101 protein-coding genes and 12 tRNA genes (2 of these 113 running past the window's edge) are annotated in these 115,343 nt (G+C 56.5%); 55 read left to right on the forward strand and 58 right to left on the reverse strand.

Annotated elements, in window-relative coordinates:
- Positions 1–131, forward strand: partial view of an adenosylmethionine--8-amino-7-oxononanoate transaminase gene (gene bioA / locus AC3WS9_RS15090; protein WP_492489124.1) — the 3' portion only. Its footprint begins 1,159 nt before the window's first position; 131 of the gene's 1,290 nt are visible here — the last part of the coding sequence; its start codon lies off the left edge, out of view; its stop codon occupies positions 129–131.
- A gap of 69 nt (positions 132–200) precedes the next feature.
- Positions 201–677: a kinase inhibitor gene (locus AC3WS9_RS15095; RefSeq protein ID WP_282492244.1), complete on the forward strand. Its 477-nt coding sequence runs from the start codon at positions 201–203 to the stop codon at positions 675–677.
- A gap of 83 nt (positions 678–760) precedes the next feature.
- Here the strand turns inward: AC3WS9_RS15095 and hutH are convergent, their stop codons facing one another.
- From hutH to hutI, 5 genes are all read right to left on the reverse strand, one after another.
- Positions 761–2,281: a histidine ammonia-lyase gene (gene hutH, locus AC3WS9_RS15100; protein WP_492489126.1), complete on the reverse strand. Its 1,521-nt coding sequence runs from the start codon at positions 2,279–2,281 to the stop codon at positions 761–763.
- Positions 2,281–3,966, reverse strand: a complete 1,686-nt coding sequence (hutU, locus tag AC3WS9_RS15105; RefSeq protein ID WP_492489128.1) for a urocanate hydratase — start codon at positions 3,964–3,966, stop codon at positions 2,281–2,283. Before hutU ends, hutH begins: the two co-directional genes overlap by 1 nt.
- A gap of 127 nt (positions 3,967–4,093) precedes the next feature.
- Entirely contained in the window at positions 4,094–4,828 is a 735-nt protein-coding gene (locus AC3WS9_RS15110; RefSeq protein ID WP_492489130.1) for a histidine utilization repressor, read from the reverse strand.
- Between the two features lie 17 nt (positions 4,829–4,845).
- Positions 4,846–5,784, reverse strand: a complete 939-nt coding sequence (gene hutG / locus AC3WS9_RS15115; RefSeq protein WP_492489132.1) for a formimidoylglutamase — start codon at positions 5,782–5,784, stop codon at positions 4,846–4,848.
- A complete protein-coding gene (gene hutI, locus AC3WS9_RS15120; protein WP_492489133.1) occupies positions 5,781–7,004 on the reverse strand; it encodes an imidazolonepropionase in 1,224 nt (407 codons plus the stop codon). Before hutI ends, hutG begins: the two co-directional genes overlap by 4 nt.
- 224 nt (positions 7,005–7,228) lie before the next feature.
- Here hutI and AC3WS9_RS15125 point away from each other — a divergent pair, with 224 nt between their 5' ends.
- Positions 7,229–8,512, forward strand: coding sequence for a putative acyl-CoA thioester hydrolase (locus AC3WS9_RS15125; RefSeq protein ID WP_492489135.1), 1,284 nt, complete (start codon positions 7,229–7,231; stop codon positions 8,510–8,512).
- A 52-nt stretch (positions 8,513–8,564) separates the two neighbouring features.
- Here AC3WS9_RS15125 and tisB read toward each other — a convergent pair whose 3' ends face one another.
- Together tisB and pgl are read right to left on the reverse strand one after the other, a co-directional pair.
- Entirely contained in the window at positions 8,565–8,654 is a 90-nt protein-coding gene (gene tisB / locus AC3WS9_RS15130) for a type I toxin-antitoxin system toxin TisB (RefSeq protein ID WP_282492235.1), read from the reverse strand.
- 436 nt (positions 8,655–9,090) lie between these two features.
- The gene (gene pgl / locus AC3WS9_RS15135) at positions 9,091–10,086 is read right to left on the reverse strand and encodes a 6-phosphogluconolactonase (protein ID WP_285146574.1); all 996 of its coding nucleotides are present in this window, start codon (positions 10,084–10,086) and stop codon (positions 9,091–9,093) included.
- Positions 10,087–10,214: 128 nt separating this feature from the next.
- Between pgl and AC3WS9_RS15140 the strand changes: the two genes are divergently transcribed.
- A complete protein-coding gene (locus AC3WS9_RS15140) occupies positions 10,215–11,033 on the forward strand; it encodes a pyridoxal phosphatase (protein WP_492489138.1) in 819 nt (272 codons plus the stop codon).
- On the opposite strand, the gene modC is transcribed toward AC3WS9_RS15140, so the two are convergent.
- From modC to AC3WS9_RS15160, 4 genes are all read right to left on the reverse strand, one after another.
- Positions 11,034–12,092: a molybdenum ABC transporter ATP-binding protein ModC gene (gene modC, locus AC3WS9_RS15145; protein WP_285149049.1), complete on the reverse strand. Its 1,059-nt coding sequence runs from the start codon at positions 12,090–12,092 to the stop codon at positions 11,034–11,036.
- 2 nt (positions 12,093–12,094) lie between these two features.
- The gene (gene modB, locus AC3WS9_RS15150; RefSeq protein WP_492489140.1) at positions 12,095–12,784 is read right to left on the reverse strand and encodes a molybdate ABC transporter permease subunit; all 690 of its coding nucleotides are present in this window, start codon (positions 12,782–12,784) and stop codon (positions 12,095–12,097) included.
- Positions 12,784–13,557 carry a molybdate ABC transporter substrate-binding protein gene (gene modA, locus AC3WS9_RS15155; protein WP_282492229.1) on the reverse strand — a complete coding sequence of 258 codons (774 nt, stop codon included), beginning with the start codon at positions 13,555–13,557 and terminating at the stop codon, positions 12,784–12,786. Before modA ends, modB begins: the two co-directional genes overlap by 1 nt.
- Positions 13,558–13,735: 178 nt before the next feature.
- A complete protein-coding gene (locus tag AC3WS9_RS15160; RefSeq protein WP_072241805.1) occupies positions 13,736–13,885 on the reverse strand; it encodes an AcrZ family multidrug efflux pump-associated protein in 150 nt (49 codons plus the stop codon).
- Positions 13,886–14,014: 129 nt separating this feature from the next.
- On the opposite strand from AC3WS9_RS15160, the gene modE reads away from it, so the two are divergent.
- From modE to gpmA, 7 genes are all read left to right on the forward strand, one after another.
- The gene (gene modE, locus AC3WS9_RS15165; protein ID WP_492489143.1) at positions 14,015–14,803 is read left to right on the forward strand and encodes a molybdenum-dependent transcriptional regulator; all 789 of its coding nucleotides are present in this window, start codon (positions 14,015–14,017) and stop codon (positions 14,801–14,803) included.
- Positions 14,804–14,870: 67 nt separating this feature from the next.
- Positions 14,871–16,343, forward strand: coding sequence for a molybdate ABC transporter ATP-binding protein ModF (modF, locus tag AC3WS9_RS15170; RefSeq protein ID WP_285149047.1), 1,473 nt, complete (start codon positions 14,871–14,873; stop codon positions 16,341–16,343).
- A 206-nt stretch (positions 16,344–16,549) separates the two neighbouring features.
- Positions 16,550–17,566, forward strand: a complete 1,017-nt coding sequence (gene galE, locus AC3WS9_RS15175; RefSeq protein ID WP_492489145.1) for a UDP-glucose 4-epimerase GalE — start codon at positions 16,550–16,552, stop codon at positions 17,564–17,566.
- Between the two features lie 9 nt (positions 17,567–17,575).
- Positions 17,576–18,622: a galactose-1-phosphate uridylyltransferase gene (gene galT / locus AC3WS9_RS15180; protein WP_492489147.1), complete on the forward strand. Its 1,047-nt coding sequence runs from the start codon at positions 17,576–17,578 to the stop codon at positions 18,620–18,622.
- A gap of 3 nt (positions 18,623–18,625) precedes the next feature.
- A complete protein-coding gene (gene galK / locus AC3WS9_RS15185; RefSeq protein ID WP_492489149.1) occupies positions 18,626–19,774 on the forward strand; it encodes a galactokinase in 1,149 nt (382 codons plus the stop codon).
- On the forward strand, positions 19,768–20,808 hold the full coding sequence (gene galM / locus AC3WS9_RS15190; protein WP_492489151.1) for a galactose-1-epimerase: 1,041 nt from the start codon (positions 19,768–19,770) through the stop codon (positions 20,806–20,808). Before galK ends, galM begins: the two co-directional genes overlap by 7 nt.
- Positions 20,809–21,067: 259 nt before the next feature.
- A complete protein-coding gene (gpmA, locus tag AC3WS9_RS15195) occupies positions 21,068–21,820 on the forward strand; it encodes a 2,3-diphosphoglycerate-dependent phosphoglycerate mutase (RefSeq protein ID WP_102105244.1) in 753 nt (250 codons plus the stop codon).
- A gap of 62 nt (positions 21,821–21,882) precedes the next feature.
- Here the strand turns inward: gpmA and aroG are convergent, their stop codons facing one another.
- The gene (gene aroG, locus AC3WS9_RS15200) at positions 21,883–22,935 is read right to left on the reverse strand and encodes a 3-deoxy-7-phosphoheptulonate synthase AroG (RefSeq protein WP_282492222.1); all 1,053 of its coding nucleotides are present in this window, start codon (positions 22,933–22,935) and stop codon (positions 21,883–21,885) included.
- Positions 22,936–23,252: 317 nt separating this feature from the next.
- On the opposite strand from aroG, the gene AC3WS9_RS15205 reads away from it, so the two are divergent.
- Both AC3WS9_RS15205 and zitB read left to right on the forward strand, forming a co-directional pair.
- A complete protein-coding gene (locus AC3WS9_RS15205; RefSeq protein ID WP_282492526.1) occupies positions 23,253–23,651 on the forward strand; it encodes a YbgS-like family protein in 399 nt (132 codons plus the stop codon).
- A gap of 107 nt (positions 23,652–23,758) precedes the next feature.
- Complete coding sequence (gene zitB, locus AC3WS9_RS15210; RefSeq protein WP_492489153.1) at positions 23,759–24,697, forward strand: CDF family zinc transporter ZitB; 939 nt, start codon at positions 23,759–23,761, stop codon at positions 24,695–24,697.
- On the opposite strand, the gene pnuC is transcribed toward zitB, so the two are convergent.
- The 19 genes from pnuC to AC3WS9_RS15305 form a co-directional block, all read right to left on the reverse strand.
- Complete coding sequence (pnuC, locus tag AC3WS9_RS15215) at positions 24,694–25,413, reverse strand: nicotinamide riboside transporter PnuC (RefSeq protein WP_282492220.1); 720 nt, start codon at positions 25,411–25,413, stop codon at positions 24,694–24,696. The two genes, zitB and pnuC, sit on opposite strands and share 4 nt — an antisense overlap.
- 37 nt (positions 25,414–25,450) lie before the next feature.
- Positions 25,451–26,494, reverse strand: coding sequence for a quinolinate synthase NadA (nadA, locus tag AC3WS9_RS15220; RefSeq protein ID WP_492490337.1), 1,044 nt, complete (start codon positions 26,492–26,494; stop codon positions 25,451–25,453).
- 195 nt (positions 26,495–26,689) lie between these two features.
- Positions 26,690–26,765, reverse strand: a tRNA-Lys gene (locus AC3WS9_RS15225).
- A 29-nt stretch (positions 26,766–26,794) separates the two neighbouring features.
- Positions 26,795–26,870 (reverse strand) — tRNA-Lys (locus AC3WS9_RS15230).
- A gap of 29 nt (positions 26,871–26,899) precedes the next feature.
- Positions 26,900–26,975, reverse strand: a tRNA-Lys gene (locus AC3WS9_RS15235).
- A 3-nt stretch (positions 26,976–26,978) separates the two neighbouring features.
- Positions 26,979–27,054: transfer RNA gene (locus AC3WS9_RS15240), tRNA-Val, on the reverse strand.
- Between the two features lie 134 nt (positions 27,055–27,188).
- A tRNA-Lys gene (locus AC3WS9_RS15245) sits at positions 27,189–27,264 on the reverse strand.
- A 162-nt stretch (positions 27,265–27,426) separates the two neighbouring features.
- Positions 27,427–28,221, reverse strand: coding sequence for a cell division protein CpoB (gene cpoB, locus AC3WS9_RS15250; protein ID WP_282494091.1), 795 nt, complete (start codon positions 28,219–28,221; stop codon positions 27,427–27,429).
- 9 nt (positions 28,222–28,230) lie between these two features.
- Positions 28,231–28,752 carry a peptidoglycan-associated lipoprotein Pal gene (gene pal / locus AC3WS9_RS15255; protein WP_003858578.1) on the reverse strand — a complete coding sequence of 174 codons (522 nt, stop codon included), beginning with the start codon at positions 28,750–28,752 and terminating at the stop codon, positions 28,231–28,233.
- A 35-nt stretch (positions 28,753–28,787) separates the two neighbouring features.
- On the reverse strand, positions 28,788–30,080 hold the full coding sequence (gene tolB, locus AC3WS9_RS15260; RefSeq protein ID WP_285153564.1) for a Tol-Pal system beta propeller repeat protein TolB: 1,293 nt from the start codon (positions 30,078–30,080) through the stop codon (positions 28,788–28,790).
- Positions 30,081–30,214: 134 nt separating this feature from the next.
- Positions 30,215–31,483, reverse strand: coding sequence for a cell envelope integrity protein TolA (tolA, locus tag AC3WS9_RS15265; protein WP_282494093.1), 1,269 nt, complete (start codon positions 31,481–31,483; stop codon positions 30,215–30,217).
- A gap of 28 nt (positions 31,484–31,511) precedes the next feature.
- A complete protein-coding gene (gene tolR / locus AC3WS9_RS15270) occupies positions 31,512–31,940 on the reverse strand; it encodes a colicin uptake protein TolR (protein ID WP_095281284.1) in 429 nt (142 codons plus the stop codon).
- A gap of 3 nt (positions 31,941–31,943) precedes the next feature.
- On the reverse strand, positions 31,944–32,636 hold the full coding sequence (gene tolQ, locus AC3WS9_RS15275; protein ID WP_100777167.1) for a Tol-Pal system protein TolQ: 693 nt from the start codon (positions 32,634–32,636) through the stop codon (positions 31,944–31,946).
- Positions 32,633–33,037, reverse strand: a complete 405-nt coding sequence (gene ybgC, locus AC3WS9_RS15280) for a tol-pal system-associated acyl-CoA thioesterase (RefSeq protein ID WP_032617092.1) — start codon at positions 33,035–33,037, stop codon at positions 32,633–32,635. The genes tolQ and ybgC overlap by 4 nt, the downstream gene beginning before the upstream one ends.
- Before the next feature lie 149 nt (positions 33,038–33,186).
- Entirely contained in the window at positions 33,187–33,468 is a 282-nt protein-coding gene (ybgE, locus tag AC3WS9_RS15285) for a cyd operon protein YbgE (RefSeq protein WP_282494139.1), read from the reverse strand.
- A 136-nt stretch (positions 33,469–33,604) separates the two neighbouring features.
- Positions 33,605–33,718 (reverse strand): cytochrome bd-I oxidase subunit CydX, encoded by a 114-nt coding sequence (gene cydX, locus AC3WS9_RS15290; RefSeq protein WP_095281280.1) that lies wholly within the window; start codon positions 33,716–33,718, stop codon positions 33,605–33,607.
- A 14-nt stretch (positions 33,719–33,732) separates the two neighbouring features.
- On the reverse strand, positions 33,733–34,872 hold the full coding sequence (gene cydB / locus AC3WS9_RS15295; RefSeq protein ID WP_282494094.1) for a cytochrome d ubiquinol oxidase subunit II: 1,140 nt from the start codon (positions 34,870–34,872) through the stop codon (positions 33,733–33,735).
- Positions 34,873–34,887: 15 nt separating this feature from the next.
- A complete protein-coding gene (gene cydA / locus AC3WS9_RS15300; RefSeq protein ID WP_492490338.1) occupies positions 34,888–36,456 on the reverse strand; it encodes a cytochrome ubiquinol oxidase subunit I in 1,569 nt (522 codons plus the stop codon).
- Between the two features lie 796 nt (positions 36,457–37,252).
- Entirely contained in the window at positions 37,253–38,008 is a 756-nt protein-coding gene (locus AC3WS9_RS15305) for an oligogalacturonate-specific porin KdgM family protein (protein WP_285158586.1), read from the reverse strand.
- Positions 38,009–38,371: 363 nt separating this feature from the next.
- On the opposite strand from AC3WS9_RS15305, the gene AC3WS9_RS15310 reads away from it, so the two are divergent.
- Genes AC3WS9_RS15310 through AC3WS9_RS15320 form a run of 3 tightly spaced genes read left to right on the forward strand, consistent with a single transcriptional unit; the run spans position 38,372 to position 42,821 of the window.
- Positions 38,372–39,631, forward strand: coding sequence for an MFS transporter (locus AC3WS9_RS15310; protein WP_282494096.1), 1,260 nt, complete (start codon positions 38,372–38,374; stop codon positions 39,629–39,631).
- Between the two features lie 26 nt (positions 39,632–39,657).
- Positions 39,658–40,869, forward strand: a complete 1,212-nt coding sequence (locus AC3WS9_RS15315) for an alginate lyase family protein (RefSeq protein ID WP_492489159.1) — start codon at positions 39,658–39,660, stop codon at positions 40,867–40,869.
- Positions 40,870–40,886: 17 nt separating this feature from the next.
- Positions 40,887–42,821 (forward strand): heparinase II/III domain-containing protein, encoded by a 1,935-nt coding sequence (locus AC3WS9_RS15320; RefSeq protein WP_492489161.1) that lies wholly within the window; start codon positions 40,887–40,889, stop codon positions 42,819–42,821.
- 81 nt (positions 42,822–42,902) lie between these two features.
- On the opposite strand, the gene sucD is transcribed toward AC3WS9_RS15320, so the two are convergent.
- The 8 genes from sucD to sdhC form a co-directional block, all read right to left on the reverse strand.
- Positions 42,903–43,772: a succinate--CoA ligase subunit alpha gene (gene sucD, locus AC3WS9_RS15325; RefSeq protein WP_095281274.1), complete on the reverse strand. Its 870-nt coding sequence runs from the start codon at positions 43,770–43,772 to the stop codon at positions 42,903–42,905.
- The gene (gene sucC, locus AC3WS9_RS15330; RefSeq protein WP_059355295.1) at positions 43,772–44,938 is read right to left on the reverse strand and encodes an ADP-forming succinate--CoA ligase subunit beta; all 1,167 of its coding nucleotides are present in this window, start codon (positions 44,936–44,938) and stop codon (positions 43,772–43,774) included. Before sucC ends, sucD begins: the two co-directional genes overlap by 1 nt.
- 152 nt (positions 44,939–45,090) lie before the next feature.
- A complete protein-coding gene (odhB, locus tag AC3WS9_RS15335) occupies positions 45,091–46,317 on the reverse strand; it encodes a 2-oxoglutarate dehydrogenase complex dihydrolipoyllysine-residue succinyltransferase (RefSeq protein WP_103948364.1) in 1,227 nt (408 codons plus the stop codon).
- A 14-nt stretch (positions 46,318–46,331) separates the two neighbouring features.
- Positions 46,332–49,139 carry a 2-oxoglutarate dehydrogenase E1 component gene (gene sucA, locus AC3WS9_RS15340; RefSeq protein ID WP_282494099.1) on the reverse strand — a complete coding sequence of 936 codons (2,808 nt, stop codon included), beginning with the start codon at positions 49,137–49,139 and terminating at the stop codon, positions 46,332–46,334.
- A 248-nt stretch (positions 49,140–49,387) separates the two neighbouring features.
- A complete protein-coding gene (locus tag AC3WS9_RS15345; RefSeq protein ID WP_103948365.1) occupies positions 49,388–50,104 on the reverse strand; it encodes a succinate dehydrogenase iron-sulfur subunit in 717 nt (238 codons plus the stop codon).
- Positions 50,105–50,119: 15 nt separating this feature from the next.
- A complete protein-coding gene (sdhA, locus tag AC3WS9_RS15350; RefSeq protein ID WP_285146590.1) occupies positions 50,120–51,886 on the reverse strand; it encodes a succinate dehydrogenase flavoprotein subunit in 1,767 nt (588 codons plus the stop codon).
- Positions 51,886–52,233, reverse strand: coding sequence for a succinate dehydrogenase membrane anchor subunit (gene sdhD / locus AC3WS9_RS15355; RefSeq protein WP_095281269.1), 348 nt, complete (start codon positions 52,231–52,233; stop codon positions 51,886–51,888). The genes sdhA and sdhD overlap by 1 nt, the downstream gene beginning before the upstream one ends.
- Positions 52,227–52,631 carry a succinate dehydrogenase cytochrome b556 subunit gene (sdhC, locus tag AC3WS9_RS15360; RefSeq protein ID WP_282494102.1) on the reverse strand — a complete coding sequence of 135 codons (405 nt, stop codon included), beginning with the start codon at positions 52,629–52,631 and terminating at the stop codon, positions 52,227–52,229. The genes sdhD and sdhC overlap by 7 nt, the downstream gene beginning before the upstream one ends.
- Before the next feature lie 638 nt (positions 52,632–53,269).
- On the opposite strand from sdhC, the gene AC3WS9_RS15365 reads away from it, so the two are divergent.
- Complete coding sequence (locus tag AC3WS9_RS15365) at positions 53,270–54,556, forward strand: citrate synthase (protein WP_282494103.1); 1,287 nt, start codon at positions 53,270–53,272, stop codon at positions 54,554–54,556.
- A gap of 73 nt (positions 54,557–54,629) precedes the next feature.
- Here the strand turns inward: AC3WS9_RS15365 and nei are convergent, their stop codons facing one another.
- The 10 genes from nei to AC3WS9_RS15415 form a co-directional block, all read right to left on the reverse strand.
- Positions 54,630–55,421: an endonuclease VIII gene (gene nei / locus AC3WS9_RS15370; protein ID WP_492489166.1), complete on the reverse strand. Its 792-nt coding sequence runs from the start codon at positions 55,419–55,421 to the stop codon at positions 54,630–54,632.
- A 13-nt stretch (positions 55,422–55,434) separates the two neighbouring features.
- The gene (gene pcp, locus AC3WS9_RS15375) at positions 55,435–56,079 is read right to left on the reverse strand and encodes a pyroglutamyl-peptidase I (RefSeq protein ID WP_285149036.1); all 645 of its coding nucleotides are present in this window, start codon (positions 56,077–56,079) and stop codon (positions 55,435–55,437) included.
- Between the two features lie 9 nt (positions 56,080–56,088).
- Positions 56,089–57,084, reverse strand: coding sequence for a DUF979 domain-containing protein (locus tag AC3WS9_RS15380; RefSeq protein WP_282494106.1), 996 nt, complete (start codon positions 57,082–57,084; stop codon positions 56,089–56,091).
- Complete coding sequence (locus AC3WS9_RS15385) at positions 57,081–57,800, reverse strand: DUF969 domain-containing protein (RefSeq protein ID WP_282494107.1); 720 nt, start codon at positions 57,798–57,800, stop codon at positions 57,081–57,083. The genes AC3WS9_RS15380 and AC3WS9_RS15385 overlap by 4 nt, the downstream gene beginning before the upstream one ends.
- A gap of 49 nt (positions 57,801–57,849) precedes the next feature.
- Positions 57,850–58,584: a 5-oxoprolinase subunit PxpA gene (pxpA, locus tag AC3WS9_RS15390; protein WP_492490339.1), complete on the reverse strand. Its 735-nt coding sequence runs from the start codon at positions 58,582–58,584 to the stop codon at positions 57,850–57,852.
- Positions 58,574–59,506 carry a 5-oxoprolinase subunit PxpC gene (gene pxpC / locus AC3WS9_RS15395; RefSeq protein WP_492489169.1) on the reverse strand — a complete coding sequence of 311 codons (933 nt, stop codon included), beginning with the start codon at positions 59,504–59,506 and terminating at the stop codon, positions 58,574–58,576. Before pxpC ends, pxpA begins: the two co-directional genes overlap by 11 nt.
- Positions 59,500–60,156, reverse strand: a complete 657-nt coding sequence (pxpB, locus tag AC3WS9_RS15400; protein WP_492489170.1) for a 5-oxoprolinase subunit PxpB — start codon at positions 60,154–60,156, stop codon at positions 59,500–59,502. Before pxpB ends, pxpC begins: the two co-directional genes overlap by 7 nt.
- A gap of 14 nt (positions 60,157–60,170) precedes the next feature.
- Positions 60,171–60,914, reverse strand: coding sequence for a type 2 GTP cyclohydrolase I (locus tag AC3WS9_RS15405; RefSeq protein WP_492490340.1), 744 nt, complete (start codon positions 60,912–60,914; stop codon positions 60,171–60,173).
- A gap of 10 nt (positions 60,915–60,924) precedes the next feature.
- A complete protein-coding gene (gene phrB, locus AC3WS9_RS15410) occupies positions 60,925–62,337 on the reverse strand; it encodes a deoxyribodipyrimidine photo-lyase (RefSeq protein ID WP_492489172.1) in 1,413 nt (470 codons plus the stop codon).
- 228 nt (positions 62,338–62,565) lie between these two features.
- Entirely contained in the window at positions 62,566–62,772 is a 207-nt protein-coding gene (locus AC3WS9_RS15415; protein WP_282494112.1) for a YbfA family protein, read from the reverse strand.
- A 309-nt stretch (positions 62,773–63,081) separates the two neighbouring features.
- Between AC3WS9_RS15415 and kdpF the strand changes: the two genes are divergently transcribed.
- From kdpF to potE, 9 genes are all read left to right on the forward strand, one after another.
- Positions 63,082–63,171 (forward strand): K(+)-transporting ATPase subunit F, encoded by a 90-nt coding sequence (gene kdpF, locus AC3WS9_RS15420; protein ID WP_003858638.1) that lies wholly within the window; start codon positions 63,082–63,084, stop codon positions 63,169–63,171.
- On the forward strand, positions 63,171–64,850 hold the full coding sequence (gene kdpA / locus AC3WS9_RS15425; protein ID WP_492489174.1) for a potassium-transporting ATPase subunit KdpA: 1,680 nt from the start codon (positions 63,171–63,173) through the stop codon (positions 64,848–64,850). The genes kdpF and kdpA overlap by 1 nt, the downstream gene beginning before the upstream one ends.
- Positions 64,851–64,869: 19 nt before the next feature.
- A complete protein-coding gene (kdpB, locus tag AC3WS9_RS15430) occupies positions 64,870–66,918 on the forward strand; it encodes a potassium-transporting ATPase subunit KdpB (protein WP_285146600.1) in 2,049 nt (682 codons plus the stop codon).
- Between the two features lie 12 nt (positions 66,919–66,930).
- Positions 66,931–67,506: a potassium-transporting ATPase subunit KdpC gene (gene kdpC, locus AC3WS9_RS15435; protein ID WP_492489176.1), complete on the forward strand. Its 576-nt coding sequence runs from the start codon at positions 66,931–66,933 to the stop codon at positions 67,504–67,506.
- On the forward strand, positions 67,507–70,194 hold the full coding sequence (kdpD, locus tag AC3WS9_RS15440; RefSeq protein ID WP_492489178.1) for a two-component system sensor histidine kinase KdpD: 2,688 nt from the start codon (positions 67,507–67,509) through the stop codon (positions 70,192–70,194).
- Complete coding sequence (gene kdpE, locus AC3WS9_RS15445; protein ID WP_282494117.1) at positions 70,191–70,868, forward strand: two-component system response regulator KdpE; 678 nt, start codon at positions 70,191–70,193, stop codon at positions 70,866–70,868. Before kdpD ends, kdpE begins: the two co-directional genes overlap by 4 nt.
- A 279-nt stretch (positions 70,869–71,147) precedes the next feature.
- The gene (gene speFL, locus AC3WS9_RS15450) at positions 71,148–71,252 is read left to right on the forward strand and encodes a leader peptide SpeFL (protein ID WP_106875989.1); all 105 of its coding nucleotides are present in this window, start codon (positions 71,148–71,150) and stop codon (positions 71,250–71,252) included.
- A 256-nt stretch (positions 71,253–71,508) separates the two neighbouring features.
- On the forward strand, positions 71,509–73,707 hold the full coding sequence (speF, locus tag AC3WS9_RS15455) for an ornithine decarboxylase SpeF (RefSeq protein ID WP_492489181.1): 2,199 nt from the start codon (positions 71,509–71,511) through the stop codon (positions 73,705–73,707).
- Positions 73,701–75,020: a putrescine-ornithine antiporter gene (potE, locus tag AC3WS9_RS15460; RefSeq protein ID WP_282494142.1), complete on the forward strand. Its 1,320-nt coding sequence runs from the start codon at positions 73,701–73,703 to the stop codon at positions 75,018–75,020. Before speF ends, potE begins: the two co-directional genes overlap by 7 nt.
- A 189-nt stretch (positions 75,021–75,209) precedes the next feature.
- On the opposite strand, the gene pgm is transcribed toward potE, so the two are convergent.
- Both pgm and seqA read right to left on the reverse strand, forming a co-directional pair.
- Positions 75,210–76,850 carry a phosphoglucomutase (alpha-D-glucose-1,6-bisphosphate-dependent) gene (pgm, locus tag AC3WS9_RS15465; protein ID WP_492489182.1) on the reverse strand — a complete coding sequence of 547 codons (1,641 nt, stop codon included), beginning with the start codon at positions 76,848–76,850 and terminating at the stop codon, positions 75,210–75,212.
- 24 nt (positions 76,851–76,874) lie between these two features.
- Positions 76,875–77,417, reverse strand: a complete 543-nt coding sequence (gene seqA, locus AC3WS9_RS15470; protein ID WP_492489184.1) for a replication initiation negative regulator SeqA — start codon at positions 77,415–77,417, stop codon at positions 76,875–76,877.
- A gap of 183 nt (positions 77,418–77,600) precedes the next feature.
- Between seqA and ybfF the strand changes: the two genes are divergently transcribed.
- The 4 genes from ybfF (at position 77,601) to fur (ending at position 80,219) form a co-directional block, all read left to right on the forward strand.
- A complete protein-coding gene (gene ybfF / locus AC3WS9_RS15475; RefSeq protein ID WP_492489186.1) occupies positions 77,601–78,374 on the forward strand; it encodes an esterase in 774 nt (257 codons plus the stop codon).
- A 129-nt stretch (positions 78,375–78,503) separates the two neighbouring features.
- Positions 78,504–78,791: a LexA regulated protein gene (gene ybfE / locus AC3WS9_RS15480; protein ID WP_102104162.1), complete on the forward strand. Its 288-nt coding sequence runs from the start codon at positions 78,504–78,506 to the stop codon at positions 78,789–78,791.
- A 157-nt stretch (positions 78,792–78,948) separates the two neighbouring features.
- Positions 78,949–79,479, forward strand: coding sequence for a flavodoxin FldA (gene fldA / locus AC3WS9_RS15485; RefSeq protein ID WP_059178645.1), 531 nt, complete (start codon positions 78,949–78,951; stop codon positions 79,477–79,479).
- Positions 79,480–79,772: 293 nt separating this feature from the next.
- Positions 79,773–80,219, forward strand: coding sequence for a ferric iron uptake transcriptional regulator (gene fur / locus AC3WS9_RS15490; protein WP_064325325.1), 447 nt, complete (start codon positions 79,773–79,775; stop codon positions 80,217–80,219).
- A 105-nt stretch (positions 80,220–80,324) separates the two neighbouring features.
- Here the strand turns inward: fur and chiQ are convergent, their stop codons facing one another.
- From chiQ to nagE, 4 genes are all read right to left on the reverse strand, one after another.
- Positions 80,325–80,654, reverse strand: coding sequence for a ChiQ/YbfN family lipoprotein (chiQ, locus tag AC3WS9_RS15495; RefSeq protein ID WP_492490341.1), 330 nt, complete (start codon positions 80,652–80,654; stop codon positions 80,325–80,327).
- A 46-nt stretch (positions 80,655–80,700) separates the two neighbouring features.
- Entirely contained in the window at positions 80,701–82,101 is a 1,401-nt protein-coding gene (chiP, locus tag AC3WS9_RS15500; RefSeq protein WP_285153503.1) for a chitoporin ChiP, read from the reverse strand.
- 441 nt (positions 82,102–82,542) lie between these two features.
- Entirely contained in the window at positions 82,543–84,210 is a 1,668-nt protein-coding gene (glnS, locus tag AC3WS9_RS15505; protein ID WP_285148752.1) for a glutamine--tRNA ligase, read from the reverse strand.
- A gap of 179 nt (positions 84,211–84,389) precedes the next feature.
- Positions 84,390–86,408 carry an N-acetylglucosamine-specific PTS transporter subunit IIBC gene (gene nagE / locus AC3WS9_RS15510; protein WP_492489189.1) on the reverse strand — a complete coding sequence of 673 codons (2,019 nt, stop codon included), beginning with the start codon at positions 86,406–86,408 and terminating at the stop codon, positions 84,390–84,392.
- A gap of 331 nt (positions 86,409–86,739) precedes the next feature.
- Here nagE and nagB point away from each other — a divergent pair, with 331 nt between their 5' ends.
- The 5 genes from nagB (at position 86,740) to asnB (ending at position 92,687) form a co-directional block, all read left to right on the forward strand.
- Positions 86,740–87,540 (forward strand): glucosamine-6-phosphate deaminase, encoded by an 801-nt coding sequence (nagB, locus tag AC3WS9_RS15515; RefSeq protein WP_095281242.1) that lies wholly within the window; start codon positions 86,740–86,742, stop codon positions 87,538–87,540.
- A 54-nt stretch (positions 87,541–87,594) separates the two neighbouring features.
- A complete protein-coding gene (gene nagA / locus AC3WS9_RS15520) occupies positions 87,595–88,743 on the forward strand; it encodes an N-acetylglucosamine-6-phosphate deacetylase (protein ID WP_324723924.1) in 1,149 nt (382 codons plus the stop codon).
- Positions 88,744–88,751: 8 nt separating this feature from the next.
- Positions 88,752–89,972 carry a DNA-binding transcriptional regulator NagC gene (nagC, locus tag AC3WS9_RS15525; RefSeq protein ID WP_492489191.1) on the forward strand — a complete coding sequence of 407 codons (1,221 nt, stop codon included), beginning with the start codon at positions 88,752–88,754 and terminating at the stop codon, positions 89,970–89,972.
- 47 nt (positions 89,973–90,019) lie between these two features.
- Complete coding sequence (gene nagD, locus AC3WS9_RS15530; protein WP_285146616.1) at positions 90,020–90,772, forward strand: ribonucleotide monophosphatase NagD; 753 nt, start codon at positions 90,020–90,022, stop codon at positions 90,770–90,772.
- 250 nt (positions 90,773–91,022) lie between these two features.
- Positions 91,023–92,687 carry an asparagine synthase B gene (gene asnB, locus AC3WS9_RS15535; protein ID WP_492489193.1) on the forward strand — a complete coding sequence of 555 codons (1,665 nt, stop codon included), beginning with the start codon at positions 91,023–91,025 and terminating at the stop codon, positions 92,685–92,687.
- Between the two features lie 14 nt (positions 92,688–92,701).
- On the opposite strand, the gene AC3WS9_RS15540 is transcribed toward asnB, so the two are convergent.
- The gene (locus tag AC3WS9_RS15540; protein ID WP_282494138.1) at positions 92,702–92,869 is read right to left on the reverse strand and encodes a hypothetical protein; all 168 of its coding nucleotides are present in this window, start codon (positions 92,867–92,869) and stop codon (positions 92,702–92,704) included.
- Positions 92,870–92,911: 42 nt separating this feature from the next.
- Here AC3WS9_RS15540 and AC3WS9_RS15545 point away from each other — a divergent pair.
- From AC3WS9_RS15545 to AC3WS9_RS15575, 7 genes are all read left to right on the forward strand, one after another.
- Positions 92,912–92,988, forward strand: a tRNA-Met gene (locus AC3WS9_RS15545).
- Positions 92,989–92,997: 9 nt separating this feature from the next.
- Positions 92,998–93,082, forward strand: a tRNA-Leu gene (locus AC3WS9_RS15550).
- Between the two features lie 23 nt (positions 93,083–93,105).
- Positions 93,106–93,180: transfer RNA gene (locus AC3WS9_RS15555), tRNA-Gln, on the forward strand.
- A 32-nt stretch (positions 93,181–93,212) separates the two neighbouring features.
- Positions 93,213–93,287 (forward strand) — tRNA-Gln (locus AC3WS9_RS15560).
- A 16-nt stretch (positions 93,288–93,303) separates the two neighbouring features.
- Positions 93,304–93,380 (forward strand) — tRNA-Met (locus AC3WS9_RS15565).
- A gap of 44 nt (positions 93,381–93,424) precedes the next feature.
- A tRNA-Gln gene (locus tag AC3WS9_RS15570) sits at positions 93,425–93,499 on the forward strand.
- Positions 93,500–93,535: 36 nt separating this feature from the next.
- Positions 93,536–93,610 (forward strand) — tRNA-Gln (locus tag AC3WS9_RS15575).
- Positions 93,611–93,722: 112 nt separating this feature from the next.
- Here the strand turns inward: AC3WS9_RS15575 and ubiF are convergent.
- On the reverse strand, positions 93,723–94,898 hold the full coding sequence (ubiF, locus tag AC3WS9_RS15580) for a 3-demethoxyubiquinol 3-hydroxylase (protein ID WP_492489195.1): 1,176 nt from the start codon (positions 94,896–94,898) through the stop codon (positions 93,723–93,725).
- Between the two features lie 136 nt (positions 94,899–95,034).
- Here ubiF and miaB point away from each other — a divergent pair, with 136 nt between their 5' ends.
- The 11 genes from miaB to AC3WS9_RS15635 all read left to right on the forward strand — a co-directional run bounded on the left by miaB (position 95,035) and on the right by AC3WS9_RS15635 (position 106,551).
- Entirely contained in the window at positions 95,035–96,459 is a 1,425-nt protein-coding gene (miaB, locus tag AC3WS9_RS15585) for a tRNA (N6-isopentenyl adenosine(37)-C2)-methylthiotransferase MiaB (RefSeq protein WP_492489197.1), read from the forward strand.
- 134 nt (positions 96,460–96,593) lie between these two features.
- Positions 96,594–97,640 (forward strand): PhoH family protein, encoded by a 1,047-nt coding sequence (locus AC3WS9_RS15590; RefSeq protein ID WP_282493776.1) that lies wholly within the window; start codon positions 96,594–96,596, stop codon positions 97,638–97,640.
- Positions 97,637–98,104: an rRNA maturation RNase YbeY gene (gene ybeY / locus AC3WS9_RS15595; RefSeq protein WP_282493777.1), complete on the forward strand. Its 468-nt coding sequence runs from the start codon at positions 97,637–97,639 to the stop codon at positions 98,102–98,104. Before AC3WS9_RS15590 ends, ybeY begins: the two co-directional genes overlap by 4 nt.
- 101 nt (positions 98,105–98,205) lie before the next feature.
- Positions 98,206–99,084 (forward strand): CNNM family magnesium/cobalt transport protein CorC, encoded by an 879-nt coding sequence (corC, locus tag AC3WS9_RS15600; RefSeq protein WP_095281233.1) that lies wholly within the window; start codon positions 98,206–98,208, stop codon positions 99,082–99,084.
- A 5-nt stretch (positions 99,085–99,089) separates the two neighbouring features.
- On the forward strand, positions 99,090–100,628 hold the full coding sequence (lnt, locus tag AC3WS9_RS15605) for an apolipoprotein N-acyltransferase (protein WP_492489200.1): 1,539 nt from the start codon (positions 99,090–99,092) through the stop codon (positions 100,626–100,628).
- 452 nt (positions 100,629–101,080) lie between these two features.
- Entirely contained in the window at positions 101,081–101,986 is a 906-nt protein-coding gene (locus AC3WS9_RS15610; RefSeq protein WP_492489202.1) for an amino acid ABC transporter substrate-binding protein, read from the forward strand.
- A 157-nt stretch (positions 101,987–102,143) separates the two neighbouring features.
- Entirely contained in the window at positions 102,144–102,884 is a 741-nt protein-coding gene (locus AC3WS9_RS15615; RefSeq protein ID WP_102104168.1) for an amino acid ABC transporter permease, read from the forward strand.
- Entirely contained in the window at positions 102,884–103,561 is a 678-nt protein-coding gene (gene gltK / locus AC3WS9_RS15620; protein ID WP_282493780.1) for a glutamate/aspartate ABC transporter permease GltK, read from the forward strand. Before AC3WS9_RS15615 ends, gltK begins: the two co-directional genes overlap by 1 nt.
- Entirely contained in the window at positions 103,558–104,283 is a 726-nt protein-coding gene (locus AC3WS9_RS15625) for an amino acid ABC transporter ATP-binding protein (RefSeq protein WP_324723921.1), read from the forward strand. Before gltK ends, AC3WS9_RS15625 begins: the two co-directional genes overlap by 4 nt.
- Positions 104,284–104,404: 121 nt before the next feature.
- Positions 104,405–105,340 carry a pyrimidine-specific ribonucleoside hydrolase RihA gene (gene rihA / locus AC3WS9_RS15630; RefSeq protein ID WP_492489204.1) on the forward strand — a complete coding sequence of 312 codons (936 nt, stop codon included), beginning with the start codon at positions 104,405–104,407 and terminating at the stop codon, positions 105,338–105,340.
- A 248-nt stretch (positions 105,341–105,588) separates the two neighbouring features.
- Positions 105,589–106,551, forward strand: a complete 963-nt coding sequence (locus AC3WS9_RS15635) for an IS110 family RNA-guided transposase (RefSeq protein ID WP_492486735.1) — start codon at positions 105,589–105,591, stop codon at positions 106,549–106,551.
- A gap of 96 nt (positions 106,552–106,647) precedes the next feature.
- Here AC3WS9_RS15635 and AC3WS9_RS15640 read toward each other — a convergent pair whose 3' ends face one another.
- Entirely contained in the window at positions 106,648–107,130 is a 483-nt protein-coding gene (locus tag AC3WS9_RS15640; protein ID WP_095281227.1) for a zinc ribbon-containing protein, read from the reverse strand.
- Positions 107,131–107,303: 173 nt separating this feature from the next.
- On the opposite strand from AC3WS9_RS15640, the gene AC3WS9_RS15645 reads away from it, so the two are divergent.
- On the forward strand, positions 107,304–107,468 hold the full coding sequence (locus AC3WS9_RS15645) for a YnfU family zinc-binding protein (protein ID WP_164971751.1): 165 nt from the start codon (positions 107,304–107,306) through the stop codon (positions 107,466–107,468).
- A gap of 157 nt (positions 107,469–107,625) precedes the next feature.
- Positions 107,626–115,343, forward strand: partial view of a glycoside hydrolase family 94 protein gene (locus AC3WS9_RS15650; protein ID WP_492489207.1) — the 5' portion only. The gene runs 859 nt beyond the window's last position; only the first 7,718 of its 8,577 coding nucleotides appear in the window; the start codon lies at positions 107,626–107,628; its stop codon lies beyond the right edge, outside the window.

Consider the following 115,343-nt stretch of genomic DNA (forward strand, 5'->3'; position numbering starts at 1 on the left):
GCGTGTGGGTGCGCCCGTTCGGCAAACTGATTTATCTGATGCCGCCGTACATCATTACCCCGCAGCAGTTGCACAAACTGACCCGCGCGGTGGTCGAGGCCGTTAACATTCCCGCACATTTTGCGATTTAACCCAACGCCTTAGCCTCGGTATGCTGTGGATGGTTTACACTTTTTGCACCGCTACCGAGGAGAAATCGTATGAAGATTTTCAGTCAGGATCTGCGCGACGGTGAGAAATTGCCCGAGCGTCACGTATTTAACGGTATGGGCTATCAGGGCGATAATATTTCGCCGCACCTGGCCTGGGACGAGGTTCCGCCGGGGACCAAGAGTTTTGTCGTGACCTGCTATGACCCGGACGCACCGACCGGTTCCGGCTGGTGGCACTGGATCGTCGCCAACCTCCCGGCCGACACGCGCGTGCTGCCGCAGGGCTCCGGCTCCGATCTGGTGGCGCTGCCAGACGCGGCTATTCAAACCCGCACCGATTTCGGCAAAGCGGGATACGGTGGCGCGGCACCGCCAAAAGGCGAAACGCACCGCTATATTTTCACCGTGCACGCGCTGGACGTTGAGAAGATTGACGTGGATGAAGGCGCGAGCGGCGCGATGGTGGGCTTTAACGTGCATTTCCATACGCTGGGCAGTGCGTCGATTACGGCGATGTATTCGTGAAAAAAACCGGGTGGCGGCTTCGCCTTACCCGGCCTACCGTCGTGCTTTGTAGGCCCGGTAAGCGCAGCGCCACCGGGCGTTTTTTACAATATCGCAGGCAATAATCCGACCAGACTCCCCTTACTCAGCAGTTCCATCGCCTTATCAATATCCGGCGCAAAGAAGCGGTCGTCGTCATAGTGCGTCACGTGTTCACGCAGGTTTTGCCGCGCCTGCTCCAGCAGCGGGCTGGATTTGAGACCTTCGCGCAGATCGATCCCCTGCACTGCCGCCAGCCACTCGACTGCAATCACGCCGCGCGTGTTGTACGCCATCTCCCAAAGACGACGCCCGGCGGCAGGCGCCATCGACACATGGTCTTCCTGATTGGCAGACGTCGGCAGGCTGTCGACGCTGTGCGGGTGCGACAGGGCTTTGTTCTCGCTCGCCAGCGCGGCGGCGGTCACCTGGGCAATCATAAACCCGGAGTTGACTCCGCCGTTGCGCACCAGGAACGGCGGCAGCTGCGACATGTGTTTATCCATCATCAGGGCGATACGACGCTCGGAAAGTGCGCCGATTTCGGCAATCGCCAGCGCCAGATTATCGGCGGCCATCGCCACCGGCTCCGCGTGGAAGTTCCCGCCGGAGACCACTTCGTTCTGCTCGGCGAAGACCAGAGGATTATCGGAAACGGCATTGGCTTCCACCAGCAGCACTTCGGCGGCCTGACGGATTTGCGTCAGACACGCGCCCATCACCTGCGGCTGACAGCGCAGGGAGTAAGGATCCTGCACTTTCTCGCAGTTGTGATGCGAGTCGGCAATCGCGCTGGTATCGGTAAGCACGTGGCGGTACATCGCCGCCGCGTCAATTTGCCCACGCTGACCGCGAACCTCGTGAATGCGCGAATCAAACGGACGACGCGAGCCGAGCACCGCTTCAGTGGTCAGCGCACCGCACACCACCGCCGAAGCAAACAGATCTTCGGCTTCGAACAGACCGCGCAGGGCAAACGCCGTGGACGCCTGAGTGCCGTTCAGCAGGGCCAGTCCCTCTTTCGCCGCGAGCGTAATCGGCTCTAATCCGGCTTTTTGCAATGCCTCTTTGGCAGGCAGCCATTGCCCCTGCCAGCGCGCTTTGCCTTCGCCCAGCAGCAGAAGCGACATATGCGCCAGCGGAGCCAGATCGCCTGATGCACCAACGGAACCTTTGGCCGGGATCCACGGATAGACCTGCGCGTTGACCAGGGCGATCAGCGCCTGAATCACGCTCAGGCGGATGCCGGAAAAACCGCGCGCCAGGCTGTTAATTTTCAGCACCATCATCAGGCGCACGATCTCGTCATCCAGCGGTTCGCCGACGCCTGCCGCGTGCGACAGCACCAGCGAGCGCTGCAAGTTTTCCAGATCGTGGGTGGCGATGCGGGTCTGGGCCAGCAGGCCGAAACCGGTGTTAATCCCGTAGGCCGTGCGGTCTTCGGCGACAATGGCTTCGACGCAGGCGACGCTTTCGTTGATCGCCTGATGGGCGGTTTCATCCAGTTTTAGCGTCACCGGCTGACGCCAGGCGCTGCGCAGGTGAGCAAAAGTCAGCGCACCGGGGGTGATAGTCAGTGAATTCATCAGTGTTTTCCTTGTGTGGCGGCGACCATCGGCAGGTTCAGTCCCTGCTCTTTCGCACAGTCAATCGCGATGTCATACCCCGCATCGGCATGGCGCATCACGCCTGTCGCCGGGTCGTTGTGCAGTACGCGGGCAATGCGCGCGGCGGCTTCGTCGGTGCCGTCGCAAACAATCACCATCCCCGCATGCTGCGAGAAGCCCATCCCCACGCCGCCGCCGTGGTGCAGTGACACCCAGGTCGCGCCGCTGGCGGTATTCAATAAGGCGTTGAGTAACGGCCAGTCGGAGACCGCGTCGGAGCCGTCCTGCATGGCTTCGGTTTCACGGTTCGGGCTGGCGACCGAGCCGGAATCTAAGTGGTCGCGGCCAATAACAATCGGCGCGGAAACTTCACCGCTGCGCACCATTTCGTTGAACGCCAGGCCGAGTTTTTGCCGCCACTCGAGGCCCACCCAGCAGATACGCGCCGGCAGCCCCTGGAAATTAATGCGTTCGCGGGCCATGTCCAGCCAGTGGTGCAGATGCGCATCGTCGGCGACGATCTCTTTCACTTTGGCATCGGTTTTGTAGATATCTTCCGGGTCGCCGGAGAGCGCCACCCAGCGGAACGGACCGATACCGCGACAGAACAGCGGGCGAATATAAGCCGGGACAAAACCGGGGAAGTCGAAGGCGTTTTCCACGCCCATCTCTTTCGCCATCTGGCGAATGTTGTTCCCGTAGTCGAAGGTCGGCACGCCCATCTTGCTGAAGGCCAGCATCGCCGACACATGCTCCGCCATCGAGCGTTTGGCGGCCAGCACCGTCCCTTCCGGGTCGCTCTGGGATTTTTGCTGATACGCTTCCCACGTCCAGCCTTTCGGCAGATAGCCGTGGAGCGGATCGTGGGCGCTGGTCTGGTCGGTCACCATGTCCGGGCGAACGCCGCGCACCACCAGTTCCGGGACGATATCCGCCGCGTTGCCGCACAGGGCGATCGACACGGTTTTACCTTCGGAGGTATATTTCTGAATGCGCGCCAGAGCGTCATCCAGATTATCGGCCTGTTCATCGACATAGCGGGTGCGCAGGCGGAAATCGATGCGGCTTTGTTGGCATTCGATGTTGAGTGAGCAAGCGCCCGCCAGCGTCGCCGCCAGCGGCTGCGCGCCGCCCATTCCGCCCAGCCCGGCGGTCAGGACCCAGCGCCCTTTCAGGGAGCCGTTGTAGTGCTGACGCCCGGCTTCGACGAAGGTTTCGTAGGTGCCCTGCACGATGCCCTGGCTGCCGATGTAGATCCAGCTGCCCGCGGTCATCTGGCCGTACATCGCCAGCCCTTTGGCGTCCAGTTCGTTGAAGTGTTCCCAGGTTGCCCAGTGCGGGACGAGGTTCGAGTTGGCGATCAGCACGCGCGGCGCATTCTTATGGGTTTTGAACACCCCGACCGGTTTACCGGATTGCACCAGCAGGGTTTCGTCGATTTCGAGATTAGTGAGCGCTTCCACAATGGCGTCGTAGCATTCCCAGTTCCGCGCTGCGCGACCGATGCCGCCGTACACCACCAGCTCGTGCGGGTTTTCGGCGACGTCGGGATCGAGGTTGTTCATCAACATGCGCAGCGGCGCTTCGGTGAGCCAGCTTTTGGCGGTGAGCGTGGTGGTGCGCGGGGCGCGGACATCCTGCTGACGGTATTTACCTGACGACATTGTGTGGTCCTCATACGGGATGGAATATACAAACAGATATACTTGTATAGACAACCCCGCACAAGGTCGGATTTAACAATAAAGATACAATTTTGTTATATTGTGTTAGCTATCACGCTTTCAAAACTTATGACATAAAGTGGCCTTGCAGGCGGTATCGGCTGCCAGGGAATAACAGTCTGGCGTGCGACACAATCTGCCCGGAAGACCAGGTGCGGCGGCGGATCAGCAGGCACGGGTCATGCTCTTTAATGCGCAGCAGTTCGCACTCCTGCGGCGTGGCGCGCACCGCTTCGACGATGTGCTCCCCCTCCGTCAGCGGCGCGACCTGCGATAGCCAGGCGTGGGGCGTGGTTTGGGTGTAATCCTGCTGCAGATAGTCGGGCACCCGGTCGGCGTTGACGCAGCGATCCTCAATTTGCACCGGAATGTCGTTCTCAAAATGCACCATCACCGAGTGAAAAATCCGCGCCCCCTCTTTGACATTCAGCTCAACCGCCTGCTCGGCGCTGGCCTGGGTCTCCTCGAGCACCAGCACTTCGCAGTGGTGCTGATGATTGCGCGCGGCGATCTCGTCGGCGATGCTGCGAATTTCAAACAGCGCCGACTGCCCTTTCGGCTCGGCAACAAAGGTCCCGACGCCCTGCAAACGCACCAGCAGGCCCTCGTCGGTGAGTTCGCGCAGGGCGCGGTTGATGGTCATGCGGCTAAAGCCAAACTGCGCCACCAGCTCGGCCTCGGAAGGAATGCGATCGTGGGGCTGCCAGACGCCGGTGGCGATCTTCTCGCTGATAGCCAGTTTTACCTTTTCATAGAAAGGTGCGGGTGCGCCGGTGGGCGGATTCGGTGAGCGTGAAAACATCGTAACTCCTTAAATTTTTATGCCCACCAGTGAGCAATTTGCCAGGCCAGACGCGCGGCAAGCCGTGCGCCCTGTCCGTCGCGATCGTAGGTTGGGTTAAATTCGACTAAATCGACCGCCTGGAGTTTTCCGCTGCGGCAGATCTCGCCGATGACCGGCAGAAGATCCAGGGCCGGAACGCCGAGCGCCGCCGGGGCGGAAACGGCCGGCATTTCTCCCGCAGGCAGGACGTCGAGATCGATAGTCAGGTAGACGCGATCGGCCTGCGCCAGCACCTTTTCCAGCGCGGGTAACGCCTCGCGGCGAAAATCGAGATCTTCCACCAGGGTGACGTGCAGACGGGCCGCCTCCTCCCACAGCGCCTGGGTATTCGCCGCCCGGCTGACGCCAAAACAGGCGTACTGAAATTCACGGTTTTGCTCTTCGCAGTACAACGCCAGCTGGCGGAACGGCGTGCCCGACGTGGCGTGCTCTGCCTTGCGCAGATCGAGGTGCGCGTCGAGATTGATGATTAACACCCGCTCCTGCGCAAAGGCATCCAGTACCCCGCGACCGTGCGCCCAGGCCGTTTCGTGCCCGCCGCCGAAGACCAGGGTGTGCATGCCCGACTGCTGGCAGGCTTGCACCGCGTCACTTAGCGCGCGCTGGGCAACTTCCAGCTGGTCGCCTTCAACGGTGATGGTGCCCATATCGGTAATATTGTCGTGCCCGCTGTGGCTTGCCATATTGGCCAGCGCTTTGCGCAGCACATCCGGGGCTTGTGCCGCGCCGGTCCTGCCGTGGTTGCGTTTCACACCGGCATCGCATTCGAATCCTATCAGCGCAATGCCTGAATGTTTGGGGGCAAAATGCCCGGTCTGAGCAAGGGTCTGGTAGAGGCGCAGCGCGTTGCGGGCCTCAGCGCTGTCGTCACGCCCTTGCCAGATGTCAGGCGAAGTGGGCCGCCAGAGTTTCATGAGACTTTCCCTCGGAATATGCGCTGATACAACGGATTACGCCCCGGCTCATACACCATCTCCACCGGACGTTCGGCGTCCCAGACAATGAAATCAGCGACGAAACCTTCCTTTAACTGACCGTGAGTAGCCCCGCGCCCCAGCGCCTGCGCGGCGTGACGCGTCACGCCAGCCCACGCCTCTTCCGGCGTGAGACCAAACTGCACGCAGGCCATGTTCATCGCCAGATGCAGGCTGGCAAACGGGCTGGTGCCAGGGTTGTAATCCGTCGCGACAGCCATCGGCACGCCCTGCTTTCGCAGCTGTTCAACCGGCGGGCGCTGGCGTTCCTGTAAGAAGTAGTACGCGCCGGGCAGCAATACCGCCACCGTGCCGCTGTGTGCCATCGCACTCACGCCTGCGTCATCGAGATACTCAATATGATCGGCAGACCAGCCGTGATAGCGGCTGACTAATGCCGCGCCGCCCAGATTGGACAGTTGCTCCACGTGGCCTTTAACGGGAATGCCGAGCGCAGCGGCGGCCTGAAACACCCGCTCGGTTTGTGGCGGCGTAAAGCCGACGTTTTCGCAGAACACGTCCACGGCTTCAAACAACCCTTCGCGCCAGAGAGTCGGCATGATCTGCTCGCAGACCAGTGTGATGTACGCATCCGGATCCTGACGATACTCTTTCGGCACGGCGTGGGCGGCGAGCAGCGTCGGGCTGATCTCCACCGGATGGTTTTGCGCCAGCGTTTGCGCGACGCGCAGCATTTTCTCTTCGCTCTGCGCGTTGAGTCCGTAACCCGATTTAATCTCCAGCGTCGTCACGCCCTCCTGCATCAGGCGATGCAGGCGCTGTTCCGCTCGTTTTAGCAGCGTTTGCGACTCGCTTTCACGCGTGGCGGAAACAGTGGAATTGATCCCACCGCCCTGGGCGCTAATGGTTTGATAGGATACGCCGTTCAGGCGCTGCTCCCACTCCGCCGCGCGATCGCCGCCAAACACCAGATGGGTGTGGCAATCAATCAGGCCCGGCGTGACCAGACGCCCCTCGAGATCGACCTGATGCGCATGCGTCGCCGGGAGCTCCGATTCAGGGTCGATCGCTACAATCGTCTCGCCGCGCACAACCAGCGCCACCTTTTCGCGCAGCCCGTAAGGTTCTGGCTCCTCAGGGTTCATGGTCGCCAGCCGTGCGTTACGCCAAAGGACATCGTCGGGATGAAGCTGCTGCATAGGTGTTCCGCTTGTCATGGGTTGTATAGACATTTATTTTCATTCGTTTGCCTGTGTCAACCCGCTTTACGGAAATTGTTATTTATTTGTGACGACTTCCCCGCCGGGCGCGGGTGAAATATGCAACTTTTTAGCTTTTCATCTTCCCGTTTCGCTCAACTTAGTATAAAAAAGCAGGCTATTTCGATCATCCCGTTAAGACTCGTGAAGCAAGGAGCTTTCCCTTGAACATTTCCAGGATTTCTCGTCTGGCGTTGGCACTCGCCTTTGGCGTGACATTGTCCGCGTGCAGCTCAACTCCACCTGACCAGCTGCCATCCGAGCAGGCTGCGCCAGGCACCGGCTCTCGCCCAATTTTGTCTGCTGGTGAAGCGAAGAACTTCACCGCGGCGCATTATTACTCTGCCATGGACCCGAACGCGGCTCCGTGGACACCGTCTTCTATTAGCATCCCTGCGCAGCCTAACTTCGTGGTTGGCCCGGCAGGCACCCAGGGCGTGACGCACACCAGCATTCAGGCTGCCGTTGACGCCGCGATTACTAAGCACAGCGCATCACGCCAGTACATCGCAATCCTGCCAGGCGAGTATGAAGGGACGGTCTACGTTCCTGCCGCACCGGGCAGCATCACCATTTACGGTACCGGTGAAAAAGCGATCGACGTGAAAATTGGTCTGGCGATCGATTCTGAAATCGACCGTAACACCTGGCGTCATCTGGTGAACCCGGCCGGGAAATACATGCCAGGCAAACCGGCGTGGTACATGTTCGACAATTGCCAGAGCAAGCAGACCGCGACGGTCGGCATGATGTGCTCGGCAGTATTCTGGTCACAGAACAACGGCCTGCAGCTGCAGAACCTGACCATCCAGAACACCCTGGGTGACAGCGTGGATGCGGGTAACCATCAGGCGGTTGCCCTGCGTACTGACGGCGACAAAGTGCAGATCAACAACGTGAACGTTCTCGGTCGCCAGAACACCTTCTTCGTGACCAACAGCGGCGTGCAAAATGCCCTGCAGAATAACCGTCTGACCCGTACTCAGGTCACCAACAGCTATATCGAAGGTGATGTGGATATCGTCTCCGGTCGTGGCGCAGTGGTGTTTGATAACACTGAGTTCCGCGTGGTGAACTCCCGCACGCAGCAGGAAGGTTACGTGTTTGCGCCGGCAACGCTGTCCAACATGTTCTACGGCTTCCTGGCCGTGAACAGCCGTTTCACCGCATCCGGTGACGGCGTGGCGCAGTTGGGCCGTTCGCTGGATATCGACTCAGCCACTAACGGGCAGGTCGTGATCCGCGACAGCGTGATCAACGAAGGCTTCAACATGGCTAAACCATGGGCCGACGCGGCGATCTCCAAACGTCCGTACTCTGGTAATACCGGTGCGATGGATGATAAAGGGAACGTGCAGCGCAATCTGAACGACGCGAACTTCAACCGCATGTGGGAATACAACAACCGCGGTCTGGGTAGCAAAGTGGTTGCTGAGCCGAAGCAGTAAGAGATAAGCAAAAGGGGGATAATTATCCCCCTTTTTGCTGCGACTGAATGCGTCAGGCTCTTAGTTTAAGATACGCATCCAGCAGTTGCATAATCGCAACCATGAGTTGCAGGAACAGGATCGTCCATTCCACACCGCTCATACGCCACTCCTTTGGTATAGAGCACTTCTACCGGCTTACCTTTCCGCTGCCTGTCACCCGTAGTTGTTGGTAATTATTGACGTGCTCCGCAGTTAAGGCACTGACGGCACCACCCGCCAGCCAGGACTTGAAATGATCCCTGAATTGCGGAACTGCTACACACCAAACCAACGCCACGAAGTATACCCGTTAAAAACTGTATATAAACCCAGTTAATGTTAATTAGGAATTTATAAAGGTTTTGCCTTTCCAGCGCTTAAAATCAGACAGATAGATTTCTGAGGCCGGCACAATGTCCTGAGTTATTAATCAATCGATTTTACATACCGGGCAGCAAGGATTAATATCGTCGTGTTGGTAATATTGACGTGCTTTCCGGCTACCACCGGGCATAAAAAAACCTCGCATCCGCGAGGTTTTTTTGCTTTTACGCCACTTAGTGCGCGTTAATCACCACCCACATTGGCCCCTGGCCGACGGCATAGCGTCCTTTCTCTTCCAGCAGCCCCTGCTCGCCTTTGATTTCATACAGCGCAATGTGGTGGGATTTCTGTCCCGCCGCCACCAGGAATTTGCCGCTGTTGTCGATATTAAAGCCGCGCGGCTGGGTTTCGGTCGGCTGGAAGCCTTCGATGGCCAGCACGCTGCCATCTTCCGAGACGCTGAAAATGGTGATCAGGCTGGAAGTACGATCGCAGGCGTAGAGATGGCGACCGTCTGGGGTGATATGAATATCCGCCGCCCATCGGGTGTCGGTGAAGTCAGACGGCATCATGTCCAGCGTCTGAACGCGCTCAATCTGGCCTTTCGGATCCTTCAGTTCCCACACATCGACAGAGCTGTTCAGCTCGTTCACCACGTAGGCGTACTGCTGATTCGGGTGGAACACCATGTGACGCGGACCTGCGCCTTCCACGGTGGTAATCTCTGCCGGAGTTTGCGCGGCCAGATGACCGTCGTCGCTCAGGGTGAACAGGCAGATACGGTCCTGTTTCAGCGCCGGAACCCACAGGGTGCGGTTGTCCGGGGAGATATTCGCCGAGTGGCAACCTTCCAGCCCTTCGACGACGTCCACGGTCCCCTGCGGAAGACCATCGACCAGAGGCGTAACGCTCACGCAGCCAGAATTATAAGAACCGCTGAAGATGAACTGGCCTTTGCGATCCGTAGAGATATGCGTCGGGCTGCCCGGCAGCGGCGCTTCGGCGGTATAGGTCAATGCGCCATCGTCCGGCGCAATGCGGTAGGCCAGCACGCGAAACTCAGGGCGCACGCCGACATACAGAAAACGTTTATCCGGGCTGACCACCATCGGTTGCACCTGTCCCGGCACATCAACCACCTGCACCAGCGTGAGCGAGCCTTCCGCATTCAAACGCCAGACGTGGATCTGCTGGCTCTCAGGACTGGCGGTATAAACGGTTTGTTTCATGACTACTCCTCTCCACTGCGCGTAAATTTAACGGTGAATGCTGAATTTTAGCCTGGTATTTTGTGGGCCACGTCTCTCGGTGTACCATCCCCTAAGACCTTAAATTCAATATTAACCCGGAAGAACAAATGACCTCGCGTGTGATTGCTCTGGATTTAGACGGTACGCTGTTAACCCCGCAAAAAACCCTGCTTCCCTCCTCCCTCGAAGCACTCAAGCGTGCTCAGGAAGCGGGATATCAACTCTTGATCGTTACCGGTCGACATCACGTTGCCATTCATCCTTTTTATCAGGCACTGGCGTTAGATACACCTGCAATTTGTTGTAATGGCACTTATTTGTATGATTATCATGCAAAAAAGGTTCTCCAGGCCGATTCGCTGCCCTCGACTCAGGCGCTGCAATTGATTGATCTGCTGGATGAGCACGCCATTCACGGCCTGATGTATGTGGATGATGCGATGATGTATGAGCGCCCAACCGGCCACGTGACCCGCACCAGCAACTGGGCGCTCTCTTTGCCCGAAGCGCAGCGTCCGGTCTTTACCCAGGTCTCCTCTCTGCGTCAGGCTGCAACTGATGTGAAGGCCATCTGGAAATTTGCCCTGACCGACGAAGACACCGGCAAACTGAACGCGTTCGCGAAACACGTTGAACAGACGCTGGGCCTTGAGTGTGAATGGTCATGGCACGATCAGGTGGATATCGCGCGCAAAGGCAACAGCAAAGGCAAGCGTCTGACGCAGTTTGTCGAATCTCAGGGCGGGTCGATGAAAGACGTTATCGCCTTCGGGGATAACTACAACGACATCAGCATGCTCGAAGCCGCCGGAACCGGCGTAGCGATGGGCAATGCCGACGATGCGGTGAAAGCGCGCGCCAACGTGGTGATTGGTGACAACACCACCGACAGCATCGCGCAGTACATTTATACCCACCTGCTGTGATCAGGTGGTAATTGAGACGCTCTTGATCTGCGCGTAAAGCCACAGGCCAGGTTTGATGCCCAGCTCATCCCTGGCCCACGGGCTGATGCGCGCCCACAGCTTTCTGCTGCCCACTTCCAGCTGCACTTCCACCTGCCCGTTATCGTCCAGACATTGCGCCACTTTCGCACGCAGAATATTGCGGATGCTGGTTTGCAGCGGTGGCTGGAGCACCAGGGAAACGTCAGACGCCTGAATGCGGATGCGCAGTGCGGATTGCAGCGGCTTGTCGATCTTATTGACCCACAGATGCTGATCGCCCAGCGCCAGCGCGGTCATGGCGTAGTGCGGATGATGCTCCAGCACGCTGACCTTCAGAATACTGCTCTGCTGCTCTTTCGGCAGCCACGGATGCATGACGCTACTGCCCCACACCTCTTCCAGCGGGCCAAAGGCTTTCACGCTACCGCTTTCCAGCACCAGTACGTTGTCCGCCAGATGCAGGATCTCATCCAGCGAATGGCTGACGTACAGCATCGGAATGTTGATTTCGCGCGCCAGACGCTGGAGATAAGGCAACAGCTCGCGCTTACGCGGGAGATCCAGCGAGGCCAGGGGTTCATCTAGTAGCAGCAATTCCGGCGCGGTTAACAGCGCGCGGCCAATCGCGACACGCTGTTTTTCACCGCCCGAGAGTGACGACGGAAGGCGCTCCAGCAATGGCTCAATGCCGAGTAGATTGACCAGATTATCAAACTGCCCGGCCATGCTTTTCGCCATGCCGTAGCGCAGATTGCCACGCACTTTGTAGTGCGGGAACAGCCGCGCATCCTGGAAAACATAGCCGACGCGGCGTTTTTCAGGCGCCAGGTAAATCTTCTTTTCAACGTCGTGCAGCACGCGGTCGTTGAGCACAATCCGGCCCGTCTGCGGACGCGTCAGCCCGCTGATGGCATTGATGAGCGAGGTTTTCCCCGCGCCCGACACGCCAAAGACGGCGGTGATCCCGGATGCAGGCAGCGTTTCGTTGAGCGTCAGGCAGTGGTTGCCCAGCGTCTGGCTAAAGTTGAGTTCCAGCATGATTATTTCCCCATCCGCTCGCGGCTCAGACGCGCCAGCCATTCAGAAATCAGCAGCGACACCAGCGCCAGCACAATGGAGATAATGCACAGCCGCGCGGCAGCCCCTTCCCCGCCCGGCGTCTGAATCAGGGTGTACATCGCCGACGGAATGGTGCGGGTTTCACCGGGAATGTTTGAGACGAAGGTAATGGTCGCGCCGAATTCGCCAAGGGAACGGGCAAATGCCAGCACCGTGCCGACGATAATGCCCGGCAGCGTAAGAGGCAGCGTGATGGTGAAAAACACCCGCCAGCGCCCGGCACCGAGCGTGCGCGCCGCTTGCTCGAGTTTAATGTCGACGCCTTCCAGCGCCAGACGAATGGCCCGTACCATTAAGGGGAAGGACATCACCGCCGCCGCCAGTACCGCACCGCGCCAGCTAAAGGCAAACGTCAGGCCGAACCAGCCGTACAAATACTGGCCGATAAAACCGCGTCGCCCCATTGCAATCAGCAATAAGTAACCGACCACTACCGGCGGCAACACGAGAGGAAGATGGAGAATACTGTCGAGCAGGGCTTTGCCCGGAAACTGGCAGCGAACCAGCAGCCAGGCAAAGAAGATCCCAAAGGGCAAACTAAAGGCAACTGCCAGGGAAGAGACTTTCAGGCTCAGCAGCACGGCCTGCCATTCGGGATCGGTCAATATCATTAGTGAGTCGTAAATCCGTAACGTTTAAAGATGGCTGACGCTTCAGGCCCTTTCAGATAGTCGTAAAAGGCGCTGACCGTCGCATTTTTATGTCCATCAACAATGGCGATCGGGTATTCCACTTTCTTGTGCGAGTCTTCCGGGAAGGTCGCGACCACTTTCACCCCTTTACCGGCAACCGCATCGGAACCGTACACAATGCCCAGCGGGGCTTCGTTGCGCTCCACCAGCGCCAGAGCGCCGCGCACGTCTTCAGCCGGAGCCAGTTTCGGTGACAATGTATCCCACGCACCCAGTTTTTGCAGCGCTTCTTTCGCGTAGATACCCGCCGGAACGTGATCCGGATCACCGACAGCCAGACGGCCGTCTTTCAGCAGGCTGGTCCAGTTGGTCTCTTTGTTGATGGTGAACTCGCCCTGCGCGCTGGCTTTTGGCGCGACCACCACCAGGCTGTTACCCAGCAGGGTTTCACGGGTGGCCGTGTCGATCGATTTTTTCTCTACCGCATAATCCATCCATTTCTGATCGGCAGAAATAAACAGATCCGCAGGCGCTCCGGCTTCAATCTGGCGCGCCAGGGTTGAGGACGAGGCAAAGGAAGAGACAACATCGACGTTTTTCTCTTTTTTGTACTGCGCCGCAATGTCCTGCATCGCGTTGGTCAGCGACGCCGCCGCAAAGACCGTGATTTTACCTTCATCAGCCAGTGCATGTCCGGCGACGGAGAGTGTCAGTGTTGCCCCTGCGAAAAGGCGTAACCATGTGCGTGCCATTTGTAGCTCCTGTGAGTGTCGTTATATATTTATAAATATAACGATAACTGTAAGGATAACCTAGCGTTAAATCGTACCGTTTAAGGGGTAAACAAAGCTGATTCTGAGAATACTATCGGCGGGAGAAGAAGAAACTTGAGAGCAAAACGCCCGGGCTAGCCGGGCGTTTTGGGAGGAATTAATGCTGCTTTTTAGGCTGGTCTTTATGACCGATGTTCGAAAAGACGTTGAACACTTCACCTAAGCCGTAGATGGCGCCGAGGATGATGGCCATCACTACGGGTACCATGATCACGGCGAATACCAGACTTTTCAACAACTCTAACATGGTGTTCTCCTGACTCTGTGAAGGACGTATTCTAACCTGAAAAGTCAGAAAAACATCCCCTTTTGTGCGGTAGGCTTTGCGCTGTCAGGCAATTGGGTCACAATACGCTTTTTGCCAGGACACCGTCTTATGCAGGCCGAAATTCTCCTTACCCTTCGACTTCAGCAGAAGCTTTTCGCCGATCCGCGTCGTATCGCCCTGCTTAAACAGATAGAACAAACGGGCTCAATTAGCCAGGGCGCGAAGAATGCAGGCATCAGCTATAAGAGTGCCTGGGACGCCATCAACGAGATGAACACCCTGAGCGAGCAGACCCTGGTCGACCGCGCCACGGGCGGCAAAGGCGGCGGCGGTGCGATTCTCACGCGCTACGGCCAGCGCCTGATTCAGCTCTACGATCTGCTGGCGCAAATTCAGCAAAAAGCCTTCGACGTGCTGAGCGATGACGACGCCCTGCCCCTCGACAGCCTGCTGGCGGCCATCTCCCGCTTCTCATTGCAAACCAGCGCCCGCAACCAGTGGTTTGGCACGGTGACGGCGCGCGATCATGATCAGGTGCAGCAGCATGTCGATATTTTGCTGGCCGACGGCACCACGCGCCTCAAAGTGGCGATTACCGCGCAGAGCGGCGAGCGACTGGGGCTGGACGAAGGCAAAGAGGTGCTGGTGCTGCTCAAAGCGCCGTGGGTGAATATCACGCTGGACGCGAATCAGGCGAAAGAGGCCGATAACCAGTTGCAGGGGGCGATAAGCCATATCGCGCGCGGCGAGGAGCAGTGCGAAGTGCTGATGACGCTGCCCGACGGGCAAGAGTTGTGCGCCACGGTTCCGTTGGCCGATGCAGAAGATTTAACGCAAGGCGCGCAAGTCACCGCATATTTCAACGCCGACCGGGTGATTATCGCCACGTTGTGCTAAGTGCGTTGACAAACAGAACGACAGTGGGTATCCCTGATGCATATCGCTGCAAAAAATGGGATAACTCATGTCATCATTGCAAATTTCGCAAGGCACGTTTCGTCTTAGCGACACCCGAACCCTCTCACTGCCCGACTTAACTTTACGCGCTGGCGAAAGCTGGGCATTTGTTGGTACCAACGGCAGCGGCAAGTCTGCGCTGGCCCGCGCCCTGGCGGGCGAACTCACTCAGCTAAAGGGTGAACGCCAGTGCAGTTTTCAGCGCGTGACGCGCCTCTCGTTCGAACAGCTGCAAAAGCTGGTCAGCGACGAGTGGCAACGCAATAACACCGACCTGCTCAGCCCTGGTGAAGAGGATACCGGCCGCACCACCGCGGAGATCATTCAGGACGAGAGAAAAGACGACGCCCGCTGTCGGGATCTGGCGGAATTGTTCGGGATCACCGGCCTACTGGACCGACGCTTCAAATACCTCTCCACCGGCGAAACGCGCAAAACCCTGCTGTGCCAGGCGCTGATGAACGAGCCGGACCTGCTGATCCTCGACGAGCCCTTCGACGGCCTGGACGTGCTCTCCCGCGCGCAGCTGGCCACCCTGCTCGCCACGCTGAATCAGCAAGGTTATACCCTGGTGCTGGTGCTTAACCGCTTTGATGAAATCCCGGATTTTGTGCAGTACGCGGGCGTGCTGGCGGACTGCTCACTGACCGAAACCGGCGAGAAAGACGCGCTGCTCCAGCAGGCGCTGATTGCCCAGCTGGCGCACAGCGAAAAGCTCGACGGGATTGCGCTTCCGGAACCCGATGCCCCTTCAGCGCGGCATTTGCTGGAGAGCCACCAGCCGCGCATCGAGCTGAAAAACGGCACCGTCTCCTACAACGATCGTCCGATCCTCGACCAGTTAAGCTGGACGGTGAATCCGGGCGAGCACTGGCAGATCACCGGCCCCAACGGCGCGGGGAAATCGACCCTGCTGAGCCTGATTACCGGCGATCATCCCCAGGGCTACAGCAACGATCTGACCCTGTTTGGCCGTCGTCGCGGCAGCGGGGAGACCATCTGGGATATCAAAAAGCATATCGGCTACGTCAGCAGCAGCCTGCACCTCGATTACCGCGTCAGCACGACGGTGCGCAACGTTATTCTCTCGGGGTATTTTGATTCGATTGGCATTTATCAGGCGGTCTCCGACAAGCAGCACAAGCTGGCGCAGCAGTGGCTGGATATTCTGGGAATGGATAAACGCGTGGCGGATGCGCCGTTCCATAGCTTGTCGTGGGGGCAGCAGCGTCTGGCGCTGATCGTGCGCGCGCTGGTGAAACACCCTACGCTACTCATTCTGGACGAACCGCTGCAGGGGCTCGATCCCCTCAACCGCCAGCTGATTCGCCGCTTTGTCGACGTCTTAATTAGCGAAGGCGAAACCCAGCTGCTGTTCGTTTCACACCACGCAGAAGATGCCCCCGCCTGCATTACCCACCGTCTGGAGTTTGTGCCTGATGGCGAAGGTTATCGCTATGCGTTAAGCCGCATTGACTGAGCATCCTCTTAAAGGGGCTACGGCCCTCTTTTTCAGATAACTGGCAGCAATACATTGCTATCTCTTTGATTTACAATGCGCTGATTCGTTGTGAAATTGTCTGTGTGATTCAGTGTAACCGATTCCACTATTTTATCCCATGTCACACTTTTCACGTCTCTGTTATGCTATGGTTATTACATACCATAAGCCTAATGGAGCGAAATATGCGAGTTCTGGTAACGGGTGGTAGCGGTTACATTGGAAGTCATACCTGTGTGCAACTGCTGCAAAATGGCCACGATGTCATCATCCTCGACAACCTGTGCAACAGTAAGCGCAGCGTGCTGCCCGTCATTGAGCGTCTGGCCGGAAAACAGCCCACCTTTGTGGAAGGCGATATCCGCAACGAAGCGCTGATGACCGAAATCCTTCACGATCACGCCATCGATACGGTGATCCACTTCGCTGGCCTGAAAGCGGTCGGTGAATCCGTCACGAAGCCTCTCGAATACTACGATAACAATGTAAACGGGACGCTGCGTCTGATCTCCGCGATGCGCGCCGCCAACGTGAAAAACTTCATCTTTAGCTCTTCCGCCACCGTGTACGGCGACCAGCCGAAAATCCCTTACGTCGAAAGCTTCCCGACCGGTACGCCGCAAAGCCCGTACGGCAAAAGCAAGCTGATGGTGGAGCAGATTCTGGCCGACCTGCAAAAAGCGCAGCCGGACTGGAGCATCGCGCTGCTGCGCTATTTCAACCCGGTGGGCGCGCATCCGTCAGGCGATATGGGTGAAGATCCGCAGGGCATTCCGAATAACCTGATGCCCTATATCGCTCAGGTGGCCGTGGGCCGTCGCGATTCGCTGGCGATTTTCGGCAACGACTACCCGACTGAAGATGGCACCGGCGTGCGCGACTACATCCACGTGATGGATCTGGCCGACGGTCACGTAGCCGCGATGCAGCAGCTGGCGAATAAACCCGGCGTGCATATCTATAACCTCGGCGCAGGCGTCGGCAGCAGCGTGCTGGACGTGGTCAACGCTTTCAGCAAAGCATGTGGCAAACCGGTGGCGTACCACTTCGCCCCGCGCCGCGACGGCGATCTTCCCGCTTACTGGGCAGATGCCTCCAAAGCCGATAAAGAGCTGAACTGGCGTGTGACTCGCACGCTGGATGAAATGGCACAGGATACCTGGCACTGGCAGTCACGCCATCCTCAGGGCTATCCGGATTAAGGATCCGACATGACGCAATTCAACCCCGTCGATCATCCGCATCGGCGTTATAACCCGTTAACCGGGCAATGGATTTTGGTCTCTCCGCATCGCGCCAAACGCCCGTGGCAGGGCGCGCAAGAGACGCCTGCGAAACAGACGCTGCCTCAGCATGACCCGGACTGCTTCCTCTGTCCGGGCAATACCCGCGTCACCGGCGATAAAAATCCGGACTACAAAAGCACTTATGTGTTTACCAACGATTTCGCCGCGCTGATGACCGACACACCGGATGCCCCGGAAAGTGCCGATCCGCTGATGCGCTGCGAAAGCGCGCGCGGCACCAGCCGGGTGATCTGCTTCTCGCCGGATCACAGCAAAACGCTGCCGGAGCTGAGCCTGAGCGCGCTCACCGACGTGATCACCACCTGGCAAGCGCAGACCGCCGAACTGGGTCAGGAGTATCCGTGGGTACAAGTGTTCGAAAACAAAGGCGCGGCGATGGGCTGCTCCAACCCGCACCCGCACGGCCAGGTATGGGCGAACAGCTTCCTGCCGAATGAAGTCGAGCGCGAAGATCGTCTGCAAAAGGCCTATTACGACGAAAACCAGTCATCTCTGCTGGCGGATTACGTGCAGCGCGAGCTGGCAGACGGCAGTCGTACGGTCGTCGAAACCGAGCACTGGCTGGCCGTGGTACCGTACTGGGCGGCGTGGCCGTTCGAGACGCTGCTCCTGCCGAAAGCACACGTTCTGCGCATCACCGATTTGAGCGATGCCCAGCGTGACGATCTGGCCCTGGCGCTGAAAAAACTGACCAGCCGCTATGACAATCTGTTCCAGTGCTCTTTCCCCTATTCCATGGGCTGGCACGGCGCGCCGTTCAACGGCGAAGAGAATCAGCACTGGCAGTTACATGCCCATTTTTATCCGCCGCTACTGCGTTCCGCGACGGTGCGTAAATTTATGGTGGGCTACGAGATGCTGGCAGAAACCCAGCGCGATCTGACGGCAGAACAGGCGGCGGAACGCCTGCGCGCCGTCAGCGATGTCCATTACCGCGAATCAGGAGTCTAATAAATGAATCTGAAAGATAAAACACAATCCCTGTTTGCTGAAAAATTCGGCTACCCTGCCACCCACGCGATTCAGGCTCCTGGCCGCGTCAATCTGATTGGTGAGCACACCGATTACAACGACGGTTTCGTCCTGCCTTGCGCGATCGACTATCAGACCGTGATCAGCTGCGCCAAACGCGATGACCGTATGGTGCGCGTGATCGCCGCCGATTACGATAATCAGATCGACGAGTTTTCCCTCGATGCGCCGATTGTCGCCCACGACACTCAGCAGTGGTCGAACTATGTGCGCGGGGTGGTCAAACATCTGCAGAAGCGCAACAAAAACTTCGGCGGCGCGGATCTGGTGATCACCGGCAACGTTCCGCAGGGCGCGGGCCTGAGCTCTTCCGCCTCGCTGGAAGTGGCGGTCGGCACCGTGTTCCAGCAGCTTTATCATCTGCCGCTGGACGGCGCGCAAATCGCGCTGAACGGCCAGGAAGCGGAAAACCAGTTCGTCGGCTGTAACTGCGGGATTATGGATCAGCTGATTTCTGCGCTCGGTAAAAAAGAGCACGCCCTGCTGATCGACTGCCGCACGCTCGGCACCAAAGCCGTTTCCCTGCCGAAAGGCGCGGCGGTGGTCATTATCAACAGTAATTTCAAACGTACCCTGGTCGGCAGCGAGTACAACACCCGCCGCGAACAGTGCGAAACCGGTGCGCGCTTCTTCCAGCAGCCTAAGCTGCGCGACGTCACCCTGAATGAATTCAATAAAGTGGCGCACGAGCTGGACCCGATTGTCGCGAAACGCGTCCGTCACGTTCTGACCGAAAACGCCCGCACCGTGGAAGCGGCTTCTGCACTGGAGAAAGGCGATCTGAAACGCATGGGCGAGCTGATGGCAGAGTCCCACGCCTCCATGCGCGATGATTTCGAGATCACTGTGCCGCAGATCGATACCCTGGTGGAAATCGTGAAAGCGACCATCGGTGAGAAAGGCGGCGTGCGCATGACCGGCGGCGGCTTCGGTGGCTGCATCGTGGCGCTGATCCCGGAAGAGCTGGTCCCTGCAGTTCAGGATGCCGTTGCCAAAGAGTACGAAGCCAAAACGGGCATCAAAGAAACCTTCTATGTCTGCAAAGCAACCCAAGGAGCCGGACAGTGCTAAACGAAACGCCAACCCTCGCCCCTGATGGTCTGTCGTATCGCCTGCTGACCCTGCGCAACAGCGCGGGCATGGTGGTCACGCTGATGGACTGGGGCGCAACTCTGCTTTCCGCCCGCGTGCCAATGCCGGATGGCAGCGTGCGCGAAACCCTGCTCGGCTGCGCATCGCCAGAACAGTATGTTAATCAGGCGGCTTATCTTGGCGCCTCCGTCGGGCGCTATGCGAACCGTATCGCCAAAAGCCGCTTCACGCTTGATGGCAAAGAGTATGTCCTTGCCCCAAGCCAGGGCGAAAACCAGCTGCACGGCGGCCCGGACGGTTTCGACAAACGTCGCTGGCGCATCGTGCAACAGAACGACTGCGAAGTGCTGTTTGCGCTGGAATCCGCCGACGGCGATCAGGGCTTCCCTGGCAATCTGTCCGCGACCGCCCTCTTCCGTCTGACGGACGATAACCGTATCAGCATCGAATATCGTGCGACGGTCGACCAGCCGTGCCCGGTCAATATGACCAACCACGCCTACTTCAACCTCGACGGCGATCAGTCTGACGTGCGCAACCATAAGCTGCAAATCCTCGCTGATGCCTATCTGCCGGTCGATGAGATGGGTATTCCGTTTGAAGGGCTGAAGGCCGTGGCGGGTACCAGCTTTGACTTCCGCAGCGCGAAAACCGTCGCCCAGGATTTCCTCAGCGACGATCATCAGCGCAAGGTAAAAGGCTACGATCACGCGTTTCTGCTGCAAGCCAAAGGCGATGTGGCTCAGCCCGCCGCGCAGGTGTGGTCCGCCGACGAAAAGCTACAGATGACGGTGTACACCACCGCGCCTGCACTGCAGTTCTACTCCGGGAACTACCTCGGTGGAACACCGGCTCGCGAGGAAGGTGATTACAGCGACTGGCAGGGAATGGCGCTGGAAAGCGAGTTCCTGCCAGACAGCCCTAACCATAATGAGTGGCCACAGCCGGACTGCGTGCTGCGTCCGGGGCAGGAGTATGTGAGCGTGACGGAATACCAGTTTACTGCGCGCTGACACCATGTCGGGTGGCGCTTCGCTTACCCGACCTACGGATCCTCCGGAAAACTACATCACGGCCCTCGTCCTGAGGGCTTTTTTTTTGTCCGCATCGCTGAAAATAGCGCCGATCGCAGACAAAATCATAACCCGCAATTCACAAGCATCTTACACTGAGACACTATTTTCGCTATGGTTAGGGTTAAGCGTTGCCGCCTGAGCGATCACGGCAATATAATGAGAATTGTTATCATTCAAAATGCTTAAGGAGTGCAATATGGCTGTAACTAAGCTGGTTCTGGTGCGCCATGGCGAAAGCCAGTGGAACAACGAAAACCGCTTCACCGGTTGGTATGATGTTGATCTGTCTGAGAAAGGCGTGAGCGAAGCTAAAGCGGCAGGTAAACTGCTGAAAGATGAAGGCTTCAGCTTCGATTTTGCTTATACCTCTGTGCTGAAACGTGCCATCCACACGCTGTGGAACGTGCTGGATGAACTGGACCAGGCCTGGCTGCCGGTTGAGAAATCCTGGAAACTGAACGAGCGTCACTACGGTGCGCTGCAGGGTCTGAACAAAGCCGAAACCGCTGAAAAATACGGTGACGAGCAGGTTAAGCAATGGCGTCGTGGTTTTGCGGTGACTCCACCAGAGCTGACCAAAGATGATGAGCGCTACCCGGGCCACGATCCGCGTTACGCGAAACTGACTGATGCTGAGCTGCCACAGACTGAAAGCCTGGCGCTGACCATCGACCGCGTTGTGCCTTACTGGAACGACACCATTCTGCCACGCATCAAAAGCGGTGAGCGCGTGATCGTTGCGGCTCACGGTAACTCCCTGCGTGCGCTGGTGAAATACCTGGATAAGATGGGCGAAGACGAAATCCTCGAACTGAACATCCCAACCGGCGTGCCGCTGGTGTATGAGTTCGACGAAAACTTCAACCCAATCAAACGTTATTATCTGGGTAACGCTGACGAAATCGCAGCGAAAGCGGCAGCGGTAGCGAACCAGGGTAAAGCGAAGTAATTTTTCGCCAGACATAAAAAAAGCGTGGAGCCTTCCACGCTTTTTTATTGGGTCGGAAAAGATCAGGCGCGACGCGCTTTCACCGCCTTCGCCAGCTGACGCAGGATCGCATCAGTGTCTTCCCAGCCGATGCAGGCGTCGGTGACGCTCTTACCGTAGACCAGCGGCTCGCCGCTCTCCAGACTCTGGTTGCCTTCCACCAGGTGGCTTTCAATCATCACGCCGATCACCGCTTTTTCGCCGTTAGCCAGCTGCTGACACACGTCCGCGCCCACTTCCATCTGCTTTTTGAACTGCTTGCTGGAGTTGGCATGGCTGAAATCGATCATCACGTTCGGTGACAGACCCGCTTTTTCGAGGCCCGATTTCACTTCCGCGACGTGTTTTGCGCTGTAGTTCGGCTCTTTGCCGCCACGCAGGATGATATGGCAGTCGCCGTTCCCGCTGGTATTCACGATGGCCGAGTGGCCCCACTTGGTGACCGACAGGAAACAGTGCGGCGCACCGGCAGCGTTGATCGCATCGATCGCCACTTTCATGGTGCCGTCGGTCCCGTTTTTGAACCCGACCGGACAAGAGAGACCCGACGCCAGCTCGCGGTGAACCTGAGATTCCGTAGTACGTGCGCCAATCGCGCCCCAGCTCATCAGATCGGCCAGATACTGCGGGGTAATCATATCGAGAAACTCGCCCGCCGCCGGTAAACCGCTGTCGTTAATTTCCAGCAGCAGCTTGCGCGCGATCCGCAGACCGTCATTGATCTGGAAGCTGTTATCCATATGCGGATCGTTAATCAGCCCTTTCCAGCCCACGGTGGTGCGAGGTTTTTCGAAATAGACGCGCATCACAATCTCCAGCTCGCCCTGCAGCTCTTCGCGCAGAGTCAGCAGGCGCGCCGCGTACTCTTTCGCCGCAGCAGGATCGTGAATGGAGCAAGGGCCAATCACCACCAGCAGACGATCGTCGTTGCCTTTCAGGATCTTGTGGATCGCTTTGCGGGCATGAGAAACCGTGTTGGCGGCGTTTTCAGTGGCGGGGAATTTTTCAAGGAGCGCTACAGGAGGTAATAACTCATTGATCTCTTTGATGCGTAAATCGTCGTTCTGATAATTCATCTTCGTTCCGGCTCTGACATATTTTTAGTAAGGAATGCAATCCTTTCAATCTAACTTGTCAGCCTGGAAGTGTAAACGGGCTTTTACACTTCGCACGGATAATTCCTGGAATTAGGCTAAAAAACGCGACAAAGTAGCGAATAACGAGATCTGCCCTAAACTTTTTAAATGTAACCACTCTGTTTGTGCATTTAAACGTGATTCCATCCTGACATAAGTTCGGATTCTGGAATCTTTGACCACTGAGCGAATACTTTCGCGCATGCACTGTTGGAAGAAGTTATCCAGCATATAACGACCAGAACAGGAGCAGCATGATGAAAATGACTAAACTGGCAACCCTTTTCCTGACCGCAACCCTCACCATGGCAAGCGGGGCCGCGCTGGCTGCGGACTCAGCAAGTTCCGACAATAACGGCCAGGCTAACGCCGCTGCGGCGGCAGGCCAGGTAGCACCGGATGCGAAACAGAACGTCGCTCCGAATAATGTGGATAACAGCAACATCAATACCGGCAGCGGGACCAGCGGCGGAACCATGCTGCACCCGAACGGGACGGATTCCGGTACCATGAATCATGATGGTATGACCAAGGATGAGATCCACAAAAACTCGATGTGTAAAGACGGGAAATGCCCGGATATCAACAAGAAAGTTGAAACCGGTGACGGTATGAATAACGACGTCAATACCAAAACCGACGGCACGACCCAGTAATTCGAGCCCGATCGGATAAATGAAGGAGAGCGAAAGCTCTCCTTTCTTTTTTGTGCAAAATACTAAAAAATCTACACTTAGTATGATTACTCATCAGGACAGAGTTCATGGCGCACACGCATTCTCATTCGCAGGCTTCAGGGGACGAAAACGCTAAACGTTTGATGCTGGCTTTCGGCGTCACCGCCACGTTTATGGTTATCGAGGTTATTGGCGGACTGGTTTCCGGCTCGCTGGCGTTGCTGGCGGATGCGGGGCATATGCTCACTGACGCCGCCGCGCTGCTGTTTGCGCTGATCGCGGTACAGTTTTCCCGTCGCCCACCTAACGCGCGCCATACCTTCGGCTGGCTGCGTCTCACTACCCTCGCCGCTTTCGTCAACGCGATCGCCCTGGTGGTGATCACCATATTGATTGTCTGGGAAGCCATCCAGCGCTTCCGCGATCCGCAGCCGGTTGCTGGGATGACAATGATGGTGATTGCGGTGGCCGGGCTGCTGGCCAACGTCCTCGCATTCTGGATCTTGCATCGCGGCAGTTCGGAGAAAAACCTCAACGTCCGCGCAGCAGCTCTGCATGTGCTGGGCGATCTGCTGGGCTCTGTGGGTGCTATCGTGGCAGCGCTGGTGATCATCTCTACCGGCTGGACGCCGATCGACCCGATTCTGTCGGTGCTGGTCTCGTGCCTGGTGCTGCGCAGCGCGTGGGGATTGTTACGGGAGAGCGTGAACGAGCTGCTGGAGGGTGCGCCCGTGTCGCTGGATATTCCGGCGCTGAAACGCAAGATGTGCCGGGATATTCCGGAAGTGCGCGACGTGCATCATGTTCATGTCTGGCTGGTCGGTGAGAAACCGGTGATGACCCTGCATGTGCAGGTGGTCCCTCCGCACGATCATGACGCCTTGCTGGGACGTATCCAGCACTTCCTGGAGCATCAGTACGAGATTTCGCACGTCACGATCCAGATGGAGTATCAGGCCTGTAGCGGGCCGGACTGCCATCTCAACGAAACGCAGCCCGACCATCCACACCATCACCACCATTAACTGGACAGCGCGTGGGAGCCACGCTGACGCGCGCTGTTAATCCACATCCGGCTGCCGTTCAGGGCAATAAAGGTGAGCAGCAGGTATTCGAGCGACATGGCGTAAACGCCTTGCAGCGCGAAGATGACCACGCTTATCACGTTGATGATGACCCACAGCAGCCAGTTCTCGACGTACTTGCGCGTCATCAGGATCATCGCTGCGATCGACAGCACCATCATGCAGGAATCCCAGAACGGGAAAGCATCCGGCTGAAGCTCGGGCATCGTGACGTTCAGGCCGAGACTCGACATCACTGACACCGCGACGCGGGTCAGGAAACCAAACACCGGATTGATGTAGACCGTCATCAGGCCGATGGCGACCACGCAGGCGGCGAGCCAGGCGATGGCTTTCGGTAGCGGCAGCCAGCGGATTTGGAGCTCCGCTTCCTGCGCGCTGTTTTGCCTCGACCAGGCGTACCAGCCGTAGATGTTCGCGGCGAAGAAAAACAGCTGCAGCAACAGGCTGGCGTAGAGCTGGATCTGGAAGAAAATAATTGCGAACAGCGTGACGTTAATCAGGCCAAACGCGTAGTTACTGATCTTCTCCAGACTCGCCAGCCAGATGCAGAGCAATCCTGCCAGCGTGCCGATAGCTTCAATCCATGACAGGTCGTAGCCGCCCGCCCCGATCGGTATGTGAACCAGGATGTTCTGCGTGCTAAAAAAATCCATCTTTTCCCCAGAGCGTAGTGATACGCGTTATCTCATCTCAGGAGCGTAGTGTAGCCGCAAAATCGAGCATGCGGTTAAGCGGAATTAACGCGCCCTCACGCAACGCAGCGTCGACATGGATCTCATGGGCCGATCCGCCTGTCTCCAGCCCCTCAGCAATCGCCCTGAGGCCATTCATCGCCATCCACGGACAGTGGGCGCAGCTGCGGCACGTCGCGCCCTCACCGGCGGTCGGTGCTTCGAACAACTCTTTGTCCGGCACCGCCTGCTGCATTTTGTAGAAGATGCCACGGTCGGTGGCGACAATCAGTTTCTGATTCGGCAGCGTTTTCGCGGCATTGATGAGCTGGCTGGTGGAGCCGACGGCATCAGCCATGTCCACCACCGACTGGGGTGATTCCGGATGCACCAGAATGGCGGCGTCAGGGTATAAGGCCTTCATGCGTGCCAGCGCCTGGGTTTTGAATTCGTCGTGCACGATGCACGCGCCCTGCCAACACAGCACATCTGCACCGGTTTGCTTCTGCACGTAGTTGCCGAGGTGTTTATCCGGTGCCCAGATAATTTTCTGACCGAGGCTATCCAGATGCTCAATGAGTTCGACGGCGATACTGGAGGTGACCACCCAGTCCGCACGCGCTTTGACCGCGGCGGAGGTGTTGGCATACACCACAACCGTGCGGTCTGGATGGGCATCGCAAAACGCGCTGAATTCGTCGATCGGACAGCCTAAATCCAGAGAGCACTCCGCGTTGAGCGTAGGCATCAGAATGGTTTTTTCCGGGCTGAGGATTTTCGCTGTCTCGCCCATGAAACGTACGCCTGCGACGAGCAGGGTCGAGACAGGATGCTTCGCCCCGAAGCGGGCCATCTCCAGGGAGTCCGAGATACAACCGCCCGTCTCTTCCGCCAGCTGCTGGATTTCAGGATCGGTGTAGTAATGCGCGACCATCACCGCATCTCGCTCCTTCAACAGGCGCTTGATTTTTTCACGGTAGAACTGTTTTTCGTCCAGATCTAATGGCACGGGCTTAGGCGGGAAAGGATAGATTGCGGCTTCAGGATCAAACATCACGCTCATCATAGCTTCTCGTTTTACTGGCTTAACAATAATGTCTCTCTTTTGCGTTCTGAACGAAAGATACGACAATTGTGTTTTGTATACTAAACAAGATAGCGCGTTGGGCGGAAAAAGTCACAATATTTGGATAGCAAAAAGGCGCCTTTAGGGCGCCTTTTTACACTGAGATTTAACATCAAGTCACAATGCTAAAATTGGTGGGTCGTGCAGGATTCGAACCTGCGACCAATTGATTAAAAGTCAACTGCTCTACCAACTGAGCTAACGACCCCTTTCGGGACGGGCAAATTGTATTCAGGCTGGTGGGTCGTGCAGGATTCGAACCTGCGACCAATTGATTAAAAGTCAACTGCTCTACCAACTGAGCTAACGACCCGCTCGGATGCTGCCTGAATTCTGTAGTATTGGTGGGGCGTGCAGGATTCGAACCTGCGACCAATTGATTAAAAGTCAACTGCTCTACCAACTGAGCTAACGCCCCGAATGGTGGGTGATGACGGGCTCGAACCGCCGACCCCCTCCGTGTAAAGGAGGTGCTCTACCAACTGAGCTAATCACCCAACGTATACTACCGGGTACTACAGGAAAATCTTAAGTGGTGGGTCGTGCAGGATGACTCGGCTTCGCCTCGCCCTTCGGGCCGTTGCTGAAGCAACGTTATCCTTCACGTCTACCATCTTACTGCTTTGTTAATTGGTGGGTCGTGCAGGATTCGAACCTGCGACCAATTGATTAAAAGTCAACTGCTCTACCAACTGAGCTAACGACCCACTTTTTTCGCGGCTTTCGGGCTGTTCGATATCCCTTGGCAACGGCGGCATATATTACTGATTTAAGAATTCAGCGCAACAAAAATTTCGACGAAGATCACTTAACTGCTTACGAATCAGGCGGCACGACCAGAAATAACGCGATTTCTGGTCATGCGACACTCAACCCATCGATCCAAGACGTTTTTGCGCTTGTTTCGCACCTTCGGTGCCTGGGTACTTGGTGACCACCTGCTGATAAACGGCCTTCGCTTTCGCGCTGTCGCCTTTATCCTGCATGATGACGCCGACCTTAAACATGGCATCAGGGGCTTTAGGTGATTTTGGGTAGTTTTTTACCACTGAGGCAAAATAAAACGCCGCATCATCCTTTTTACCCTTGTTGTAATTCAACTGACCGAGCCAATAGTTCGCATTTGGCTGATACGTTGAATCAGGATACTTTTTCACGAAGTTCTGAAACGCCGCGATAGCATCGTCCTGACGCGATTTATCCTGCACCAGGGCAATCGCTGCGTTGTAGTCAGTATTCGCGTCACCGCTCTGTACAGGCGCGCCTGTGGAGGCTGACGCATCTGCTGCAGGAGCCGGAGTGGCTGTCGCCGCCCCACTCTGATCGCCCGCCGCGGGTTGCGCCGCTGCGCCACCGTTGCTCATGCCGTCGATCTGCAACAGGATCTGCTTCTGACGCTCGACAACCTGGTTCAACTGATACTGACTTTCCTGGATCTGACCACGGAGAGAATCAATATCGTTTTGGTTATCGGAGAGCTGCTGCTGGAGTTGGGTTAAAAGCTGACTGTGAGCGTTAGAAATACGCTCGAGTTGAGTGACGCGGTCTTCGACCGAGCCGGAGCCGACACTACTGATTGGTGCCTGAGCAAAAGCGGCCCAGGGGGCCGCTATTCCAACCAGTAACGACAGACTCAATAGTTGATGTCTGAAGTTACTGCTCATGCAATTCTCTTAGTAAACCAGTACGGCACGACGGTTTTTGGAGTAAGCCGCTTCGTCATGACCCAGTACTGCAGGTTTTTCTTTACCGTAAGAAACGATGGAGATCTGGTCAGCAGAAACGCCTTTACCCTGCAGGTACATCTTAACGGCGTTCGCACGACGCTCACCCAGGGAAATGTTGTACTCAGGAGTACCACGTTCGTCCGCATGACCTTCTACGGTGACTTTGTAAGATGGGTTGCTACGCAGGAAGTTTGCGTGCGCATCCAGCATCGCAGCGAAGTCAGAACGGATGTCATACTTGTCCAGATCGAAGTAAACAATGTTGTTCTGCTGCAGCTGCTGCATCTGAAGACGCGCTTGCTCTTCAGAAGACATATTGCCGTTACCGTTAGCGTCCATACCAGTGCCGGCACCCATCATGCCTTCGCCGCTCTGGTCGTTGCTTGCATTCTTGTTGGAAGAACACGCCGCGATTGCCATTACAGGCAGAGCGATCATCAGCCCCTTCAGCACTTTGTTCAGTTGCATTTCTAAGATTCCTTTAGTAATCAATTAATTATTATTTACAGATACGGCGACCAGGCAGGTGATTTTACCTGTCCATCAGTTGCCGGAATACGCGCTTTGAAACGCCCATCTGTAGAAACCAGATTCAGCACAGATCCCATCCCCTGAGAAGAGCTGTAGATTACCATCGTGCCGTTAGGTGCCAGACTTGGCGTTTCATCCAGGAACGTTGACGATAAAACTTGCACGCCACCCGTTACCAGATCTTGTTTGGCAATGTGCTGCTGCCCACCGTTGGAGCTGACCATTACCATTAATTTACCGTCGCTGCTCACGTCCGCATCCTGGTTCTGAGAGCCTTCCCAGGTAATACGTTGTGGAGCACCGCCGTTTACATTCACTTTATACACCTGAGGACGACCCGCCTGGTCAGACGTGAACGCGAGGTTCTGGCTGTCCGGGAACCAGGTTGGCTCAGTGTTGTTGCTACGACCATCAGTCACCTGACGGATCTGACCAGAACCGATATCCATCACGTAGAGGTTCAGGCTACCTGTTTTAGACAGGGCAAACGCCAGTTTAGAACCATCCGGTGAGAATGCTGGTGCACCGTTGTGACGCGGGAACGACGCCACCTGACGCACAGCGCCGTTAGACAGCGTCTGGATAACCAGGGCTGAACGACCGCTTTCGAAGGTCACGTAAGCCAGTTTAGAACCGTCCGGAGACCAGGCCGGAGACATCAGCGGCTGTGGTGAACGGTGAACGGTGAACTGGTTGTAACCATCGTAGTCAGAGACGCGCAGTTCATACGGGAACTGGCCGCCGTTGGTCTGCACCACATACGCGATACGGGTACGGAAAGCGCCTTTAATACCGGTCAGCTTCTCGAACACTTCATCACTTGCAGTGTGACCTGCGTAGCGAAGCCACTGCTTGTTCACTTTATACGAGTTCTGCGCCAGAACCGTACCCGGAGCGCCGCCAGTATCCACCAGCTGGTACGCCACTGTGTAGCCACCGTCCGGATTCGGAGTCACCTGGCCCACGACCACGGCATCAATACCCAGTGCGGACCAGGCAGCAGGTTGAACTTCCTGAGCGGTACCCGGCTGCTGTGGCAGACGAGAACGATCTAATGGATTGAATTTGCCGCTGTTACGCAAGTCAGCCGCAACAATGCCGCCAACGTCTTCAGGTGCAGCGCCAGGGCCTGCCCACTGGAACGGAACAACGCCAATTGGACGCGCGGAGTCCACCCCTTGGGTGATCTCAATGCGTACCTCTGCGTGCAGCACAGCTGCCCACAGCATAAAGAAACCTACTGCAACACGTAATGCCTGCTTCATCATATCTCCCTTACCCGGGTAACCTTACCCGCGATAATTTAGCAGAATGTTAACAAACTCAAATAGACAAAACTACCAGAACCCTGTGACTAAACCTGGTCTATTTTTCCCCGTTTGCACGGAGAAATTGTGACTTAAGGTTTAAAGTCCAGCGGCGCATTTTTAAAGACTTCATAGACGGCTTGCGAAGGTGGTTTTGGCATCTTCGCCTGACGTGCCGCTGCCAGCGCAGCAGTACACAGGGCCGGATCGCCACCTTCGGACTGAATATCAAGTAACATGCCATCCGGTGCCAGTTTTATCCGCAGCGTACACGTTTTACCGGCATAAGATGAAGCATCATAAAATCGACTTTCAATCGCCGATTTAATCTGCGAGGCATAGCCATTGATTTCAGCGCCTGAAGCGCCGTTATTCTTAGTGTTACCACTTCCTGCTGGCGATGCATTGCTTCCTTTCGCCCCACCGCCCGATTTCGGCGCATTCTTACCTGAACTCAGGTCACCGAAAAGGTCGTCAACATCGGATGCCGAAGCTTTCTCCGCTGCAGCTTTTTTCGCTGCGGCAGCTTTGGCGGCTGCGGCTTTATCGGCAGCAGCTTTCTTATCTGCAGCAGCCTTTTCAGCGGCAGCGGCTTTTTTGTCCGCTGCAGCCTTCTCAGCAGCAGCGGCTTTTTCAGCGGCAGCCTTCTCTGCTGCAGCCGCTTTCTTCGCAGCATCGGCAGCGGCTTTCTTCTCCGCTTCCTGAGCGGCTTTCTTCGCGGCCTCAGCTTCTGCTTTTTTCTGTGCATCAGCAGCGGCTTTCTTCGCTGCTTCTGCTTGTGCTTTTTTCTCTGCGTCGGCGGCGGCTTTCTTCACGGCTTCTGCTTCTGCGACTTTTTGTGCATCCGCAGCGGCTTTCTTCGCCGCATCGGCGGCTTGTTTCGCCTGAGCATCTGCTTTTGCCTTGGCATCGGCTGCGGCTTTAGCGGCCGCCTCTTCTGCCTGCTTCTGCTGCTCTTGCGCTTTTTGCGCGGCGGCTTCAGCCTGTTTCTGTTCGGCAGCCTGCTCTTTCGCCGCTTCTTGCGCCTGCAAACGTTCTTTCTCGAGCTGCTTCAAACGCTCCTGCTCCGCGGCCTGCTTTTCACGCAGTTCCTCGGCTTGCTGTTGCGCCTGTTTATCACGCTGCTCTTCTGCACGTTTTGCACTCGCCTGCTGCTGTTGCTGACGATTATAGTTTTGCACTACCGCGCCTGGGTCCACCATGACGGCGTCGATGGAAGAGCCCCCACCACCGCCGGCTGACGCGTCAATATGCTCATCGAACGAACTCCAGATCAGCACTGCAAAAAGAATCACATGCAGCACCGCGGAGATAATGATCGCTCGCTTAAGCTTGTCGTTTTGTTCGGTTGCCTTTGACACTATCGGTTCCCAAAAACTGTGCAGATGATTAGATCGGTTGCGTCATCAAGCCTACCGACTTAACACCCGCGCTATGTAGCAAGTTCAGCGCTTTAATAATTTCATCGTAAGGCACATCTTTGGCGCCACCGATTAAGAAGACCGTTTTCGGATTTGACTCCAGGCGGCGCTGCGCTTCGGCAATAACCTGCTCTGGCGGCAACTGATCCATACGATCTTTCTCGACCACAACGCTGTATTGCCCCACGCCGGAAACCTCAATAATGACCGGTGGATCATCATTGCTGCTCACCGCCTGTGATTCTGTCGCATCCGGCAGATCAACTTCCACGCTCTGGGTGATGATCGGTGCCGTCGCCATAAAGATCAGCAGCAGCACCAGCAATACGTCCAGCAGCGGTACGATATTGATTTCGGACTTAAGTTCGCGACGATTTCGTCCACGCGCTCTGGCCATGGTTTACCCCTTGTTACTCTCGGTGCTGGTAAACGCCTGACGGTGCAGAATCGCCGTGAACTCTTCCATGAAGTTGTCGTAGTTCAGTTCCAGTTTGTTCACGCGCTGGTTCAGTCGGTTATAGGCCATAACCGCCGGAATAGCAGCGAACAGACCGATTGCGGTCGCGATCAGTGCTTCTGCGATACCCGGAGCAACCATTTGCAGCGTAGCCTGTTTCACCGCACCCAGTGCGATAAAGGCATGCATGATCCCCCACACGGTACCAAACAGACCGATATACGGGCTGATAGAACCTACCGTGCCAAGGAACGGAATGTGCGTTTCAAGGGATTCCAGTTCACGGTTCATCGAGATGCGCATGGCACGCGATGCCCCTTCAACGACCGCCTCAGGTGCATGATTATTAGCACGATGCAGGCGAGCGAACTCTTTGAAACCGCTATAGAAAATTTGTTCGGAGCCTGAGAGGTTGTCACGACGCCCCTGGCTTTCCTGATACAAACGAGAAAGCTCAATACCAGACCAGAACTTGTCTTCAAAGGCTTCGGCTTCACGGCCAGCAGCGTTAAGAATACGGGTTCTCTGGATGATGATGGCCCAGGATGCGATTGAAAAACCAATCAAAATCAACATGATAAGTTTAACCAGAAGGCTAGCCTTCAGGAACAAATCAAGGATATTCATGTCAGTCACTGCTTAAACTCCGCGACAATAGACTTAGGAAGCGCACGAGGCTTCATGATGAGTGGATCAACACAAACAATCAGAACTTCTGCTTCGTTCAGTACTGTGTTCTCTGCGTTGACGATCCGCTGCGTGAAGACCAGTGAGGTTCCACGCATTGATGTTATTTCCGTTTGGACTTCGAGCATATCGTCGAGTCTGGCGGGCGCAAAATACTCCAGCGTCATCTTGCGTACCACGAAGGCAACTCGTTCAGCCAACAAAACCTGCTGACTGAAGTGATGATGGCGCAGCATCTCAGTGCGTGCCCGTTCATAAAAAGCAACGTAGCTGGCGTGGTAGACCACACCCCCGGCATCGGTATCTTCGTAATAGACCCTGACCGGCCATCGAAACAGCGTTGTATTCACTTTACATCCCGGTAATGCAACAAAAGTTTAGAGCTTTTAAACTTCGCTACTATACGCGCGGGAATGATGGTTTGGAATGGGGGAAAGTAAACGGAGAGTAAATTTTTATGGGCTCGGGTAAGCCCATAAGATTAACGGACAGTTCTTATTCAGCTAAAGAAAAAAACAAGTCCGGCGAGAAGCACTAAATCAGCGACCAGCGGGCAGAAAATACCTTGCCAGTGAACGGCTTTCGGGCGAAAGCCCACACCGTGAATGACGCCCGCGCAAACTGCCCACATGATCAAGAAACCATGCCAGATTTCCAGTTCGCTGGTCTTCGCCGCAAAGCGCGACGGGTCCCAGAAAATGCAGCCTGCCAGCACGAGTGCCATCACTAAGGAAAGCGCCCGTAACGGGCGCTTGTCCATTACCGCATAGATATACTTAATCATTCAGGCTGCCTCTTCGTTGGCTGCGTCTGCTCACCCCAGTCACTGACTAATGACAGCTCCTGGGGATTCTCAGACTTGCCGCCTCGATGCAGCCCGAATGCTGTCGTATATCGCTTTACGATAACATTCATCATCAGTGCTTTTCTTCACCGGTTTTGGTCGCTTCGATATGTTCGAGCGCCAGCGCGGTAATGACACCAAATGCACAGGCAAGAAGCGTCCCTAAAATCCATGCGAAATACCACATATTCAGCTCCTTACTTAGTACAGGGAATGAGTATTGCTTTCGATGTCTTCTTTCGTGATACGACCGAACATCTTCCAGTAACACCAGGTGGTGTAGAGCAGGATAATCGGTACGAACACGCAAGCAACATACGTCATCAGGTTAAGCGTCAACTGGCTCGACGTCGCATCCCACATGGTCAGGCTGGCATTCATCATGGTGCTGGAAGGCATCACGAACGGGAACATCGCAATGCCCGCGGTCAGAATGATGCACGCCAGAGTCAGTGAGGAGAAGACGAATGCCCACGCCCCTTTTTCCAGACGAGATGTCAGCACGGTCAGCAGCGGCAGCAACACACCCAGAGCCGGGATAGCCCACAGCGCAGGGGTATTGTTGAAGTTCACCAGCCATGCACCTGCCTGACGCGCGACTTCTTTAGTCAGCGGGTTAGACGGCGCAGTGTGGTTGATAGCCGACGTCACGACATAGCCGTCGATACCGTAAACCACCCACACACCGGCCAGCGCGAAGCAGACCAGCGTTACCAGCGCGGCAACCTGAGCGGTCGCGCGGGAACGCAGGTGCAGTTCACCCACCGTACGCATCTGCAGATAGGTTGCACCCTGAGTGATGATCATCGCCACGCTCACCACGCCCGCCAGCAGACCAAACGGGTTCAGCAGCTGGAAGAAGTTACCGGTGTAGTACAGACGCATGTATTCATCGAGGTGGAACGGAACGCCCTGCAACAGGTTGCCGAACGCCACGCCGATCACCAGCGGTGGCACGAAGCTACCGATGAAGATGCCCCAGTCCCACATGTTGCGCCAGCGGGTGTCTTCGATCTTGGAGCGGTAATCAAAACCGACCGGACGGAAGAACAAGGACGCCAGCACCAGAATCATCGCCACATAGAAGCCGGAGAACGCAGCTGCGTAGACCATCGGCCAGGCGGCAAACAGTGCGCCGCCCGCGGTGATCAGCCACACCTGGTTACCGTCCCAGTGCGGGGCGATGGAGTTGATCATGATTCGACGCTCGGTGTCATTACGACCGAGGAAACGGGTGAGCATGCCCACCCCCATGTCGAAACCGTCAGTGACCGCAAAACCAATCAGTAAGATACCGACCAGCAGCCACCAGATAAAACGCAATACTTCATAATCGATCATTTGACGACTCCTGTCTTAGCGTGCCGGCTGAGTAGTCACAGTGGACTGCTCGTAGTGATAGCGACCGGTTTTCAGGCTGCTCGGGCCGAGGCGTGCGAACTTGAACATCAGGAACAGTTCAGCCACCAGGAACAGGGTGTACAGACCGCAAATCAGCAGCATGGAGAAAATCAGATCCCCTGCAGTCAGCGACGAGTTAGCCACTGCCGTTGGCAGCACCTCACCGATCGCCCATGGCTGACGGCCATACTCCGCTACAAACCAGCCGGATTCGATCGCAATCCATGGCAATGGAATACCGTACATCGCGGTACACAGCAGCCATTTTTTCTGGCCGATACGGTTACGAATCACGGACCAGAAGGACGCCGCGATAATCAGCAGCATCAGGATGCCGCAACCGACCATGATACGGAACGCGAAGTACAGCGGAGCCACGCGAGGAATAGAGTCTTTGGTCGCCATCTGAATCTGTGCTTCAGTCGCATCAGAGACGTTCGGCGTGTAGCGTTTAAGCAGCAAACCGTAACCCAGGTCTTTCTTCACGTCATTGAACTGATCGCGAACAGCCTGATCGGTTGAGCCTGAACGCAGCTGTTCCAGCAGCGCATAAGCTTTCATACCGTTACGGATACGCCCTTCGTGCTGCACCATCAGATCTTTCAGGCCCGTGACCTGCTTATCAACAGAACGGGTGGCGATGATACCCAGCGCGTAAGGGATTTGAATGGCGAAGCGGTTTTCCTGCGCATCCTGGTCAGGAATACCAAACAGAGTAAACGCTGCCGGAGCCGGCTGAGTTTCCCATTCGGCTTCGATAGCCGCCAGTTTGGTTTTCTGCACGTCGCCCATTTCGTAACCGGATTCATCACCCAGAACAATAACAGACAGGATGGCTGCCATACCGAAGCTTGCTGCGATAGCAAAGGAGCGTTTGGCGAAAGCGAAGTCGCGACCGCGCAGCATATAGTAGGAGCTGATGCCCAGCACGAACATCGCGCCGCAGACATAACCCGAGGCCACGGTGTGAACGAATTTCACCTGAGCAACCGGGTTCAGGACCAGCTCGGCAAAGCTGACCATCTCCATACGCATGGTTTCGAAGTTGAAATCAGACGCGATAGGGTTCTGCATCCAGCCGTTAGCGACCAGGATCCACAGTGCGGACAGGTTGGAGCCTAAGGCCACCAGCCAGGTCACGGCCATGTGCTGAACTTTACCCAGACGGTCCCAACCGAAGAAGAACAGACCTACAAAGGTGGATTCGAGGAAGAAGGCCATCAGACCTTCAATGGCCAGCGGCGCACCGAAGATATCCCCAACGTAGTGAGAATAGTAAGACCAGTTAGTCCCGAACTGGAACTCCATGGTCAGGCCGGTCGCCACGCCCAGCGCAAAGTTGATACCAAACAACTTGCCCCAGAACTTGGTCATATCTTTATAAATCTGTTTGCCGGAAAGGACGTAGACCGTTTCCATGATGGCCAGCAGGAACGCCATACCGAGCGTTAGTGGCACAAAAAGGAAGTGGTACATCGCGGTCAAGGCAAACTGTAAGCGCGACAGTTCGACTATATCTAACATCATGACTCCTTGCTCATCGCATGAAGACTCCGAGAGTGAATCCCTTCGAAAGGGTTCACACACATGCCCCAATACAAAGTTATCTGTTTCCCTTCTTCGTGACTTATTCTTCAAAAGAGGAAAAAGCCATGACGAAAGGTTACAAATACGTTAAGAAAAAACTCTAATTGATCCCGCAAATATAATACGCTGCAAAGCCCTTACAATAAACAGGTTTTTATTGAAGGAGATTTACGTTTTACGACGGTGATCAATATATAGCGAATTTACCACTTTTCAGCCAGTTTGATCGCCGACAATTTAGCGCCTTTTAGGGTGCATTTCCAAGCATTAAACATTGATTTAAATCAAAAACGCCCGATTCTGTTAAAGGTGTTTAAATGCATTAGCCATAGTAAATGCAATGTTAATGAGATGTAGATTTGATCGGGGTAATGGTTAGCAAATGCGGAATGGGATATAAACAACAGTGATTTTTTTTAACGTTGCTTGTCGTCTCGCTTTATAAAGCTGACAAACATTTAAGGATAGTGGCTTAGACTTCTTTTTCCATTACGGCAATAGCCCAGGCAAAAATAACATTAATTTCACCCAATGCCAGCGTTCAATTAACACCATCGCGCAACTATAACGTTAACGAAATGATCATCGAAACGTCTTAGCCGGTCCGTTCGTGTAAATTTTAGTCAGGCTGGGTACTGCTGAGGGGTGACATGTGCAGACTCATGCCGAAAGAAGTGCCGATGTTCATCGCGCTTCCTGCCCGGCACATCCGCCGGGCAGATTTTGCTGCTGCTTAGAGCGTAAACGTCATACCGATGCGGTAGCGCGACTCAGCAATGCACCCTTCCCCTTCGTAGAAACCCTGTTTATCGAGATAATCATATTCCACATACGGGCTAAACCAGCTGTTCCATTTATAACGCAGCGTAACGGCATTTTCCGTTGACCAGGATTTGTCATTCTTATATTTATAATCATCATTAACATGTTTATATATCGTTCCCTGCCAGAGCACACTCCACTTAGGGTTGATTTTATAGCCCAGATACAAGTCCAGACGGTTAACGCTATCGCGATGCGACTCTCCTGCGCTATTCGTGGTTTCATAGGTGTTATAATCATAGCGATAACGTAAACTCGTACTTAAATCCTGAGTGATTTTATAATTCAGCCGGAGATAAGGGCGTATTTGCGTTCCGTTACTGCTCCAGTGATAAATGCCACCAGGCTGGAAACTCCATTTATCCGATAACGGAATCGTGTAATTAGATTCTATTTCATTGTAATCGGTTTTGCTGTCACCCAATGAATGAGCACCGTCAGATTTATCCCCCCCATTGGCTCCCCGGCCATTACTCTTATTGTTTTTATTATCGGTTTCAATACTGGCCCACCAGCCCGTTTTCCAGCTTTCGCTCACCTTGTACCGCGATTCATACGAGTGACTGCCTGCCCTGTAGCCGCCCCGCACGTCAAACGTCAGCGCCTGACAAACCACCGGGCATGCGCTAACACAAGCCAGTAATGTCCATAGCCATTTCTTTTGCATAATTCATCCCTTTTATATTTTATTAAACGTATTGCCGTATTGAACTCGGTGTTGACAACAGGAAGGCATCATATTCATTACTAAAAACAGATCACCTGCATATTTTTAAAAATAAGATCAATCCCACACTTTTTATTGAAATAGCGTTTCGTTTTTATATTTATAAAAAATAGATCATTTGTGCAAATGATTAAATAAAACTAATTCATGCCGCCTATATGTTTTTTAAATAATTTATTATCCATCCTGTTTTTAAATTTGTGACCCTCATCAATTATGACCATCAAATTTTTCCATACGATAAATTGAAATTACATTTCATTTTTAAAACAACGAAATTTCAACCAACTCATGGAAGCGATAATGAAGATAAAGAAACTCCGCTGGTATATTATTTCCCTGGTCATGCTGGGGACAATAATCAACTACCTGGCACGCAGTACCCTCGGCGTGGCGGCCCCAGAAATGATGAAAACCCTGAACTTGTCCAGCGAGCAGTACTCCTGGATCGTCTCCGTCTTTCCCTTCACCTACGCCATAGGCGGGATCGCCTGCGGCTTCATCATTGATAAATTTGGCCTGCGCATCAGCTTTGCCGTGCTGGCGGCGCTGTGGTCGTTATGCAACATGCTGACGGCGCTATTCAGCACCTGGCTGCCGATAGCCTGCCTGCGTGGCGGTCTCGGTTTGACCGAAGCAGCATTTAACCCGGCGGGGATGAAAGTCACCGCCGAGTGGTTCCCGGCGAAAGAGCGCGGGCTGGCCTGCGGGATCTACAGTCTCGGCACCTCCCTCGGAGCGATGCTCGCGCCTCCGCTGGTAGTCTGGGCGATCCTCAACTACAACTGGGAGATGTCGTTTGTGGTCACCGGCGGGATGGGGATTCTGTGGAGTATTTTGTGGCTGGTGTGCTATCGATCGCCGGAAAGCCATCCGGCGCTGCTCAAAGCGGAGTATGACGAAGTTCAGGCGGACAACAGTCTGGTCGTGACGACAGAAAAAGCGACTCTCAGCTCGATGATCAAAGATAAAAACCTGTGGGCCATCTCACTCCCGCGCTTTATGGCCGATCCGGCGTGGGGAACCCTGCACTACTGGATGCCGCTGTATCTGGTCACCGTGCGTCATATGAATTTGAGTGAAATCGCGATGTTTGCCTGGCTGCCATTCCTGACGGCGGACCTGGGCTGTCTGGCTGCCGGATACATCTCAAAGTTTCTCAACAATCGCGGCGTACACATTATCAACGCCAAACGCATCACCTTTACCTTCGCCGCACTGCTGATGGTGTCCATGGCCGCAGTCGGCTACGTCGAAAACGTCTATGCTGCCATTGCGCTGTTTTGTATCGCCGGCTTTGCCCATCAGTGTCTGTCGATTACCGTGATCAGCATGTCGTCTGACCTTTTCCCGAAGCAAAAAGTCGCCACCGCCACCGGCTTTGCCGCTTTTACCGGCAGCATGGGCAACTTTGCATTTAGCCTGTTCCTCGGCGCGATGGTCGCGGTGGTTGGCTACAACGCGTTCTTTATTGGCCTGGGCGTTTTCGATCTGATCGGTGCCGCATTCCTGTGGCTGCTCATCAAAAATCCTGCCGCGGCATTGAAACCTGTGGTCGCGTGAATAGCATTATTAAGAGGGAGATTAAAATGAAAATTCTGACACTGTGTTTCACCGGCCTGCTGTGCGCAGCCCCCCTGTATGCCGAGTCTGCTGCGGATCCCTGCCTGACTTATGACTGCCAGCAGATGCTGGAGATCAAAACGAAGATCGCCCAGAATGACGCCGCCTACACGCCAGCCATTCAGGCGCTAATGAAAAAAGCCGACGCGGCCCTGCAGCATCCGCCATACAGCGTAACGCAGAAAAAGCTGATACCCGCCTCCGGCAACAAACACGATTACTACAGTTTTGGCCCTTACTGGTGGCCAAACCCGGACACCAAAGACCACCTCCCCTACGTCCGCGACGACGGTCATATCAATCCGTCCTCCAAAACCGATGACACCGACAGCGAGAGGATGGCCCATTTCTCTGATGACATCCGCGCGTTAGCCCTGGCGGCGTTCTACAGCGGCGACCCTAAGTATGCGCAAAAGGCGAATACTCAGCTGCAGGCCTGGTTCTTGCACAAAGAGACGCGGATGAACCCGAACCTCAACTATGCCCAGGCCATTCCGGGCATCGTGAACGGACGGGGAATTGGCATTATCGACACCCGCGTGCTGATTGATGTCGCGGACAGCATTGTGCTGTTACACAACGCGAAAACACTTTCGGATCAGGATTTTAAACGCTACCAGCGCTGGTACGCTGACTACACTCGCTGGCTGAAAACCAGTCAGAACGGGCATGAAGAAGCGAACTGGTACAACAATCATGGAGCCTGGTACGACACCCAGGTCACCGCGTTCTCGCTATTCACCGGGGATAAAAAACAGGCGACAGAGCAGATTGAGATCTTTAAGCATCGTCATCTGATCTCGCAGATTAACAGCAAGGGCGAACTTTCTGCGGAGCTTGAGCGCACCCGCTCCTTCCATTACTCCAGTTTCGCCCTCGCCGCCTATGGCCGAATGGGGCGTTACGGGGAGCAGACCGGCAATGACGTGTGGAATTTCGAGTTCGACAGCCGCACCACCAAAAGCGCGTTTGTCTTCATCAGCGGGCAAATTGGCAAACCGGCCAGCAGCTGGCCTTACAAAGAGTTGAAATACACCCCGGAGGAAGCCACCGGTCCGATGTTGGCTGCGGCAAGAGCCTATAAAGATGCCACCTTTACGCAGAGCGTCGCCATTCTGAGCAGAGAGAATGCCGATAATATCAACTTCTTAATGCCCGGCTCTCCGCTGGTAAAATAATCGGGTACAGGTGCAGAGTGAAACAATTTACCGCAGAACAACTTGCCGCCGCTCGTCAAAACGTCACCCCGGCGATCCTCGCCGGGCTGATTGAGGGCAACCGCGACGTCATCGACAGCGACACGCTGGTGCCCGAAACCGGCTGCGCCACCTGGAACCACTACTTCTTCTGCCCGCAACACAGCGTGCGTCTGCAGTGGAACCGGCACTCCCCCAATAAACATCGCTGCCCCGTGGACGGGGCGGTTTTTACCGGAGAACCCTACTACGGTGCCTGGTGGCGCTGGCTGAACGGGCTGAACGCGAAAGCAACCTATGAACTAAGCCTGCTGTGGCTGCTCACGGGCGAGACGCGCTACCGGGATAAAGTCATCGATATTCTGATGCAGTACGCGAAGTACTATCCCGATTATCAGGAGCATGGCGGTATTCCCTACAACGGCCCCGGCAAAGCCAACGCCCAGACGCTGTGCGAGGCGAACTGTCATGCCGATTTCGCCCGCGGTTTTGATCTGATTCGTTGCGAACTGACGGCTCAGCAGGACGAATACATCGCCACCCGTCTGCTGCGCTGCGGCGCAGAGTTTCTGATGCAGCACCGCAGCAATCAGATCCACAACCATGAAGTGAAGATCAGCGCCACCGTCGGCATCATTGGCGCCGTGCTGGAAGAGAATGCTTATCTGGAGTTTGCCGTTAACAGCCCCTACGGCCTGCGTTATCAGCTGGAGCACGCCCTGCTGCCGGGCGGGTTATGGTTTGAAGGCTCGCTGCACTATCACTACTACGCCCAGGAAGCCTTTTTCGCCTTTGAAAAGCTGGCGAAAGAGAGCGCGTTTAGCCTGCTGGATCAGCCGTTCTATCCGCAGATGCTCAGCCTGCCTATGCAATTCCTGCTCCCGGATATGACGCTGCCGAAAGTGAATGATTGCGTGAACGGCCAGGAGCGGCTCGGGCATGCGGATATCTATGAATTTGCGTATTTTTATTATGGCGAAGAGGCATACGGGCAGTTGCTCTCCTGTCTCTATCGCACCACGCCGCGCAATCATATCGACGCGTTGTTTTACGGCCAACCGCTGCCCGCTGACGCCCTGCAAGCTCCGACCGCCAGCGAACACCATCCCGGCGCAGGTTTTACCCTGATCCGAAACGCGCCGGGACGGGCGGTGTGCATCAAACACGGTCCTTACGGCGGGGAGCACGATCATTACGATCGCCTGAACCTGATCGTTTTCAACCAGGGCAAAGCACTGTTTCCCGATCTCGGCACCACGGGCTACGGCGCACCGCTGCACTACGGCTACTACAAAAACTCTTTTTCACACAATACATTATGCGTGAACGGGCTGAACCAGCCGCCCGCCGTCCCGCGCGTGATTCGGTATGAGGAGACACCTGCTGCTACGCGCCTGATTACCGAAGTGGACTGGCGATCCCCCGCCGCCCTGCCGGACAGCAAAACGCGCGTAGAGTGGGATGAGGACGCCTACCGCAATGTCGTTTTCCGGCGCAGCGTGCAGGTCACGGAAAATCTGCTTATCGACCGTTGGGATGTCGAGAACCCCCACGCCCAGTGTGTGGATGCGATCTACCTGATTCGCGGTGAATCCCAGCCAGATAGGCCGCAAACCGGGATCAGCCTGTGTTATCCCTACGTCCACCAGGCCACGCAAATGCCGCTGAACGGTCAGACTAACTTACGCTATCAGGCTGATAAGCCCGTGACGATCAGCTGTTTTTCGCTCAGCAACGCGCACGTCATTCAGGCCAAAGGGCCGGACAATCCCTCTACGTCTGAACTGGATTACCTGATTATGCGCAGCCACGACACGCGGGTTTGCTGGGTGTTTGTGACGGATTTAAGCGGCACAAGTGAAGTGGACATTGAGTCATGCGAAGGGGAAATCATCGTGACGGATAAAAGATTACAGCAGAAATACCACGCATAAAAAAGGCCGCTTTTCAGCGGCCAACCATGTCGAAACGGACATTATTATGTCAAAGCTCCCCTCACGGGGAGCAGAGAGGATTTACTTAATGATAGCGCTCAGTGCTTCGCCGATATCGGCCAGGCTACGAACGGTTTTGACACCTGCGGCTTCCAGCGCTGCGAATTTCTCATCCGCTGTGCCTTTACCACCGGCAATGATGGCGCCAGCGTGGCCCATACGTTTGCCTTTTGGCGCAGTCACACCGGCGATGTAACCGACAACCGGTTTGGTGACGTGATCTTTGATGTACGCTGCGGCTTCTTCTTCTGCGCTACCGCCGATTTCACCGATCATCACGATCGCTTCAGTCTGCGGATCTTCCTGGAACAGTTTCAGGATATCGATGAAGTTAGAGCCAGGGATCGGGTCACCGCCGATGCCCACACAGGTGGACTGGCCGAAACCGTAGTCGGTGGTCTGCTTAACCGCTTCATAAGTCAGGGTACCGGAGCGGGAGACGATGCCCACTTTGCCTGGCTTGTGAATGTGGCCTGGCATGATGCCGATTTTGCATTCGCCTGGGGTGATCACGCCCGGGCAGTTTGGCCCGATCATGCGCACGCCTGCTTCGTCCAGCTTAACTTTTACAGTCAGCATATCCAGCGTCGGGATGCCTTCGGTAATGGTGATGATCAGTTTGATGCCTGCGTCGATCGCTTCAAGAATGGAATCTTTGCAGAACGGCGCCGGAACGTAGATCACGGTCGCGGTGGCGCCGGTCGCTTCTACGGCTTCGCGCACGGTGTTGAACACCGGCAGGCCCAAATGCGTGGTGCCGCCTTTACCTGGCGTCACGCCGCCAACCATCTGCGTACCGTAAGCAATCGCTTGTTCGGAGTGGAAAGTCCCCTGGCTACCGGTGAAGCCCTGGCAGATAACTTTAGTGTTCTTATCAATCAAAACGGACATTATTTCCCCTCCACTGCGGCAACAACCTGCTGAGCTGCATCCGTCAGACTTTTCGCTGCAATAATATTCAGGCCACTGTCAGCCAGTTTTTTCGCGCCGAGTTCAGCGTTGTTCCCTTCCAGACGAACCACAACCGGGACGTTCACGCCCACTTCTTCTACCGCACCGATGATGCCGTCAGCGATCAGGTCGCAACGCACGATGCCGCCGAAGATGTTAACCAGAACGGCTTTCACATTGTCGTCAGAGAGGATGATTTTGAACGCTTCGGTCACGCGCTCTTTAGTCGCGCCGCCGCCCACGTCGAGGAAGTTTGCCGGCTCGCCGCCGTGCAGTTTAACGATGTCCATGGTGCCCATTGCCAGGCCCGCACCGTTAACCATACAGCCGATGTTGCCATCGAGTGCGACGTAGTTCAGTTCCCACTGTGCCGCCTGCGCTTCACGCGGATCTTCCTGAGACTGATCGCGCATTTCGCGCAGATCGGACTGGCGGAACAGGGCATTGCCGTCAGCGCCCAGTTTGCCGTCGAGGCAGATCAGGTCGCCCTGAGTGGTGATGACCAGCGGGTTGATTTCGATCAGCGCCAGATCGCGCTCAAGGAAAATGGTCGCCAGGCCCATGAAGATCTTGGTGAACTGTTGAACCAGTTTACCTTCCAGACCCAGTTTGAATGCCAGCTCACGACCCTGGTAAGGCATTGGGCCTGCCAGCGGATCGATAGCCACTTTGTGGATCAGATGCGGGGTCTCTTCCGCCACTTTCTCGATTTCCACGCCGCCTTCAGTAGACGCCATGAACACCACGCGACGGGAGCTACGGTCGACAACCGCGCCGAGGTACAACTCTTTTGCGATGTCGGTCGCGGCTTCCACCAGGATCTGGTTTACCGGCTGGCCGTTCGCGTCTGTCTGGTAGGTCACCAGGCGTTTGCCCAGCCAGTGTTCAGCAAAGGCGCGGATCTCTTCTTTGCTCTTCACAACCTTCACACCGCCCGCTTTACCGCGGCCACCAGCGTGAACCTGACACTTAACTACCCAAGGGCCGGAACCAATTTTAGATGCGGCTTCTTCAGCTTCACGTGGGGTAGTACAGGCATAACCCACCGGAGCCGGTAAGCCATACCGGGCAAACAGCTGTTTGGCCTGATATTCATGTAAGTTCATGTGTTCTATCCATCCTTCAGGTAATCGTTATCATAAAGCCTGTAGAGCAGTGCGATTTTTTGCGCCGGGTGGCGCTTCGCTTACCCGGCCTACAGGGCAGGTGAATCTATGGTAGGCCCGGCAAAAGCAATGCCGCCGGGCGCTACTTACTACTACACGTCCAGCAGCAGACGCGTTGGATCTTCCAGCAGCTCTTTAATCGCCACCAGATAACCCACTGATTCACGACCATCAATCAGACGGTGATCGTAAGAGAGCGCCAGGTACATCATCGGCAGGATCTCAACTTTACCGTCAACCGCCATTGGGCGGTCTTTGATGGCATGCATACCCAGAATCGCGCTCTGCGGCGGGTTGATGATTGGGGTAGACATCAGGGAACCGAATACACCACCGTTGGTGATGGTGAAGTTACCGCCGGTCAGGTCTTCAACGGTCAGCTTACCGTCGCGGCCTTTCAGCGCCAGCTCTTTGATTTTCTTCTCGATATCCGCCATGCCCAGGGTATCAACGTCACGCAGAACCGGGGTCACCAGGCCGCGCGGCGTGGAAACCGCCATGCTGACGTCGAAGTAGTTGTGGTACACCACATCTTCGCCATCGATAGAGGCATTCACTTCCGGATAACGTTTCAGCGCTTCAACCACCGCTTTCACGTAAAAGGACATAAAGCCCAGACGGATACCGTGACGTTTTTCAAACGCGTCACCGTACTGCTTACGCAGGTCCATGATTGGCTTCATGTTGACTTCGTTGAAGGTGGTCAGCATCGCGGTGGAGTTTTTCGCTTCCAGCAGACGCTCAGCCACACGCTTACGCAGGCGAGTCATCGGCACGCGTTTTTCACTGCGTGCGCCAAGCGCAGGCTGTGCTGCAGCAGGCGCTGCCGCCGCCGGTGCTTTGGCTTCTTCTTTAGCCGGCGCTTTCGCCAGATGTTTTTCCACATCTTCACGGGTCAGACGACCGCCAACACCGGTGCCTTTGATGGCGCTGGCTTCGAGATTATGTTCACCCAGCAGGCGACGGATCGCCGGGCTGAGTGCATCATTCGTTTGTTCTTCCAGAGATGCCTGCTGACGCTGAGCCGGAGTGGACTCTTTGCTTTCAGACTTGGCGCTGGACTCTTTACCCGCGCTGTTGCCTTCACGCAGGCGACCGAGGATCTGACGAGAAGTCACGGTGGTGCCTTCGTCTTCCAGCACTGCATCCAGAATGCCATCCGCCGATGCCGGTACTTCCAGTACCACTTTGTCAGTTTCGATTTCTACCAGCACTTCATCGCGCTTAACGCTATCGCCCGGTTTTTTATGCCAGGTCGCTACCGTTGCGTCAGCGACGGATTCAGGCAGGTCGGGAACAAGAATATCTACGCTACTCATTTTGTATCCTTAAATTATTCGACGTTCAGCGCGTCATTCACCAGATCTTGCTGTTGCTTCTGGTGAACGGACATATACCCTACCGCCGGAGAGGCGGAGGCCGGGCGACCTGCGTAACGCAGGGCGGACCCAAATGGAATCACATCACGGAAATGATGCTGGCTGCAGTACCATGCGCCCTGGTTGAGCGGCTCTTCCTGGCACCAGACAAAATCATGCACGTGTGCGTACGGTTTCAACGCTTCCTGCACCGACTGATGCGGGAACGGATAAAGCTGCTCGATACGCACGATGGCGACATCTTTCTGATCTTTCTTGCGGCGCTGTTCCAGCAGGTCGAAATAAACCTTACCAGAACACATCACCACGCGCTTCACGCCTTGCGGATCGAGGTCATCAATCTCGCCAATCGCGGGCTGGAAGGTGCCGTTCGCCAGCTCATCGAGGCTGGACACGGCCAGCGGATGACGCAGCAGGGATTTCGGCGACATCACCACCAGCGGACGACGCATACCGCGCAGCGCCTGACGACGCAGCATGTGGTAAACCTGAGCCGGAGTAGATGGCACGCAAACCTGCATGTTCTGCTCAGCGCAGAGCTGCAGATAACGTTCCAGACGCGCGGAGGAGTGCTCCGGACCCTGCCCTTCGTAGCCGTGCGGCAGGAGCATCACCAGGCCACACATACGGCCCCATTTCTGCTCGCCGGAGCTGATGAACTGGTCGATCACCACCTGCGCGCCGTTGGCGAAGTCACCGAACTGCGCTTCCCAGATGGTCAGGGTGCGAGGTTCTGCGGTGGCATAGCCGTATTCGAACGCCAGAACGGCTTCTTCCGACAGCACGGAGTCCCAGACCTTGAACTGGCCCTGACCGTTATGCACGTGCTGCAGCGGAGTGTAAGTGGAACCGTTGGTCTGGTTGTGAATGACCGCATGACGGTGGAAGAAGGTCCCACGGCCCGCATCTTCACCGGACAGACGCACCGGAATGCCTTCGTCAACCAGCGTTGCGTAGGCCAGATTCTCTGCGCCGCCCCAGTCGAACAGCTTCTCACCGGACGCCATGGACTGACGGTCGGAGTAGATTTTCTGCACGCGGGATTGCATCTCGATCGCTTCTGGTACGGTGCTGATGCGTTTCGCCAGCTCCTGCAGACGCTTCATCTCGACCTTGTTCGGGTAGCTCTCATCCCACTCGTGGTTGAGGTACGGCGACCAGGTAAAGGAGTGCATGTTCATCGGACGCAGCTCTTTCACCACGCACTCGCCGGCATCCAGCGCGTCGCGGTAAAGGTTAACCAGTTCGGTGGCATCTTCGAGGGTCGCGATTTTGTCCGCTTCCAGTTTGTCGGCGTAGATTTTACGCGGCGTTGGATGCTTTTTGATTTTCTGGTACATCAGCGGCTGGGTTGCACTCGGCTCGTCCGCTTCGTTATGGCCGTGACGGCGATAGCAGAACAGGTCGATGAACACATCGCGTTTGAAGGTATTACGGAAATCCAGCGCCAGACGGGTGACGAAAGCGACTGCTTCCGGGTCATCCGCGTTCACGTGGAAGATCGGCGCCTGCACCATTTTACCGATGTCAGTACAGTACGGCGTGGAGCGCGCATCCAGTGGGTTAGAGGTCGTGAAGCCCACCTGGTTGTTGATGACGATGCGAACGGTACCGCCCACTTCGTAACCACGCGCTTTGGACATGTTCAGGGTCTCCTGAACGACGCCCTGCCCGGTCACCGCCGCATCACCGTGAATGGTGATTGGCAGCACTTTATTGCTGCTTGGCTCGTCCAGTCTGTCCAGACGCGCGCGCACGGAACCGATAACCACCGGGCTGACGATCTCCAGGTGCGACGGGTTAAACGCCAGCGCCAGGTGAACCAGGCCACCGTTGGTTTCGATATCTGATGAGAAGCCCATGTGGTACTTCACGTCACCAGTACCGAGGTGTTCTTTATGTTTGCCCGCGAATTCGTCGAACAGGTCCTGCGGTTTTTTACCCAGCACGTTAACCAGTACGTTCAGACGACCACGGTGCGCCATCCCCAGCACCACTTCACGGGTGCCGCTGTTGCCCGCATGACGAATCAGTTCTTTCAGCATTGGCACTAAGGCATCGCCGCCTTCGAGGGAGAAGCGTTTTGCACCCGGGAATTTCGCACCGAGGTAACGCTCCAGACCTTCTGCTGCGGTCAGTTCGCTCAGGAAGCGTTTTTTCTCTTCAACGCTAAAGCTGGCGTGGCCGGTTACCGATTCGATGCGCTGCTGGATCCAGCGTTTTTCGTCGGTGGAGGTGATGTGCATGTACTCGGCGCCGATGGAGCCGCAGTAAGTTTGTTTGAGCGCCTCAAGCAGCTCTCCCAGCTTCATCGTGTCTTTGCCGCTGGCAAAGGAGCCGACGTTAAAGCTTTCCTGGAAATCCGCCTCGGTCAGATCGTGATACGCCGGATCAAGATCCGCCACACGTTCTTGTTTCCACAGTCCCAGCGGATCGAGGTTCGCATGCTGGTGACCACGGAAGCGATAAGCATTGATGAGCTGCAGGACTTTAACCTGCTTCACATTGGTGTCAGGGTCAGAGATCGAGGAAGAGTAACGTGAGGCATCCTTCGCCAGACGACGGAAATAATCACGTGTTTTGGAATGGAATTGATCCGGTTTGACCCCAGTGCCAGGTAACTGCTGGAACATGGAACGCCAGTTAGCGTCCACTGAGTCAGGATCGGTTAAGAAGTCTTCATAGAGCTGTTCTATCCAGCTTTGGTTTGCACCAGAGAGGAAAGAAGAGTCCAGCCAGGCTTTCATTGCGCCGTTCTGCATCGTGATCCCTTAAGCATTTTTATGCTTATTTCGCCGTAGAAACTACCACGCACACCTCGTGTACGTGCCGGGGTTCACCTGCGAGCTCTTATGTTGTCTTGGGCTCGCGAAGGAACCTTTAAAAACTGTCTGCACTTCAGGGCAGTTTTTAGAGGTTTCCTACAATTTCTGCTTTGCCCGGTGGCGCTCCGCTTACCGGGCCTACTTTACGTAGGCCGGATAAGCGAAGCGCCATCCGGCGGTGTTACTTACGCACTGCGCTGCAACAGCATCGACTTAATATGGCCGATGGCGCGCGTCGGGTTCAGCCCCTTAGGACATACACTGACGCAGTTCATGATGCTATGGCAGCGGAATACGCTGAAAGCATCGCTCAACCCTTCCAGACGGCTGTCGGTTTCGGTATCGCGGCTGTCAATCAGGAAGCGATACGCAGCCAGCAGACCGGCCGGGCCGATAAACTTGTCCGGGTTCCACCAGAACGACGGGCAAGAGGTCGAACAGCATGCACAGAGAATACACTCATACAGACCATCGAGTTTTTCACGCTGCTCTGGCGACTGTAAATGCTCGCGAGCGGGTGGATTTTGCCCATTATTCAACAAGTAAGGCTTAATCTTCTCATATTGTGCATAGAATTGCCCCATGTCCACCACCAAATCGCGAACGACCGGCAGGCCAGGCAGAGGACGGATCACAATTTTCTGACCGGCACGCTGCAACGCCGAAATCGGGGTGATACAGGCCAGGCCATTTTTGCCGTTCATGTTCACGCCGTCGGAGCCACAAACCCCTTCACGGCAGGAGCGACGGAACGACAGTGTCGGGTCTTTTTCTTTCAGCTGCATTAACGCATCAAGCAGCATCATGTCGCGACCTTCTTCCGCTTCCAGGGTGTAATCCTGCATATGCGGAGCGTCATCAACATCCGGGTTATAACGATAAACTGAGAATTCGAGTTTCATTATCCTGTCTCCGCATTAATAGGTACGAATCTTCGGCGGGAACGCCGGACGCAGTTTCGGCTCCATGTTGACGCTACGACGCGTCATGGATTCCGACTCTGGCAGATACAGGGAATGGCACAGCCAGTTTTCATCGTCACGATCCGGGAAGTCGAAGCGGCTATGGGCGCCACGGCTTTCGGTACGGAAGTTTGCGGAGACGGCCGTTGCATAGGCGGTTTCCATCAGGTTATCCAGCTCCAGGCACTCGACGCGCTGGGTGTTGAACTCGCTGGAAGTATCGTCCAGACGGGCGTTTTTGAGGCGCTCGCGGATCGCTTTCAGCTGCTCAAGCCCTTTGGCCATCGCATCGCCTTCGCGGAAGACCGAGAAGTTGTGCTGCATACACTCTTGCAGCGCTTTGCGGATTTCCACCGGATCTTCGCCGTCGCGGTTGCCGTTCCAGCGGTTAAGACGCTCAAGGGAAGCTTCAATGTTAGCCTCAGTGGCATCGCGCAGGTCGCCCTGCTCGGCGATAGATTCCTGCAGATGCAGGCCAACCGCACGACCAAACACCACCAGGTCGAGCAGCGAGTTGCCGCCCAGACGGTTCGCACCGTGGACCGATACGCAGGCGATTTCGCCGACGGCGAACAGGCCAGGAATCACCACGTCTTCGCCCTGCTCGTTCACGGTCAGCGCCTGACCGGTCACTTTGGTCGGAATACCGCCCATCATGTAGTGGCAGGTTGGGATAACCGGAATGGGCTCTTTCACCGGGTCAACGTGCGCGAAGGTGCGCGACAGCTCCAGGATGCCCGGCAGACGGGATTCCAGAACTTCTTTACCCAGGTGATCCAGTTTCAGTTTCGCGTGCGGGCCCCACGGACCATCGCAGCCGCGACCTTCACGGATTTCGATCATGATGGAACGCGCCACCACGTCACGACCCGCCAGGTCTTTCGCATTCGGGGCATAACGCTCCATGAAGCGCTCGCCGTGTTTGTTCAGCAGGTAACCACCTTCACCACGGCAGCCTTCTGTCACCAGAACGCCAGCACCGGCGATGCCGGTCGGGTGGAACTGCCACATTTCCATATCCTGCACAGGCACGCCCGCGCGGATCGCCATACCTACGCCGTCGCCGGTGTTGATGTGGGCGTTGGTGGTGGACTGGTAAATACGGCCTGCGCCGCCGGTCGCCAGCACGGTCGCACGGGCTTTGAAGTAAACCACTTCACCGGTTTCGATGCACAGAGCGGTACACCCGACCACTGCGCCATCTTCATTTTTCACCAGATCCAGCGCATACCACTCGGAGAAAATAGTGGTGTGGTTTTTCAGGTTCTGTTGATACAGGGTGTGCAGCAGTGCGTGACCGGTACGGTCAGCCGCTGCCGCAGTACGTGCCGCCTGCTCGCCGCCGAAGTTTTTCGACTGGCCGCCAAACGGACGCTGATAAATGGTGCCATCTTCCAGGCGGGAGAACGGCAGGCCCATGTGGTCCAGCTCCAGAATCGCTTCCGGGCCGGTCTTACACATATATTCGATGGCGTCCTGGTCACCGATATAATCGGAACCTTTCACCGTGTCATACATATGCCATTCCCAGTTATCTTCATGGGTATTACCGAGCGCCACGGTGATACCACCCTGGGCTGATACGGTATGGGAACGGGTCGGGAAGACTTTAGAGAGCAGCGCACAGGTCTGGCCGCTCTGGGAAATTTGCAGCGCCGCGCGCATACCTGCGCCACCGGCACCAATCACAACAGCATCAAATTCTCTGACTGGCAGTTTCATCACACACCCCACACCACAACAAATCCATAAATAACGTAAACCACCAGAGCGACAACAATCAGGAGTTGTAGCGGCAAGCGAATAGCCAGCGGTTTAACGTAATCGGTCAACACCTGCCACATGCCAATCCAGGCATGAATAAGGATGGAGAACAGAGCCAGCAGGGTGAACACTTTGGTGAAGGCAGATCCGAAGAACCCGCTCCAGATCTCCCACGTCAGCTCACCGCTGGTCGCGAAGAAACCGATCATGTAGATGATGTAAAGCGTGAGGACGATGGCGGTAGCGCGGACCAGAATGAAGTCATGTACGCCGTTGCGTCCTAATGCGGAGGCGTTGCTTACCATACGAGGACTCCTGCAAGAATTGAGAGCACGACTGTAATCACAAAGGAAATATTGGCAGAGCGTTTCCCTGCTTCAAAAGTCTCTTCCAAATAGCCAAAGTCCATCATCAGATGGCGAACGCCAACCACAACGTGGTATGCCAGCGCGGTGAGAATGCCCCACATGATAAATTTCACGAAGAAGCTGCTCATAATGGCAGAGGCCTGGAGGAATCCTTCAGGAGAAGAGAGGCTGGTCCCCAGTAACCACAGCAGAATACCCACTGCCACGAACGTAATCACACCGGAGACACGGTGGAGAATGGACGCTATTGCCGTTACGGGGAATCGGATCGTTTTGAGATCCAGATTGACAGGTCTTTGTTTTTTCACATTTCTTATCATGAATAACGCCCACATGCTGTTCTTATTGTTTCCTTCCTCCGGTCTGCGTGCGGGTCAAGCAGCGTCCTTTCTATAACTACGCGTCATGGTAAACATTGCTTCCAAATGCTAAAACGACACGTTACAACGCTGGGTGGCTCGGGATTGCAGGGTGTTCCGGAGACCTGGCGGCAGTATAGGTCGTTCACAAAACCATTACAATTAACCTACATACAGTTTGTCGGGTTTTATGCGGAACAGTGATCAGAGTCACGATAACAACATTATTTTAAATTTTAATCATCGGATTTGACAAAGATTAAACATTATTGTTACAAACAACAGCAGAAAAGGCATATAATGCGCAAAAGTTATGAGGTCTCTCTTTCACCTGAGATTTAGTTATGTAACAGTGTGATGGTATTGACCGAAGTTATCAGGACAGTTATTAGTGATATACAGGTTTGAATAATTCGGACTGCGAAGACACTGATTTGCTGTTGTTTCTCTGATTTTTCATTCGTTTACCTGCAAGGCGCCATAGCTCTGTACCCTGGTTTCTCCTCGCGAGCTGAGCGGCAAGCCAAATAACAAACTGGTAACGATGTGATAAACAGCTGAAAGCGAATCTGTAAAAGCGTGGTCTTAAGCATAAGGCGCTAAGGAGACCGTAAATGGCTGATACAAAGGCAAAGCTCACCCTAAACGGTGACACTGCTATTGAACTGGATGTGCTAAAAGGCACGCTCGGTCAGGATGTTATTGATATCCGTACTCTGGGTTCTAAAGGGGTATTTACCTTTGACCCTGGCTTCACCTCCACCGCATCTTGCGAATCCAAAATCACCTATATCGACGGTGACGAAGGTATCCTGCTCCACCGCGGTTTCCCCATCGATCAGTTAGCCACCGAATCCAACTATCTGGAAGTGTGCTACATCCTGCTGAACGGCGAAAAACCGACGCAGGAACAGTACGATGAGTTCAGAACCACCGTTACCCGCCACACCATGATTCATGAGCAGATTACCCGTCTGTTCCATGCATTCCGTCGTGATTCGCATCCGATGGCCGTGATGTGTGGGATTACCGGTGCGCTGGCGGCGTTCTACCACGACTCCCTGGACGTGAATAACCCACGCCATCGCGATATCGCGGCATTCCGTCTGCTGTCCAAAATGCCAACCATGGCGGCGATGTGTTACAAATATTCCATCGGTCAGCCATTTGTTTACCCGCGTAACGACCTCTCCTATTCAGGCAACTTCCTGAACATGATGTTCTCCACACCGTGCGAAACCTACGAGGTGAACCCGGTGCTTGAGCGCGCAATGGACCGTATTCTGATCCTGCACGCTGACCACGAACAGAACGCATCGACCTCTACCGTCCGTACCGCAGGCTCTTCAGGCGCGAACCCGTTCGCCTGTATCGCTGCCGGTATCGCCTCCCTGTGGGGACCGGCGCACGGTGGCGCAAACGAAGCGGCACTGAAGATGCTGGAAGAGATCAGCTCCGTTGAGCACATTCCTGAGTTCGTGCGTCGTGCGAAAGACAAAAACGACTCCTTCCGCCTGATGGGCTTCGGTCACCGTGTTTACAAAAACTATGACCCACGCGCGACCGTCATGCGTGAAACCTGCCACGAAGTGCTGAAAGAGCTGGGTACTAAAGATGATCTGCTGGAAGTGGCGATGGAGCTGGAACATATCGCGCTGAACGACCCGTACTTCATCGAGAAGAAACTGTACCCGAACGTCGATTTCTACTCTGGCATTATTCTGAAAGCGATGGGCATTCCGTCTTCCATGTTCACCGTGATCTTCGCGATGGCGCGTACCGTCGGCTGGATTGCACACTGGAACGAAATGCACAGCGAAGGCATGAAAATCGCGCGTCCTCGTCAGCTGTACACCGGCTACGACCAGCGTGATTTTAAGTCTGATGTGAAGAAAAAGTAAGAATCAGCCCGGTCATGTACCGGGCTCATGTTCGAATGTAGGCCGGGTAAGGCGCAGCCGCCACCCGGCTTTTTTACTTCTGGCACTGCGGGCACCAATAAAATGGCCGCGACGACAACATCGTTCGCTCAATCGCCCCGCCACATCGCTCGCACGGCTTCCCTTCGCGATGAAACACCTTAAAACGGAACAACGCCCCGTGATGTTTATTCTCATCGACCACGCCGCGCGTGTTGTAGGAGAGACGAGGAATCTCCAGCAGCGCGTGAGACAGGGCATCAACCTGAATCTCATTGAGCTGAGACGCCTTACGTTGTCCTGCCAGACCCACTTCCCACAGAATTTCGACGCGCAAATAGTTGCCTAACCCGGCGAGAAACGCCTGGTCGAGCAGCAGCCCGGAAAACTGGCGATTGCGAAACGCGGGCGACAGCAGCCGGGCTTTCACCTCGTCTGCCGTCAGACGCAAATCCAGCACATCCGGCCCCACCCGCTGCAGGAACGGGTGAGTGAGCAGTTGCTCCGGCGTTAACATCTCAATATCCGAGGCGCTGTAGAGCAAAATGGCCTTCTCCGCCGTCTGCAATCTGACGCGTAACACCCGGTTGGTTTGTAACTGCTCACCCACATTAATCACACGCCAGACGCCATAAAGCTGATTGTGGCTATATAACGTCAGGTTATGGGTGAAATGTGTCAGCAGGGCTTTGCCGCGCGTCTCGATATGGGTCACGCTTTGCCCGATAAGCTGAGTTTCATAGGGTTTTAACTGAGGGAAAGCAAACCACGCATCGGTGAGTGGTTTGCCCTTTATCGCCGCCTCCAGGCTATCCGCCGCGCGGCGGATCTCCGGACCTTCTGGCATCTTTGCTCCTTTGTTAGTGCGTCGCGCCGCCCACGATTTTGACGTCATCCGTCTGGCGCAGCGCCACTTCAATCGCCACGATCAGCGCCGCTTTCACCGTCTGCGCCGCCATGCTCGGTGCGCCCGGATGGGCTGCGGCCTGTTCCGGCAGGTAAGGGATATGGATAAACCCGCCCTTCACCTCCGCGCTATCGCTGATTTTATGCAGCAATCCGTACATCACGTGGTTGCAGACGAAGGTTCCCGCCGTCTGGGAAACAGACGCCGGAATGCCGCTTTCACGCATCGCCGCCACCGTCGCCTTAATCGGAAGCCGGGTAAACCACGCCGCCGGACCGCCCGGTACAATGGGCACATCAATCGGCTGCTGTCCGCGATTATCCGGGATACGCGCATCGTCCACGTTGATGGCAACGCGCTCGATGGTCACATCCACGCGCCCACCCGCCTGCCCGACGGCAATCACCACCGCCGGATTAAGTTCATCGATAGCCGCGTTCAGCACGCTTAAGGATTCGCCAAACACGCAGGGAAGCTGGCGCGTCACCACGCGACAGCGGTCGATAATACTTCCCTCAAGCTGGCTGACCACTTCCCACGAAGGGTTAACGGTCTCGCCGCCAAAGGGCTCAAAACCGGTGACTAATACATAACGCATCGTCTCTCCTTACAGGAACATCAGGAAATAGAGCAGGAACACGTTGGCAATCAGGAGCAACACGCCGGTCGGGACCTGCGCTTTGATCACCGCATTTTTATCCGGCAGCTCCAGCAGCGCGGCGGGCACGATGTTAAAGTTCGCCGCCATCGGCGTCATCAAGGTGCCGCAGTAGCCGGAGAACATACCGATCGCCGCCATCACCGCCGGGTTACCGCCGTGCTGCAGCACCAGAATCGGAATGCCGATCCCCGCTGTCACAATCGGGAACGCCGCGAACGCATTGCCCATCACCATGGTGAGCAGCGCCATGCCGATGGCATACACCGCCACGGCGATAAAGCGGCTGTCCACCGCCAGATAGGTTTTCGTCAGCCAGGAGATCCCGTCGCCCACGCCGGCGGCGGTAAACAGCAGACCCAGCGTCGCCAGAATTTGCGGCAGGATAAACGCCCAGCCGATGGAGTCCAGCAGGCGGCGCGCCTCCTGCAGGGGCTGATGCACTTTTTCGTGCGTCATTTTGACCGCCATCGCCAGGCCAATCAGCGACCCGACGGTCATGGAGAAGAGCGTGACCAGCGTCGAGTGATTCCCCGGCCCAAACAGACCTTCCTGCAGCCCCGGCACATGGTTGAACATCAGCACGCCCACCACCGTCACCACCGGAATGGCGAGCGCCGGATAGAACAGTCGGTTGCCGAGCCGCTTCGCGCTGGCCTCCCGCTCTTCGGGTTTACGCTGGTGATAGCTGCCGAGCTTAACGCCGCCAAAACCGGCGATCAGCGCCAGGCCGACAACGGCCACCCCGACGGCAATGTGTACCGTGCGCTTATCGCCCACCAGCTGATAGGTCCAGTCACCGAGGAGGAAGATCAGGCCGTAGACGCCCCAGAACAGGCCGGTGGTGATGCGTCTGGGGTTGGCTTTATCGCGGAACGACATCACCGCGACGATCAGCAGGACCAGCCCTGCCAGCCAGTAGAGATAACTTTGCTGGAAATTCATGACGCATCTCCCTGCGAGTGAGCGGTTTTCGCCAGCTCGCGCTCAAGATGCTTGTCCAGCCGCCACAGGCGAGTGGCGTGAATGATGAAGGCGCAGATCGCCGTCGGAATCCCCCACAGCGCAATGTGCAACGGCTCGGTCTGAATCCCGCCGGACTCGAGCATAAAGTTATGCATAAAGATGATTGCCCCGAAAGCGACGAAGATATCCTCGCCGAAGAACAGCCCGACGTTATCCGTCGCCGCCGACATCGCCCGCAGGCGATAGCGCACCGCGCCCGGCAGCTCGCCATATTTTTTCTCCGCCGCACCCTCTGCCATCGGCGCCAGCAGCGGTCGCACCATCTGCGGATGCCCGCCGAGACTGGTCAGGCCCATTGCCGCCGTGGCCTCGCGCACGAAGAGATAGACAATCAGCAAGCGCCCTGCCGTCGCGCTGTGGATTTTAGCGATCCACGCCTGGGCACGCTCTTTCAGCCCGTGCCGTTCGAGCAGGCCGATAACGGCTAAAGGAATCAGAAGGATATAGGGCAGGTTACGGGTATTCAGGAACCCTTCGCCCAGCTTTTCGAGGATGGTGGCGATGGGCATATGCGCCGCCACGCCGGTGACAATCCCGGCGACTATGACCACCAGCACCGGATTAAAACGTAAGATAAACCCGACCACGATCACCGCAATACCGATGAGTGGCCAGAGCGAAAGCGTCTCTGCCATTTTTTCTTCCTGTCGTTGTATAGTGTTATGTTGTGTTTGCTTTTGTGCGTTATGCACTGATTTTTATATTATTTAACTCAAATTCTTTGCGCAAGCGACGAGCGAAAGCCAGGGCGTGTTCCCCGTCGCCGTGCAGGCAAACGGTCTGCGCATGCACGGTGGCCCATTCGCCGGTAATGCTTTTCACCTGGCCGCGCTGGACCATCTCCAGAGTTTGCGCCAGCGCCTGCTCTTCATCGGCAATCAGCGCCCCCGGCTCGCTGCGCGGGACCAGACTGCCATCGGCGCGATAGCCGCGATCGGCAAACACCTCTTCGCGGGTAGTGAGCCCGTAGCGCTCTCCGGCGCGGATCAGTTCGCTTCCCGCCAGCCCGACCAGAATCAAACCGCTGTCGACGTCATGCACCGCGCGGGCAATCGCGTCAGCCAGCTGCGCGTCTTTTGCCGCCTGGTTGTAGAGCATCCCGTGAGGCTTGACGTGACGCAGTTGCCCCCCTTCGGCGCGGGCAATCGCCGCCAGGGCACCAATCTGGTACAGCATCTGGGCGTAAACCGTCTCCGGCGGCAGGTTCATGGCCGTGCGCCCGAAGTTCTCCCGGTCGGGAAAGCTCGGATGCGCGCCAATCGCCACGCCGTTTTTTAACGCCTCGCGCACGCTCTCGCGCATGGTCTGCGCATCTCCGGCGTGAAATCCGCAGGCGATATTCGCCGACGATACCAGCGTCAGTAACTCGGCGTCACTCCCGCAGCCTTCGCCCAGATCCGCATTTAAATCAACGACGATCATTCAACCTCCATGCCAGTTGTTCGATGAACTGCTTCTGCACGCGCCGCGCCTCCAGCGCCTCTTCCAGCGTACAGGCCACAAAATGGATCGGCTGCCCGAGTGGGATTTGCGCCAGATGGTACATGTCCGCCTCAATAATGCAGGCGATACGCGGATAGCCGCCGGTGGTCTGGGCATCATTCATCAGGATAATCGGCTGACCGTTGCCCGGCACCTGGATCACCCCCGGCAGCAGGCCATGTGAGACCAGTTCGCGATCCATGGTACGTGCCAGCTGCTGGCCCTGCAGTCGATAACCCATGCGGTTACTCTGCGGGCTGAGCTGCCACGGCAGACGCCAGAAGGCATCCTGCGAGGCCTGATCAAATTCGTGATACTCCGGCCCCGGCAGGGCGCGAATCCGGTTGCTCCACAGCAGTTGTTTCACGCCCTGGGCTTCGGCAAATTCACGCGACGGTACGCCCAGCGGCAGGTTGTCGCCATCCTTCAGCAGTCGCCCTTCGAAGCCGCCAATACCGGTTTTGAGATCGGTGCTGTAAGAGTTCATCACCTGCGGGACATCAATTCCTCCGCTGACCGCCAGATAGCTGCGCATACCGTGCTGCGGGCGGTGGAGCGTCAGACGCTGCCCGGCTTTCACCTGCAAGCGCCAGCCGGTCCAGACCGCCGCGCCGTCCAGCGTCGCGTCACAGCCTGCGCCCGTCAGGGCAAACCAGCCGTCGCGGGCAAATTCAAAACTGCACTGCCCGAGGGTTATCTCCAGCGCCGCGGCATTGGCCTCGTTGCCCACCAGCAGGTTGGCAATCTGTAGCGCCGGTTTATCCAGCGCACCGCAGTAGCTGATCCCGGACTGACGCAACCCCGTGCGACCGCCGTCCTGCACCGAGGTGTATAACCCCGCGCGAATGACCTTCAACATACCCCCTCCTTCTGCGGCACGAACCGCACGGTATCGCCCGGTCGCAACAGCACCGGCTCTTCGCGGTGAGCATCAAACAGCGCCAGCGGGGTCAGGCCGATAAGCTGCCAGCCGCCCGGTGAGGCGAGTGGATAGATACCGGTTTGCTGCCCGCCGATACCCACAGATCCCGCCGGAACCTGCAGGCGCGGCTCGCCGCGACGCGGGGTGTGGAGCTTCTCCGGTAGCCCGCCCAGATAGGGAAAACCGGGCTGGAAACCGAGGAACCACACCACGTAGTCCACCGAGGCGTGCAGTTCAACGACCTGTTTTTCCGACAACCCAGCGTGGCGCGCGACCTCGCCCAGATCCGGCCCCGCCTCTTTGCCGTACACCACCGGGATCTCGATAAAGCGCGACTCTGGCTCCAGCGCCTCACTCTCTTCCCACCAGCGTTGTAAGCGCTCGATGGCGTCCAGCGCCACCGACTGCGGATTGCGCAGTACCACGGTAATGTTGTTCATCCCCGGAATGGCTTCCACCACTTCCGGGATTTCGGCCAGCCGCTGAGTTAAGCGCCAGATCCTTTTTTGCGTGGTGATCGTGACCGGAGGTTCCAGCTCCAGCACCACCGCCGTTTCGCCTAATAAATAACAACGCGCTCGCTGCACTTACGCACCTCTCATCAGGCAGGATTAGGGATATCAATAAAGGTCACATCGAGATCGGTATTTTCCGTCAGCCATTCGCTCAGGGCGCGAATGCCACCGCGTTCAGTGGCGTGGTGCCCCGCCGCGTAGAAATGCAAACCCTGCTCGCGGGCAGAGTGAATGGTCTGCTCGGAGACTTCACCGGTAATAAAGGCGTCGACGCCAAAACGCGCGGCACTGTCGATAAAGCCCTGACCGCCGCCGGTACACCACGCCACACGTTTCACGAGATCCGGGCCGGTGTCACCGCTCCACAGCGGACGACGGCCCAGACGCGCCTCAATCCAGGCAGCAAGTTCCAGGCCAGGAACCGGCATCGAGAGTTCGCCCCACGGTACCAGCGGTTCGATTTCGCCCATCACGGTGATACCGAGAAGCTGCGCGAGCTGGACGTTGTTACCCAGCTCCGGGTGCGCATCCAGCGGCAGGTGCCAGCCGTACAGGTTGATATCGTTCGCCAGCAGGGTTTTCAGGCGGTTGCGCTTCATACCGCGAATAATCGGCGCTTCGTTTTTCCAGAAATAACCGTGATGCACGATCACCGCATCTGCCTGCAGACGCACTGCTTCATCCAGCAAGGCCTGGCTTGCCGTGACGCCGGTGACAATCTTTTGCACCGTTTCACGCCCTTCCACCTGCAGGCCGTTTGGACCGTAGTCGCTGAAGCTGGCGCTGTTCAGCTTTTCATTGATTAAGGTTTCCAGTTCGCTGTTTTTCATCATCACTCTCTTACGCTTTGCGGGCGGCTTCATAGGCCGCCAGTGTGGCGACTCGCGCCTGTTTATGGTCAACAATCGGGCGTGGATAATCGAGCGTTTCGCCCGTTTTATCCGCCCACGCCCAGGGTTCATGAATCGATTTGCCCGGCACATCGGTCAACTCCGGCAGCCACTGGCGGATAAACTCGCCGGTCGCGTCAAATCGTTGGCCCTGAGTTGTCGGGTTAAATATCCGAAAATAAGGTGCGGCGTCGGTTCCGGTCGAGGCCGCCCACTGCCAGCCGCCGTTGTTAGCCGCCAGATCGCCGTCGATCAGCTGGGAAATAAAATATCGCTCCCCGGCGCGCCAGTCGATCAGCAGGTCTTTCACCAGGAAGCTGGCGACGATCATCCGCAGGCGGTTGTGCATCCACCCCGTTTCGTTGAGCTGGCGCATCGCCGCATCGACAATCGGATAGCCCGTCTGACCGTTTTGCCACGCCTGTAGTTGCTTGTCATCCTGCTGCCACTGCACCTTATCCGTCCAGCGGATGAAGGGGCGATGTTTACATAAATCAGGATGATAGGTCATCAGATGACGATAAAATTCGCGCCAGATCAGCTCGTTGAGCCACACCGCACCTGCGCCGCCGTCCAGCGCCTGTGGCTGTTCCGCCAGCAGGCGATGCAGACACTGGCGCGGGGAAAGCACGCCCAGCGCCAGGCACGCCGATAAACGGCTGGTGCCTTCGACGGCGGGGAAATCGCGCTGTTCCTCATACTCCGCGGCGTGGTCTTTGCAGAACTGGCGCAGCTGCGCAATCGCGGCTTTTTCGGTCGCGGGGAAGTGGTCCGGGTCGAAATCGGCCTGGGGATAATCGAAGTTGAGATCATCTGAAACGCTCAGCGCAGCACCGCGGCTCGCTGGGGCGGAGACGCACTCCGGCAGCCCCTCTTTCAGGCGTTTCAGATACGCGTTTTTGAACGGGGTAAAGACTTTATACATCTCGTGACTGCCGGTCATGACGCTGCCAGGCGGCAACATCACGCTGTCGTCAAAGCCCTGACAGACGACCGTATCCAGCCGTTTTTCCAGCTCCCGGTCGCGCTGCTGTTCGTTGAATTCGTACTGGTAGTTGTAAAAAAGATGGGTGACGTCATGCTCGTCGCAGACTTGCTGAACTTTTTCGCTCTGCGCGGCAAAGTCGTTCACCTCGGCATACATCAGCGGAATGCCCTTCTGTGCCAGGCCTTGCTGCAGCTCATTAAGATGCGCGCGCAGATACGCCGCCTGTCGCGGCGCCATGCCGTGCTCACGCCACTGTTCGGGCGTGGCGATAAACAGGGCCAGCACGCGGGCGTTTTGCGACCGGCAGGCGGCAGCGAGCGCGATGTTGTCATGAAGGCGCAGATCCGCGCGAAACCAGACCAGATGCGTGGTCATAACACTCCTGAATAATTGTCCATAACCTAAGCGTAGCGTTTCTGACCGCAGGCCGAAACCGCGTCGTCACTCCCTAAACCGGCGGGATGACGCACTCTATAATGTTTAAGTTATGTTACAGGAGCAAGTGTAACCTTCGCTCAGATAGGGTGAGGTAAGCTACAGACACAAAAAAACCGCCACATCTCTGTGGCGGTTCGACATTGCTGTGTGAGTCTTTGTCTTATCTTAGTAAAAATCGCAGGTCGCTTTTTCGGCCTGATCCATCCATACCGGTTTCTCGCTGGTTTTCGCCCAGACGCGGTGCAGATAGCTGTAAAAACGGGCACGGTCTTTCCAGAACAACATCACTGGCAGCGCCACTATCCCGGCCACTACGGCGAGGGTGCGACGTAAAAAGACAACATGTGCTGGAAACTCTTTATACAGGTCCATGATTTTCTCCCCTATAGCTTGGCCGGAAACGTTATCCGGAAAATTCAAAAGTGGTTATCTGGCTAAAATAGTACCGCTTTGTTTGTAATTTTACTACTCATCCGACCACTTATTTTCATCCGTTTAGTGAATATTTACATTCCGCCTGTAATTAAGTTACATAAAAGTTAACAAGATACTTACCATTAGTTAAATCAGGGTCTTGTCATTTTTATACTTTTTTTACACCCACCCCGCTGATTTTTGCGAAATCTTTGCGCCATAAATCCTACCTTTTGCACAACGACAAAAGTCACCCGGAGGTGAATTGTGAGTGCAGGTCTGATTGCTGGCATCGTGCTGGTGTTCCTGTTGTTGGGCTATCTGATTTATGCCCTGATTAATGCGGAGGCCTTCTGATGGTGGCCCAGGCATTTTTACTGATTGCCAGCTTCCTGCTGGTGCTTTTCTTGCTTGCAAGACCGCTGGGAAGCTGGCTGGCGCGGATGATTAACGGCGGCGCGCTGCCGGTAGTCGGCGGCGTCGAAAACGGGGTATGGCGCATACTGGGCGTGAATACTGAGGAGATGAACTGGCGTCAGTATCTGACGGCGATTTTGCTGCTGAACATCGTCGGGCTGGCGTTCCTGTTCGCGATGCTGATGCTGCAGGGCATCCTGCCGCTGAACCCGCAGCAGCTTCCGGGCCTGTCATGGCATCTGGCACTCAACACCGCGGTCAGTTTTGTCAGCAACACCAACTGGCAGTCCTATGCCGGGGAAACCACCCTGAGCTATTTCAGCCAGATGGTCGGGTTAACGGTGCAGAACTTCCTCTCTGCCGCCAGCGGTATCGCGGTGATCTTCGCCCTGACCCGCGCCTTTGCCCGTCAAAAAATCAACACGCTCGGCAACGCCTGGGTCGATCTCACACGCATCACCCTGTGGGTGCTGCTGCCGATTTCTCTGCTGATTGCCCTGTTCTTTATTCAGCAAGGGACGTTGCAGAATCTCCTGCCCTACTCGTCTTACACTTCGCTTGAAGGGGTGAAACAGATGCTGCCGATGGGTCCGGTGGCGTCGCAAGAGGCGATCAAAATGCTCGGCACCAACGGCGGCGGCTTCTTTAACGCCAACTCCTCGCATCCGTTCGAAAACCCGACCGCGCTGACCAATTTCGTGCAAATGCTGGCGATCTTCCTGATCCCCGCCGCGCTCTGTTTTGCGTTCGGCGATGTGGTGAGCGATCGCCGTCAGGGCCGCACCTTGCTGTGGGCGATGTCGATTATCTTCGTGGTCTGCGCGGCGCTGGTGATATGGGCGGAGTGGCACGGTAACAGCCACTTCCTGCAGCTGGGCGCTGACAGCAGCATCAATATGGAAGGCAAAGAGAGCCGCTTCGGCATTCTCGCCAGCAGCCTGTACGCGGTCGTCACAACGGCGGCCTCCTGCGGGGCGGTGAACGCGATGCACGACTCCTTCACTGCACTGGGCGGGATGATCCCCCTGTGGCTGATGCAGATTGGCGAAGTGGTCTTCGGCGGCGTCGGGTCTGGTCTCTACGGCATGCTGCTGTTCGTTCTGCTGGCGGTGTTTATCGCCGGGCTGATGATTGGCCGCACGCCGGAGTATCTGGGCAAGAAAATCGACGTCCGCGAAATGAAACTGACCGCCCTCGCTCTCCTGGTCACACCGGCTCTGGTGCTGATCGGCACCGCGCTGGCGCTGATGACCGAAGCTGGGCGCAGCGGCATTTTCAACCCTGGCATCCACGGCTTTAGTGAAGTGCTGTACGCCGTCTCGTCTGCAGCCAACAACAACGGCAGCGCCTTTGCCGGGTTGAGCGCCAACTCACCGTTCTGGAACTGCCTGCTGGCGTTCTGCATGTTCTTCGGCCGCTTTGGGGTCATCGTGCCGGTGCTGGCTATCGCCGGGTCGCTGGTGAGCAAAAAGATCCAGCCGACGTCGACCGGGACATTGCCAACCCACGGCGCGCTGTTTATTGGCCTGCTGATTGGCACCATCCTTCTGGTCGGTGCCCTGACCTTTATCCCCGCCCTCGCGTTAGGCCCGGTCGCGGAACATCTTTCTTTACGCTAACAGAGCGGAGATATCAGTCATGAGTCGTAAACAACTGGCCCTCTTAGAACCGGCCTTGGTTCGCCAGGCGTTGATGGATGCGGTAAAAAAACTCAGCCCGCGCGTGCAGTGGCACAACCCGGTGATGTTTATCGTCTGGATTGGCAGCGTGATCACCACTGTGCTGGCCGTCGCCATGAGCACCGGACACCTGACGGGCGATGCCCTCTTTACCGGTGCCATCAGCCTCTGGCTATGGTTTACCGTGCTGTTCGCCAACTTTGCCGAAGCGCTGGCGGAAGGCCGCAGCAAGGCGCAGGCCAACAGCCTGAAAGGGGTCAAAAAGACCGCTTTTGCCCGCAAACTGCGTGAGCCGAAATACGGCGCGCAGATGGATCACGTCCCGGCCGATGAGCTGCGTAAAGGGGACGTGGTGCTGGTGGAAGCCGGTGACATCATCCCCTGCGACGGGGAGGTGATCGAAGGCGGTGCGTCGGTGGACGAAAGTGCCATCACCGGGGAATCTGCCCCGGTGATCCGCGAGTCCGGCGGTGACTTTGCCTCGGTCACGGGCGGGACGCGCATTCTCTCCGACTGGCTGGTGATCCAGTGCAGCGTTAACCCTGGCGAAACCTTCCTCGACCGGATGATCGCCATGGTCGAAGGCGCGCAGCGTCGTAAAACGCCGAACGAAATCGCGCTGACCATTCTGCTGGTAGCCCTGACCATCGTCTTCCTGCTGGCGACCGCCACCCTGTGGCCGTTCTCGGCCTACGGCGGCACGGCGGTGAGCGTCACGGTGCTGGTGGCTCTGCTGGTCTGCCTGATCCCGACGACTATCGGCGGCCTGCTGTCGGCGATTGGCGTGGCCGGGATGAGCCGGATGCTCGGCGCGAACGTCATCGCCACCAGCGGTCGTGCGGTCGAAGCAGCGGGCGACGTGGACGTGCTGCTGCTGGATAAAACCGGGACCATTACGCTGGGCAACCGTCAGGCGTCGGATTTCCTGCCTGCGCCAGGCGTGGATGAGAAAACCCTGGCCGACGCGGCGCAACTCTCGTCGCTGGCCGATGAAACACCGGAAGGCCGCAGCATCGTGATTCTGGCGAAACAGCGCTTTAACCTGCGTCAGCGCGACGTGCAAAGCCTGCACGCTACCTTTGTGCCCTTCACGGCCCAGACGCGGATGAGCGGGATTAACATCCAGGACCGCATGATCCGTAAAGGCTCGGTGGACGCCATTCGTCGCCACATCGAGGCCAACAACGGTCACTTCCCGCCGCAGGTCGATCAGCTGGTGGAAAGCGTGGCGCGCCAGGGGGCTACGCCGCTGGTGGTCGCCGAAGGGGCGAACGTGCTCGGGGTGATCGCCCTGAAAGATATCGTCAAAGGCGGCATCAAAGAGCGTTTTGCCCAGCTGCGTAAAATGGGGATCAAAACGGTGATGATCACCGGGGATAACCGTCTGACCGCCGCAGCCATCGCCGCCGAAGCCGGTGTGGACGATTTCCTCTCGGAAGCGACGCCGGAAGCGAAACTGGCGCTGATCCGTCAGTACCAGGCCGAAGGCCGTCTGGTGGCGATGACCGGGGACGGCACCAACGACGCCCCGGCGCTGGCCCAGGCTGATGTGGCGGTGGCGATGAACTCCGGGACCCAGGCCGCAAAAGAAGCGGGCAACATGGTCGATCTGGACTCTAACCCGACCAAGCTGATCGAGGTGGTGCACATCGGGAAACAGATGCTGATGACCCGCGGCTCGCTCACCACCTTCAGTATCGCCAACGACGTGGCGAAATACTTCGCCATTATTCCGGCGGCGTTTGCGGCCACCTATCCGCAGCTTAACGCCCTGAACGTGATGCACCTGCACTCGCCCGCGTCGGCGATCCTCAGCGCCGTGATTTTCAACGCCCTGATTATCGTCTTCCTGATCCCGCTGGCGCTGAAAGGGGTGAGCTATAAACCGCTGACCGCTGCCGCCATGCTGCGCCGCAACCTGTGGATTTACGGTCTTGGCGGATTGGTGGTGCCTTTTATCGGGATCAAACTTATCGACCTGTTACTGACCCTGTTCGGGCTGGTTTAAGAGAGAAATCAAATGACTATGTTACGTCCCGCTATACTTCTGTTTATTCTGCTCTCCCTGATGACCGGCGGGCTTTACCCGCTGGTGACTACCGCGCTGGGCCAGTGGTGGTTTAAAGATCAGGCCAACGGTTCGCTGATCCTGCAAAACGGCGAGAGTCGCGGTTCGCGCCTGATTGGGCAGAACTTTACCGACGCGGGCTACTTTCAGGGGCGTCCTTCCGCCACCGCCGAAAGCCCGTATAATCCGATGGCATCGGGGGGCAGCAATCTGGCCGGAAGCAATCCTGAGCTGGATAAAGCCGTGAGCGAACGCATCAGCGCCCTGCGCGCCGCCAATCCGCAGGCGAATCCAACGGTGCCGGTTGAGCTGGTCACCGCTTCCGCCAGCGGCCTGGATTACAGCCTGACGCCCGCGGCCGTGGCGTGGCAAATTCCGCGCGTCGCTACCGCACGCGGGCTGACTACCGACCAGGTGAGCAAACTGGTCGCCGAGCACACGCAAAAACCGCTGGTGAGTTTTATTGGGATGCCGGTCGTAAACATTGTTGAGCTGAATATGGCGCTGGACGCGCTAAGGAAAAACTAAATGACCGACGAGCCCCTGCGTCCGAATCCGGACAGGCTGCTTGAACAAACCGTTGAGGCACATCGCGGCAAACTCAAAGTGTTTTTCGGCGCCTGTGCGGGCGTCGGGAAAACCTACGCCATGCTGACGGAAGCGCAGCGTTTACGGGCCCAGGGGCTGGATATTCTGATAGGGGTGGTCGAAACCCATGGGCGCAAAGAGACGGCGGCGCTGCTGGAGGGGCTGGCGACACAGCCCGCCCGCCGCATCAACCATCGCAGCCGCCTGGTGACCGAGTTTGATCTCGACGCCGCCCTCGCCCGCCGCCCGGCGCTGATTCTGATGGACGAACTGGCGCACAGCAACGCGCCAGGCTCGCGCCACCCCAAGCGCTGGCAGGATGTCGAAGAGCTGCTGGAAGCGGGCATCGACGTCTTTACCACCGTTAACGTCCAGCATCTGGAAAGCCTGAACGACGTGGTCAGCGGCGTAACCGGAATTCAGGTGCGCGAAACCGTCCCCGATCCCTTTTTTGATTCCGCCGATGAGGTGGTGCTGGTCGATCTTCCCCCGGACGATCTGCGCCAGCGCCTGCACGAAGGTAAAGTCTATATCGCCGGTCAGGCCGAACGCGCCATCGAGCATTTCTTCCGCAAAGGAAACCTGATCGCCCTGCGCGAGCTGGCCCTGCGCCGCACCGCCGACCGGGTGGACGATCAGATGCGCGCCTGGCGTGACCGTCAGGGGCAGGATCGCGTCTGGCATACCCGCGATTCGATTTTGCTGTGCATCGGGCATAACAGCGGCAACGAAAAGCTGGTCCGCACCGCCGCGCGGCTGGCGGCAAAATTCGGCAGCGCCTGGCATGCGGTTTATGTGGAAACCCCGCACCTGCACGCCCTGCCAGAGAATCAGCGGCGCGCGATCCTCAGCGCCCTGCGCCTTGCCCAGGAGCTGGGGGCGGAAACCGCCACCCTCTCCGATCCGGCCGAAGATAAAGCGATTCTGCGCTACGCCCGGGAGCACAATCTTGGCAAAATCGTCATCGGCCGCCGTCAGAACCGCCGCTGGTTTAGCCGGGAATCTTTTGCCGACAAACTGGCGAAACGCGCGCCGGATCTGGATTTGGTGATTGTCGCCCTCGATGAAAAACCGGCTCCCCTGCCCGGTCGCGCGCCGGACGCGCGCACCTTTGGCGATAAATGGCGCATCCAGCTCAGAGGCTGTCTGGTCGCGACGGTGCTCTGCGCCCTGATCACTATTGTCGCCAGCCAGTGGCTGATTGCCTTTGACGCGGCCAACCTGGTGATGATCTACCTGCTCGGCGTGGTGGTCGTTGCGCTGCTGTACGGGCGCTGGCCGTCGGTGCTCGCCACCGTCATTAACGTCGCCAGCTTTGACCTCTTTTTCATCGCCCCGCGCGGGACGCTGGCCGTCTCGGATGTGCAGTACATTCTGACATTTGCCGTGATGCTCACCGTGGGGCTGGTGATCGGGAATCTCACCGCCGGGGTGCGCTATCAGGCGCGCATCGCCCGCTATCGTGAACAGCGCACGCGTCATCTGTATGAGATGTCGAAATCGCTGGCGGTTGGGCGCACACCGCTGGATATCGTCCAGACCAGCGAGCAGTTTATTCGCTCCACCTTCCAGGCGAACAGCCTGATTTTGCTTCCGGATGAGCACGGCAAACTGCGGCCGTTGACCTCCGCCAACGGCATGACGCCGTGGGATGAAGCCATCGCCCGCTGGAGTTTCGACAAAGGTCTGCCTGCCGGTGCCGGAACCGACACCCTGCCCGGCGTGCCCTATCTGATTCTGCCCCTGCGCAGCGCCGACAAAACGCTCGGGCTGGTGATTGTCGAGCCGTCGAATCTGCGCCAACTGATGATCCCGGAACAGCAGCGTCTGCTCGAAACCTTTACCCTGCTGGTCGCCAGCGCTCTGGAACGTCTGGCGTTGACCACCAGCGAAGAGCAGGCGCGGCTCGCGAGCGAACGCGAAAGCATTCGAAACTCCCTGCTGGCGGCCCTGTCCCACGATCTGCGTACCCCGCTGACGGTGCTGTTTGGCCAGTCGGAGATCCTGACGCTGGATCTGGCGGCGGAGAACTCCCCGCACGCCCCGCAGGCCAGCGAAATTCGCCAGCACGTCCTGAACACCACCCGGCTGGTGAATAATTTGCTCGACATGGCGCGCATTCAGTCCGGCGGGTTTAACCTGAAAAAAGAGTGGCTGACGCTGGAAGAGGTGGTCGGCAGCGCGTTGAAAATGCTCGAACCGGGGCTGGGTGGACGTCATATCACCCTCAATATGCCGGAGCCGCTTACGCTTATTCATGTCGACGGGCCGCTGTTTGAGCGGGTGCTGATCAATCTCCTGGAAAACGCGGCGAAATACGCGGGAGTGAAAGCGGAAATTGGCTTAACGGCGGGCGTCGCCCATCAGGCGCTGCGTCTGGAGGTGTGGGACGACGGGCCGGGCATTCCGGCGGGTCAGGAAGCGGCGATATTTGAGAAGTTTGCGCGCGGGAATAAGGAGTCGGCAATCCCCGGCGTCGGGCTGGGGCTGGCGATCTGCCAGGCGATTGTCGACGTGCACGGCGGGAGCATCACCGCCCACAACCGCCCGGAAGGCGGGGCCTGTTTTTGTGTTACACTTCCGCTGGATGCCCCGCCAGAACTTGATGAATTACCAGAGGATTTGTGATTAACGTCCTGATTGTTGAAGATGAACTCGCCATTAGCCGTTTCCTGCGCGCCGCGCTGGAGGGAGACGGCTTGCGCGTGTATGACGCCGGGACATTACAGCGCGGCCTGATCGAAGCGGCCACCCGCAAACCCGATCTGGTGATCCTCGATTTAGGCCTGCCGGACGGCGACGGTCTCGATTTTATCCGCGAAGTGCGCCAGTGGAGTCAGATGCCGATCATCGTGCTCTCGGCGCGCGCCGAAGAGACGGACAAGATTGCGGCGCTGGACGCCGGGGCCGATGACTATCTCAGCAAACCCTTTGGGATAGGCGAACTTCAGGCGCGACTGCGCGTGGCCCTGCGCCGCCACAGCGCCACGACCCCGTCCGATCCGGTGTATACCTTTTCCGATATTCAGGTCGACCTGCCCGCGCGCCGCATTTTGCGCGGCACGGAAGAGATCCACCTCACTCCGATTGAGTTTCGCCTGCTGGCGGTACTGCTCAACAACCACGGCAAAGTGCTGACGCAGCGCCAGCTGCTGAACCAGGTCTGGGGACCAAATGCCGTCGAGCATAGTCACTATTTACGCATATATATGGGCCACCTTCGTCAAAAATTAGAGATGGACCCCGCACGCCCCCGCCATTTATTAACTGAAACCGGTATCGGTTATCGCTTTATGCTTTGAATATTTATTCAGAATTAACTCAACTCAAATAATATACTCTCCTTTTACGCGTTCATTTATTAAGTCGCTCCTGGTATATGATCGCCTTAAAATAAATAAACACACCTAAAATACATTGCATTAACATTATTAATACAAAGCAGCGTTATGCACTGCGCTATTCACGCAAAACGAATATTTATTTCTGATTTGATCGGTTATTGGTGATCTTCTTCACGGTTTACCGCCCTTTCCTGGATAAAATGGCCGTGCTTTCAATTACTGAAAGGAAAAATACTCATGGAAAACAATAATCGTTTAATGCCTCATATCAGGCGAACAACGCATATTATGATGTTCGCCCACCGCAACAGCTTTGATTTTCATTTCTTCAACGCCCGGTAGTCCTTCGACCCAGGGCGCGTCTGCTTACAGGTTATCCTGAAAAATCCTGACTTACAGGCACTTGCCTGTGGGCGCTGCGCTCCTTTTCCTTAAATCCTGTCTATTCCGTCACCGGACGGCCTGGGATTTAACTCATCTAAAAGCAATGAACTGATTTTTTATCAGCGGCCCCTCTTTGCTTTTTTTTCCGGAATATTTCGATTTCATTTTTATACGAAGTCGAAGGACAAATATTGCCTAAAATAAAGAGATAAATATGAACATGCTAAAAATCGCTGCCAGCCGTGCCTGCCCGGACTGCTTTACCACCACACGCGAAATGATTGACGTTGGCGCCACCGATTATATTGATGTCGCTGCCGTGGTTCTGGCTGTGGGCGATATTTTCAATGGCACCATTGAAGAAATAGAAGCCACCGGATTTGGTATTCCGGTCTTTATTGCCACCTACAAAGAAGAGATCGTTCCGGCTGAATATTTATCCCGCATTCACGGGGTATTTGAGTGCAACGACACCAGCAACGACTTCTACGGACGTCAGCTCGAAGCCGCCGCGTTGAAGTATGAAACTCAGCTGCGCCCGCCGTTCTTCCGCGCGCTGGTGGATTACGTCAAACAGGGCAACAGCGCCTTTGACTGCCCGGGGCATCAGGGCGGACAGTTCTTCCGCCGTCACCCTGCCGGGAACCAGTTCGTCGATTTCTTCGGCGAGACGCTGTTCCGCTCCGATCTGTGTAATGCCGACGTGGCGATGGGCGATCTGCTGATCCACGAAGGCGCGCCCTGCACCGCGCAAAAACATGCGGCGAAAGTGTTTAACGCCGACAAAACCTACTTCGTACTGAACGGGACCTCATCGTCAAATAAAGTGGTGCTGAATGCTCTGCTGACGCCGGGCGATCTGGTGCTGTTTGACCGTAACAACCATAAATCCAACCACCACGGCGCACTGCTGCAGGCGGGAGCGACGCCGGTTTATCTGGAAACCGCGCGCAACCCGTACGGATTTATCGGCGGGATTGACGCTCACTGCTTCGAAGAGAACTATCTGCGTGAACTGGTGGCGGAAGTGGCACCGGGCAGGATGCGCGATCAGCGCCCGTTCCGCCTGGCGGTGATCCAGCTCGGCACTTACGACGGCACTATCTACAACGCCCGTCAGGTGGTCGATAAGATTGGTCATCTGTGCGACTACATTCTGTTCGACTCCGCGTGGGTCGGCTACGAGCAGTTTATTCCGATGATGGCGGATTGCTCCCCGCTGCTGCTGGAGCTGAACGAGAACGATCCGGGGATTCTGGTCACCCAGTCGGTGCATAAACAGCAGGCCGGTTTCTCCCAGACTTCGCAGATCCATAAAAAAGACAGCCACATCAAAGGTCAGCAGCGCTATGTTCCGCATAAACGCCTCAACAACGCGTTCATGATGCACGCCTCCACCAGCCCGTTCTATCCGCTGTTTGCCGCGCTGGACATCAACGCCCGCATGCACGAGGGGCAAAGTGGCCGCAACATGTGGATGGACTGCGTGGTGAACGGCATCGAAGCCCGGAAGCTGATCCTGCAAAACTGCCAGTTTATCCGCCCGTTTGTGCCGGATATGGTCGATGGCAAACCGTGGGAAAGCTGGCCGACGGCGGAGATCTCTTCCGATCTGCGCTTCTTCCACTTCGTGCCGGGCGAGAACTGGCATGCGTTTGAAGGCTACGCCGAGCATCAGTATTTTATCGATCCGTGCAAACTTCTGCTGACAACGCCGGGCATCAACGCCCGCACCGGTGAGTACGAAGATTTTGGCGTCCCGGCGACCATTCTCGCCAACTTCCTGCGCGAAAACGGCATCGTCCCGGAGAAATGCGACCTCAACTCGATCCTGTTCCTGCTGACGCCTGCCGAAGATATGGGCAAGTTGCAGCAGCTGATCGCCCAACTGGTTCGTTTCGAGAAGCTGCTGGAAACCGACGCGCCGCTGAAAGAGGTGCTGCCGTCAATCTACAAACAGCATCCTGAGCGCTACGCCGATTACTCCCTGCGCCAGATTTGCCAGGAGATGCACAACCTCTACGCACGCCACAACGTGAAACAGCTGCAAAAAGAGATGTTCCGCAAGGCGCACTTCCCGACGGTGAAAATGAATCCACAGGAGGCGAACTACGCCTATCTGCGCGGCGAAGTCGAGCTGGTTTCCCTGCGTGATGCGGAAGGCCGAATTGCGGCGGAAGGCGCACTCCCTTACCCACCGGGCGTGCTGTGCGTGGTTCCGGGTGAAGTCTGGGGCGATGCGGTGCTGCGCTATTTCACCGCGCTGGAAGAAGGAATCAACCTTCTGCCGGGCTTTGCGCCTGAGCTGCAGGGCGTGTACGTCGAAGAGTGCGACGGGCGCAAACAGGTTCGTTGCTACGTGATTAAGCAGCCAGCCGCTCGGCCTGCGCTGCTGAAAGGGGAAACATTATGAGTAAGAAATCCAACAAGATGGGCGTGGTGCAGCTCACCGTCTTGACCATGGTGAATATGATGGGCTCGGGCATCATCATGCTGCCGACCAAACTCGCGGAAGTGGGGACGATCTCGATTATCTCCTGGCTGGTGACGGCGGTGGGTTCGATGGCGCTAGCGTGGGCTTTCGCCAAATGCGGGATGTTCAGCCGTAAGTCTGGCGGCATGGGCGGTTATGCAGAGTACGCCTTCGGCAAGTCGGGCAACTTTATGGCTAACTACACCTACGGCGTGTCGCTGCTCATCGCCAACGTAGCGATTGCGATTTCGGCGGTGGGGTACGGCACGGAGCTGTTCGGCGTGGCGCTGAGTCCGGTGCAAATCGGGCTGGCGACCATCGGCGTGCTGTGGCTCTGTACGGTGGCCAACTTTGGCGGCGCGCGCATCACCGGGCAGATCAGCAGCGTGACCGTCTGGGGCGTGATTATTCCGGTCGTGGGTCTGTGCATTATCGGCTGGTTCTGGTTTAGCCCGACGCTGTACGCCAACTCCTGGAACCCGCACCACGTGCCGTTCTTTGCGGCGGTCGGTTCGTCTATCGCCATGACGCTGTGGGCTTTCCTGGGTCTTGAATCGGCGTGTGCTAACGCCGAAGTGGTGGAAAACCCGGAACGCAACGTGCCGATCGCGGTACTGGGCGGGACGCTGGGGGCGGCGGTGATTTACATCGTCTCCACCAACGTGATCGCCGGGATTGTGCCGAACATGGATCTGGCGAACTCGACGGCGCCGTTTGGTCTGGCGTTTGCGCAGATGTTCACCCCGGAAGTCGGGAAAGTGATCATGGGCCTGATGGTGATGTCCTGCTGCGGTTCGTTGCTCGGCTGGCAGTTCACCATTGCGCAGGTGTTTAAATCTTCTGCGGACTCCGGTTATTTCCCGAAAATCTTCTCGCGTGTCAGCAAGTCCGAGGCACCGATTCAGGGGATGCTGGCGATTGTGATTTTCCAGAGCGGCCTGTCGCTGATGACCATTAGCCCGTCGCTGAACAGCCAGTTCAACGTGCTGGTGAACCTGGCGGTGGTGACCAACATCATTCCGTATATTCTGTCGATGGCGGCACTGGTGATTATTCAGAAGATGGCGAACGTCGATCCGCGTAAAGCTAAGATCGCGAATTTCGTGGCGCTGGTTGGGGCGATTTATAGCTTCTATGCCCTCTACTCTTCCGGGCAGGAAGCGATGCTGTACGGCGCGATGGTGACCTTTATGGGCTGGACGCTGTACGGTCTGGTGTCACCGCGGTTTGAGTTGAAGAATAAGCACAGCTGAAAAAAAGCCCGGTGGCGCTGACGCTTACCGGGCCTACGAGGTAAAAGCAAAACGGCAACCCGAGGGTTGCCGTTTTTAATGTTTTCGCCCTCTCCCAAAGGGAGAGGGTTGGGGTGAGGGCATCAGACCGCAGAGCAGTTTTGTAGGCCGGGTAAGGCGCAGCCGCCACCCGGCAAACAGACCGCAGAGTTACGCGTTCTTCAACACTTCACTCACAATCTCTACCGCTTCTTTCTCAATCAGCTTACGGTGTTCGTCGCCGAGGAAGCTTTCGCAGTAAATTTTGTACGCATCTTCCGTACCGGATGGACGTGCGGCAAACCAGCCGTTTTCGGTCATCACTTTCAGACCACCGATAGACGCCCCATTACCCGGTGCCGCCGTCAGACGCGCGGTGATCGGGTCACCCGCCAGCGTATCCGCGCTCACCATCTCTGGAGAGAGCTTAGACAGCGCTGCTTTCTGCGCGGAAGTCGCTCCCGCCTGAATACGGTTGTAGCTCGGCGCACCAAAGCGAGCGGCCAGCTCGTTGTAATGCTCCTGCGGGTTCTTACCTGTGACCGCGGTGATTTCCGCCGCCAGCAGGCACATAATGATCCCGTCTTTATCTGTCGACCACGGCGTACCGTCGAAACGCAGGAAGGACGCGCCCGCGCTCTCCTCGCCGCCGAAGCCGAAGCTACCGTCATGCAGACCGTCAACAAACCATTTGAAGCCCACCGGCACTTCTACCAGCTTGCGGCCCAGATCGTTCACCACGCGGTCAATCATCGCGGAAGAGACCAGCGTTTTACCGACGGCGACCTCTTTGCCCCACTGTGGACGATGCTGGAACAGATAGTTAATCGCAACGGCCAGATAGTGGTTCGGATTCATCAGGCCCGCAGGGGTGACGATCCCGTGGCGGTCGTAATCCGGGTCGTTGGCAAACGCCAGATCGAACTTATCGCGCAGAGCCAGAAGACCAGCCATCGCACACTCGGAGGAGCAGTCCATACGGATCGCGCCATCTTTGTCGAGGTGCATAAAGCGGAAGGTCTGATCGACCTGATCGTTCACGATGGTCAGATCCAGCTTGTAGAATTCGGCAATGCGCTTCCAGTATTCGATCCCGGAACCGCCGAGCGGATCGACGCCCAGCTTCAGGCCCGCTTTCTGAATCGCGGCGATATCGACGATATCCGCCAGCCCTTCAATAAACGGCTGCACCAGATCCAGCTCTTTCACGTGGCCGGAGGCCATGGCCTTATCCAGCGAAATACGCTTCACGCCGTTCAGGCCAGCAGCCAGCAGCGCGTTGGCGCGGTCTTCGACCACTTTGGTGACGTTGGTATCAGCCGGGCCACCGTTTGGCGGATTGTACTTGATACCACCGTCGTCTGGCGGGTTGTGCGACGGGGTGATGACGATACCGTCCGCCTGCGCGCCGCCTTTTTTGTTGTGCACCAGAATGGCGTTCGAAACCGCAGGGGTCGGCGTAAAGCCGTTATCTTCCTGGACGATCACGTCAACGCCGTTCGCGGCCAGCACTTCCAGCACGGAAATGAACGCCGGTTCGGACAGGGCGTGGGTGTCTTTCCCGACATAGCACGGACCGGTCACGCCATTTTTCGCGCGCTCTTCCGCGATGGCCTGGGCAATGGCCAGAATATGCGGTTCGTTAAAGCTATGGCGCGCCGCGCTGCCGCGGTGGCCAGACGTACCAAACTTCACTGCGTGTTCTGCGTTGCCCACTTCCGGCTTCAGCACGTAGTACTGCGCGGTGAGTTGAGCGACGTTAATCAAATCGCTTTGTTGTGCAGGCTGACCCGCACGTTCGTGATTTGCCATTGCCTGGTCCTTCCTGTGCAAGGGTTAAATGGTACCGCAAACCTTTTCAATCAATTCCGCCGGGAATTGCATCGACTGCATGATGTGTTCGACCATGCTGCATTTGCGTCCGGTGTTGGTATTGGTGATCACCCAGTACGGCGTACCAGGGACATGTTTAGGTTTGGTTTGATTGCCGTTGGCAAGCAGCGTCTGCTCGTCGCCCGCGAAGTAGACGCGGGTACGGCCATGAAGCGAATCAGTGGCTTCGGCAAACGCTTTGTTATCCAGTGAATAGAGTGTAGACAGCACCAGCATAAAGCGGTTAACCGCTTTCTTCTGCTCGGCGTATTCGTCGGAAAGCAGCAGTTCACGCATGGCGCGGACTTTGTCTTTCACCGGGGCGACTGTTTTGACTTCAACAGCAGCGCTCAGCTGACGAACCTCTTTAGAAACCGGAGTTGCAGGCTGTGAGGCGGCGGAAAATTTCAGCATACGCCGTAAAATGTCGGACGCACTCTCGCCAATATGTCGCGTGTGGCTGGCAATATACTGATAGAGCTCATCATCAACTTCGATTGTTTTCATCTTAATCCAGTGCAATATCTTATCTGAATACAAGTCGTTGGGATTATAAGGGCTAATCCCAACCGCGGATAGGGTCAAGCCAGGCTTGCGGCAAAAGTCAGATTAAACTGGAACCTTGCAGCCGGGCGGCAGAATGGTCAACATAATACCCTAACCTGACATACGTAAAAAAAGAACTTTGCCATGAAATTGAATAGCCGAGCGCAATCTGCACAATCGCCGAACAATAATTCTCCCATCGTACTGGTTCATGGCCTGTTTGGCAGCCTCGATAATCTGGGCGTGCTGGCCCGCGATCTGGTGGCCGACCACGATATCCTGCAGGTGGATATGCGCAACCACGGGCTTTCCGAGCGCAGCCCGGAGATGACTTATAGCGCGATGGCGCAGGATCTGCTGGATACCCTCGATGCCAACCATATCGAGAAAGCCACGCTGATTGGCCATTCCATGGGCGGCAAAGCGGTCATGGCTCTGACGGCGCTGGCCCCGGAGCGTATCGACCATTTGGTGGTGATTGATGTCGCCCCGGTGGATTACGACGTGCGCCGTCATGACGAAATCTTTGCGGCGATCAACGCCGTGACCGAGGCGGGCGTTTCCACGCGCCAGCAGGCAGCGGCGGTGATGCGCGAACATCTGGATGAAGAAGGCGTAGTGCAGTTTCTGCTGAAATCCTTCGTCGATGGCGGATGGCGTTTTAACGTGCCGGTGCTGTGGGATCAATATTCCCATATTGTCGGCTGGGACAACGTCCCGGCCTGGCCGCACCCTACCCTGTTTATTCGCGGCGGGAATTCCCCGTACGTCACCGACGCCTGTCGCGATGAGCTGCTGGCGCAATTCCCCCAGGCGCGTGCGCATGTGGTAGCCGGAGCCGGACACTGGGTTCACGCCGAAAAACCGGAAGCCGTGCTGCGGGCAATTCGTCGTTATCTCTCTGATAATGCGATTTGATTAAAAAGCTAGCGACCGGTTGCCTGCGGGTCACCAGTCGTTGGCGTGCAGGTTGACGTCATGTATGATGTCGCGCTCATCGCCCCGGCAATAGCAGGGCTGCTTGTTTTCCCCCGAAGTCTCTGAATCATGGCCAAAGAACAAACGGACCGCACGACATTAGATCTGTTCGCGACTGAACGTCGACCGGGACGACCAAAAACCAATCCGCTTTCGCGTGATGAACAGTTGCGCATCAATAAGCGCAATCAGCTAAAACGCGACAAGAGTCGTGGGCTTAAACGCGTCGAGCTAAAACTCAACGCGGAAGCGGCTGACGCCTTAAGTGAACTGGCCGACGCCCGCGAAATCAGCCGAAGCGAGCTGATTGAAGAGATGCTGATGGCGCAACTTCAGGCATGGCGCAGCACCAGGTGATCGTTTGAAAATCCACTCATTTGTCCCTTTCATGTAGCACAGAGTGCAGTCCCGCGTGATAGCTGTTTCCGCAGACTTCCCTGTTCTGCTATGATTGCCCTTATCCGTGGACAAATTGCGCCACCATACCATTAAGTTTCAAGAGGTTATTTTACTCATGGCAATCATCGGCATTTTTTTCGGCAGCGATACCGGTAATACCGAAAACATCGCAAAAAACATTCAAAAACAGCTTGGTAAAGACGTTGCCGACGTGCATGACATTGCTAAGAGCAGTAAAGAAGATCTCGAAGGCTACGATATTCTGCTGCTCGGCATCCCAACCTGGTACTACGGCGAAGCGCAGTGTGACTGGGATGATTTCTTCCCGACGCTGGAAGAAGTCGATTTCAACGGCAAGCTTGTGGCCCTCTTCGGCTGCGGCGACCAGGAAGACTACGCGGAATACTTCTGTGATGCGCTGGGCACCATCCGCGACATCATTGAGCCACGCGGCGCCGCGATCGTCGGCCACTGGCCAACGGCGGGCTATCATTTCGAAGCCTCTAAAGGCCTGGCGGATGACGACCACTTTGTTGGCCTCGCTATCGACGAAGACCGTCAGCCAGAGCTGACCGCAGAGCGCGTCGATAAGTGGGTGAAACAGATCCGCGAAGAACTGCACCTCGACGACATTCTGAACGCCTGATCAAATCTGTGAGGTGTAGCGTTATACGCTATGCCTCATTGATAGATAATTCCAATCAAAATAATTGCTACAAATTTTTAACTTTTGCGTTCATACCTGTACAATGTCCCAGGGTTATAGTGGATGCCATCGAACAAGTTTGTTGGTGATACCACGTTTTTATAAGCATACTTTGCTTGAGACTTGCGGTTTTCATTTAGACATGGCAGTTCTATAATGAGACGCATTATCCCAACTGCATTTTCTGTCACTTCTTAAGGAAGTGAATCGTTTAGCAACAGGACAGATTCCGCATGACTGACAACAATACCGCATTAAAGAAGGCTGGCCTGAAAGTGACGCTTCCTCGTTTAAAAATCCTGGAAGTTCTGCAAGGGCCGGACAACCATCACGTCAGTGCGGAAGACTTATACAAGCGTCTGATCGACATGGGCGAAGAGATTGGGCTGGCGACCGTATACCGCGTTCTGAACCAGTTCGATGACGCCGGCATTGTCACCCGTCATAATTTTGAAGGCGGTAAATCCGTTTTTGAACTGACGCAGCAGCATCACCACGATCACCTGATTTGCCTCGACTGCGGCAAGGTGATTGAGTTTAGCGATGACTCTATCGAAGCACGTCAGCGTGAGATTGCCACCCGACATGGCATCCGTCTGACCAACCATAGCCTGTATCTTTATGGTCACTGTGCTGAAGGCGATTGCCGCGAAAATGAGCACGCACACGATACAAAATAATTCTGCTTCATACTCTGAGCCAACCTGACGGTTGGCTTTTTTTTGCCTGCAATAAATGCAAAAACGCCCGGCGCGCTCTCGCTGCCGGGCGTTAATGAACGCGGATTACTGCGCGTTGTTGTTGCGAATTTCCTGCCAGAGCTGGCCGCAATCGGCTTTCACCGCTTCGCCATTCCCCGTTTTACGTGCCTGGATACAGGCCTGGTAATCCATCACGCGAACATTCTCTTGCGTCGCAAACTGCTCATGCGCCTTTTCTTTCTTCAGTACCGTCAGCACGCTCTGGCAAGCCTGGATTTTCTCCGGCGAGCCTTCCGCGGTGTTGATACAGGTGCTGTAAGCCTCTTTGAGACGTGAATCTTCTTTCGGTGCCTGAGGCTGCGCACAGGCAACCAGGCCCGATGCCAGTACCGCCACCACTACAATTTTCTTCAACATGTTGGTCTCCATTCCGGCGGGTGTGACCCCGCCAGGCAGTTCATCAGAAGATGGTGAATGGTGCGATAACCATGAATTTCACGTCACGTTCATCCTGGAAGATGTTGCCGTAACCGCCTGCGTAGCTTGGGATATCAGAGTGGTTGTCATACTGCGTGAAGTGCAGTTTGAACATGGTGCCTTTCGCGCGACCGTCCTGCAGGGTGTACATCGCATCCAGGCTGTAAGCGGACTCTTTCAGGCGATAGTTTGGATCGTAGTAAGCGTCTGGCGTAGCCATGTCGCCCGGCTTCGCGTCCCATGCGTAGGCGTAAGATGCGCCCACTGCCCAGCCCGGCAGATTCCAGTTTTTCAGGTCATACATCGCGCCGAAGAAGAGCGCTTTTTCGCCGTCGGCGTTGAAGTCTGAACGGTTATCCCACCAGATATCCAGACGACCGTTGGAAGAGGCGTAGGTTGGTGTCATACGCTGCAGGAAGTAGCCCTGCTGCCCTTCGGCTTTGACGTAAGTTCCTTCGAGGCGTAAATCCACCTGACCGATTTTGTAGCCGAAGGTCAACGCCTGCAGCCATGCGGTGCCGTCATACAGATCGTTTACGCTGCCATCGCTGACTTTATCGCGCGTACCGTAGAACTGATAGCTGGTGGTCAGCGGGCCGCCAACGATATCGAATTTGTAGCTGGCTTTGGCGAAATACTGATCGACGTAACCTTCCGCCTGACCAAACGCTGCTTCCAGCACGAGGTCGTTTTTGAAGTCGTATTTCGCGCCGAGAGAGTGCAGATACTCCACGCGGGTCTTTTTATCGTTCTGGTAGAACTTGTCCATCTCGATGTGCCACGGCGCTTTGTACTCGTTGGTCCACATGTAGGAGAAGCTCAACGCACCCGCATCGCCGTAGTCAAAGTTCGCCCCGGCTTCCGCGCCCTGGTAAGTACCCGGCATGAAGCTCCAGTGCGGGGCTAACAGGGTCTGACCGGTTGGCTGAATGTAACCACCGCGCGCCCATACTGGACCGTATTTGAATTTTGCCGCCGCTTTATACAAGCTGATACCGCTCTTGTCGCCAGACCAGTCTTCTTTGTACGCTTTGTTGCTGGAGGAGAACGCGATTTCGTTCGGATGTGCGCTATCGCCGTTTTCCGCCATTTCGATGGCCGTGAAAGCAGCAATATCCAGGCCGAACATATCAGCCGCATAACCGGACTGGAAATCCAGGTTGGCGTTCCAGGTGGAGTGAGAAAGGTTAACTTTGTATTTGTCGCCGTCGGTGACGTCTTTACGGTCACGTTCACGCTGCCAGTAATAGATACCGCCCGTGAGTGTCGAATCATCGATAAAGCCTGCTGCCTGAGCCTGCGGAGCTGCAATAAAGCCCGACATTGCTGTCACACCGGCGATAGCCAGCGCCAGCGCACTACGTTTGCCACTGAACGTACGCATAGATTGTTCCTCTTTGACGAATAAAAGCGCCTTAAACGGCGAAAAATCTAAAAGACCAAATGGTCAGGGGTAGTCTGTAATACCCTCGAATTAACTACCGCCTTTAGACTATTTTTCGCGACGCGAATTATCAATGCTTTTCAGTGGGCAAAACGCAGGATTATGACGAAGTGCACATAATTGGTAGTGATTTGTAACACATCACCTGCGACAAGGCTTAAGCGGAAAAATATGGTTAAATTCAGGGAGTAATGAAATTTGATAGCGCTTACATACTTTAATTTGGCTTATTCCGTATTACAGGAAACTTTATTAAAAAAAATAAGTAGCAGCTCATTGACGTGTTATTTTGCGGTTAAAAAATGGCACGAAAAGTAAAAGCATGATCGATAAGCAAAAAAAACGCCGCGTTGCGCGGCGTTTGTCTCTCATTGACCAGGCTTACTCGCCAATTTTGGCCCAGGTGTCACGCAGACCGACGGTACGGTTAAATACCAGTTTGGTAGCGGTTGCATAACGGCTGTCAAGACAGAAGTAACCTTCACGCTCGAACTGATATGCTTTACCTGCTTCGGCCGTTTTCAGGGAAGGTTCTGCATAACCCTGTTTGATGACCAATGATTCCTGGTTGATGGTCGCCAGGAAATCTTCTGCCGCGCCCGGGTTCGGAATGCTGAACAGACGATCGTACAGACGAATTTCAACTGGCAGCGCGTGTGCTGCGCTCACCCAGTGGATCACGCCTTTCACTTTGCGTCCGTCCGCCGGATCCTTGCTCAGGGTCTCGGCGTCGTAAGTACAGAAGATAGTCGTGATGTTGCCTTCGGCGTCTTTCTCAACGCGCTCAGCTTTGATCACGTACGCATTGCGCAGGCGAACTTCTTTGCCCAGCACCAGACGCTTGTACTGCTTGTTCGCTTCTTCGCGGAAGTCAGCACGGTCGATCCATATTTCGGCGCTGAACGGCACTTCACGGCTGCCCATTTCCGGTTTGCTCGGATGGTTCGGCATGGTGACCTGCTCGCTCTCGCCCTGCGGGTAGTTTTCGATGACCAGTTTAACCGGATCGATAACCGCCATCGCGCGCGGTGCGTTTTCGTTCAGATCTTCGCGAATGCAGGATTCCAGAGACGCCATCTCAATGGTGTTGTCCTGCTTGGTCACGCCGATACGCTTGATGAATTCGCGAATAGAGGCCGCAGTGTAGCCACGACGACGCAGACCGGAGATGGTCGGCATACGTGGGTCATCCCAGCCTTCTACGTGCTTGTCTGTTACCAGCAGGTTCAGCTTACGCTTGGACATCACGGTGTATTCCAGATTCAGGCGAGAGAACTCGTACTGACGCGGATGCACAGGGATGGTGATGTTATCCAGCACCCAGTCGTACAGACGACGGTTGTCCTGGAACTCCAGCGTACACAGGGAGTGCGTAATGCCTTCCAGCGCATCACTGATGCAGTGGGTGAAGTCGTACATCGGGTAGATGCACCACTTGTTGCCGGTCTGGTGGTGCTCGGCAAATTTAATGCGATACAGCACCGGGTCGCGCATCACGATGAACGGCGACGCCATATCGATTTTGGCACGCAGACAGGCTTTGCCCTCTTCGAAGCCACCGGCACGCATTTTTTCGAACAGCGCGAGGTTCTCTTCGACGCTGCGATCGCGGAACGGGCTGTTTTTACCCGGTGCCGTCAGCGAGCCACGGTATTCGCGGATTTCGTCAGCAGACAGCTCGTCAACGTAGGCCAGGCCTTTGTTGATAAGCTCTACGGCGTAGGCGTGCAGCTGATCGAAATAGTCAGAGGAGTAGCAGATATCGCCAGACCAGGTGAAGCCTAACCATTGCACGTCGTTCTTGATGGACTCAACGTATTCGATGTCTTCTTTAACTGGGTTGGTGTCATCGAAACGCAGGTTGCATTGGCCCTGGTAGTCTTGCGCGATGCCGAAGTTCAGGCAGATCGATTTCGCATGACCGATATGCAGGTAGCCGTTTGGCTCCGGCGGGAAACGGGTATGAACTGTGGTGTGCTTACCACTGGCCAGATCTTCATCGATGATCTGGCGAATAAAGTTACTCGGGCGGGCTTCAGCCTCACTCATCGTGGATTCCTCAAAGCGTCAACAACGTATAACGGCATATGATCTTATAAGCCGGACGTAGTGACAACCTTTAGTTATGCAAAAAACGGCTTTGAAGTGAATATTGGGGAGGATTGCTGCAAAAAAAAGCGGCGGAGGATAACCCCCGCCGCTTAAGGCATGACTCTACTCAGGAGCGATTACTTGCCTTTAATCTCGTACAGTGGCGTTTGACCAGCAACGACCTGACCTTTCGCCTGGAGAACCAGACCGCTAAAGTCGTCGATGTTGCTGCAAACAACCGGGCTAATCATGGAGCGCGCATTGGCGTTCAGGAAGTCCAGATCCATTTCCAGAATCGGCTGACCTGCCACCACTTCGGCACCCTCTTCAACCAGACGCGTGAAGCCTTGACCACCCAGGGCAACGGTGTCGATACCCATGTGAACCACGATCTCAGCACCCTTCTCCGTTTCGAGGCAGAAGGCATGGTTGGTGTTGAAAATTTTCACGATGGTACCGGCTGCCGGAGAAACCACGGTTTTTTCCGTTGGTTTCACAGCCACGCCATCACCGACCGCTTTGCTGGCGAACGCTTCATCAGGAACCTGCTCCAGGGCAACCACTTCGCCAGTGACTGGAGAAACCAGCGCCGCGATGGTGGTGGCGTTAGGAACCGCCTGTGGTTTTGCAGCTACAGGTGCAGCGGTGACAGGAGCAGCTTCAGAAGCAGCTACCGGACCGGTGGTTTTCATGGCGTTAGCGATTTTTTCTGCCACGAAGCCCACGATAATCTGCACGCTGGTTTTGTTCAGACGAATCACACCGGATGCGCCCAGACGTTTAGCCAGTGCTTCGTTAACCAGAGAAGAATCTTTCACGCTGAGGCGAAGACGGGTGATACAGGCGTCGATACCGGTCAGGTTGTCAGAACCACCGACTGCGGCGATGTACTGACGCGCCAGGCCTGCAACGTCCTGCTCTTTATCACCGCTCACATTCACGTCCTGACCATCGGCTTCGCTACCGGCAACAGCCAGCTCGCGACCCGGAGTCATCAGGTTGAATTTGGTGATAGTGAAGCGGAACACCACGTAGTAAATCACGAAGAACACCAGGCCCTGAGGGATCAGCATCCACCAGTGAGTCGCCAGCGGGTTACGGGACGACAGCACCATATCCACCAGACCCGCACTGAAGCCGAAGCCTGCAATCCAGTGCATTGACGCTGCGATGAACACAGAGATACCGGTCAGCACGGCGTGGATCACATACAGAACCGGCGCCACGAACATGAAGGAGAATTCCAGCGGCTCGGTGATACCGGTGAAGAAGGCCGCGAATGCGCCCGCCATCATGATACCCAGAACTTTCGCTTTGTTCTCTGGACGTGCGCAGTGATAGATAGCCAGCGCAGCACCCGGCAGACCGAACATCATAATCGGGAAGAAGCCCGCCTGATAACGACCGGTGATACCCACGATGCCTTTACCTGTTTCGATGGACTGTGCGCCGCCGAGGAAGTTAGGGATATCGTTAATACCTGCCACGTCAAACCAGAACACGGAGTTCAGGGCGTGGTGCAGACCGACCGGAATCAACAGACGGTTGAAGAAGGCGTAGATACCTGCGCCCGCAGAACCGAGTTTCTGGATGTGCTCACCGAAGTTCACCAGACCGTCGAAGATCACAGGCCAGACGTACATCAGGATGAACGCGACGGCGATCATGACGAAGGAGGTCAGGATCGGCACCAGACGGCGACCGCTGAAGAACGACAGCGCCTTCGGCAGCTCAACGCCGCTGAAGCGGTTATACAGTTCCGCAGAGATGATACCCACGAGGATACCGACGAACTGGTTGCTGATCTTACCGAACGCAGCAGGCACCTGGTCCACTGGGATCTTCTGAATCATGGCAACCGCTGCCGGAGAACAAAGTGTGGTCAACACGAGGAAGCCCACAAAACCTGTTAATGCTGCTGCACCGTCTTTATCTTTGGACATACCGTAAGCGACACCGATCGCGAACAGTACAGACATATTGTCGATGATGGCGGAACCCGACTTGATGAACAGCGCCGCAAGTGCGTTGTCACCACCCCAGCTAACCGGGTCAATCCAGTAGCCGACACCCATCAGAATTGCTGCCGCTGGCAGCGTGGCGACCGGCACCATCAGTGCGCGACCAACCTTTTGTAAATAACCTAGAATACTCACTTGTGCTTCCCCCTATGAGACCCCGTTTAAGGCACGTTCTCAGCTGTTTTTTATTGTGTCACTAACTTATCGATACAGTTGATGAATCACTGGCATTCTGAGTGTGTGAGAAATTAATTCGTATCGCAAATTAAACACGTATTTTTTGTGAGTTTTGTCACCAAATACCGTTAATAACCCTCCCTTTTGCTGGCTAACAGTGAAAACTTATTTTATCATTCAAAAAATCAAGTCGGATTGCCCCCCGCCTGGCGTGATCCAGGTTACGCTTATTTCAGGTTGAGGCGCGCCATCCGCCCACTTTTTTTAACTTTAACTTTAGAGGTGAACAATGAGACTGATTCCCCTGGCTACAGCTGAACAAGTCGGAAAATGGGCTGCACGCCATATCGTTAACCGTATCAACGCGTTCAAACCTACCGCCGATCGTCCTTTCGTTCTCGGCCTGCCAACCGGTGGCACTCCGCTGACTGCGTATAAAGCTCTGGTCGAAATGCATAAATCAGGCCAGGTTAGCTTCAAACATGTTGTCACCTTCAACATGGACGAATATGTGGGCTTAGCGAAGGAGCATCCGGAGAGCTACCATAGCTTCATGCACCGTAATTTCTTTGATCACGTTGATATTCAACCTGAAAATATTAACCTGCTGAATGGAAACGCGCCTGATATTGACGCAGAATGCCGTCAGTACGAAGAAAAAATCCGCTCTTACGGCAAAATTAACCTGTTCATGGGCGGCGTGGGCAACGACGGTCACATCGCGTTCAACGAACCAGCTTCTTCTCTGGCCTCTCGTACCCGTATTAAAACCCTGACCCATGACACCCGCGTGGCAAACTCTCGCTTCTTCGACGGCGACGTGAATCAGGTGCCAAAATACGCCCTGACCGTTGGCGTGGGCACCCTGCTGGATGCCGAAGAAGTGATGATTCTGGTGCTGGGCAACGTGAAAGCGCAGGCGCTGCAAGCTGCCGTTGAAGGCAACGTGAACCACATGTGGACCATCAGCTGCCTGCAGCTGCATCCAAAAGCGGTTGTGGTGTGCGACGAGCCGTCCACCATGGAACTGAAAGTGAAGACGCTGAAATACTTCAACGAGTTAGAAGCTGAAAACATTAAAGGTCTGTAATTGACTAGCCGCCTCTTCCCAAAGAGGCGGTTGAATTTTTAAACCGGGGGTCTTATGTACGCTTTAACCCACGGTCGGATTTATACCGGCCATGAAATTCTGGATGACCATGCGATTGTTATCGCCAATGGCCTGATTGAACGTGTCTGCCCGCAGGCTGAACTGCCGCCGGAGATCGAACAACGCTCACTCAATGGAGCAATCATCTCCCCCGGTTTTATCGACGTCCAGCTGAACGGCTGCGGCGGCGTGCAGTTCAACGACTCGCCAGAAGCGGTCACCGTTGAAACGCTGGAGATCATGCAGAAAGCCAATGAGAAATCGGGCTGCACCAGCTATCTGCCAACGCTCATCACCTCCGACGACGAATTAATGAAGCAAGGTATCCGCGTGATGCGTGAATACCTGGCGAAATATCCGCATCAGGCGCTGGGTCTGCACCTCGAAGGTCCGTGGCTGAACATCGTCAAGAAAGGCACCCACAATCCGAATTATGTGCGCAAGCCAGACGCCGAACTGGTCGACTTCATGTGCGCGAACGCGGACGTGATCACCAAAGTGACGCTGGCCCCTGAAATGACCGGGCCGGAAGTGATCAGCAAACTGGCAGCCGCCGGTATCGTGGTTTCCGCGGGTCACTCTAACGCGACGCTCGCCGAAGCGAAAACCGGTTTCCGCGCAGGCATTACCTTTGCGACCCACCTTTATAACGCCATGCCGTACATTACCGGCCGCGAACCAGGCCTTGTCGGTGCGATTCTTGATGAGCCAGACGTTTACTGTGGCATTATCGCTGATGGCCTGCATGTGGATTACACCAACATCCGCAACGCGAAACGCCTGAAAGGCGATAAGCTGTGCCTGGTGACTGACGCCACGGCGCCAGCAGGTGCAAATATTGAGCAGTTCATTTTTGCTGGTAAAACAATATACTACCGCAATGGATTGTGCGTGGATGAGAACGGAACGCTGAGCGGCTCTGCGCTGACGATGATCGAAGGGGTACGTAACCTGGTTGAGCATTGCGGCATTGCGCTGGATGAAGTGCTGCGTATGGCAACGCTCTACCCGGCTCGCGCGATTGGCGTGGACAAACAGCTGGGCGGTATCGCTCCGGGCATGGTGGCCAACCTCACCGCCTTCACACGCGATTATAAAATTATTAAGACCATCGTTAATGGTAACGAGGTCGTCACTGAGTAAGTAAAAGTATGACATCTGGCGGACAAGCTCAAATTGGTAATGTTGACCTCGTTAAACAACTTAACAGTGCGGCTGTTTACCGCCTGATTGACCAGCATGGTCCAATCTCGCGGATTCAGATCGCCGAACAGAGCCAGCTTGCCCCCGCCAGCGTGACCAAAATCACGCGTCAGCTGATTGAGCGCGGCTTGATCAAAGAAGTCGATCAGCAGGCCTCCACCGGGGGCCGCCGCGCCATCTCTATCATTACTGAAACCCGCAATTTCCACGCCATTGGCGTACGCCTTGGCCGTCACGACACCACGCTCACCCTGTACGATCTGAGCAGCAAAGTGGTGGCAGAAGAGCACTATCCCCTGCCGGAACGCACCCAGGAAACCCTGGAGCACGCCCTGCTGAATACCATCGCGCTGTTTATTGAAAGCTGTCAGCGTAAAATCCGCGAGCTGATCGCCATCTCGGTGATCCTGCCAGGTCTGGTCGACCCGGAAAGCGGCGTGATTCGCTACATGCCGCACATCCAGGTCGAAAACTGGGGGCTGGTCGGCGCGCTGGAAAAACGTTTCAACGTCACCTGTTATGTCGGGCACGATATCCGCAGCCTGGCGCTGGCGGAGCACTACTTTGGTGCGAGTCAGGATTGCGAAGACTCTATTCTGGTGCGCGTCCACCGCGGAACCGGTGCCGGGATTATCTCCAACGGACGCATTTTTATTGGCCGTAACGGCAACGTCGGCGAGATAGGCCATATCCAGGTGGATCCCCTCGGCGAGCGCTGTCACTGCGGGAACTTCGGCTGCCTCGAGACCGTCGCCGCCAACGCCGCGATTGAACACCGGGTACGTCATCTGCTCGAGCAGGGCTATCAAAGCCGCATCACGCTCGACGACTGCAAGATCAACACCATCTGCAAAGCCGCCAACAAAGGCGACGCCCTCGCCTGCGAGGTGATTGAGCAAGTGGGCCGCCATCTGGGCAAAACCATCGCCATTGCCATCAACCTGTTTAACCCGCAGAAAGTGGTGATCGCCGGTGAGATCACCGAGGCTGAGAAAGTGCTGCTTCCGGCGATCGAAGGCTGCATAAATACTCAGGCGCTGAAAGCCTTCCGTCAGAATCTGCCGGTCGTGCGCTCGACGCTCGATCACCGCTCCGCCATTGGTGCTTTTGCGCTGGTGAAACGCGCCATGCTTAACGGTCTGCTGCTCCAGCGTTTGCTGGAAAGCTAAGAGCGCTTTATAGTGACGCCTTCTTTTTTTGAGATGCCAGGTAGTTCATGACCATTCAGAATGTGATTTGTGATATTGACGGCGTGCTGATGCACGATAACGTTGCGGTGCCCGGTGCCGCTGAGTTTCTGAACCGTATTCTGGAAAAAGGAATGCCGCTGGTTCTGCTGACCAACTATCCGTCGCAGACCGGGCAGGATCTGGCCAACCGCTTCGCCACCGCCGGTGTCGACGTGCCGGACAGCGTGTTTTACACCTCCGCGATGGCCACCGCCGATTTCCTGAAACGTCAGGAAGGCAAAAAGGCATACGTGGTCGGGGAAGGCGCGCTGATCCACGAGCTGTATAAAGCAGGCTTTACCATCACCGACGTGAACCCGGATTTTGTCATCGTCGGCGAGACCCGCTCCTTTAACTGGGAAATGATGCACAAAGCCGCCTACTTCGTGGCGAATGGCGCGCGCTTTATTGCCACCAACCCGGATACGCACGGTCGCGGCTATTACCCGGCGTGCGGTGCGCTCTGCGCAGGCATCGAGAAAATCTCGGGCCGCAAACCTTTCGTGGTCGGCAAACCGAGCCCGTGGATTGTCCGCGCGGCGCTCAACAAAATGCAGGCGCACTCCGAGCAAACGGTGATTGTCGGCGATAACCTGCGCACGGATATTCTGGCCGGTTTCCAGGCAGGGCTTGAGACGATCCTCGTGCTTTCGGGCGTGTCGACGCTGGACGACATCGACGCCATGCCGTTCCGACCGAGCTGGATTTATCCGTCGGTGGCCGAAATCGACGTTATCTGACCAGAAACCACGCCCTCGAGCGTGGTTTTTCATTTTTAAGCCGCAAAAACATCACCACATCTAACGAAAATCATCATTCATTGCATAATCATCAATAAAACCGCTCTCGACATACTCTTTTTTCAACATTCAGCAATGCCCATTGCGTTATTTGCTTTTCCGCCCGTAAAAGTGTTGCGCGCACACCCTGTTTTGCGGCATTTTCATAAGCAAGCAACATCACACTGCAACAGGATTAACGGAGAAGGTTATGTGTTCAATTTTTGGCGTACTGGATATCAAGACTGACGCGGGCGAACTGCGTAAAAAGGCACTGGAACTCTCTCGCCTGATGCGTCACCGCGGCCCGGACTGGTCCGGCGTGTACGCAAGCGATAAAGCGATTCTGGCTCACGAACGTCTGTCGATTGTCGATGTCAACGCCGGTGCCCAGCCGCTGTATAACGAGAAAAAAACGCATGCGCTGGCCGTTAACGGTGAAATCTACAACCATCAGGCGCTGCGCGCTGAGTACGGCGATCGTTACGCTTTCCAGACCGGTTCCGACTGCGAAGTGATCCTCGCCCTGTATCAGGAAAAAGGCCCGGAATTCCTCGACGATCTGCAGGGTATGTTTGCCTTTGCGCTGTACGACAGCGAACAAGACGCCTACCTGATTGGCCGCGACCACATCGGGATTATCCCGCTGTACATGGGCCACGATGAACACGGTAACTTCTACGTTGCCTCTGAAATGAAAGCTCTGGTTCCGGTTTGCCGCACCATTAAAGAGTTCCCGGCAGGCAGCTACCTGTGGAGCAAAGACGGTGAAATCCGTCAGTACTACCAGCGCGACTGGTTCGATTTCGACGTGGTGAAAGACAACGTCACCGACAAAAATGCCCTGCGTCAGGCGCTGGAAGATTCCGTAAAAAGCCACCTGATGTCAGACGTGCCTTACGGCGTGCTGCTCTCCGGCGGCCTGGACTCCTCCGTGATCTCTGCGATCACCAAAAAATTCGCCGCTCGCCGCGTGGAAGATGGGGAGCGCTCTGAAGCCTGGTGGCCGCAGCTGCACTCCTTCGCCGTCGGCCTGGAAGGTGCGCCGGATCTGAAAGCCGCGCAGGAAGTGGCAAACCATCTGGGCACCGTGCACCATGAGATTCACTTCACCGTGCAGGAAGGTCTGGACGCGATCCGCGACGTGATCTATCACATCGAAACCTACGATGTGACCACCATTCGCGCCTCGACGCCGATGTATCTGATGTCCCGTAAAATCAAAGCGATGGGCATTAAAATGGTGCTGTCAGGCGAAGGATCTGACGAAGTCTTTGGCGGCTATCTGTACTTCCATAAAGCGCCAAACGCCAAAGAGCTGCATGAAGAGACGGTGCGTAAACTGCAGGCATTGCACATGTTTGACTGCGCGCGTGCCAACAAAGCGATGTCCGCCTGGGGCGTGGAAGCCCGCGTACCCTTCCTGGATAAGTCTTTCCTCGACGTGGCAATGCGCATCAACCCGCAGGACAAAATGTGCGGCAACGGCAAAATGGAAAAACATATCCTGCGTGAATGTTTCGAATCCTACCTGCCGGCAAGCGTCGCATGGCGTCAGAAAGAGCAGTTCTCCGACGGCGTGGGCTACAGCTGGATCGACACCCTGAAAGAAGTGGCCGCGAAGCAAGTTTCCGATCAACAGCTGGAAACCGCGAGCTTCCGCTTCCCGTACAACACGCCGGGATCGAAAGAAGCGTATCTGTACCGTGAAATCTTCGAAGAGCTGTTCCCGGTCGCGAGCGCAGCGGAATGTGTCCCTGGCGGTCCGTCAGTGGCCTGCTCCTCGGCGAAAGCCATCGAATGGGATGAATCCTTCAAATCCATGAACGATCCATCAGGACGCGCGGTGGGTGTTCACCAGTCTGCTTATAAGTAATCGCAGAGATCGCATTAAGGCCCTTCGGGGCCTTTTTTATTGCTCACGTTTTGCTGAACAAAAGCGATTAATAACCAATAATTGCCGATTATTCGGTCACGCTGTTCGCAACCTAACCAAACAGTCACAATCCGGCCATTTTCATTGAAAAAGATATTGACGCTGCAAGACTCAATACGCATAATGCGCCCCGCAACGCCGATAAGGTAACGCGAAAAAAAGATGGCTACGTAGCTCAGTTGGTTAGAGCACATCACTCATAATGATGGGGTCACAGGTTCGAATCCCGTCGTAGCCACCATCTTTTTTTGCGGGAGTGGCGAAATTGGTAGACGCACCAGATTTAGGTTCTGGCGCCGCAAGGTGTGCGAGTTCAAGTCTCGCCTCCCGCACCATTTCCAGGTCCGCGTTGCACGGATGGGGTATCGCCAAGCGGTAAGGCACCGGTTTTTGATACCGGCATTCCCTGGTTCGAATCCAGGTACCCCAGCCATTTTCTTCGATTGAGCGGTTCTCCGCGGTTATTGGGGTATCGCCAAGCGGTAAGGCACCGGTTTTTGATACCGGCATTCCCTGGTTCGAATCCAGGTACCCCAGCCATCGAAGAAAGCAGTCTGGCTACGTAGCTCAGTTGGTTAGAGCACATCACTCATAATGATGGGGTCACAGGTTCGAATCCCGTCGTAGCCACCAAATTAGGAATTTATCGATTATTTCGGTAAACTAGAAAAAATTGTTGGGGTATCGCCAAGCGGTAAGGCTCTGGTTTCTGATACCAGCATTCCGAGGTTCGAATCCTCGTACCCCAGCCAATTTCAAAAAGTCGTTAGATGTTTAACGCACCCTGTTGGGGTATCGCCAAGCGGTAAGGCTCTGGTTTCTGATACCAGCATTCCGAGGTTCGAATCCTCGTACCCCAGCCACTTAACAGCAAAAAAGCCCGCTCTGCGGGCTTTTTTGTTTTTGTGCTTTGGGAACGGTGCGGCTTGTTCCCCTCACCCTGACCCTCTCCCACAGGGAGAGGGAAAAGACTGCCTAGAGACCGAGCGCGTATTTCAGTGCCTGACGTTTCAGGCCGCCTGCGCGCTCTGCCGCCATCAGGCCGATATTGCGCAGAACCCGCACCGGTGCAAGATCGTTGCTGAACCCCGCGTAAAACAGATCCATCCCCGACTGCATCAGGAAATTATCCGCCATGCGCCGCGTCTGGTAGCGCTTCAGCACCGCTGCACTCGCCCAGGGTTCCGCGTGGCCGCGCGCACTGCTCATGACCGACAACAACGCTTCCACGTCACGATAGCCAAGGTTCACGCCCTGCCCCGCCAGCGGATGAATGGTATGCGCCGCATCTCCCACCAGCGCCAGCCCTTCGCGGGCATATTGCAGGGCATGGCGACGGGTTAACGGGAATCCGCCCGCCGCCACCGGCGTCACCTTGCCCAGACGCGCCGGGAAATGTTTATCGATTTCGCGCTGCAGCTGCTCCATCGACAAACTCTGCAGCTGGCGAATACGCGCCGGGGTGTCGTACCACACCAGCGACGCCCAGTGGTCGAACAGCGGTAAAAAGGCGTGCGGGCCGTTGGGGGTAAAATGTTGCCAGGTGCTGTCGCCCGGATCGTTTTCGCATTTGACGGTAATCAGCATGCAGGATTGTTGATACTGCCAGGCGTGAATACCGATCCCGGCCATCTGCCGCACCTGGGAATTCGCGCCATCGGCCCCGACCACCAGCTTCACCGCCAGTTCATCGCCGTTATCCAGCTCCAGCAAATAGCCGCTCTCATGGCGATGCAGTGCTTTCAGGGAATCCGGCACCCGCAGCGTCACCTTGTCGTGCGCCTCCAGCGCCTGCCAGAGCGCTAACTGCAGGACGTTGTTTTCCACCATGTAGCCCAGCAGCGGCAGCTTGAGTTCCGCGGCGTTAAACGTCACATGGGCGTTTTCCCACTCCCAGGTCTCCAGACGACGGTACGGATGGGCGCGCATCGCGAGGATCGCCTCCCACACGCCCAGACCGCGCAGCAGATCGACCGACGCGGCACTGATCGCAGAGATCCGCACGTCCGGCTGCTGGGTTTCGTCAAACGCAGGCGGCGCGGCCTGTTCGATCACCGTTACCTGGAATCCCTGTTGTGCCAGCCCAAGCGCCAGCGCGCCGCCGACCATCCCGCCGCCGACCACGGCGATTTCGGTTTTCTGGAGTGTCATGGTCAATAATCCTTTGAAGAGAATCCCTTAAGTTTACCGGATTTTTTCGCCCTTGAGGCCGACAACCTTCATACTGGTCACAACCCCACCAAAGCATTACAATACGCGGCTTGCAATCCTGAGCCTGAGCAAGTCGATGACTAAAAAACTCCATATAAAAACCTGGGGCTGTCAGATGAACGAATACGATTCATCGAAGATGGCCGATCTGCTGAATGCCACCCACGGGTATCAACTGACGGAAGTGGCAGAAGAAGCCGATGTGCTGCTGCTTAACACCTGCTCAATCCGTGAAAAAGCGCAGGAAAAAGTCTTCCACCTGTTAGGTCGCTGGAAACTCCTCAAAAAGAAAAACCCGGACCTGATTATCGGCGTCGGCGGCTGCGTAGCTTCGCAAGAGGGCAAGCTGATTCGTCAGCGCGCCCATTACGTCGATATCGTGTTTGGTCCGCAGACCCTGCACCGCCTGCCGGAGATGATCAACTCCGTTCGCGGCGATCGCAGCCCGGTGGTGGACGTCAGCTTCCCGGAAATCGAGAAATTTGACCGTCTGCCAGAGCCGCGCGCCGACGGCCCAAGCGCTTACGTGTCGATCATGGAAGGCTGCAACAAATACTGCACTTACTGCGTCGTGCCGTACACGCGCGGGGAAGAGGTCAGCCGTCCGTGCGACGATATCCTGTTCGAAGTGGCCCAGCTGGCGGCTCAGGGCGTGCGTGAAGTGAACCTGCTCGGTCAGAACGTTAACGCATGGCGCGGTGCCTACTACGACGGCTCGACCGGCACTTTCGCCGAGCTGCTGCGTCTGGTGGCCGCTATCGACGGTATCGACCGGGTGCGCTTCACCACCAGCCATCCGATTGAATTTACCGATGACATCATCGATGTCTATCGCGACACGCCAGAGCTGGTGAGCTTCCTGCACCTGCCGGTCCAGTGCGGCTCTGACCGCGTGCTGAACCTGATGGGCCGCACCCACACCGTGCTGGAGTACAAAGCGATCATCCGCAAACTGCGTGAAGCGCGTCCGGATATCCAGATCAGCTCCGACTTTATCGTCGGCTTCCCTGGCGAAACCACCGATGATTTCGCGCGCACCATGAAGCTGATTGGCGAGGTGAATTTCGACACCAGCTTTAGCTTTATCTTCTCTGCCCGTCCGGGCACGCCTGCCGCCGATATGGTGGACGATGTGCCGGAAGAGGAGAAAAAGCAGCGTCTCTATATTCTGCAGGAGCGCATCAACCAGCAGGTGAACGCCTGGAGCCGTCGTATGCTCGGCACTACGCAGCGTATTCTGGTGGAAGGCACGTCGCGTAAGAGCCTGATGCAGCTGTCGGGGCGTACCGAAAACAACCGCGTGGTGAACTTCGAAGGCACGCCAGACATGATCGGTAAGTTTGTCGATATCGAGATTCAGGAAGTGCTGACCAACTCCATGCGCGGAAAACTGGTGCGTACCGAAGCGGAAATGGGCCTGCGCGTCGCCGAAACGCCAGCGTCCGTGATTGCCCGTACTCGCAAAGAAAATGATCTGGGTGTCGGTGTTTACCAGCCCTGATTCCTTCAGGCCTGTCGCTCTGGCAGGCCTTGTATTTCCCCTCTGCGTCCCCAATATGCAAGCATAAGCTTGCGCCTTTATTCTGTGGCGTGAATAATTTCTTGTAAGACGACACTCATATTAAGAGGAACAGTTTGAATACAGAAACGCGTGAACTTACCCTTGAGCCAGCAGACAACGCTCGCCTGCTGAGCCTGTGCGGGCCGTTTGATGACAACATCAAACAACTGGAGCGACGTCTGGGTATCGAAATCAATCGTCGCGATAATCACTTCAAACTCACCGGACGCGCCATCTGCGTTAACGCCGCTGCGGATATTCTGCGCAGCCTGTATGTCGATACCGCCCCGATGCGCGGGGAAATTCAGGATATCGAACCAGAACATATTCACCTCGCCATTAAAGAAGCGCGCGTGCTGGAGCAGAGCGCCGACAGCGTGCCTGACTACGGCAAGGCTATTAATATCAAAACCAAGCGTGGCGTGATCAAGCCGCGTACGCCAAACCAGGCGCAGTACATCGCCAATATTCTCGACCATGACATCACCTTCGGCGTGGGCCCGGCGGGTACGGGTAAAACCTATCTGGCCGTTGCCGCCGCGGTCGATGCCCTGGAGCGTCAGGATATTCGTCGTATCCTGCTGACCCGCCCGGCGGTCGAAGCCGGTGAAAAGCTCGGCTTCCTGCCAGGCGATTTGAGTCAGAAAGTGGACCCGTATCTGCGTCCGCTGTATGACGCCCTGTTTGAAATGCTCGGCTTTGAGAAAGTCGAAAAGCTGATCGAGCGTAACGTCATCGAAGTGGCTCCGCTGGCCTACATGCGCGGGCGCACGTTAAACGACGCGTTCATCATTCTTGATGAGAGCCAGAACACCACCATCGAACAGATGAAGATGTTCCTGACGCGTATCGGTTTTAACTCGAAAGCGGTCATCACCGGGGATATCACCCAGATCGACCTGCCGCGCAGCACCAAATCCGGTCTGCGTCACGCCATCGAAGTGCTGGCGGAAGTGGACGAAATCAGCTTCAACTTCTTCAACAGCGAAGACGTCGTGCGCCACCCGGTGGTTGCCCGCATCGTTAACGCCTATGAAGCATGGGAAGAAGCAGAACAAAAACGTAAAGCAGAACAGGCCGCGGAACGTAAACGCGAAGCCCAGGAGCAAGAGCACAAATGAGTCAGGTGATCCTCGATTTACAGCTGGCCTGTGAGGACAACTCCGGTTTGCCGGAAGAAAGTCAGTTTCAAACATGGCTGGATGCGGTGATCCCGCAGTTCCAGGAAGAGTCAGAAGTGACGATTCGCCTGGTCGACGAAGCGGAAAGCCACGAGCTGAACCTGACCTATCGCGGGAAAGATAAGCCGACCAACGTGCTCTCTTTCCCATTCGAAGCGCCGCCGGGCATCGAAATGCCGCTGCTTGGCGACCTGATCATCTGCCGCCAGGTGGTTGAACAGGAAGCGAAAGAGCAGCAAAAGCCCCTCGACGCCCACTGGGCGCATATGGTTATCCACGGCAGTCTGCATCTGCTTGGCTATGATCATATTGAAGACGAAGAAGCAGAAGAGATGGAATCCCTCGAGACAGAGATAATGCTTGCTCTGGGCTATGAGGACCCGTACATTGCCGAGAAAGAATAGTCAGTTAAGCATCTTGCTCAACTGACCCACCATGCCGCCGCACAAGGATCTTTCCTGCGGCGGCGCGCGTTAAACTCACAAGAGAACCCTTAACAAACGCCATGAGCGACGACAATTCACACAGTAGCGACACGACAACCAGTAAGAAGGGATTTTTCTCCCTCATTCTGAGCCAGCTATTCCACGGCGAACCTAAAAACCGTGATGAACTCCTGGAGCTGATTCGTGATTCCGGGCAGAACGATCTTATCGACGAAGATACACGCGAAATGCTCGAAGGGGTCATGGACATCGCCGACCAGCGCGTCCGCGATATTATGATCCCCCGCTCGCAGATGATTACCCTGAAACGCAACCAGACTCTGGACGAGTGCCTCGATGTGATCATCGAATCGGCCCACTCGCGTTTCCCGGTGATTAGCGAGGACAAAGATCACATCGAAGGGATTTTGATGGCGAAAGATCTGCTGCCGTTTATGCGCAGCGATGCCGACGCTTTCAGCATGGAAAAAGTGTTACGCCAGGCGGTGGTGGTTCCGGAGAGCAAGCGCGTTGACCGCATGCTGAAAGAGTTCCGCTCCCAGCGCTACCACATGGCGATTGTTATCGATGAATTTGGCGGTGTTTCCGGCCTTGTGACCATCGAAGATATTCTCGAACTGATCGTCGGTGAAATCGAAGATGAGTACGACGAAGAAGACGATATCGAATTCCGTCAGCTGAGCCGTCACACCTGGACGGTGCGCGCGCTGGCCTCCATTGAAGAGTTCAACGAGACCTTTGGCACCCACTTCAGCGATGAAGAGGTCGATACCATTGGTGGGCTGGTGATGCAGGCCTTTGGCCATCTCCCGGCGCGCGGCGAGTCCGTTGACATCGATGGTTACCAGTTCAAGGTCGCCATGGCCGACAGCAGACGTATTATTCAGGTTCACGTCAGAATGCCGGACGACTCCCCGGTGCCAAAACTGGAAGATTAATGTAAATGGCATTTGCCCCATTACTTGAACGCCAGCGCGTCCGTTTGCTGCTGGCGCTGTTGCTCGGAGCCAGCGGAACGCTGGCTTTTTCTCCTTATGACATCTGGCCTGCCGCCCTTCTCTCGCTGATGGGGCTGCAAGGGCTGACGCTGAATCGTCGCCCGGTGCAGGCCGCAGCTATCGGCTACTTCTGGGGTCTGGGCCTGTTTGGCTCCGGAATTAACTGGGTGTACGTCAGCATCGCGCAGTTTGGCGGGATGCCTGGCCCGGTGAACGTCTTCCTGGTCGTGCTGCTGGCGGCGTATCTCTCGCTGTATACGGGTCTGTTCGCGGGCATTCTCTCGCGCCTGTGGCCGAAAACAAACTGGCTACGCGTCGCCATTGCCGCTCCCGTGGTCTGGCAGATTACCGAATTCCTGCGCGGCTGGGTGCTGACCGGTTTCCCGTGGCTCCAGTTCGGCTATAGCCAGATTGATGGCCCGCTGAAAGGGCTGGCCCCGGTGATGGGCGTGGAAGCAATCAACTTCCTGCTGATGGTGGTGAGCGGCCTGCTGGTGCTGGCTTTGGTAAGCCGCAACTGGAAACCGCTGGTCGCCGCCGTTGTCCTCTTCGCCCTTCCTTTCCCTCTGCGCTTTATCCAGTGGTTTACGCTGGAGCCGGAACGCGCCACCCAGGTATCGATGGTGCAAGGGGATATCCCGCAGTCGCTGAAATGGGATGAGAACCAGCTGATTAATACGCTGAAAATCTATCTTGATGCGACGCAAAAAGAGATGGGCAAATCCAGCCTGATCATCTGGCCGGAGTCTGCGATTCCGGATCTGGAGATTAACCAGCAGCGTTTCCTGAGCATGATGGACGATCTCCTGCGCGCCAAAAACAGCACGCTGATCACCGGGATTGTCGATGCGCGTCTGAACAAGCAGAACCGTTACGACACCTACAACACCATTATCACGCTCGGAAAAGACAACCCGTACAGCTACGAATCGGCGAATCGCTACAACAAAAATCACCTGGTGCCATTTGGTGAGTTTGTGCCGCTGGAATCGATTCTGCGCCCGCTGGCACCGTTCTTCGACTTGCCGATGTCGTCCTTTAGCCGGGGTTCATACGTTCAGCCGCAGCTTCATGCGCACGGTTTCGCGCTGACGCCGGCGATCTGCTACGAAATCATCCTCGGCGAGCAGGTGCGCGATAACTTCCGTCCGGATACGGATTATCTGCTGACCATCTCCAACGATGCCTGGTTCGGTAAGTCGATTGGCCCGTGGCAGCACTTCCAGATGGCGCGCATGCGCTCGCTTGAGCTGGCGCGTCCGCTGCTGCGCAGCACCAACAACGGGATTACGGCGGTGATTGGTCCGAAAGGCGAAATTCAGGCGATGCTCCCGCAGTTCACTCGCGCGGTGTTGACCACCAAAGTCACACCAACCACCGGTCTGACGCCGTATGCCCGCACCGGCAACTGGCCGCTGTGGATCCTGACCGCGCTGTTTGGTTTTGGCGCGGTGTTGATGAGCCTTCGTCAGCGTCGTAAATAGTCCTCTCTGGCGGGTGGCGCTGCGCTTACCCGCCCTACAAAACCCATCGCCGCCACCCGGCAATTGTTTTCCGTGCGAATATCTGGCGGGTGGCGCTGCGCTTACCCGCCCTACAAAACCCATCCCCGTCCCCCGGCAAATCCCCTCTCAAATTCCATTTCTGGCACGCCTATTGCTTTGTTAAATCACAGATTCAGTCGTTTGGCTTAACGTGCAACCTGGTCGCACCACCGCAGTTCATCGGTAGCACCGAAACGGTGCAGGCAGATATTTTTGCCTCTGAATGGTGCGGCGCGCTTCGCAAAAATAAACAATAACGCAGCAAAATCTTTACATTAAGCCAGACTAAATGTTAACAAGCTTGCATAACACTGCACTCGCATCGCGCGAGATATAACAACATCACAATGGGTATCAATGCGTCATTGGCGCAGATAATAAAGGAGTTGGGTATGCAATTACGTAAACTGGCCACAGCAATGCTGGTAATGGGGATGTCCACAGGCGTCGTTCACGCTGAAGACGCTCCGGCTGCCGGGAGCACTCTCGACAAGATTGCCAAAAATGGCGTGATCGTGGTCGGCCACCGTGAATCTTCCGTCCCGTTCTCATACTACGACAACACGCAAAAAGTCGTAGGCTACTCTCAGGATTACTCCAACGCGATCGTAGAAGCGGTCAAGAAGAAGCTTAACAAACCTGACCTGCAGGTGAAGCTGATTCCAATTACGTCGCAAAACCGTATTCCCCTGCTGCAAAACGGCACCTTCGATTTTGAGTGTGGTTCCACCACCAACAACCTCGAGCGTCAGAAACAAGCGGCCTTCTCCGACACCATCTTCGTGGTGGGTACGCGTCTGCTGACCAAAAAAGGCGGCGAGATTAAAGACTTCGCAGACCTGAAAGGCAAAGCGGTCGTTGTCACTTCCGGTACCACTTCTGAAGTGCTGCTGCATAAGCTGAACGACGAGAAGAAACTGGATATGCGCATCATCAGCGCCAAAGACCACGGTGACTCCTTCCGTACCCTGGAAAGCGGCCGTGCGGTGGCATTCATGATGGATGACGCGCTGCTGGCGGGTGAACGTGCGAAGGCGAAGAAACCGGACAACTGGGAAATCGTCGGCACGGCGCAGTCGAAAGAAGCGTACGGCTGTATGCTGCGTAAAGACGACGCGGACTTCAAAAAGCTGATCGATGACACCATCGCCAAAGTCCAAACCTCCGGCGAAGCGGAAAAATGGTTCGATAAGTGGTTCAAGAACCCGATTCCACCAAAAAATCTCAACATGAACTTTGAACTGTCTGACGACATGAAAGCCCTGTTCAAAGAACCAAACGACAAAGCACTGAACTAATTAGAACCATTAAGGGGCGGGACCTCCTGCCCTCTCGATTGTCGGGAAGCGCGGACAGACTATACGTTGAGTGGTCGTTCCCCACTCAGCGCGAACATTGAGCTTCTCACCAATCTTCGAGGGTAGCGCTGCTACCCTTTTTTTTCTGGAGTTTATTATGTCAATAGACTGGAACTGGGGCATTTTTCTGCAACAAGCCCCGTTCGGCAACACCACCTATTTAGGCTGGCTGTGGAGCGGCTTTCAGGTCACCGTTGCGTTATCGATAACGGCCTGGATTATCGCCTTCCTGGTCGGTTCGCTGTTCGGTATTTTACGTACCGTCCCGAATCGTTTTCTCTCTTCTCTCGGCACGCTGTACGTGGAACTGTTCCGCAATGTTCCGCTCATCGTGCAGTTCTTTACCTGGTATCTGGTGGTTCCTGAACTGCTGCCGGAAAATCTCGGCATGTGGTTTAAATCGGAACTCGACCCGAATATTCAGTTCTTTGTCTCGTCGATGCTCTGTCTTGGGCTGTTTACCGCTGCGCGCGTGTGCGAGCAGGTGCGAGCCGCCATTCAGTCGCTGCCGCGCGGGCAAAAAAACGCCGCGCTGGCGATGGGCCTGACGCTGCCGCAAAGCTATCGCTACGTGCTGCTGCCTAACGCCTATCGCGTGATCGTCCCGCCGATGACCTCCGAGATGATGAACCTGGTGAAAAACTCGGCCATCGCCTCCACCATCGGTCTGGTCGATATGGCCGCGCAGGCGGGCAAGCTGCTGGATTACTCCGCCCACGCGTGGGAATCCTTCACCGCCATTACCGTGGCCTACGTGCTGATTAACGCTTTCATCATGCTGGTGATGAACCTGGTTGAACGTAAAACTCGCCTGCCGGGCAATCTGGGGGGCAAATAATGTACGATTTTGACTGGAGTTCCATTGTTCCTGCCATGCCCTATCTCCTCGACGGGCTGGTCATCACCTTAAAAATCACCGCCATTGCTATCGTCATTGGTATTGTCTGGGGGACGATCCTCGCGGTCATGCGCCTGTCGAGCTTTAAACCGCTCGCCTGGTTCGCCACGGCCTACGTCAACGTCTTCCGCTCGATTCCGCTGGTGATGGTGCTGCTGTGGTTTTACCTGATCGTTCCTGGCCTGCTGCAAAACGTGCTGGGGCTGTCGCCGAAAACCGATATCCGCCTGATCTCGGCCATGGTCGCCTTCTCGATGTTTGAGGCCGCGTACTATTCAGAAATTATCCGCGCGGGTATTCAGAGCATCTCCCGCGGACAATCGAGCGCGGCGCTGGCCCTGGGGATGACCCACTGGCAGTCCATGAAGCTCATTATTTTACCCCAGGCGTTTCGCGCCATGGTCCCGCTGCTGCTGACCCAGGGCATCGTGCTCTTCCAGGATACCTCGCTGGTTTACGTGCTGAGCCTCGCGGACTTCTTCCGCACCGCCTCCACCATCGGCGAGCGTGACGGGACGCAGGTCGAGATGATCCTGTTCGCAGGTGCGGTTTATTTTGCAATTAGTTTAAGCGCGTCGCTGTTGGTGACCTGGCTGAAGAAAAGGACGGTCTCATGATTTCCCTGAAAAATGTTTCTAAATGGTATGGGCACTTTCAGGTGCTGACCGACTGTTCCACCGAAGTGAAAAAAGGCGAAGTGGTTGTCGTCTGCGGCCCTTCCGGCTCCGGTAAATCGACGCTGATCAAAACCGTCAACGGCCTCGAACCCGTGCAGCAAGGCGAGATCGTCGTCGATGGCACCAGGGTCAACGACAAAAAAACCAATCTGGCAAAACTGCGTTCTCACGTCGGAATGGTGTTCCAGCATTTTGAGCTGTTCCCTCACCTGTCGATTATCGAGAACCTGACGCTGGCACAGGTAAAAGTGCTGAAACGCGACAAAAAAGCGTCGCGCGAAAAGGGGCTAAAACTGCTGGAGCGCGTCGGCCTGTCGGCCCATGCCGATAAGTATCCGGCGCAGCTCTCCGGTGGTCAGCAGCAGCGTGTGGCGATTGCCCGTGCGCTCTGTATGGACCCGATCGCCATGCTGTTTGATGAACCCACTTCCGCGCTCGATCCAGAGATGATCAACGAAGTGCTGGACGTGATGGTGGAACTGGCGCACGAAGGGATGACCATGATGGTGGTGACCCACGAGATGGGCTTCGCCCGCAAAGTGGCTAACCGCGTGATCTTTATGGATGAAGGGAAAATTGTCGAAGATTCGCCGAAAGAAGATTTCTTCGCCAACCCGCAGTCCGACCGCGCCAAAGACTTCCTCGCCAAAATCCTGCACTAATCAAAAGGGTGCGCACTCTTCGGATTGCGCACCACTTCACGCTTTAGCCCTCTTCTTCTCGTCTGCTTCATCTTGCGGCGTTAACCTTGTCACAAAATAACGCCAAAAAATGGAGCTCCCTATGCCACTGCCGATCCTTCTCGATTGCGATCCAGGTCATGACGACGCTATCGCTCTGGTCCTTGCCCTCGCCTCACCGGAACTCGACCTCAAAGCGGTCACCTCTTCTGCCGGGAACCAGACGCCGGATAAAACCCTGCGCAACGTGTTACGCATGCTGACCCTGCTCAAACGAGCGGATATCCCGGTGGCAGGCGGCGCGGTGAAGCCGCTGATGCGCGATCTGATTATCGCCGATAACGTTCACGGCGAGAGCGGCCTCGACGGCCCGGCGCTGCCTGAGCCTGGCTTTACACCGCAAAACTGCACGGCGGTTGAACTGATGGCGAAGGTGCTGCGCGAAAGCCGCGAGCCGGTGACGCTGGTCGCCACAGGCCCGCAGACCAACGTCGCGCTGCTGCTCAACAGCCACCCGGAACTGCACGCGAAAATCGCGCGGATTGTGATCATGGGCGGCGCGATGGGGCTCGGCAACTGGACGCCAGCGGCGGAGTTCAACATCTTCGTCGACCCGGAAGCGGCAGAGATCGTCTTCCAGTCCGGCATCCCGATTGTGATGGCCGGTCTGGATGTGACCCATCGGGCGCAAATCATGGCAGAAGATATCGAGCGTTTTCGCGGGATCGGCAACCCCGTCGCCACCACCGTCGCCGAACTGCTCGACTTCTTTATGGAGTATCATAAAACCGAGAAATGGGGCTTCCAGGGCGCGCCGCTGCACGATCCCTGCACCATCGCCTGGCTGTTGAAACCGGAGATATTTACCACCGTGGATCGTTGGGTCGGCGTAGAGACGCAGGGGAAATACACTCAGGGAATGACGGTCGTGGATTACTACTCCCTGACCGGCAATACGCCGAATACCACGCTGATGGTGGATATCGACCGGGAAGGTTTTGTGGATTTAATCGCAGAAAGGTTGAAGTTTTACAACTAGTGCGGTCTGGTGCCCTCACCCCGGCCCTTATGTCTTGATCTTCTCCGCTTCTGCGGAGAAGATCCCCGACTGATCATCGGGAGGTTACCGGTGAGCATCACCCGGCCCTGGTGCCACTGAGCCCGTGGGAGAGATTATGCCCCGGTAACCTGTTTCCCTGTCGCCTCAAGACCGAACGGTATCCTGTGCCCTGAGCACCCACATATAAGGATGGTCCGGCGATATTATTCATAAGGTTACGGAGTGCCATGATGGAGCTTATTCCTGTCGGCGTTGATATCGCCAAACTCAAATTTGATGTCGCCGTCCTGCTGCCTAATCAGAAATACAAAACCAAAAAATTCCCCAACACCTCTGCCGGATGCCGCGAGTTCCTCAGTTGGCTGGCACGTTTTGGCGACTGCCATGTCTGCATGGAAGCGACGGGCTGCTACAGCACTGAACTTGCCACCCTGCTGGCCGATAACGGCTGCTGTGTCAGCCTCGAAAATCCTGCCCGCATACACGCGTTTGGCAATACGGAGCTGACCCGCAACAAAACAGACAAAAGTGATGCGGCACTGATAGCCCGCTACTGCGCCCTGCATCAACCCGCCCCCTGGTATCCTGCACCACTGAGTGAGCGTCAGCTGACGGCGCTGGTACGCCACCTGCGTAATCTGGAAGAGATGCGGCAGATGGAGATGAACCGCCTTGAAGCAGCCGACGAGGTCATTGTTCCCTCACTGCATGAACACGTCGCCATGCTGGATGAACTGATTGACGAAACACGAAAGAAAATCAGCCAGCACATCGATGATAACCCTGACCTGAAGCGGGACAGGGAACTGCTGAAGAGCATCCCCGGGATCGGTGAAATGCTGAGCGTGAGCCTGCTGGCGTTCGCGGGTAATCTGAGACGGTTCAGTGACAGTAAGGCACTGGTGGCTTACGCCGGGCTGAATCCACGGCGCTGTGAGTCGGGGATGTGGAAAGGAAAGAGCAGGCTGTCAAAAGTAGGTCACGCAGAGCTGCGCAGTGCGCTGTATATGCCGGCAGTGGTGGCGGGAAGGTGCAATGAGGTGGTTAAAAATCTGATGGACAGGCTGGCAGCGAGAGGAAAAACAGGGAAGGAACGCGTATGTGCCGGGATGAGAAAACTGCTCCAGCTGGCTTATGGCGTGGTGAAATCCGGACGAGAATTTAATGCTGAAATACCGCTTGCCGGATAACCGACAAGACGGTATCTCTCCCACAGGGAGAGGGAGAAAACCACGCCGATCTGATCCCCTCTCCCTCAGGGAGAGGGTTAGGGTGAGGGTGGAAAATCACGGCTCAAACGGCCGTCTCTGGAACTGATCGTGCCCACACTTCGGGCAGCGCGGCAGAACATCAGGCGTGTACACCGCCAGATGGAAATGACAGTTTTCACACACCAGATTCCCCAGCCCGACCACCTCCCCGCTGTGATACACGCCGTGATGGTTCAGATCCTGAAACACCTCGCGCCACTCCAGCTGGGTTTTGTCGGTGATATCCGCCAGCTCCTGCCACAGACTCTCTTTGATCACCCGCATAAACACGCTGTCGGTGACCTCGTCCTGGCTCTCTTCATAGCTGCGCGCGAACTCTTCCAGATCGCGGCGTACGGCCCGCGTCACCTCTTCTACTTCGGTCCGCGTTAACTCACCCGTTTGCACGACGCGCGCACGCGCCTGCTCGACCAGGGCATCAATATCACGTTCGCCGTTACGCAGGCGCTCCGTGAGTGTGGCAACCAGTTCGCGGTAAAATTGAGCAACCTTGTTCATCCTTTCGCCTCCCGGGTCAGTAACTAATTCTAATAATAGACCTTATTTTGCCGCCGCTTTGTCAGGTCAGCCACAGACCCGGTAAATTCCTGCAAAGGGGAGATGCGATACCTTGCATAGTATTTGAACACTTCGTGCTAGGATGAAGCTCATTCATTGAAAGGTTAATCATCATGTCTCTTCTCGATTACGCAATGAAGCTCATCGGTGGAGCCTCGACCACCACCGTCACTTGCCCGCACTGCGGCCTCAAGTCCTCACACCCAACGTCAAAAATTCGCCTCAAACAGGCGATGCTGTGCCCCGGCTGTAAAGCGCTGTTTGTGGCACCGCGCTGATCCCGCATGCGCCTGATGGCGCAAAATCGGTGTTCTATACTTAAGTAAGATTCCAGCAGCTGTTAAATCCCTGATGCCCCACACCCATCCTGAGAGAACGTTTCTGATCTGATTTCGCAACTGCTCCTGCGCGTTCACGTCGCACCAGAGCATCGCTATGAAAATGAACCTTAAGAAGTGGCGGAGTCGCTCCCGCTCGCTACCGCCTGCGCTGGCTCCTGCCCTTTCGGGCAACGAACCTGCGGCTGAAAACAGTTTTAAAGCCGAGCTTTTTTCGACGGCCCAGATGGCGCGCTACGGACAAAAGCTGGCGCGATCGCACAAATTGTCGCCCGACAAGCTGCCCTATTACCTGCTCAAACGCCTCGATGACAATGAGGCGGTGATTACGCAAAACTGCTACGTCCTCAACGCCGGTAAAAAAGCGAGCATCATGCCCGCCGGGGAGTGGCTGCTGGATAACTACTACCTGATCGAGGAGCAGATCCGCATCGTGCGCCAGCACCTGCCGAAGAATTTCGGCAAGGGGCTTCCGGCGCTGTCTTCGCCGCATGATTGTCCGCGCATCTACGATATCGCCGCCGAAGCCATCGCCCACGGTGACGGGCGCTGGGACGCCGCGAATCTCACCAGCTACATCACCGCCTATCAGCAGGAGACGCCGCTGACGCTGGGCGAAGTCTGGGCGCTGCCCGGCATGCTGCGTCTGGCGCTCATCGAAAACCTGCGCCGGGTCAGCATCGACGTGGTCAAAGCCCAGCAGGAACGTAATCTGGCGGATAGCTGGGTGACACGCATTTTCGAGTGCGCAGAGAACACGCCCGCCGAGCTGATCATGGTGATCGCCGATATGGCGCGCTCGCGCCCGCCGTTAAGCAGCGCCTTTGTGGCCGAGCTGGTGCGTCGTCTGCAAGGGCGCGGCAATATGCTGGCGCTGCCCCTGACCTGGATCGAACAGCGCCTGACCGAACAGGGCGTGACCACCGATACCCTCATTCACCGCTTCAACCAGCAGTTAGCCGCCAGCCAGCTTTCCGTGAGTAACAGCATCGCGGGCCTGCGCTTGCTGAGTGAAACCAACTGGGCAGATTTCGCCGAGGCCATGAGCGTGGTGGAACAGACGCTGCGCCAGGATCCGGCCGGGATTTACCCACTGATGCACTTCGATACGCGCGACCACTATCGCCACGTGATTGAGCTTCTGGCGCGAGACAGCCATTTCAGCGAGCCGGAAGTGGCCCGCCGCGTGCTGGCGCTTGCCGGTGAAAACGCCCCCGACACGCCGGGTGCGCATATCGGTTATTACCTGATGGGCGAAGGGCGCCAGCGCCTGGAAATTCTCTTATCCGCCGATGCCTCGCGGCTTATCCGCCTGCGGCACAGTTTCAATCAGATCCCGCTGATGTCCTGGCTTGGCAGCCTGAGTCTGCTGACCACCGCGGCCACCGCCGAAATCCTGCACCGCACTGCGCAGCAGGGACTGGGCTGGCTGCTGATCCTTCTCGCGATACCGCTGATCATCGTCCTCAGCCAGCTCGCCAGCGATCTGCTCAGCGAAGCGACGACCCGTTTTCGCACGCCGCGCCCGCTGCCGCGGATGGATTTTTCCAGCGGGATCCCGGCGGATTCGGCCACTATGGTGGTGATCCCCTGCCTGCTCACCAGCCCAGACGGGATCAGCAAACTGATCGCCAGTCTGGAAGTGTGCTGGCTGGGCAACCAAAGCGAGCATCTCTGCTTCGCCCTGTTAACCGACTTTACCGATTCGGCGAATGAGCCCTCAGCGGAAAACAACGCCCTGCTCGAACAGGCGATATCACTGACGCAGGATCTCAACCGCCGCTATCCGGCCTCTCGCCCGCGTTTTTATCTCCTCCACCGCGCCCCCGAATGGAACTCAACGCAGGGCGTCTGGATGGGCTACGAACGCAAACGCGGGAAACTGGCGCTGCTGAACAGCTGGCTACGCCAGCCTGACAAACAATTTTCCAGCGTCGCCGACCTGCCCGCGCACCAGTTGCCGGAGCGGATCAAGTACGTCGTCACGCTGGACAGCGACACTCTGCTGCCGCGCGATACGGCGCATAAGCTGGTCGCCACCATGGCGCACCCGCTCAACAAACCGGAATACGACGCCGCGCGTCAGCGGGTGGTGAAAGGCTACGGCATCCTGCAGCCGGGCCTCGCCGAGGAGATGCCGCGCAACGGACAGGGGCGCTATGCCGCCATGTGCAGCAGCATCGCCGGGAATAACCCCTACTCGATGATGTCGTCTGATATTTATCAGGACCTGTTCAACGAAGGCTCCTTCGTCGGCAAAGGCATTTACGATGTCGATATCTTTGTGCAGGCCACGCACAACACCTGCCCGGAAAACCTGGTCCTCAGCCACGATCTGCTGGAAGGGTGTTACGCCCGCTCGGGGCTGCTGAGCGAAGTGTTGCTCTACGAGCAGTACCCAAACAACTATCTCTCGGACGTCGCGCGCCGGACCCGCTGGATCCGCGGCGACTGGCAGCTGCTGAACTGGCTCAAACCGCGCGTCAGAAAAGCGGATGGCACCCACGATAAAAACCCGCTCTCCGCCCTGTCGTACTGGAAATTATTCGATAACCTGCGCCGCAGCCTGGTCGCTCCGTCCCTGTTGGCGCTGCTGTTTTGCACCCTGCTGTGGGTACCGAATCCGTTTTACTGGCTGGGCGTGCTGATGCTGGTCTGGCTCCTGCCGACCGGGCTGGCGGTCGCCTGGGATCTGATTAACAAACCGACCCGTCGCCCTGTTGTGCAGCATCTGCTGCTGGTCGCCACCGGCGCGCTGAAACGCCTGTCCCGCGTTGGGATGAATTTCGCCACCCTGCCCCATGAGGCCGGCTATTCCCTGTATGCAATTGCCGTGACGCTCTGGCGTCTGGGATTCAGCCAGCGCAACCTGAACCAGTGGGCCAGCTACAGCCCGGACAACGATCGGGAAAAAACGTCCCCGATCCGCTTTTACCGGGCGATGTGGATGAACGTCGCCACCGGCGTGGCGCTCACCGTTCTGACCGCGCACATTGCGCCGCTGTTTTCCTTCATCGCGCTGCCGGTCAGTTTGCTGTGGTGCCTGACGCCGCTCCTGCTGAGCTGGATGAGTCGCTCGCCCGCCCGCAGCGTGTTTTCACCGAACAGAGAGCAAAAGCAGCTGCTGCGCCAGACGAGCCGAGAAATCTGGGCCTTCTTCGAGACCTTCGTCACCGCCAAAGAACACTGGCTGCCGCCGGATAACTATCAGGAGATCCCGCACCCGATCATCGCCCATCGCACCTCGCCGACGAACATTGGCCTGTCGCTGATGGCGAATCTGACGGCCTGGGATTTCGGCTATCTCCCGTCCGGCGAGGTGTTGCAGCGCGTGACGTTGACCCTGGACACGCTCGACAAAATGGAGCATTTCCGCGGCCATTTGTATAACTGGTACGACACGCAGACCCTCGCCCCGCTGAGTCCGCGCTATGTCTCCAGCGTCGACAGCGGCAACATGGCGGGCCATCTGCTGACCCTGCGCGAAGGGCTGTCGGCGATGCGCAACCAGCCGGTGTTAAACAGCGCCCAGGTGCTGGCCGGGCTGAACGACACCTTGGGGATTCTGGAGAAACACTGGGGGCAGAACGCTCCGACGGGGCTGCGGCTGTTGCGCAAACATTGTCTCGGCGCGACGTCGCTCTCTCCGGCGCAGCTCTATATTGAGCTGAAGCAGATGCGCACCCAGAGCAACCATCTGACGGCGTTGTGCCATCAGGACGACGCACTTACTCTGCGCTGGATCGACCATCTGCAGCGCCAGCTGGTGATGCTGTGCCACGAGTGGTCGCATCTCCTCGGCTGGATCACGCCCGCCTGGGACACGCAGACGCTGCCGTCCCTGAGCTGGCTGGCGAATGCAAAACACAGCGGGGAAGGCACGCCGTCCGCCTCGGCGATTGCCCTGGCGCGTATGCGCCTGGATATCATCACCGAACTGGAACAGCGACTGAACGAGCACGCGCGGATGGATTTCACCTTCCTCTACAGCGAAGTGACCAGCCTGCTCAGCATCGGCTACAACTGCGACAGCAATATGCTGGATAAAAGCCACTACGACCTGCTGCCCTCCGAAATTCGCCTCACCAGTTTTATCGCCATCGCCACTAACCAACTGCCGCTGAAAAGCTGGTACGCGCTGGGGCGGCTGTTTACCACCATCGATCGTGACACCGCCCTGATGTCCTGGAGCGGTTCGATGTTTGAATACCTGATGCCAAATCTGGTGATGCCGACCTGGCCCGGCAGCCTGCTGGATGAGATGAGCCAGTCGGCGGTGATGCGTCAGATCCACTGGGGCAAAGAGCGCGGTGTGCCCTGGGGGGTTTCAGAGTCTGGCTATCACGCTTTTGACGTGCAGCAGAACTACCAGTATCAGGCCTTCGGGGTTCCGGGCCTGGGCCTGCGCCGCGGTCTGGCGGACGATATGGTCGTCGCCCCTTATGCCACGCTGCTGGCCCTGATGATTGCCCCGCAAAAAGCCTGCGACAATCTGGCGCGGCTGGAGAAAAACGGCGCGCGCGGCGAGTTTGGTTTCTATGAAGCCCTGGACTATACGCCGTCGCGCCTCGCCACCGGGCAGCTGTACGCCGTGGTGCAGTCGTGGATGGCGCACCATCAGGGGATGGCGTTCCAGGCCCTGGCGCACGTGTTGCTCGACGCGCCGATGGCCGACCGGTTTATGGCCAGCACCGCCTTCCAGTCGGCGAGCCTGCTGCTGCAGGAGCGCGTGCCGGATGCGGTCGATCTTTACAGCCCGCGCCGCCACTTTGAGTCTCACGAGGGGCGCGTTAAACCCGTTCGCTACGAACCGCGTATTTTCACCGCCGCCGACAGCCTGATTCCTGAGGTGCAGCTGCTCTCCAACAGTCATTATCATCTGATGATGACCCACACCGGCGGGAGTTACAGCCGCTGGAACGATCTGGCCCTCACCCGCTGGCGCAGCGATACCACCCGCGATAACTGGGGGGCGTTCTGCTACATCCGCGATCTGCAATCGGGCGACATCTGGAGCAATACCTGGCAGCCGACCGGTGAAACGGACAGCAACGACGAGGTGATCTTTACCGATGCGGGGGCGGAATTTAAACGTACGCTGGGCACGGTGAGCGTGAAAACCCAGGTGGTGGTGTCGCCGGAAGACGATATCGAGCTGCGGCGCGTCACCCTACTGCATCGCGGGCGTCAGCCGCGCACCATTGAACTGACGACCTACGCCGAAGTCGTACTCGCCCCGGCCACCAGCGATCTGGCGCACCCGACCTTCAGCAATCTGTTTATCCAGACGGAGCTTGTCCCCGCGCAGAACGCCATCCTGTGCCACCGTCGCCCGCGCGCGCCGGACGAAAAAAGCCCCTGGTTATTCCACATGATGGTGGTGCATGGCAGTAGCCAAAGCGGCGTCTCGTTTGAAACCGACCGGGCGAAGTTCCTCGGGCGCGGCAGACGTCCGGCGGATGCGCAGGCCGCCGGGCAATCGGGCGCGCTCAGTAACAGCTCCGGCTCAGTGCTGGACCCGATGCTGGCGATCCGCCAGACCCTCAACCTGCAACCCGGCCTGCCGGTCACCGTCGATATCCTGTATGGCGTGAGCGAGAACCGCCAGCAGAGCCTGGCGCTGCTGGAAAAATATCGCGATCACCCGATCGCCGACCGCGTCTTTGAGCTCGCCTGGTCGCACAGCCTGGTGGTATTACGCCAGATTAACGCCAACGAAGATGACGCCGCGCTGTTTAACCGGCTTGCGGGTGCCATTCTTTATCCGTGCCAGGAGCTGCGCGCTGACAACCTGACCATCAGCCGCAACCGGCGCGGCCAGTCCGGGCTGTGGGGCTGGGCGATTTCCGGCGACTTGCCGATCGTGCTGCTCAGCATCAGCAGCGAAGAGAGCATTTTGTCGATTACCACGCTGATTCAGGCACACCGCTACTGGCGGCTGAAAGGGCTGGCAGTCGATCTGGTGATCCTCAACGAAAGCCTCGGCGGCTATCAGCAGGCGCTGCAAAATCACATCATGGATCTGATCTATGCCGGGTCCGAAGCCAGCCTGCTGGATAAGTCGGGGGGAATTTTTGTCCGTAACGGCGAACATCTCTCCGCCGAAGACAAGCTGCTGCTGCAAAGCGTCGCGCATCTGTCTCTGGATGACCGCGCGGGCGGGCTGAACGAACAGCTCGATCAGCGCCTGCACGCGTTAAAAACGGTTCCGCGACCTTTCGTTCCCCACCTCATACCCGGCGTCAATCTGCATATCCCCTGGACGCCGGATACGGATCAACTTGTGCATTTCAACGGCCACGGCGGGTTTTCGCAGGATGGTCGCGAGTACCAGATTGTGCTGCGGGAAAATGCACCGACGCCCGCGCCCTGGTCAAACGTGCTGGCCAACGCCCGCTTCGGCAGCGTGCTGTCCGAGGCCGGGCAAGCCTACAGCTGGTATGAAAACGCCCATGAATATCGCCTGACGCCGTGGGAAAACGACCCGGTCAGCGATCGCTCCGGCGAAGTGTTTTATCTGCGCGACGAAGAGAGCGGCGCCTGCTGGTCTCCGACCGCCTTACCGGTGCGCGGCCAGGGGGATTATCTCTCGCGCCACGGCTTCGGCTACAGCGTGTTTGCCCACCGTGAGAGCGGCATCGACAGCGAACTGACGGTGCTGGTCGCCGAAGAGGCACCGGTCAAACTGGCGATCCTGACCATCAGCAATAACTCCGGGCGGACGCGAAAACTCTCCGCAACGGGCTACGTGGAGTGGACGCTCGGCGAGTCGCGCACCTCTTCGGCGCTGCACATCGTGACCCATGCGGCCAGCGTCGCGGACGGCTGCGGCGTGATGGCGAACAATTTTTACGGCGGCAATGGCGCCGGGCGCACCGCCTTTTTCGCCGTGACGGGCGCGCACTGCTCCCTGACGGGCGACCGCCGCGAGTTTCTCGGTCGCAACGGGGCTCAGCACAACCCGGCGGCGATGCGTCTGCGCTGGCTGTCGGATAAAACCGGGGCCGGGCTGGATCCCTGCGGCGCGGTGCAATCTGCCGTTACGCTGATCGATGGCGATCAGAAGACCTTTATCTTTGTGCTGGGGGTCGGCGAAGATCCGGCCGAAGCCCAGACGCTTCTCGCGCGATACCTGAACGAAGAGGCCGCCCGCGAGGAGCTCAGCCGCGTTCACCGTTACTGGCACAGCGTGCTGGATAAAATCGTCGTCCAAACGCCGGATAGCGCCGTCAATCTACTCACCAACGGCTGGCTGCTCTATCAGACGGTGGCCTGCCGATTGCTGGCGCGCAGCGGCTACTATCAGTCGGGCGGTGCGTTTGGATTCCGCGATCAGCTGCAGGACACGCTGGCCCTGAGCCACGCCGCACCGGAGCGTCTGCGCGAGCAAATTATCCTCTGCGCCTCGCGGCAGTTTATCGAAGGCGATGTGCAGCACTGGTGGCACCCGCCACACGGCAACGGCGTGCGTACCCGCTGCTCGGATGATTATCTCTGGTTGCCGCTGGCGGTCTGCCACTACGTGCAAACCACCGGTGACACTGGCGTGCTTGAGCAGCGCATTCCCTATCTGGAAGGGCGTCCGCTCCAGCCTGGCGAAGAGTCGGTCTACGATACGCCGGTCATCAGCGCCGTCGAAGAGACGCTGTGGCAGCACTGCGTGAAAGCCGTTCGGCACGGTTTGCAGTTTGGCTCGCACGGCCTGCCGCTGATGGGCGCGGGGGACTGGAATGACGGGATGAACCGGGTCGGCATCGACGGAAAAGGCGAAAGCGTCTGGCTGGGCTTTTTCCTGTTCGATATTTTGCAGCGCGT

The organism is Lelliottia sp. EB106-05-01-XG201, assembly GCF_058791735.1.

Coding starts and splice junctions, on each gene's coding strand:
- AC3WS9_RS15640 (WP_095281227.1), bottom strand. CDS start 107,130: ATGAACAAGGTTGCTCAATTTTACCGCGAACTGGTTGCCACACTCACG.
- AC3WS9_RS15610 (WP_492489202.1), top strand. CDS start 101,081: ATGCAATTACGTAAACTGGCCACAGCAATGCTGGTAATGGGGATGTCC.
- AC3WS9_RS15625 (WP_324723921.1), top strand. CDS start 103,558: ATGATTTCCCTGAAAAATGTTTCTAAATGGTATGGGCACTTTCAGGTG.
- aroG (WP_282492222.1), bottom strand. CDS start 22,935: ATGAATTATCAGAACGACGATTTACGCATCAAAGAGATCAATGAGTTA.
- fldA (WP_059178645.1), top strand. CDS start 78,949: ATGGCAATCATCGGCATTTTTTTCGGCAGCGATACCGGTAATACCGAA.
- modA (WP_282492229.1), bottom strand. CDS start 13,557: ATGGCACGCACATGGTTACGCCTTTTCGCAGGGGCAACACTGACACTC.
- zitB (WP_492489153.1), top strand. CDS start 23,759: ATGGCGCACACGCATTCTCATTCGCAGGCTTCAGGGGACGAAAACGCT.
- AC3WS9_RS15415 (WP_282494112.1), bottom strand. CDS start 62,772: ATGGACCTGTATAAAGAGTTTCCAGCACATGTTGTCTTTTTACGTCGC.
- gltK (WP_282493780.1), top strand. CDS start 102,884: ATGTACGATTTTGACTGGAGTTCCATTGTTCCTGCCATGCCCTATCTC.
- AC3WS9_RS15635 (WP_492486735.1), top strand. CDS start 105,589: ATGATGGAGCTTATTCCTGTCGGCGTTGATATCGCCAAACTCAAATTT.
- ybfF (WP_492489186.1), top strand. CDS start 77,601: ATGAAATTGAATAGCCGAGCGCAATCTGCACAATCGCCGAACAATAAT.
- modE (WP_492489143.1), top strand. CDS start 14,015: ATGCAGGCCGAAATTCTCCTTACCCTTCGACTTCAGCAGAAGCTTTTC.
- galT (WP_492489147.1), top strand. CDS start 17,576: ATGACGCAATTCAACCCCGTCGATCATCCGCATCGGCGTTATAACCCG.
- AC3WS9_RS15140 (WP_492489138.1), top strand. CDS start 10,215: ATGACCTCGCGTGTGATTGCTCTGGATTTAGACGGTACGCTGTTAACC.
- corC (WP_095281233.1), top strand. CDS start 98,206: ATGAGCGACGACAATTCACACAGTAGCGACACGACAACCAGTAAGAAG.
- pal (WP_003858578.1), bottom strand. CDS start 28,752: ATGCAACTGAACAAAGTGCTGAAGGGGCTGATGATCGCTCTGCCTGTA.
- lnt (WP_492489200.1), top strand. CDS start 99,090: ATGGCATTTGCCCCATTACTTGAACGCCAGCGCGTCCGTTTGCTGCTG.
- sucC (WP_059355295.1), bottom strand. CDS start 44,938: ATGAACTTACATGAATATCAGGCCAAACAGCTGTTTGCCCGGTATGGC.
- sdhD (WP_095281269.1), bottom strand. CDS start 52,233: ATGGTAAGCAACGCCTCCGCATTAGGACGCAACGGCGTACATGACTTC.
- nei (WP_492489166.1), bottom strand. CDS start 55,421: ATGCCAGAAGGTCCGGAGATCCGCCGCGCGGCGGATAGCCTGGAGGCG.
- hutH (WP_492489126.1), bottom strand. CDS start 2,281: ATGAATTCACTGACTATCACCCCCGGTGCGCTGACTTTTGCTCACCTG.
- nagB (WP_095281242.1), top strand. CDS start 86,740: ATGAGACTGATTCCCCTGGCTACAGCTGAACAAGTCGGAAAATGGGCT.
- pcp (WP_285149036.1), bottom strand. CDS start 56,079: ATGCGTTATGTATTAGTCACCGGTTTTGAGCCCTTTGGCGGCGAGACC.
- seqA (WP_492489184.1), bottom strand. CDS start 77,417: ATGAAAACAATCGAAGTTGATGATGAGCTCTATCAGTATATTGCCAGC.
- AC3WS9_RS15305 (WP_285158586.1), bottom strand. CDS start 38,008: ATGCAAAAGAAATGGCTATGGACATTACTGGCTTGTGTTAGCGCATGC.
- nagC (WP_492489191.1), top strand. CDS start 88,752: ATGACATCTGGCGGACAAGCTCAAATTGGTAATGTTGACCTCGTTAAA.
- ubiF (WP_492489195.1), bottom strand. CDS start 94,898: ATGACACTCCAGAAAACCGAAATCGCCGTGGTCGGCGGCGGGATGGTC.
- sucA (WP_282494099.1), bottom strand. CDS start 49,139: ATGCAGAACGGCGCAATGAAAGCCTGGCTGGACTCTTCTTTCCTCTCT.
- AC3WS9_RS15645 (WP_164971751.1), top strand. CDS start 107,304: ATGTCTCTTCTCGATTACGCAATGAAGCTCATCGGTGGAGCCTCGACC.
- tolB (WP_285153564.1), bottom strand. CDS start 30,080: ATGAAGCAGGCATTACGTGTTGCAGTAGGTTTCTTTATGCTGTGGGCA.
- galE (WP_492489145.1), top strand. CDS start 16,550: ATGCGAGTTCTGGTAACGGGTGGTAGCGGTTACATTGGAAGTCATACC.
- ybeY (WP_282493777.1), top strand. CDS start 97,637: ATGAGTCAGGTGATCCTCGATTTACAGCTGGCCTGTGAGGACAACTCC.
- chiP (WP_285153503.1), bottom strand. CDS start 82,101: ATGCGTACGTTCAGTGGCAAACGTAGTGCGCTGGCGCTGGCTATCGCC.
- AC3WS9_RS15405 (WP_492490340.1), bottom strand. CDS start 60,914: ATGAAAAACAGCGAACTGGAAACCTTAATCAATGAAAAGCTGAACAGC.
- cydB (WP_282494094.1), bottom strand. CDS start 34,872: ATGATCGATTATGAAGTATTGCGTTTTATCTGGTGGCTGCTGGTCGGT.
- kdpA (WP_492489174.1), top strand. CDS start 63,171: ATGGTGGCCCAGGCATTTTTACTGATTGCCAGCTTCCTGCTGGTGCTT.
- cydX (WP_095281280.1), bottom strand. CDS start 33,718: ATGTGGTATTTCGCATGGATTTTAGGGACGCTTCTTGCCTGTGCATTT.
- pxpC (WP_492489169.1), bottom strand. CDS start 59,506: ATGTTGAAGGTCATTCGCGCGGGGTTATACACCTCGGTGCAGGACGGC.
- AC3WS9_RS15380 (WP_282494106.1), bottom strand. CDS start 57,084: ATGAATTTCCAGCAAAGTTATCTCTACTGGCTGGCAGGGCTGGTCCTG.
- hutU (WP_492489128.1), bottom strand. CDS start 3,966: ATGTCGTCAGGTAAATACCGTCAGCAGGATGTCCGCGCCCCGCGCACC.
- kdpD (WP_492489178.1), top strand. CDS start 67,507: ATGACCGACGAGCCCCTGCGTCCGAATCCGGACAGGCTGCTTGAACAA.
- sdhA (WP_285146590.1), bottom strand. CDS start 51,886: ATGAAACTGCCAGTCAGAGAATTTGATGCTGTTGTGATTGGTGCCGGT.
- AC3WS9_RS15345 (WP_103948365.1), bottom strand. CDS start 50,104: ATGAAACTCGAATTCTCAGTTTATCGTTATAACCCGGATGTTGATGAC.
- AC3WS9_RS15205 (WP_282492526.1), top strand. CDS start 23,253: ATGAAAATGACTAAACTGGCAACCCTTTTCCTGACCGCAACCCTCACC.
- modC (WP_285149049.1), bottom strand. CDS start 12,092: ATGCTGGAACTCAACTTTAGCCAGACGCTGGGCAACCACTGCCTGACG.
- hutI (WP_492489133.1), bottom strand. CDS start 7,004: ATGCAGCAGCTTCATCCCGACGATGTCCTTTGGCGTAACGCACGGCTG.
- tisB (WP_282492235.1), bottom strand. CDS start 8,654: ATGAGCGGTGTGGAATGGACGATCCTGTTCCTGCAACTCATGGTTGCG.
- modF (WP_285149047.1), top strand. CDS start 14,871: ATGTCATCATTGCAAATTTCGCAAGGCACGTTTCGTCTTAGCGACACC.
- pgm (WP_492489182.1), bottom strand. CDS start 76,850: ATGGCAAATCACGAACGTGCGGGTCAGCCTGCACAACAAAGCGATTTG.
- tolR (WP_095281284.1), bottom strand. CDS start 31,940: ATGGCCAGAGCGCGTGGACGAAATCGTCGCGAACTTAAGTCCGAAATC.
- AC3WS9_RS15110 (WP_492489130.1), bottom strand. CDS start 4,828: ATGTTTTCACGCTCACCGAATCCGCCCACCGGCGCACCCGCACCTTTC.
- cpoB (WP_282494091.1), bottom strand. CDS start 28,221: ATGAGCAGTAACTTCAGACATCAACTATTGAGTCTGTCGTTACTGGTT.
- nadA (WP_492490337.1), bottom strand. CDS start 26,494: ATGAGCGTGATGTTTGATCCTGAAGCCGCAATCTATCCTTTCCCGCCT.
- miaB (WP_492489197.1), top strand. CDS start 95,035: ATGACTAAAAAACTCCATATAAAAACCTGGGGCTGTCAGATGAACGAA.
- AC3WS9_RS15385 (WP_282494107.1), bottom strand. CDS start 57,800: ATGGCAGAGACGCTTTCGCTCTGGCCACTCATCGGTATTGCGGTGATC.
- modB (WP_492489140.1), bottom strand. CDS start 12,784: ATGATATTGACCGATCCCGAATGGCAGGCCGTGCTGCTGAGCCTGAAA.
- hutG (WP_492489132.1), bottom strand. CDS start 5,784: ATGAAACTCTGGCGGCCCACTTCGCCTGACATCTGGCAAGGGCGTGAC.
- phrB (WP_492489172.1), bottom strand. CDS start 62,337: ATGACCACGCATCTGGTCTGGTTTCGCGCGGATCTGCGCCTTCATGAC.
- AC3WS9_RS15540 (WP_282494138.1), bottom strand. CDS start 92,869: ATGCGTATTGAGTCTTGCAGCGTCAATATCTTTTTCAATGAAAATGGC.
- cydA (WP_492490338.1), bottom strand. CDS start 36,456: ATGTTAGATATAGTCGAACTGTCGCGCTTACAGTTTGCCTTGACCGCG.
- pnuC (WP_282492220.1), bottom strand. CDS start 25,413: ATGGATTTTTTTAGCACGCAGAACATCCTGGTTCACATACCGATCGGG.
- rihA (WP_492489204.1), top strand. CDS start 104,405: ATGCCACTGCCGATCCTTCTCGATTGCGATCCAGGTCATGACGACGCT.
- AC3WS9_RS15365 (WP_282494103.1), top strand. CDS start 53,270: ATGGCTGATACAAAGGCAAAGCTCACCCTAAACGGTGACACTGCTATT.
- speF (WP_492489181.1), top strand. CDS start 71,509: ATGAACATGCTAAAAATCGCTGCCAGCCGTGCCTGCCCGGACTGCTTT.
- speFL (WP_106875989.1), top strand. CDS start 71,148: ATGGAAAACAATAATCGTTTAATGCCTCATATCAGGCGAACAACGCAT.
- kdpB (WP_285146600.1), top strand. CDS start 64,870: ATGAGTCGTAAACAACTGGCCCTCTTAGAACCGGCCTTGGTTCGCCAG.
- fur (WP_064325325.1), top strand. CDS start 79,773: ATGACTGACAACAATACCGCATTAAAGAAGGCTGGCCTGAAAGTGACG.
- AC3WS9_RS15615 (WP_102104168.1), top strand. CDS start 102,144: ATGTCAATAGACTGGAACTGGGGCATTTTTCTGCAACAAGCCCCGTTC.
- sdhC (WP_282494102.1), bottom strand. CDS start 52,631: ATGTGGGCGTTATTCATGATAAGAAATGTGAAAAAACAAAGACCTGTC.
- sucD (WP_095281274.1), bottom strand. CDS start 43,772: ATGTCCGTTTTGATTGATAAGAACACTAAAGTTATCTGCCAGGGCTTC.
- kdpC (WP_492489176.1), top strand. CDS start 66,931: ATGACTATGTTACGTCCCGCTATACTTCTGTTTATTCTGCTCTCCCTG.
- pgl (WP_285146574.1), bottom strand. CDS start 10,086: ATGAAACAAACCGTTTATACCGCCAGTCCTGAGAGCCAGCAGATCCAC.
- nagA (WP_324723924.1), top strand. CDS start 87,595: ATGTACGCTTTAACCCACGGTCGGATTTATACCGGCCATGAAATTCTG.
- odhB (WP_103948364.1), bottom strand. CDS start 46,317: ATGAGTAGCGTAGATATTCTTGTTCCCGACCTGCCTGAATCCGTCGCT.
- gpmA (WP_102105244.1), top strand. CDS start 21,068: ATGGCTGTAACTAAGCTGGTTCTGGTGCGCCATGGCGAAAGCCAGTGG.
- glnS (WP_285148752.1), bottom strand. CDS start 84,210: ATGAGTGAGGCTGAAGCCCGCCCGAGTAACTTTATTCGCCAGATCATC.
- galK (WP_492489149.1), top strand. CDS start 18,626: ATGAATCTGAAAGATAAAACACAATCCCTGTTTGCTGAAAAATTCGGC.
- asnB (WP_492489193.1), top strand. CDS start 91,023: ATGTGTTCAATTTTTGGCGTACTGGATATCAAGACTGACGCGGGCGAA.
- AC3WS9_RS15095 (WP_282492244.1), top strand. CDS start 201: ATGAAGATTTTCAGTCAGGATCTGCGCGACGGTGAGAAATTGCCCGAG.
- nagD (WP_285146616.1), top strand. CDS start 90,020: ATGACCATTCAGAATGTGATTTGTGATATTGACGGCGTGCTGATGCAC.
- AC3WS9_RS15310 (WP_282494096.1), top strand. CDS start 38,372: ATGAAGATAAAGAAACTCCGCTGGTATATTATTTCCCTGGTCATGCTG.
- ybfE (WP_102104162.1), top strand. CDS start 78,504: ATGGCCAAAGAACAAACGGACCGCACGACATTAGATCTGTTCGCGACT.
- AC3WS9_RS15160 (WP_072241805.1), bottom strand. CDS start 13,885: ATGTTAGAGTTGTTGAAAAGTCTGGTATTCGCCGTGATCATGGTACCC.
- AC3WS9_RS15315 (WP_492489159.1), top strand. CDS start 39,658: ATGAAAATTCTGACACTGTGTTTCACCGGCCTGCTGTGCGCAGCCCCC.